The organism is Xylanibacillus composti, from assembly GCF_018403685.1.
GTDB lineage: Bacteria > Bacillota > Bacilli > Paenibacillales > K13 > Xylanibacillus > Xylanibacillus composti.
This window is the reverse complement of sequence record NZ_BOVK01000051.1, coordinates 1-81,236: the sequence shown is the minus strand read 5'-3', so window position 1 is coordinate 81,236 and position 81,236 is coordinate 1. Positions and strand designations below refer to the sequence as shown.

Below are 81,236 nucleotides of genomic sequence, written 5' to 3'. Positions count from 1 at the left end.
AACGCCACCCGCAAGTCCGCAGTGAGGCCGATAGTGAACGATAATTCGTACAAATGCAGCACGTCCGCCCCCGATCAGGCCTCGTTTGAACGATAATTCGTACAAACGCCACACGCAGGTCTGCAGCGCAGTCACAGGTGTACAATATTTCGTGCAATTGTCCCCATTGTGGTCATAAGTTGCTTGCTGCATGGTAAGTGAACGAAAGGGTGCTGGGGTATCGGAACTTGATCGGGCCAATGCGCAACTTACCAGTGGAGCGCATCCTGCCGCATTAGTCTGACCGCGAGGCTTCCCCCGTTTTTCCGTGGGTTGCTGCTTCCAGCATAGCTTGGGCCGCATCGCGTACATCGACGATATCCAATCGAACGAAATGGTATGGTTTCCCTTGAACGCTAGGAGAGGGCAATGAAGCATAGTTGGGCGTTTATTCGCATTTCTGGTCTTTTACCGAATCGCATCCAGGGACCGAACTTTGATGCATGCTCACACTCTTTTACTCGGACTGCAAGCAGGACAAGGCCTCCCGCTGTTGTGATGAAAATTGTCGAAATATACATGGCGTATTGTTAAAATAGGGAGATATCGAGAGATATTCCGAGCTATGCGGAAGGAAGTTTTAATTTGTTGGCGGATTTGAACCTCCGGTTGATAGATGCACTAGATATAGTATTGTATAATGATCAAGGTATACAATATATAGTGATTCTTGGGGTATCGACAACCGCGAATCGTCGGTGATTTTGTCGGAACTCCTTGCATGTTTTTTGGCTGAAATTCCGCGAATTTCGGGGATTTTGGCTGTAAATGACCGTTTGGGGCCAGTCGGCGGGTCGAATGTGATCGGGGCGATTGGCAGCTTATTTCAAGTGGGAGGGTGTTGTGGTTGAAGACTATGGAAACGAAGCGATTGGAAGGACTTAGCGAAAAGATCTTTTTGGACCGCTATGCCAGGAAGGACGCCGATACGAACAACACGAAGGTCGGTGACTACGTATTGGTTCTTACCAAGGACGATCCGAAGTTTCCCGCGAAGGAAGTCGGGGAGATCATTGAACGCGAAGGCAAGAAAGTGAAAGTAAAACTGCGCAGCGGTCAAGTTGTGGACTCCAACATTGACAAGCTGACGCTGACTATAGAGAAGACACCGGACCAAATGTGGGATCGTCTGGCATCCGCCATGGCTTCAGTCGAAGCACCCGAAAAACAGCAGGAATGGACGGAAAAATTCCGCTACATATTGGATGACTGGAAGCTGGTTCCCGGCGGACGCATTGCGGCAGGGGCTGGCGCCAGCGATGAATTGACGCTGTTCAACTGCTACGTCATTCCATCTCCGAAAGACAGCCGCGGCGGGATTATGGACACGCTTACAGAAATGACCGAAATCATGTCGCGCGGCGGCGGTGTCGGCATCAATCTGTCCAGCCTGCGCCCGCGCAGAGCGATTGTCCGGGGTGTCAACGGATCGTCCAGCGGTGCCGTTTCCTGGGGCGGGCTATTCAGCTACACGACCGGATTGATTGAGCAGGGCGGAAGCCGGCGCGGCGCATTGATGCTGATGATCAATGACTGGCATCCGGACCTGATCCGCTTCATTACAGTCAAGCAGCAGGCTGGCGAAATAACGAACGCGAACCTGTCTGTATGCTTAAGCAACGGCTTTATGAAAGCTGTGAAGGAAGACCTGGACTGGGAGCTGTATTTCCCGGATACGACAGACCCGGACTACAACGAGCTGTGGGACGGCGATATGAAAAAGTGGAAGGATGCCGGCAAGCCGGTCATCCATTACGATACGGTCAAAGCGCGCGACGTATGGCACATGATTATTGAATCCGCATGGAAATCGGCGGAGCCGGGCGTCGTGTTCATGGAGTACTACAATGAGATGTCGAACAGCTGGTACTTCAATCCGATTATATGCACGAATCCGTGCGGCGAGCAGGGCTTGCCAGCGTGGGGCGTATGCAACCTGTCCGCAGTGAACCTGTCGAAGTTTTACGATGAAGAAAAAGACGATGTTGCTTGGGAAGAGCTTGGCAAGACGGTACGCTATTCCGTCCGCTTCCTGGACAATGTCATCGACAAGACACCTTATCACTTCGAGGAAAATCGGGCGAATCAGCAGAATGAACGCCGCGTAGGCCTTGGTTCGATGGGCTTGGCCGAGCTTATGATCCGCCTGAAAATTCGCTATGGCAGCCCGGAATCAATGGAATTCCTGGATAAGCTGTATGGCTTTATGGCGAAGGAAGCCTATCTCGCTTCGTCGGAGATTGCAGCAGAGAAGGGTGCTTTCCCGAAATTCGTGAAGGACAAGTTCCTGCAGAGCGGGTTCATGAAGAACATGGTCAGCGAGTTCCCAGAGGTGGGAGCGGCGATCAAGAAGAACGGCATTCGCAATGTCACCGTCATTACCCAGGCGCCGACAGGCAGCACGGGTACGATGGTCGGCACCTCGACCGGCATTGAACCGTACTTTGCCTTTGAATATTATCGCCAGAGCCGTCTCGGCTTCGACAAGCAGCTCGTGCCGATCGCCCAGGAATGGAAGGATCAGCATCCGGACGAGCCGCTTCCGGACTACTACGTAACCGCTATGGATCTGAAGGCGGAGGATCATATTCGTGCGCAAGCTGCGATCCAGCGCTGGGTAGACAGCTCGATCTCGAAGACGGCGAACTGTCCGGCGGACTTCACGGTCGAGGAGACGAAGAAGCTGTATGAGCTGGCCTTCGATCTTGGCTGCAAGGGCGTAACCATCTACCGTGACGGCAGCCGCGACCAGCAGGTGCTCCATACGGACAAGAAAGAAGAGAAGAAGGAAGAAGCCGCGCAGCCGGCAGCAAAGGCTGAAGCCGATCAGGGAACAGCTGTGAATGCTGATGTCAAGGCGTTCGATCAGATCAGTGAATCGTTGAAGGTGGATATCGACAGCAAGACAGAGCAAATTTTCGACCGCCAGTACAAGCGTCGTCCGCAAGTGCTGTCCGGCTCGACATACAAGTACAACACCCCGCTGGGTGTAGCATATATTACGATCAACGATCTGGACGGCATTCCGTCCGAAATCTTCTTGAACGTGGGCAAGGCCGGCTCCGACGTGTTCGCTATGTCCGAGGCGCTCGGACGGGTGTGCTCCCTGTTCCTGCGCTATGGCGACCATGGCCAGAAGGAACGGTTGCTTATCAAGCACTTGAAGGGTATCGGCGGCTCCGGCGCGATCGGCTTCGGCCCGAACCGCGTGGAATCGATCGCCGACGCGCTTGCCAAGTCGCTGGAAATTCACTTGGAGCGCCTGGAAGCAGGCAGCGCCTCCTCCGGCTATGCGCATTACGAAGGAAATGCGGATCACGGAACGCCCGCCCCGGCGGCAGAAGCGCCGGAGCATACTGGCGATGCGACCATTCGCCAATCGCTGGACCTGTGTCCTTCCTGCGGCGGCGCCTCGCTCATTAACAGCGAAGGCTGCAAAAACTGCACCAACTGCGGATACAGCAAATGTAGTTGAGGAAGGTTTGTTGAGATGCAGGGTTAGACAGATACCATAAACTGAACTTTGGTTAACTGGTCAGGCGACTTTTCTGTTGCTTGACCAGTTTTTTATTAAGGGTGATTTCGCATGACAAGCATGCAGAATCGGTCGAAAAAATCCGGATGAATCAAATAGGAAGATTTCTTAATAAGGGAATTAGAGAAAAGAGAGCCTCGAAAATCTAGGCTATTCAGCGATCTTTCATTACGAATGGCTGGGGAAATGAGCAGGCCTTATATATTCAAGAGTGGTTGCGCGAATGCGTGGATCAATTCCGTCTGCCGCACATCTATTGGTCTGTTGAAGACCCACTGTATACGGATTCCATAGTTATGGCCATCATCGAGACGTCGAAGCCGGACTTTATTTTTACGATCTGCAAGTCGATGGTGGAATATTATCGATCATTCGGTTTCCCATGCGCTCATCTGGATTGGGGAATCAATCTATAGCTCGAATTGAAATGACAGGAACGGGAAAGTAAGCTATAGTAGTTTATAGTTCTAGAATTGAATAGCGTTGGAACAGGTGCCGAGCATGATTCGATCATCGAGTTGTGCTTGGATAATAGGGAAGTGGGTGCAATTCCCACGCGGTCCCGCCACTGTAAAAGAGGAGTTCTTGCCATATGCCACTGGGAAACTGGGAAGGCGGCAAGAATGATGATGCTTGAGCCAGAAGACCTGCCTGTTGCCTACACCAAGTAACTCTACGGACGATGGAGAGGTGAATGAATGGAAAATGCGAGATTTCGGATTTCATATTTTTCTCATGCCTCTTAACTTATGTTAAGAGGTGTTTTTATTTTGCACGTAAGATTTGTGAATTTTCATCATTCAGGAGGACAAAAAAACAATGTCAAACGATTTCAAAGCATTTTATAGAATAGGGTCCATAGTTTTAATTTTAGCGTTAATCATGAATATGTTTTATGGCTTGGCCAGCTATGCGGATGAGGGCGGATACGAGGCTGGCGGAAATCCTGTCCATGCAGCTGAACAGCTCGATTCAGAGTCTTTCAGTCAAGATGAGGCAGCCACTGTAGCTGAACAAGTTTATGGGGAGGACCCCGGACATCTCGATGAATTCGATCTGTTCACGGCAGAGGCTCTGGAGATTGAGCAAGCCGGAACGGTCTATGTGACGATTGAGAATGGCACATATTTGGTCGCAGACGGCGCGCCATGGGAAGGGACCTTGCTGGACCAGTATCCGGTGGACATTCATGCCGGCGCTACTATGATGGATGCTGTGGAAACAGCATTGGCTGAAAACAACATCGCCGCCGAAGGAGTAGCTGCCGGCTATATATCAAACATTCATGGTTTGGCGGCATTCGACGGAGGCCCTATGTCCGGTTGGATGGGCACGCTGAATGACTGGTTTACGAATGCGGGCTTCAGTGCCACGAGCATTGAAGATGGCGATATCATCAGCATCCTATATACAACTAACGGCTATGGGGAGGACCTTGGCGGCTCCTTTTATAACCAGGACACTTCGTTAAAATCGCTGTTCTTTGATTCGGGCGAGCTTTCCCCGCAATTTTCCGGAGAACAATCAACTTATACGCTACATATCCATGAGGGGATCACTGAAATTGTGGTAACCCCAACAGCAGCCAATAAGAACTATCAAGTTAGAGTCTATTTGGATGCCTATGATGCTTCGTCATCCGGCTATAAGCGGACCGAAGCGATTCCTGTTGCAGAAGGCAGCCAAATTATCATTGGTGTGGGCGATCCGCTGTGGCCGAGCATGAACAGTTCTTCGGGGGCAACTCTTTACACGGTTGCGATAAGCTATCCCGAGGAGGAAGGCGACCCGCAAGCGGCTGCACCGAAAGAACAACTGAACAAAAATCTGGCTTACCTTGTCCAAACAGTCCGTAACCCTACCTTTGGCACAGGAGGGGGCGAATGGTCGATTCTCTCATTGGCCAGGGCGAATTATCCCGTGCCGGAAGGATATTATGACCTTTATTATGAGAACGTGGAGAAAGCCGTCAAGCAATTGATGGTCAATCCGAGTCACCCGGGCAAGCTCGACCGCAACAAAGGGTCAGAGCATTCGAGATTAATGCTGGGGCTTGTGGCGATCGGGAAAGATGTCAGCAATGTTGCCGGGTATGATATTAAAGAAGCGCTGGCCGATTACCAATTTGTGATCAGGCAAGGCATCAACGGGCCAATCTTCGCGCTGATCGCCCTGGATTCCCAAAACTTTGACGTGCCTGTGCTGGAAGGCGTAGCCGAGCAAACGACTAGGGAGAAGCTCATTCAATATATTCTGGATCGGGAAGTCAACAAAGGCGGAGCGAATGCCGGCGGATGGGCGCTGTGGGGATCGGTTCCGGACCCGGACATCACGTCCATGGCCATCCAGGGGCTGACTCCCTACTATGAAACAGATGGCGAAGTCAGAGCAGCCATTGACCGGGCGGTTGCCTGGTTGTCAAGCGCACAGCTGGAAGACGGCGGATATGGGGCTTGGGGATCGCAGAGCAGCGAAAGTGTGGCTCAGGTCATTGTTGCCTTGACTGGATTGAAGATAGACCCGCACAAGGATCCAAGGTTTAGGAAGAATGGCCGATCTGCTCTAGACGCGCTGATGGAGTTTGCCGTGCCGGAAGGCGGCTTCAAGCACGTGAAATCAGGCTCCGTAGATGGCATGGCTACCGACCAGGGGACTTATGCGCTTGTTGCTTATGATCGATTTGTCGAAGGGAAGAACCGCCTTTACGACATGACCGATGTCCCATCAGAACCGGAGGAAAAAGATGAAACGGCTCCGACGATTTTGATCCATGGAATAGAAGATGGGCAGGTATTTAGCCGCAATGAAGTGCTGTTCACGGTGAGCGTTACGGATAATGTGGATCCTGTCATCCAACCTACCGTTATGCTCAACGGCGAGATCTTGACAGGAACAGACGGCTCGTATTACGCAGTTCTACTTGTCGGCACCAACACGATTCGAGTGGAAGCAACCGACGCGGCCGGCAACAAATCCGATGTGACATATACGTTAATCTACCATGTGCAGGTTGGACAACCGGAAGAGCTTCCGCTGCCGGCAGGGGACAAGCCGGTGCTTGAAGTACCGGCGGACAGCCGGGATGTGAACATCCCGGTTGCAGCGGGGGACAGCGGCAAGGACATCACTATAAAAATACCTGCAGCGCATCGTTCCAAGGTCACCGTTGATCTGCCGAAAAACAGCAGCTTGCCCGGAATAAAGGTCGAGAAAGGGGACGTCGCTGCCGAAATTCCGAAAGGGGCCGCCATTACAAGCGGCGATCCTGCTGCACTTGAATTATTAACGTTCAAACATGCCAATGCCGCAGTGACAGACAAGCTGAGTCAATCGCTGCCCTCTGACCAAAAGCTTGATGAGATTGTACAAATCATATCTCTGGGCGGCGACGAAAGAATCCAGTTTGACCGTTATGTCACCATTACTTTCCTTGGTGCAAAAGGCAAGTCGGCGGCTTATATGGAGAATGGGACGCTTAGACTAATTGAGAAGTTCGCAAGCGACGCCGACGGGGAGAGGAGCGGCAAGGCCGAATATGCCTACGACAGCGGAAACCATTTAATCGTAAAAACCAAGCATTTCACCGACTTTATCGTCTATTCGGCTAGCGCGCAAAGCCCATCTGGCGGTGGACCCGACGACGGTTCTGGCGACGATCCCGATGATGGTTCTGCTGGCGGTCCCGGCGGTGGTACGGGTGGCGGAGTCATTCCACCGAGCCAAGCCTACGTTACCCTGTCCATCGACAAGTTGACTATTCAAAAGGGTTATGTGTTAAATCCGACACGAGTCGAATTCCATATCGGTGAAAGTGTGTGGGATGTACTAAAAAGAGAAATGGATCGTCGCGGCATTGCCTATGAATTTGAGTATTTTGCTCAATATGACAGCGTGTATGTCCAATCTATTGAGGGTGACGGCGAGTTTGACCACGGCAGCGAAAGCGGCTGGATGTATAATGTCAACGGTGTCTATCCAAGTTACGGAGCAAGCAAATATAAATTAAAAGATGGGGATGTAGTACAGTGGCGTTATACAACTAATCTTGGAGAAGATCTGGGAGAAGACAATAGCAAGTGGGAGGAACCCAAAAATCCCGGGTTTCCTGGCATGTATGGCGGAGCGGCAGCAGGAGGCCAGCATCCGGTCATCGAAGTGCCGGAGAATATAAGCGAAGATTATGTAGTAAGCCTCACCAACAACTTGAAGAGTGCCGACTCTATCACCATTAAGCTGCCTAAGCAGAGATCTGCCAAGGTTCTCCTGGATTTGGAAGTGCTGAAGGATAGCCTTCCCAACTTGAAGGTGCAGGAAGAAAGCAAGTTGCTCGTGATCGATAAAGGGACCAAGCTTGCTTCCGAAAGCGCGAAGATAGAAGTATTTACACAATTGGATCAGCAGGATGAAGCGTTGACAAGCGCAGTGAACGCCATTGTGTCTGAACAGAAGGGTCGGTTCGTGGACGCCTTTGTCATGGGGAATTCGGAGGAAGCTGTCTTCTTCGACAACCTGATTACCCTTACGCTGAACGGGAAAGCAGGACTTCAAGCAGGCTACCTGGAGAATCATGTGTTTGTCCCGATTCCTCTGTACAGCAGCGAGGACAGGGGAAGACAGGCAACCCGGGATCGCGAGAAGCAAGTGTTCGCCTATGTCTCTGGCAATGACCTGATTCTCAGAACCAATTTCCTTACAACCTTTGTCCTGTATGCGACTGATGCGAGCGATTCCGGAAACATACAGCTGGAAGATGTATATGAGGATGCAGGCCTCATTTCCGCATGGGCGTACGAAGCGGTGAAAGAAGCGACGCAGTTGCGGTTCGTCGAAGGCTCGAACAGCAAAATCAATCCGAAGGCGAATGTCACCAGAGCGGAATTTACGAAAATGCTGGTATCGGTATTTGGTTACGAGCTGGACGGAGACCAGACTGTTTCATTTGCGGATGTTCAAGAGAACGACTGGTTCTACCCATATATTCAAGCGGCTTACAGAGAAGGGTTGGCGTCAGGGTACGATCAAGCGTTTTACCCCCACCGGGAAATCAGCCGCGAAGAAATGGCTGCCATGATTCAACGGGCCTTAAAGCTTGAATCGGGCGGGGGGCAAGAGGAAATTGCCGACTTGCATGAGGTTTCATCATGGGCTCAATCTGTCGTGCAGACCGTGGTCGAGGCGGAAATGATGCGGGTCGATGCCGATCGGAAGTTCACCCCTAAAGTGAAGGCTACCAGAGAAATGGCGATTGTCGTGGCCTTGAGAGCCTATCACTATGAGGGCGGGCAGAGAACGAGTCAGGAGAAGCCTCGCGACGACGGTAAGAATGAAGCTGCAGGGACGAAAAGCGGAATCCAGGAAGCGGTCCAACAGCAAATTGAGAAAACGGCTGCTTTCATGCAGGAAACTATACCAGCACCAGGGGTAGGCAGCATTGGTGGAGAATGGACGGTACTGGGATTGGCCCGATCCGGAGAACCGATTCCATCCGAATATTACGAACGCTACTACTCCAACGTGGAGCTGACCTTGACGGAAAAATCGGGGCAGCTTCATCGTGTGAAATACACGGAGTATGACAGAGTGATTTTGGCCTTAACCGCATTAGGGAAAGATATTACGAACGTAGCCGGTTATGATTTGCGAGAACCTCTGGCTGATTTCAACACGTTGACGATTCAGGGAATTAACGGCCCTATCTTTGCTCTGCTTGCATTGGACAGCCGGAATTATGAAATCCCTGAGGTCGAAGGCGTAGCGGTACAAACAACGAGAGAGCGTCTGATTGCGTTTATATTGGCAAGGGAAATAACTGGCGGCGGCTGGGCGTTAGGACAAAATCCGGAGGAAGCGGATGCGGATATAACGGCGATGGCCATTCAGGCACTGACGCCATATTATCCAACGAACCAAGACGTGAAAGCAGCTGTAGACCGCGGACTCCAGTGGTTGTCGAAGACGCAGCATGGCGACGGGGCATATGCAAGCTGGGGTTCCGTCAATTCGGAGAGCACGGCGCAAGTGATTGTGGCCCTTACGGGGCTGAACATTGATCCTCATACGGATGCAAGATTTGTGAAAAATGGCCGCTCGGCAATCGATGCTCTGATGAGTTTCGCTGTAGACAGCGGAGGGTTCTATCATGTTAAGCCGGGCGAAATAGGGAATGGCGGCGCAGAGCCGGGCGTAGTCGATCCGATGGCTACGGATCAAGCCATGTATGCGCTTGTAGCTTATAACCGATTCGTTCAGGGTGAGAATCGTCTCTATGAGATGACGGACGTGGAATAAAATACATGCTGGAGAAGGGTGAAGGGCTTCACCCTTCTTTCAAATGATGGCGGTGATGAACAGCGTGAAATACAAGAAAATCCTGTATGGGTGTATACTTCTGAGCGTTCTGACCATTTCTTTTTTTCTAAGCGGGACTGACGATGTCGTACCGCTGGAATCCGAAAATTCCGTGCTTGAATCGGGCGTCGCGCCACAGGACGAAACGGCTGGACATCAGGAGCAGCCGCTGGATTTGTCCCCTCGCGGCAGCGAGCCTGAACAGGAAGTCGAGGAAATCGAGGGAGCCAAGCAAGGGGACAGCACGTCAAGCGAGCAGATTGCGCCGGAAGATGCGGCTGTCCATGAAGCGGGCAGGCAGGCTGATGAGGTCCATGCTTCTGAACCTGTGCAATCGACGGCAGCGATGGCGGAGAAGGACGACCAACAGGGAGAGCGCGAGAAGGCTGATCCAGCAGACCAGGACACCCACGGCGGCAAGGACAAATACCTTACCGATCCCGTTCCCGAAGGCAGGCCCAAACCAGTCGAGTGGCAAGAAGCCGAGATTAATGAGGAGAAGACATTAACGGCTACACTGTCCGTGACGTGTAAAACGATCTTGAATAATCTGCATTTGTTCAATGAGGACAAGCTCGAAGTGCTGCCGGAAGACGGTGTCATCTATGAGGCCCGGACCGTGACCTTCTATGAGGGCGAATCCGTATTCGATGTGTTGCAAAGAGAAATGAAAGAAAACAAGATTCATATGGAATTCACGATGACGCCAGTTTACAACAGCCACTATATTGAAGGGATCCAGAACATATACGAATTCGACTGCGGCGAATTGAGCGGCTGGATGTACAAAGTAAATGATTGGTTCCCGAACTATGGAGCAAGCCGCTATCAGCTGCAGGACGGCGATGTGATTGAGTGGATCTATACCTGTGATTTGGGAAGAGATATAGGCAACGAATGGCCAGGTTCCCGGGATGGTGAGTCCTGATGCCCGACAGCTTTGCCCGTCTTCATCCGATCGTAACGATGTATTTTTTCGCGGCGGTTATCCTGTTCGGCATGTTCTTCATGCACCCTGTCTTCCAGGGCATCGCTCTTCTGAGCGCTTTTGCGTATTCCACGATGATCAAAGGCAAGAGAGGGTTCAAATTCAACGTCTTTTATTTGCTGCCGCTGCTGCTGTTTATGGCTGTTTTGAACCCTGCGTTCAACCATCAAGGCGTGACCATATTGTTTTATCTGCAGTCCGGGAATCCCGTCACGCTGGAGTCCATCCTGTATGGCGCTGCGGCTGCAGTCATGTTTGTAACGGTCATTCTCTGGTTCTCCTGCTATAACGCTGTGATGACGTCAGACAAGTTCATTTATTTATTCGGCAGGGCGATGCCGGCATTATCCCTGATTTTGTCTATGGTTCTTCGCTTTGTTCCGAGGTATATCGAGCAAATCAAGGCAATCGCCAACGTCCAAAAGTCTATAGGGAGAGACGCAAGTCAGGGCCATATCGCGAGACGAGCAAGGAATGGCCTGAAGATTTTATCGATTATGACGACATGGGCATTGGAAAATGCGGTTGAAACGGCCGATTCTATGAAATCAAGAGGATACGGATTGCCTGGAAGAACCAGCTACTCTCTTTATCGTTTTGACAAGAGGGACAAAGCGGTACTGACTGTCCTGATCGCGATGAGTCTTGTCGTGATGGTCGGCGCTGTAAGGGGCGAGAACACGATAAGATTTTTCCCGTCGATTAAGCATGCAGAAGTCACGGTTGTTAGTGTTGTCGTCTATGCTGCCTACTTGACTCTTTGCATGACCCCAGTACTATTGAACATCCGGGAGGCAATGAAATGGAAGCGTATCGAATCGAGAATGTAAGCTTCAGTTACCCCGAAATGAACAGGAAGGCGCTGCATGCTGTCAGCTTCGCTATTCGACGCGGGGATTTCGTCACGATATGCGGCCGATCCGGCTCGGGGAAGAGCACGCTGCTCAGGCACTTGAAGACCGTGCACACGCCTTTTGGACAGCGGGAAGGGGACATTTATTTCTTCCGGGAGCGGTTGGATCAGATCGATCACCGCAGGCAGGCTTCTGAAATCGGGTTTGTCTTTCAAAGTCCGGACAATCAACTGGTTACGGACAAGGTTTGGCATGAACTCGCTTTCGGCCTGGAAAGTCTCGGCCTCGACCAGAGCACGATCCGGCTGCGGGTGGCGGAAATGGCAAGCTTTTTCGGCATTCAATCGTGGTTTTACAAAAAAACATCAGAGCTTTCAGGCGGACAGAAGCAAATTCTGAATTTGGCGTCGATTATGGCGATGCAGCCATCGGTATTGATTCTGGATGAGCCTACCTCTCAATTGGATCCTATAGCGGCCAACGAATTTCTGGATATGTTGAGGAAGATCAACCGGGAACTCGGCATGACGATCGTGATGACGGAGCATCGCTTGGAGGAAGTCGTTCCGATTTCTGATTGTCTCGTCGTCATGGACAACGGCCGAATGATTGCCAGCGGCCCGCCAAGAGCCGTTGGGGAGAAGCTGCACCAATTGGGTCATCCTATGTTCGCTGCCATGCCCGCTGCCATGCAAATCGGAACAGGCGCAGAGAGCACCAGCGCGCTGCCGGTTACCATTAGCGAAGCCAGGGATTGGCTGGATCGGCAGGTGGCGGGTAAAGAGGGCAGACGAGTGCCGGCAGTGACACAGAACGTCCCCCCGAACGGGAACATCATCGTCAAGCTTGAAGATGTATGGTTTCGCTATGAGAAGCGATCCGTTGATATCATCAAGGACTTGTCGCTGGAAGTAAGAGAAGGGGAGTTTTACTGCATCGTAGGGGGGAACGGCACGGGAAAAACAACGGCACTGTCGCTGATTAGCGGGATTCATGTCCCATACAGGGGAAAGATATTCGTAAATGGCAAGGACATCGCAAGGGCAACGAAAAAAGCCCGGAGCTCCGATACGATAGCGGCGCTTCCGCAAAATCCCAAGCATATGTTCGTTGAAAAAACGTTGGAGCTGGAATTGAATGAGATGTTGTCGGACAGGAAGCTGAGCGAAGAAGAAAAAAAGGAGAAAATCGACGAGGCCGTAAGGCTAACCGAGCTGGAGCACATGCTCTCCATGCATCCTTATGATTTGAGCGGCGGGGAGCAGCAGCGGGCAGCGCTGGCCAAAATATTGCTGTTGGAGCCGAAGATCATGCTGCTGGACGAACCGACCAAAGGGCTGGACGCCTTCTTCAAAGCCAGGTTTGCCGATATCGTAAAAAGACTGCAGAAGAAAGGTGTGACGCTGATCATGGTTTCCCACGACATCGAGTTCTGTGCGAGATATGCGGATGTGTGCGCCTTGTTTTTCGATGGAAGTATTGTGACGGTGAATCCAACAAGAACGTTCTTTTCGGGCAACAGCTTTTATACGACCTCTGCGAATCGGATCGCCCGGCATATATGCCCAGATGCGGTTACTGTAGAGGATGTGGTAGCGTTATGTCGGCGGAACGCTTAAATCGGATGGGCATGAATCGGAGAACGTTGGCTTCCGCAGCAATTTTGTTCCTTCTGATACCGGCGACGATCTGGTTCGGCATGACGGTGCTGAACGATAGGAAGTACTACTTCATCAGTCTGTTAATCATCGCCTACGCGCTGATTCCGTTTGCCCTGATTTTTGAACATCGAAAGCCTCAAGCCAGAGAACTTGTCCTTATTGCTGTACTTGCGGCAATCGGGGTGGCGGGAAGGGCAGCCTTTTTTATGCTGCCGCAGTTTAAGCCTGTGGTTGCTGTCGTCATCCTGTCCGGTGTTTGTCTAGGAGCAGAAGCGGGATTTCTCGTAGGGACGATTATCGGCTTTGTGTCCAATTTTTTCTTCGGGCAAGGCCCCTGGACGCCATGGCAGATGTTTGGCTTCGGCCTGATCGGATATGTATCGGGTTTTCTGGCGCAAAGGGGAGTTCTAAAAAAGACAAAGCTGGCCTTATGTCTGTTTGGCGGCTTTGCGACATTTTTTATTTACGGCGGATTGATCAACTTGGGGAGCTTGCTCATGTTTACGGCCGAATTCTCATGGGCGGCCCTTGGCGCCACATACCTGTCCGGGTTTTGGTTTGATCTGATTCACACGATCGCAACGGTTACGTTCCTATTCCTTCTCTCCGAACCGTTAATCGGGAAGATTGAGAGAGTGAAAAGAAAATACGGCTTACTGGACCCTGCATCCAAACCATAGCGGCATATTGCTCCTTGCATGGGGGATGTGCCGCTGTCCCCTTCCCCCATCAGCGGTATGTGGACGTCTGTCGCGCAGCCCTCTCTCCCTTTGAATCCCCAATGACCTAAGCTTTTTACAGTGCAAACTTAAATTTCTTCAGGTGAAATCGCCAGGGATGCTTTGATAAAATAAACATGTAATCGCTTTCAAAAAAAATGGAAAGGAGGTGTGAATAGGCCTGGGCTCTGCTGCGGGCTTCGATGCATCCTGGTAAACGGCTTGCAATTTCTATTCTAAAGGAGGAAAGGTTAATGAAACAGAAAAGAATGAGGTTTTTCCTGGCAACCCTGCTTTGTATCGCACTTGCATTCCCGGCAGCTAGCGCGCATGCGCAGACGATCACAAGCAATTCTATTGGCACGCATGGCGGCTACGATTATGAATACTGGAAGGACAGCGGCAACGGAACGATGGTTCTCGGTGATGGCGGCACGTTCAGTGCTGAGTGGAGCAATATCAACAATATCTTGTTCCGCAAAGGCAAAAAGTTCGACGAGACACAGACACATCAGCAACTCGGAAATATTTCCATCACCTATGGAGCCAACTACCAGCCTAACGGCAATTCGTATTTGTGTGTTTATGGCTGGACGGTTGACCCGCTCGTAGAATTTTACATCGTCGATAGCTGGGGCAACTGGCGTCCGCCTGGCGCAACGTCCAAGGGCACCATTACGGTAGATGGCGGCACTTACGACATCTACGAGACCACTCGGACCAACCAGCCTTCGATTAAAGGAACTGCCACGTTCAAGCAGTATTGGAGCGTGCGGACATCGAAGCGGACAAGCGGAACAATCTCTGTCAGCCAACACTTTAACGCGTGGGAAAGCCGCGGCATGCCGATGGGCAAAATGTACGAAGTCGCGCTGACCGTAGAGGGCTACCAAAGCAGCGGCAGTGCGAATGTATACAGCAACACCCTGACGATTGGCGGTTCTAACCCGAATCCGAATCCAAATCCGAATCCGAACCCGAACCCGAATCCTGGAAGAACAAGGGTGGAAGCCGAAAGCATGACCAAAAGCGGCCAATACACCGGCAATATCAGCTCGCCGTTTAACGGAGTCGCGCTATATGCCAATAATGACAAGGTCAGCTTCACGCATAATTTCTCGAGCGGCACTAGCAATTTCTCACTCCGCGGCGCCTCGAATAACAACAATATGGCGAGAGTCGATTTGAGAATCGGCGGCCAGTATAAGGGCACGTTCTATTATGGCGGAAGCCATCCTGCGGTCTATACGATCAACAATGTGAGCCATGGAACCGGCAACCAGCTGGTCGAGCTCATTGTAACAGCCGATAATAACACATGGGATGCCTTCCTTGACTATTTGGAAATTCATTAAATAAACAAGAAGGCTTGAATCTGCCTTCCATGTGATAGCTGCCAATGTTTAGCGAGAGGGAGCGGTCTCATAAGTCACCTTGACTTGTGGGACAGCTCCCAGTTTTTTTGGGGGGACTAGTTCTGGGCTAATCTTGGTGTCTTATCCAGTCTTCTTCCGTCAAATCCGCTACCACGCTCATGGCCGCCTTGCTTCCGGAGGCAGCGGCGAGGATTAACTGGGAAGGCATCACGTAAGCGGAATCGCCGGCAGCGTAGACGCCTGGCACGGTAGTTTTGCCCATCGCATCTGTATGAATGCCGCCATTTTCTTGCACGCGATAACCCAAAGCATCCTCAAACCTGGCATGAGGCATGAAGGTGGGAGCAACAAACCCGCCGCTGCGCTCCACATGCGTTCCATCGATGAAATGCACTCGCTCCAGCAAGCCGTTCTGCCCGGTTAAGGAGGCAATTGGCGTGTCGATGACGCGAATGCCCTTGTCGGCCAGCTGCTGACGCTGTTCAGCAGTAAGATTCTCTGCATGGCCATGGGTGCAGACGACGATATCCCGGCTCCAACGGTAAAGCACCTTCGCCCCGTGAAACACACTTGGCTGCTCAGAGATGACGACAAGCGGCTGATCGCGCAGCTCCCAACCGTCGCAAAAAGGGCAATTGAACAGGCTTCTTCCATAGAAATCGCGTAGCCCCCCGATCTGAGGGAACACTTCCTTCAAGCCGACAGCGATAAGGATCTTGCGCGCTTGCAAGCGCTCATCCGACGAAGTATGAAGGGCGAAGCCTTGATCCGTCCTGTGAATGCTGATGACTTCAGCCTGCAGATGCTCAACTGAAGGGTAACGCAGTACCTCTTCATAACCAATCTGGCGAAATGCCGTCGGCTCGATCCCGTCTCGCGTAATGAAACCGTGTGAGGCGTGCGTGACGCCGTTCCTTGGCTGATTATTGTCAAGCAGCGCGATCCTTAATCTTGCGCGGCCCAGCACCAAAGCTGCGTTTAGTCCTGCGGGTCCTCCTCCGACAATGGCGCAATCATATTGCATGAGCTTTTTCATTCCTTTCAATTGATTGATATTACAGATACTTAATATCTATGATAAGCCGCCAAAAAAGATGCACACCCTCTTTGTTGATTTACCGGGGCCATGCATCGGCAAGCTCAATCATCTTCGTTTCTTTTAATTTCTGCTCCATCGCATTCTCGGCTGCCAGCATCACACGGTGGATGGCGCAACGAGAATCTTGGCTGCCGCAGCAGTCGAACAGTGAAGCTGTGCCTTCCACGGCATGAATGATATCGAGAAAGGAAATATCCTCTCTCCGGCCCTTCAGCTGGTATCCGCCGCCTGCGCCCGATACCGATTCGATCAGCCCTGCCTTCACCAGCTTGGTGAGAATCTTAGACAGGTATGTGGGAGACACGCCCTGCTTGTCGGCCAGCTGCTGCACGCCCACCGGTTTGTCCGGCGCGATAGCAACCAGATGCAGCATAGTATGGAGAGCGTAGTTCGTCGCTTTTGAGTATTTCATATTCTCCTCCCCAATCGCAGACTTCATATATCTACAATAGTTGTAATTAGGGCGGGCTGTCAAGTGTTTTCTCGATCGATGATTGCATGTGCGGGGGTAGAGGGGATGGGGAAATACGGAACCTGCGTGAAAGGGATGGTTATGATCGATTACTGGTAGTCCTACCCTTAATTATTGGTAGCTGATTCCCTTCTTTTGCGTGTGTATCCCTGAATCTCGGCAATTAATTACCTTTTTACTATTAAGAATGAAGCTGCCTTCTACTATTAATGGTAATCGGGTAATAAAGGTGTGCATTCAACTCGAAACGGGGTGGAAATAATGAAGTTGCTGCCATTAATAAATAGTAGTAGGTAATAAACGAGCGAATTTACCTCCGCGCAATTACGTAGATAACCTTACGTTTCCTCTCGTGGCGACCTTCGATGTACCTCGTTCGGAAATGCGGATATTTCACTTGTTGGTTACGGGTATTCAGGTTATATTAAAGACATCTCGAAAGGAAAGGGGATTGCTGTATGCGTAACAAGAGAACGGCATCGATTGCAGCTCAGCTTGCAGGTAGCGGGGAGGGTTGTGCTGCGTAATTGATCCATTCCGCATAATCCTCCCAAAGGTTTGCAAGTTATAAACTTTTGGAGGGCTGCGAAGATGACAAATCATTATTGGTTGAAAAATATAGGGCTAACGGATGCATTCCTGCGGGAGTCCACACGATATTCAGAGCTTACGGTGGGCCGTGTTGCCTCTCAGTCGAAAGGATTGTATAAGGTCATCACCGAACAGGGAGAATGGGTAGCCGAAATCGCAGGCAAGCTTCGCTATGCGGCCAGTTCCGTCGCCGAATACCCTGTCGTGGGTGACTTTGTCATGGTGGATCGGCCGAACCATGCCGCAGACACGGCAATCATTCACCATGTGCTGACGAGAAGAACCGTTCTCGAACGGAAGGCGGCTGGCACTTCCCAAGACGTGCAAATCGTCGCCTCCAATATGGATATCGTTTTTATTTGCATGGCGCTGAATCAGGATTTCAACCTGCGCAGGCTGGAACGATACTTGGCCATAGCCTGGAACAGCGGCGCAACGCCTGTCGTTGTCTTGACGAAATCGGATTTGTGCGTGGATCTTCAGACGAAGCTGGATGCGGCAGCGGCTGTTGCGTTAGGGGTCGATCTGGTCGTGGCCTCCAGCTTGTATGAGGACGGCATTCAGGCAGTCCAAGGCTATATGGGCTCCGGTATAACATGTGTATTTATCGGTTCATCCGGCGTCGGCAAGTCGACCTTGATCAACCGCCTTATGGGTGCGTCAGTCATGGAGACGAACGCGACCCGCAAGGATGACAAGGGCAGGCATACGACCACAAGGCGGGAGATGCTGCAGCTACCTGGCGGGGGCGTGATTGTCGATACGCCCGGCATGCGAGAGCTGGGCCTTGAAGGCGCTGAACTGTCCAGAAGCTTCGCCGATATCGACAGCTTGGCTGCTGCATGCAAGTTCGCGGATTGCCGGCATGAGAACGAGCCGAAGTGTGCGGTGCGCGAAGCGGTCCAAGCTGGCTTGCTGACGGAAGAGCGCTTGGCGAACTACTGGAAGTTGAAGCGGGAAGCGAAGTACGAGGGCATGAACGCCAGGCAGATTGAATCGGCAAAGCTGGATGCGATGTTTGGCGGTGTTGGCGGCATGAAGCAGGCAAGGAAGTTCATGAAGGCGAAGCAGGACAGGAAGAATCGGTAGGAAGACAAGCTTGCTGTCAGGCGGAATGTTGGTACGGATGGAACGAGGGTCGGACCCATCTTCATATTGGGTCTGGCCTTTTTTGCGCAGAAGGGATCGTGATTGAGCTTGCTGTGTGACGCATAAGGAGCGCGAGAAGGGACAACGAATATTTATGTTGCTCCTTACACAAATTTATAGCAGCAACTTCCCTTCTTCCGGCCAGTCATAAGCGAAATCAAGCGGTTTATTTCTGTATTACCATTAAGTATGAAACTGACCTCCACTATTAACGGAAATTCGGTAATAAATAAGCGAATACCACCCGAAGTGCGCAGAAACAATGAACTTGCTGCCATAAATGAACGGTAGTCGGTAATACATAAGCATATTCACGCACTGAAGCGGCGTCCTCCCACACTTTTACGCTATAGACGCACGTTCAGATCGGGAACACATGTTACGCGGACGATGAGTTCGGGTTGCCCTTTCTCCATCCACCGCTTCTGTTCAGGGCAGCGGCAATTTGTATATAATGATCATAACGAATGCTCGCTATTCCCCGGACAGATACGGCTATGGAACCCGTGTGCCAAAGAGGAGACCGCGCTGGGAACGAACGAATGAACAGTCATTCACGGCATGGAATCGGGAATATTTTTGCGGGGCAATCCGCCGAGCATGTCCCGGATAACAGGCAATTTCATCTGAAATCCAAAGTTACCATTTATAAATCACGCAAACAAGGTTAAAATGGTAGGGATGAAGACGGTACGTAAGTGAGCGCAAAAGGCAAACCTCCTCAACCTCCCCCCGGAACGGTGGCAACCATGCGGCAGCTGTCCGTCATTAACTTATCTGATACTGGTATGATCATAAAAGGAGACCTATGAACAATCAAGCTACTGAATCAACCAAAACGAAGAAGACGAAGAGGAATTATTACCGCAAGCCGGCAGTCAAAATTTTCGCATTAGGCGGATTAGAGGAAATAGGAAAAAACATGTACGCCATTCAGTATGGCAAGGAATTGATCCTCATCGACGCAGGCATCAAGTTTCCCGATGCGGATATGCCGGGAGTTGATTCCATCATCCCGAACATTCAGTATTTGAAGGAAAACAAGCATATGCTCAAGGGCATCTTCCTTACACATGGGCATGAGGACCATATAGGCGGCTTGCCTTTCGTGCTGCGTGAGTTGTCTGCTCCTGTCTACGGTGCGGGGCTGACAATTGGCTTTGTGCGTACAAAGCTGGAGGAGCACGGCTTGCTCGGCAGCAGCGAGCTTCATGTGATCAATGAAGAAAGCGTTATCCGCTTCCGGCAGCTCAAGGTGCGGTTCTTCCGCACCCATCACAGCATTCCGGACTCTCTGGCGGTTGTTATTGAGACCCCGCACGGTACTATTGTGCACACCGGGGATTTCAAGTTCGACTTTACCCCGACCGAGCAGGCAACCGACTGGGGGCAGATGGCGAAGATCGGGCGTTCCGGCGTGCTGGCGCTCTTGGCAGACAGCACCAATAGCGAGAAGCCCGGATTCACGCCGTCGGAGAAGGCAGTCGGACGGGCTATACGCGAAACATTCCGGAAATGTGACGGACGCATCTTGTTTGCCACCTTTGCGTCCAACGTTCACCGGCTACAGCAAGTTGTAGAAGCGGCTGAGGAGTGCGGCAGGCGCATTGCGGTGATCGGACGAAGCATGGAACGGGCATTCAAGATCGGACAGGAATTGAACTATATCCGGCCGTCCAAGCATCAATTGATCGATGTCCGTCAGCTCGATCGGTACCCGGATCATGAGGTGGTAATCGTGTGCACGGGCAGTCAAGGGGAGACCAATGCGGCCTTGACACGCATCGCCACCGGCGCGCATAAGCACGTGTCCTTGTATGAAGGCGATACAGTAATCTTTTCCTCGTCCCCCATTCCGGGGAACACGCAAAATGTGTACCGCAGCATTGATTTGCTGCTCCGTGCTGGCGCGGAGGTAGTGCACGGTTCGATCTTCGATATCCATGCCTCCGGCCATGGCTGCGAAGAGGATTTGAAGCTGATGCTCCGGTTTATGCAGCCGAAGTTCTTCATCCCGATTCATGGGGAATACCGGATGCTGCGCAAGCATGCCGAGATAGCCGAGCAGACGGGCACGGAGAGGGATAACATCTTCCTGCTGCGCAACGGCCAGCCCCTGCATGTGACCCGGCATAAGGCTAGAGTCGGCAAGGACCTGCCTGCCGGGCAAGTGCTGGTGAAAGGGTCAACCACGAACCCGTGGGAAGAAACAATCATGGAAGAACGGCGGGCATTGGGCACGAATGGCGTATTGATCGTCGTACTGACTATTGATCCGAAGCAGAACAAGATGATAGGCCGACCGGAACTGATCACGCGCGGCTTTGTCTATGTGCGGGAATCGGCTGAAATTATATCGGCCGGTACGAAAGTGGTCAGGACAACCGTCCGTCTGCTGCAAAGAAGAAAAAAATTTATCGCGCAGCAATGGGAACAGAAAATCATCGAACGGTTGACCGAGTACTGCGAAACGACAATGGATCGAACCCCTGTCGTGATGCCGATCTTCTCTTATGTAGAGCAGCCGGCTGCGGCTGGGGATCAAGAGTAAGCAGCTGCATGATTCAATCAGGCATCCAAATCAGGCCAGGGGAACCAGCAGTACTGGACACCCTGGTCTGATTTTGTTGCCGACAGGAATGCTCCTTGTTCAGGTGAGGGAAAATCTTACAAGGAGTGTGATAAATGAAATCTTTTGCACCAATAAAAAAGGCTAATGTGATTTTGTGAACATAATCCTTTAGCTGTATCCCAGGCTGCGGTATAATAACAAGCGTTGGATTAATCCTGGGGCACGAAACATAGACACAACTGTCTGTTTCGATTTGTGAAGATATTCACATTACATCTTGTGCCATAGACGGATGGAGGAGGAACACAGCATGGTAGAAGCAACATTGGATGCAGAGAAAGCGAAAGCAGAAACCGCTGCCCGCACGGATGTCACCGAGCAGCTGCTGAAGCCTGAAGCACAGGAAGCGCTTGCTGCATTGATCGAACAGCTGCCGAAGATTGCAGAGATGATGACAACGTTGACACAGGTGCATGATTTCGCCAAGAAGGTAGCTACGGACCGGGTGCTGATCGAAGACACGATCGCGGGTCTGCAGGAGATCTTGAAACCGCTGGAAGAGAAGGCGAAGTTTATCGCGGCTACGACGATAGAAGCGAACGAGCGTGCGGAGAAGGACAGCACGACCATCGGCGTATTCGGATTGATGAAGATGTTGAAAGATCCGGAAATTCAAAAGCTGCTGCGGTTCGGACAAGCTTATCTGGATGTGCTGGGTGAAAAGAAGAAACAGGGCTAGCTTGAACTTGTGACGGAAGGAATGGAGGAGCATCATGGCAAAGCATATTTTAATTTTGGGCGCAGGCTACGGCGGGCTGCTGAGCGCATTGTCCGCGCGCGAGCATTTCTCGCAAGAGGAAGCTGTGATTACCGTAGTCAACAAGGACTCATCTCATCAGATTATGACTGAATTGCATCGGCTTGCAGCCGGAAATGTGGAGGAGAAGGCCGTAGCCTTGCCGCTGGACAAACTGTTCAAGGGAAAAGGCATTCAGGTAAAGGTAGGAACCGTGCAAGAGATTGCCGTTGAAAATAAGAAAGTAACGCTGCACGACGGATCCGCGTTGACTTATGATGTGCTGGTGCTGGCTTTGGGCAGTGAAACGAATTATTTCGGCATACCAGGCTTGAAAGAGCACAGCTTGACGCTGAAGTCTGTAGATGAGGCGCATCGGATATTCGCCCATGTGCAGAAGCGCATTCAGGCGTACAGCGAAACGAGAAATCCAGCGGATGTGACCATCGTCATCGGCGGCGGCGGCCTTACTGGCGTCGAGCTAGTAGGAGAGCTGGCGGACGAGCTGCCAGGTATATGCAGAAAATATGGTGTAAGCTATTCCGAGATCTCCCTTCAATTAGTAGAAGCCGGACCAACCATACTGCCGATGTTCTCGCCGGAGCTGATTGCCCGCGCAATGGAGAGTCTGGAGAACCGCGGCGTGAAGTTCCTGACCGGCTTGCCGATTACGGAAGCAACCGAAACAACTGTCAGCTTGAAAGACGGCAGCGCCATTGAAACGCATACAATCGTTTGGACTGGCGGCGTGCAGGGGAATTCGCTTGTCGCCGAGTGCGGCATCGAAGTGAACCGCGGGCGTGCTACCGTTAACGAATTTTTGCAATCCACATCCCATCCGGAGATCTTCCTCGCCGGCGATTGCGCTGTTGTATTCGGTCCTGAAGGGCGCCCTTATCCACCGACTGCCCAGATTGCTTGGCAGATGGGCGAGCAAGTAGGCGCGAATGTAGCGGCTTACTTGAACGGCTCGCCGATGGAAGCCTTCCAGCCTGTTTTCTCCGGAACATTGGCAAGCTTGGGACGCAAGGATGGCATTGGCAGTGTGGGCGAGAACGGCATCGAGCTGAAAGGCCTGCCTGCTTCGCTCATGAAGAAAGCGAGCAATGCCCGGTACTTGTCGCATATCGATGGACTGTTCTCCTTAGCCTATTAATGAGCTGGATCTGGAACAAAAAAACCGTTGGAGAGAACGATGATGGCGTTCTTCCCAACGGTTTTTTCCTATCCTTGAGCGTGTGTAAGCCTCAGCGTTTAACGTGCGATCTCTATACTGACTTGCCCCTCTTGCACGACGGGTTCGGTTACTGTCGCCGCCTCGCCTTGCTGCGCCTTCTCTTCCTCCTCTTGCTGCTTCGCGCGAATGAGGGCCTCCTGGGCTCTTACTTGCAAGTTGTCCAGCGCGTTGTCCAGCAATTCATCACCATTTATGACTTTATCTAGCTCTTCCTGGAGAATTCCTTGAAATTCGCTGAAGAATTGGGCCGGCAGCTCGCCGTAGTCGCGGTACAGTTCATTGCTTGCAGGCTTCAGCTTGTAGAAGGCCTCCATATTGATGTCTTCCTTGCTTTCAATATATTTGGTGCGAACCGGGAAGCCGCTGCCGAGATGAGATCGGGATGACACTCTGGCGAATTCATCGCTGTGCAGGTAACGGATAAATTGCTCCGCTGCTTCAATGTTGGCCGAATTGGCATTGATCGCAAAGATATTGCTCAAGTTCACATGCGCGCTGACGTCCGGATTGTTCGGATCGACAGGCATGGTGATCAGATCCCAGTTCTGAATGCCCCTGTCTTGCAAGTAGTCCTGGGCGCTGTCCAGTTGGTTGATCAGATACTGTCCGTCAACGGCCATGGCCAGTTTGCCGGAAATGAACGGATCCTGCAACAGGTATTCTTCATACGAACCCCCGCCGAACCAGTTTTCCGGGTCTTGCACATACAGCGTGCCGGACTGAACGGCATTCAGTGCGGTTTGGAAGGCAGATTTCCAAGCATCTGTATTGATGAGCACCTGCATTTGGCCAGGGTCGATTAAGCTCAAGCCATACGTGCCGGCAATCATGGTAGCGAGTTCCGAAACCGACCCTTCGTAACCGGCTTTCAGCCCGTAGACACGGTTCTCGCCGCCGTCGGTCGGAAACCGCATCGCGAGCTCTATCAGCTGCTCCCAGCTCATCTGGTCTGTAGGCTGCGGTACGCCGTATTGCTCGAATAGATCAACATTGTAATAGATGACCTGACTGTGAAAGGTTGGGGAAAGCCCATAAAGCTTGCCGTCGCTTAATTCGGTCATATAGTCGATCAAGCCGGGCATCAGGCCTTCCAAGTCGAATGATTCATCGCTGGTCAGCTTGCTCAGTTCATACAAGCGGCCGTCTTGTGCCAGCTCCGTGTATTGTTCCGCCGACAGCATAAGGACATCAGGCTGTTCGTCTTCAATGAAATCTAGCATCATCTGATTGTAGTCTTCGATGACCGTTCCGCTGCTAAACAGGTTTTGCGTACTTGCTACTTCGATATCCACATGCGGATGAGTGGCGGAGAAGAGCATGCCATATTGCTGGAAAAACGAACGTTCATCATAGTACATAACCTTCAGTGTGCTTGGTACTACCTCATTGTCTGCATTGCCTGCCCCGAAGCTGCAGGCGGAAGCCAACAGCATAAGCACCAGTACCGGTGCGATGCGTGTCAGCCATCGAGTCCCCTTCATGTTTTCACTCTCCATCTTCTTTTTTTATTTGGGAGAAAGCCATCCTTGAATCTATGTAATTTCAAACCCCCAACTAATAATAAGACGATAGAGAGAGTCAAAAAGTTCCACAATACCATAAAATTTTTACAATATTTTGCTTGCTCGATGTTGAGGGGAAAAGCGGCAAGCGCCTAAGGCCAGTCTATTCCTGACCTTAAGCGCTTGTTGCTCGCAATGCCGATTCATTCGAGCGGCTGAAGTTTATTCCGGAATATAAGGGAGTTCCAAATGATGCGGAAGATTGATGACATGGGTTTCCGTGTAGGAAAGGATGCCTTCTATGCCATATTCCCGACCGACGCCGGATTGCTTGACGCCGCCGAATGGGAACTGCACATCCAAGCCTTGTACTGCCGCCGTGTTAATCATAGTCGTACCGGCCTCTATGCGCCGGGCAACACGAATGGCGTCTTCCTCCCTGCCCCATACAGAGCTGGTCAAACCGTAGATGCTTTCATTGTGAAGGGCTATGACCTGTTCCTCATCATCGAACGGCAGAATCGGCACAGTTGGACCGAACTGTTCCTCCACCACAATCGGATCGTCATAGCCGCAGCCCAGCACGACTGTTGGCTGCATGAAGTACCCTTGCTCGAACAGGCCGGCATCCAGCACAGTGCCTAACGGGATCACCTCGGACCCTCGGTTTTTGGCGTCATCAATCAGGCGTTGGACGTGCTCAGCCTGTTTTTTGTTATTGACCGGCCCAATGGTGGCATGGGGATCGAAAGGATCGCCGACGCGAATCCATTTGTTGGCGGCTTCAATATATTTCTGCACGAATTCATCGTAGAGCGAGCGATGCACATAAATGCGCTTGGCAATCATGCAAATTTGGCCGGCGGTGAGAAAGTTCGAAATGACCATGCGGCGCATCGCCCGCTCATCTCCGACATCGAAGCCTCTGAGCACGATGGCTGCATCGTTGCCGCCGAGCTCCAGCGTCATTTTTTTGATCGTATCCGATGCGGCCTTCATGATGTGCTTGGCCGTCTCTGTTCCTCCGGTGAAGGCGATCTTCGCTACTTTCCGGTTGGAAGTAAGCTCTACGCCTACATCGGCTTCGCCGTGCACGATGTTCAGCACGCCTGGCGGAAATTCGGCGGCAATCAGCTCCACCACTTTCGAGACCGTCAGAGGCGCATATGGACTGGGCTTCAGCACCATCGTATTGCCGGCCAAGAGTGCCGGGGCGATCTTGATGGTGGATAGGGAGATCGGATAGTTCCACGGCGTAATCGCGGAGACAACGCCGATCGGATCTTTCGTTATGATCGTCTTTCCTTTGTCATGTTGTCTGACCTCTTCCCGCAGCACTTCCTCTGCATGGTCACAGGCGAACTCCATCCACATGAATGAGACTGCAAATTCGCCCTCAGCGTCATAAAGCGGCTTGCCGTGCTCCAGGGAAAGAAGCTGAGCGAGCTCGCCGACGGATGCCTTCAGCTTCTCTATCGCCTTGCGCATTCGCTTGACGCGTTCACCGACTTCTGTCAGCTTCCAGGCGGCAAATGATTGATAAGCGGCATCGATAGCTGCAATGGCGTCTTCTCTTGAATTCACGGGCGCATAGCAAACGATTTCATCGGGATTCGTCGGATTTTCCCGAGAAAACTGTTTGTCCGCTGCCACAGCTTTGCCGTTAATCAAGGCATGGACAACATAGGGTTTGGTTAAGTGCTTGACCGTCAATGGGGACAACCTTCCTTCTTGGGAGTTTAGATGGAATTTAATATGGGACATTGCAGCATCATTTATACTGTTAGGCTCCCATGACCGGGGTCTGCCTCACAATTATGAAGAGCTATCCGATATGCGGAGGGAGGTTGGTTTCGTTCCGCAGGACAATCGGCAGTGTATCATGTACGGAGGGAGGTGCAGGGTTTAGGAAAGGCTTGGGCCCAAACGGTTGGGGCTGCGCTACGTACTGGAACATGCCGCAGCCATCCATGCTTGGCCCGTGCGCCCATCTACCCCGTGCGCTTTCCTCTCCTCTGGAAAAATTGAAGAAGGTGTAGGAAACCTGCTGCTTCTCGAGCTCGCGCGGGAAGGTGGATGGCACGACAATGCCCTCTTTGGATTCCAATTCGGCGATAGCGGCCAGCCATTGATTCTGGTGCATGGTGTCCCGGGCAATCAGGAAGGAAAGCATATCCTTGACTCCCCTGTCATCAGAGATTTCGTACAGCCGCACTACCTGCAAACGCCCTTGCGATTCCTTCGACAGATTGTCGCGGAAATCGGCCAGGAGGTTGCCGCTTGCGATCGTATAGTCGGCCCTCCACGGATTCCCTACACTGTCGACAGGCATGGCGCCCAAGCCGGATACGATGACGTGCTGGGGATTCATCCCGCCCATAACGGCTGCGACGACCGGGTTATGGGCGACTGCCTGCTCCTGCTCTTTCACCGGCGCATGATCCAGCAAGCGGGCAATCATGGTGGCCAGCATTTCCACATGGGCAAATTCCTCGGTCGCCGTATCCAGCAGCATATCGCGGTATTTGCCGTCTCCTCGAGTATTCAACCCCTGAAACAAATACTGCATAGCCACCGTAATCTCCCCAAAGTGCCCGCCCAATACCTCCTGCAGCTTTCTCGCATAAACCGGATCCGGACGATCCGGCTTGGATGGATACTGCAGCTCTTTAATGTGATAAAACAAACGAACACATCCTTTCCCCTAGTTATGATCTACTCATGTGTATTCGGTGAAAAAATGGAAATTGCCCGTACCGTAAAAATATGCTTTGGCAAGCAAGTGTTGAAACACTTTATAGCGGAAACCGAACTGCAATTGGAGATATCCGGACGCGCTTCTATAAGAGACGTGGATTCCACCTTGCTGATGAAAGTGGAGTGAACGCATACGAACTTCCATCAACTCAAGTGATTTGGAATAAAGGATAGACGTGAGCAGCCACCGAGCTAAATATTTCCGGATGGAGGAAGAGGCAGGCAGGCAATACTAACGTTGCGCGGCTAACCTGCAAGGGAATGAGGTGAGCGACTGATGTCCTATACGTGTCACTTCTGTGAGCACGAATCCGAGTCCGCCCACTCCGTTACGGTATATGAAGGGGATGGGGGGAGCGAGGAGCGTTTGGAGCTGCTGTGCGACGAATGCTATGAGGACTGGCTCTTGTCTCTCAAGGGATAACGGGGGAATTTTCCCTCGTTTTTTTGTTGGAATCGAGCGTTGGATGAAACAATCAAACATATATTTGATTAAAGTCGGCAGCTGTGCTATGATTTAATCAAATAATGGTTTGAATGATAAAGGGTGTGATGGAGATGGCAAAGGATTCGTGTGAGATTTATTGCTTTGACAAAAGCAAGGTAGAGCGGGTACAGCAAACCTTGGAACGCTTTGATATTGGCGGTATGGCCCAATTGTTCAAGCTGCTGGCCGACGAGACCCGCATGAAGATCGCCTTCGCCCTTTGTGAGGAAGACGAGCTGTGTGTGTGCGATGCCGCGAATATTATCGGTTCCTCCGTCGCTACCGCTTCGCACCATTTGCGTACGATGCATAAGCAGGGCGTTGTCCATTACCGCAAGGCAGGCAAGATGGTTTTCTATTCCTGGAAGGACGCCCCGCTTCGTCAGCTGATTCGGCTGGCTGCGGCCGGGCAACGGGAGTTGATTGCGCATGGCACACCATGAACAGACTCAGGCGGAACGGCACGTGTATCGGGTGCAGGGGTTTACTTGCGCGAATTGTGCAGGGAAATTTGAGAAGAATGTCAAGCGGTTGCCCGGCGTGCAGGACGCGCAAGTTAATTTCGGCGCATCCAAGCTAACCGTTATTGGCAGGACATCGATCGACGCGCTGGAGCAGGCCGGCGCTTTCGAAAACTTGCGGGTTGCGCCGGAACATGAACGGCCGGCATACAACAGAAGACCGTGGTGGAAAGAGAACGGCCATGTGCTGGCCGCGGCGGTAATGCTTGCAATCGGGTACGGTTCAAGCCTGTCCTATGGCGATGAAAGTCTTTATTCCTGGGCCGCTTTCGCTGCTTCCATCCTGATCGGCGGCTACAGCCTGTTTGCCAAAGGACTGAAAAATCTATTCCGCCTGCAGTTCGACATGAATACGCTTATGACGGTGGCGGTTATAGGCGCCGCCGCTATCGGCGAATGGGGCGAAGGGGCGACGGTTGTTATCTTGTTCGCCATTAGCGAGATGCTGGAGCGCTATTCGATGGAAAAGGCGCGGCAATCCATTCGTTCCCTTATGAACATGGCGCCCAGGGAAGCGGAAGTGCGGCGCGGTGAGCAAACAGTCAAGCTTCCGGTAGAGGACATACGGATTGGCGATATCATGATCGTGAAGCCCGGTCAGAAGCTGGCGCTGGACGGTATCGTGGTCAGAGGCCAGTCGGCTGTCAATCAAGCTGCGATTACCGGAGAATCGATTCCTGCGGCCAAATCAGCGGATGACGAGGTGTATGCCGGTACGTTGAACGGCGAAGGCTTGCTGGAAGTGAAGGTAACTAGAGGGCACGAAGATACAACGCTTGCGAAAATTATCCATCTCGTCGAGGAAGCGCAGGCTGAGCGGGCGCCGTCCCAGCAGTTCGTGGATCGATTCGCCCGGTACTATACGCCGGCTATTATGTCGCTTGCATTGGCTATCGCCGTCATTCCTCCGCTAGTCGCCGGCGGCAGCTGGAGCGAATGGATTTATCGCGGGCTGGCGCTGCTCGTCGTCGGCTGTCCGTGTGCGTTGGTGATTTCTACGCCGGTCTCAATCGTCACGGCCATCGGCAATGCGGCGAGGAACGGCGTATTGATCAAGGGCGGCATTCATCTGGAGGAAGCGGGGCGGCTGGCGGCGGTTGGTTTCGACAAGACCGGCACACTTACAAGAGGAGTACCCGTTGTGACAGATCTGGTCACGGTCGGATCGCTTCAAGAAAAGCGGTGGCTTGGCCTCGCCGCTGCATTGGAGCGGCAATCGCAGCATCCTCTGGCTGCCGCCATTGTGCGGAAAGCGGAGGCGATGGGGGCGGCGGATACCGTTATAGAGGTGGATTCCTTCCGGTCTGTGACGAGCAAGGGCCTCAGCGCTTCCATCAGCGGGCGGCCGTACTGGATTGGCAGTCCAAGCTATTGCGCTGATCTTGGCATCACGCTGCCGGATATCGCGCGGCGGCATATTGAAATCTGGCAGTCAGAAGCGAAGACAGCCGTTGTATTCGGCACTGCGGCTGAAGTGCTGGGCGTCGCGGCTATAGCTGATGAGATCCGACCGACAAGCAGGGCCGTCATCGATGAGCTGCATCGTATGGGCATTCGCAAGACCGTTCTGCTGACAGGGGACAATCGAGCCACAGCGAAGGCCATTGGCGAGCAGCTGCGCATCTCGGACATCCAGGCTGAGCTGATGCCCCAGGAAAAGCTAGCCCGTATAAAGCAGCTTCGCCAAGAATATGGACATACGGCGATGGTGGGCGACGGCGTGAATGATGCGCCCGCTCTGGCCGCAGCAACGGTCGGCATCGCGATGGGAGGCGCGGGAACGGATACGGCCCTGGAAACGGCGGACATCGCGCTCATGGCGGATGATCTGGCGAAATTGCCCTACACGATCCGACTAAGCCGGAAGACACTGGCGATTATCAAGCAAAATGTATCTTTCGCGCTAGGCATCAAGCTGTTGGCCCTGCTGCTGATCGTGCCGGGTTGGCTGACCTTATGGATGGCGATCTTCGCCGATATGGGCGCTACCCTGCTTGTGACGCTGAACAGTTTGCGCTTGCTGCGTGTTCGGGATAAAGCTTAAGCGAAAAGCGCCTTCCGTTTGCCCGGAAGGCGCTTAGACATAAGCAGCCGTCAGTTTAATTAGGGGATGCCCGTTTCCGCTTATTCACCGCGGATCACTCGAAATCCTTGGTCAGGACCGAAGCCGCTTGCTTCAAATTTGCCTCGGAACGACAATTCGGTGTTGCTCACATCGCCGATCCAGCCGCCGCCTTTTACAACCCGGAAGTAACCGCTGCTGAAATCTGAGTCTTCGTACCAATCCCAGCACCATTCCCTAACATTGCCTGACATATCGTATAGGCCCAACTCATTCGGCTTTTTACCACCGACTGCGTTGGTCTTATTGTTATTGTTTTCTAAGAGCGGCCAGCTCCAGTCCCCCTTTAAATAGTCGTCCCCGGCATTTCTCCAATACCAGGCTACATCATCAGCCTTATTGCCCCCGCTGTACGTGTACCGCTTGCTCAATTGGCCTCCGCTTGCGGCGTATTCCCACTCTGCTTCTGTCGGCAATCGGTAGCCGTTGGCTCCTTCATTGATCGTTACCGTCCACTTTATATGATCGTGTTCACTCAGGTTATTCGGATCTTGTGTGTCTTTGTCAATATGGTAATACGGTTCTAAGCCCTCCTTGATGCTCCTCTGATTGCAGTACTCGATAGCGTCATACCAGGTTACCATTTCTACAGGCAAATTGTCGCCTTGAAAGGTGGAGGGATTGCTCCCCATGACCTCGATCCATTCTTTCTGCGTTACTTCATATTTGCCGATGTAAAAGTCGGAAATGGTGATATCTTCTCCGTGATAGTTGGACTTCGTGTTCTTGAAAGTCCCGCCCTCGACGAATACAAAGTGATCGCTCGTAGTTGTTGCAGGCGTTTGCTGCGAACAAGCGCTGACTACAACGGTTGTGGCTATTAACAAGAAAATTAATAGCTTTCTCATGGGTTGGTCTCCTTTTGTACGAATAGAAAAGTTTTAGCCCGCAGGCAGGCGGGCAATTCATATTCAAAGCACATAAGGCCGCCGGCGGTAAATCCGGCAGCCTTGGCACTATCCTATGGCGAAAGTCTTGTCCAGCATCGCGTCACGCCAGACGCCCGTCAGTTGTGCAGCTTGCAAGGGGACGCTTACCACACTGTTACGTTGGAGCGCCCGCTGCTTTGATAACCTTCGGTCGCCAATACCTGGTAAGACCAGCTGCTGCCCAAGTGCATGCCCGCGTTGCGCCATGCATTGACGTGGTTGCTGAACGTAATCGAGACATTGTTGCCGGTCGGTCTCTTGGATTGTCGAACACTCCAGAACTGCTGGAACGTTTGTGTGCCGTCTATGGAAGGAGCGTTGTAGCGCATCGTCGTATAGATGTCGTATGTGCCCCCGTCGCTGTACACGGTGCCTCTATGCGTTCCGGTAGGTCTGTACGAACCCCAGTTGTCCACAACGTAGTATTCGATGAGGGAGTTTCTTGTCCAACCGTAAAGCGTCAAATAACCGTTGCCGGACGGCTGCCAAATCCCGGCATTGTAGTTGATGGTTCTGTTGGGAGATCCGGTAGCCCAGCCTTTGCCAACAACAAAATTCCCGGTATTGCGCCATTCAACACTGTAATTGCCGCCGGAGCCGTTCGTAGCATTGACCGTCCCGCCGCCATCGGTCCAATATTGCCAATGCGTGTTCGCAGTTGCGCTCGCGGCAAACAAGCCAATACTCATGGTAGCCGCCAGCACCGACGCTACTATTCTTTTCTTAAACTTCAACATCATCTACCTCCTGTTTTTTTGGATTTCATACAACTTTCCTTGCTTGTTTACTTGTCTGATGTTTCACTTGGAAGTCACACAGGTTATCCCGTGTCCATCTCCGCAAACACCTACTCTCACCTCCCTTCTTAGGGAAATTGTAATATGTAAGCGCATACATGACAACTTGGCAATTTAAAGCTTTTTCCCCATATATTAAAGTTTCCTGGCATGCAAAAGCCGTCCCATACCAGGACGGCTAAGGCGAGGCATGTCAAACCAAGGCAGAGTCATTCGGGTTCAGAGGCAATCGCACGACAAAGCTTGTGCCTTCGCCTAGCACACTCTCGACATCGATGGAGCCGCCGTGCGCCAGGACAAGTTCTTGGGCGATGGCGAGCCCAAGCCCCGTGCCGCCGGTGTGTCGCGAACGTGCTTCGTCTGTGCGATAGAAGCGATTGAATAGATGAGGCAGCTGATCGGGTGCTATCCCTGAGCCTGTATCGGATATCGTCACGCTAAGAACGTGGACATCGCTTCTGTCCAACTTATGGAGAGCAGCGGCTTCGCGCTTGGCGGATACTGTAATCGTGCCGCCTTCCGGCGTATAGCGCACAGCATTCAGGAGCAGATTCAGGAACACCTGCGTCATGCGATGAGGATCAAGCGGGATGACGATTGCTTCCGCAGGCAGGTTCCGACAGATGTGCTGCTGTTTGTTCCCGGCATCGAGCGATACGCGCTCGATCACTTGCTCAAGCAAGACGATCGCGTTCACTGCTTTGCGTTCGACGGACAGCTGCTTGGCCTCGGCTCGCGACAGCAAATGCAGATCGTCGATAAGCCGTGTCAATCGGATCAGCTCGTCCTGTATCGGCAGCAAGCTTTCGGGATCGGCTGGCTTGCCGCTATGCTGGATGAGCTCCAGCTTCCCTTGAATGATCGTCACCGGCGTTCGCAGCTCGTGCGCAACATCGGCGACCAGATTGCGCCGCAGCTCCTCATTGCGCCGCAGCTGAGCCGACATGGCGTTGAATGCCTGGGCCAGCCGTCCCAGCTCGTCCTTGCTGCTGACATCCGTCTGTACGCCCCATTCGCCCCGGCCCAAGCGGTCGATAGCCGGGACAAGCCTGTTCAGGGGAGCCGTCAGCCGTCTGGTCAACACATAGACAACGAGCATGGAGAGCAGGGTGGAGATGACTGTGCTCGCTACCAGAAGGGCAGAGATGGAGCTGGTCAAGCCATATCTAAGCTTGGCCTGATTCAATACCTCCAGATCGATATAGTACAGAATGGCTGCCGAACTGCCATTCACGTTCAGTTCATGACGTATGCCCAGCTTGCGAATTATTTCCTTGCTTGCATTCCCGTAAGAATAAAGCAGCGTATCGCGCTCGGGATCAAGCAGGAGCAGCTGCGTATCCTGCCGGGGATTGGCGTTCGCCCATTCGTCAGCCGCTTCCCGGACGCCGATCCAGGATTGGCCGTTTTGTTCGTAATAGGCTTCCAGAACCTCGGAGACGGCTTGGAGCTCCTCGTGCCGATCCGAAACCAGGAACACGTGCAGCATGCCTCCAACGGCGGACAGCAGAATGAGGGTGTGCACGATGCCCATCACAATGATTAAGGCGGATATCGCCAGAAACAGCTTGCGACGGACACTCATCCCTTGTCTCCGAACCGATAGCCGAAGCCGTAGGCCGTTTGCACATATACAGGCTTCGCCGGATCATCCTCGATTTTCTTGCGAAGGCGGCTGATGTGCGCATCTACAGTACGCTCATCGTTCAGGAAATCATCTTCGAGCGCCATTTGAAGAAGCTGCAAGCGGCTGTAGACGATGCCCGGTCTCGCAGCAAGCGTGAGCAGAAGCTTGAACTCCGTAGGGGTCAGCTGCACTTCCTTGCCTCGCTTCCATACCTGACAGTGAGCCTCCGATATCGTTAGCTCGCCCCGTTCGAGCATCTGTGCTTCCGGCTCCTGCTCGTCCACTCTGCGCAGTACCGAGCGTATCCGCGCGACAAGCTCCCGCAAAGAAAACGGCTTGGTGATATAATCGTCTGCTCCTACCTCGAGGCCGATAATTTTATCCGTTTCTTCTGTGCGGGCGGTGACCATGATGATGCCCATGCGTCCCATTTGCTGCAGCTCCCTGCATACCTCAATCCCGTTCTTCTCTGGCAGCATCCAATCCAAGACGACCAGCGACGGCCGCGCCTCTCTCGCAATGCGTATAGCCTCCGCGCCTGTTCGCGCCGTGCGGATATGGAAGCCTTCCTGCTGCAAGAAGGGCGCCATGAATTCCAGCACTTTCTCCTCGTCATCGACTAACAGCAGCGTTTGCGCCATCCTTTCCACCTCTTCCTTCTGGCTGATCTATGTTTTTCTTGACATGATGGAATAGACTCACTTTCGTCGGTTAATTCATATATACCCTATCCGGGGACGCAATACCATGGTCGGGCGGGAATTTCATGAAATCCGCAACAGATCGTCACAAGATCACAACATGTGCCAGGTATCTTATAAGCATGATCATGGCGCCGTCCAAGATGGCCAGGGATACCGTTACGGTCTGGCGATGATGGCGTGCATATTTCCGAGGAGGACAAAAAACAATGAGCAAAGAACGTTCCATTACCAAACTGAATCAAGTTTCGCGGGCGCTGTATTTCAGCTTGGCATGCGGTCTGATCGCATGCATATTGATCCAAACGTATCTCGCCGGCATGGCCTTGTTCATGGACCCGGGACATTGGCGGACGCATACCCTGTTTGTGCATATGTTCGAAGTCATTCCGTTACTGATGCTGATCTTTTCGTTTACCGGTCGGCTCCCCATTTCCATGCGTATGGAGAGCACGGGGCTCTTGCTGCTGATTTTTGTCCAGTATTTCACCGCTAACGTGGCTGTGGCAGGCGCCGCCCATCCGGTGATCGCGCTAGTCTTGTTCGTGCTCTCCGTGCAAACAACGCTGCGCGCCTGGAAACAGCTCAGAGTGAAGCAGGAGGCAAGCGTTTATGGCAAATCGGCAGCGCAATAGCCAGCTGTCGTTCGTCAACTTGTTACTGCTGGCATTGTTAGGCGTGCCCAGGGTGATCGCGCATGATTTGCACTGGGTGGAGCCAGGCAGCTTAGCGAACATGCTGCTCGTTTTTGTGCCCCCGGTCATTTGGGTTGCTGTGGCGCTTCGGGCGAGGACTCCCCGGCCATTCCAGTCGCTGCTTGCTGTCGGGATCATTTACGGTGTGCTGCTTGGCATCACCCATCAGCTGCTCTGGCACAACGCTTTTCCGACACCGCCTGAGCTAGGAGGGAATTTATCCGATCTTTCCCCGACCGCTAACGCCGTCATCACCCGGCTATTCGCATTCTTCAGCAGCTTGTTTACCGGTGCGGCGGCAGGGGTCATCACTGGCCTGGTCGCTCAGGTACTGAAGGGTGTGCTTCAGCGGTAGCAGGCGAGAATGGCTTCGGTCTATGATGTCTAACGGAACGAGGAGGCGTTATTCGGCCATAGTGGAAGGAAACAAAAAATAACGGAAGCGACAGACCTAATATTGAGATATTGCAGCAATAGGCTGGGCTTTTACTGCAATCAGGTCCGTGGCTTCCGTTAAAAATTGCTTTGATGTCAGCAAATAGAGGCTGTCTGTTCCGTTAGCGTGTTCGCATCATCGCTGCTTGCCAAGCAGAATAGTGAAGTCGAACGTGATTTCAAATGGCTGCTCGTCCAATACTTGCTGCATGCGTTCTTGCGGCACTTCCCAGGAAAGCGGAGTCATGCGGATTAAAGCTTCTCTTGCTTCCTCTTCCAGTGTGCTCTTGTATTTCATCCGCTTAACGGATAACAGTCCGACATGCCGGGCAAAGTGGTCGAGAACAGCTTCATTGGAAGAAGCCTCTCTCCGAGCTTGCTTGCGAAATCGTTCCCGAAGCTCCTGCAAATGCGTGCTCCCCGGAACAACCTTCACAATCATGCCGTCATCTTTCAACACTCTAAGAAACTCCGTGTAGTTGGAAGGAGAGAGAATATTCAGCACGATATCGAATGTATTGTCAGCCAACGGACTGTTGGCAAGATCGGCAACACCCCATAGCGCATGTGCAGATTTCTTGGCGGCCCTGACGATGCCATCCTTGGCTATATCAAGTCCAACGCCTAAGGCCGGGCGCGCTGTATGGCGCTCGATACTTTTCTGCAGCTTGGCCAAATGCGAGCCTTCGCCGCATCCGGCATCCAGCAGCGTGATCGGATGATCTCCGTCATTCCCTACAGCTTCTGCCAAAGTCGCGCCAATATGCGCAATCAATGGATCGAACGCCCCGTGCCGAAACAGCATTTCCCGAGAGGCAAACAGACCCTTGTCATATTTCGATTTATGCGCTTGCGTCAAAAAGTTGATGTATCCCCTGCTGGATAAGTCGAAGCAATGGTTGCTGCGGCAAACCAAGCTCTTCTCCTCAACCAGCTTCATCGGCTGGGCACACAGCGGGCAGCGGAAAAGCCGGGCATGTTCCGCGAGAAGACGTGCCAGCTTCTGGCCTTTGTTGTTTTTGAACATAGTAAAGACACCTCATTCATTTTTGGAAGTAAAATGAAAAAGGCACAGCAAATAAACTCACGCCATCTCAACAAAAAAACGACGGAGCTGCAGGCTGCACCTATCCTTTACTTGCGCAAACGAATGAAGTGAATCATGAAAGACAACACCCCGCATGCCAGAGTTGGTCGGGTTATCGAACCCACTGATTAGTATATAAGATTTGGAACCGCGAGGGAAGCGGATATGGGTGGAATGAGCAAGGAGGGCACATCTCGGCTGGGGGGGTTAGTTACCTTGAAGTAAGCAAGGGGAGGTGTGGTATAGTGGAGGCAGACCTATCCTGAGTTCTCTGAGCCCCATTAGGTCACACCCAACAGAAGAAGGAGAATGGAAATGGCAAACACAATTCTTGGGACCACTTTAATCTGTCAGGTAGCGATCGTCGTGCGTGATGTCGAGAAGGCAACCCGCCGATTTGCAGAGCTGCTCAAAGTGCCGGAGCCTACCATTATTATGGCGAATGACGACGGCAGCGATACGGTTACGTACCGGGGAGAGTCTACGCAGGGACGTGTCAGACTGTCGTTCTTCAACCTTGAAAACACGGTGCTGGAATTTATTGAGCCTACCGAGGATCCGTCTACATGGAAGGAATTCCTGGAAACGAATGGACCAGGCGTTCACCACATTGCGTTCAAGGCGAAAGACCGCATGATGGAGACAGCTGCGAAGCTGGAAGAGTTCGGCTTCCCGTTGATCCAGAATGGCGACAAATATGCTTACGTCGACAGCGTGGATGACCTGGGCGTCATCATTGAGCTGCTGGATATTGATTAACCGCCAGCGCTAAACTAGACGGCGAGCCTTTGACACGCAGGAACATCCGTGTTACGATTTGTGTATTCTTGAATAGGAGGCCCTTGATAGATGCTGCATTCCATGCGTATTCGATAAGCTGGCGATAAAAAGCGGATTTTCTTTTCCACACATGTGGGCTTTTTTAAGCTGCTTGCATTTGCGAATACTTTCATGGAACAGGCATGGCGTTGTTTTGACAGCAATGTCTTGTTTTCACTTGGCCTCGCTCGTGAATGATGCAGATGCAAGCCCGCATTGCCGGACTTGGATCTGCTTTTTTGTTGCCCGAAATCCGTTCGATGTCTTGTTCCTATGTTTCTTGCGGCATGTCAAATTGCATAAAGGAGCGGGTTACGATGCGCTGGTTGTTCTTTATTTGATCCCCTTCATCAATCGCAGGTCATCCTGCGAAACAGAAGACTGCGATTTTTGAAGGAGGGAATTTTAGATGAAGCCATTGGTAAAAGTTGAAAACCTATACGTGGAGTACTTGGGGCGCAAAGTCCTGGATATCGAAGAACTCGAGCTGTACCCGTATGATCGCATTGGCCTGGTCGGTGCGAATGGGGCGGGCAAGAGCACGTTGCTGAAGGTGTTGGTTGGAGAAAGGCCAGTATCGGAAGGCCAGATTGTACGGGAGGGACGTCTAGCTTATATTCCGCAGCTGGATGAGCCTGTTGCAGGAGAGGGCAAAAACTTCGCCTTACTGGGCAAGATGGGCGTCGCCAGCAAGCTCGACGACGAGCGCCGAAGCGGCGGCGAAGAGACGAGGCTGAAGATCGCGTTGGCGATGTCGGAAGCCGCGGACGGGATTCTGGCCGATGAACCGACGTCCCACTTGGATCGCGAGGGCATACAGGTTTTGATCAGCCAATGCAGGCAGATTACTGGCGCCTTGTTGGTCATCAGCCATGATCGCGACTTTCTCGACCAAGTCGTGGATAAGATCTGGGAATTGAAGGACGGGAAGATTGCCGAGTATTGGGGCGGATACTCCGACTACTTGGCCCAGAAGGAGGAGGAGCGGCGAAGCCAGGCCGAGCAATTCAAGCAGTGGAGCGCTGAGCGCGTGCGGCTGGAGAAAGCCATTGCGGAAGCCAAGAGTCAGGCCAGAAAGATGGAGCAGAAGGCACGGGCCTCCGGCAAGAACAAATCGGAGAGCGGCGGACGACTCGGCCATCAGAAAACAACGGGCAGCAAACAGAAGAAGCTGCATCAAGCCGCCCGCAACATGGAGCATCGCATGGAAGCGCTAGGCAAGCCGGAAGCGCCGGAAACGCTACGAACCATTCGCTTTCGGCAAAGCCCTGCCCTGGCCCTGCACAATCCGTTTCCGATCATCGGGAACGATCTGGTCAAGCGGTATGGCGACAAAGTGATCTTCGAGCGGGCGTCGTTTCAATTTCCGCTGGGCGCCAAAATCGCGATTACGGGAGCGAATGGGACGGGGAAATCCACCCTGTTCCAGATGATTTTGAATCGCGAAGACGGCATTGTCCTGTCGCCCAAAGCCCAGTTGGGCTACTTTGCGCAAGACAGCTACAAAACCATGCGCGATCAGAAAGTGCTGGAGTATTTGCTGGACGAATGCGACTATCCAGTGTCTGAGGTGCGTGCCGTCCTGGCGGCAATGGGGGTTTCGCAGCAGGACATCCGCAAGGAGCTGGCTGTACTGAGCGGCGGGGAGATCATCAAGCTGAAGCTGGCCCACATGCTGCTCGGCCGGTACAATATCCTGCTCCTGGACGAGCCGAGCAATTTTCTCGATCTTCCTGCGGTGGAAGCCTTGGAGCAGCTTATGCGCGAATATGCAGGGACGATCTTGTTTATCACGCATGATGCCCGGTTGGTGGACAATGTAGCGGATATAGTATATGAAGTCAAGGATGGGAACATTATCAGGATAGACTAGAACGAACAGAGCCTTTGTTCTACAACATGAGGGGCTGCATCAAGTTGAGCAGCCCCTTCAAGTGTTATGTATTGGATGTTGAACACATAATATGGGGATTCTCGAAGTCCGTTCACGACAATGCGATACATGATGCTCATCCACTGTGAACGTTCATGTTGACGATAGCAGCGCTGCCGATTTAGCCGTTTGGGAAATGCAGCATCCGGAACTCAAACGGACACGGATGACCGCTACAGGGTGTCTGGGGCGTTTTTAGGAATATAACGGACATGGGTGACCATTAGCGCAGCATGGACAGGTCAAAACGACGATTTTTGCTCTCTAATGGACATCGGCGACCGTTAGAAAAGCAAAAGAACGTTTTTTTCGCTCTAATGGACACGGATGACCGCTATTTGATTCAAGCGACTGGTCCGTTCCTTCTTCGCCTCCTAATTCGTCCTACCTCTGAACGCGATGTACCGGTTTCAGTCATTTCCACAGGTTTATCGTACCGCCGCCGCCAATGTTGTGAGCTTGTGACGAGATCGTTACGGATTCGGTGAAATTTTGAAATAAGAGATTACGCAATTGCAGAATATTGGCTTGATGTTGGAAAAATGGATGTGTCAACCTCCCAGGCTAGTGGATAGTCAGAGGATAGGGAGAGGTTTTTTGGTGATTGCATATTTACGCTTTACGACCAGGAGCAAGCTATAGCTTGTGGTTTTGGAGTAGTGGAAAGGGAACACATAGGGTTATACGATATCGTGACGGATATCAACTTCAGAAACCGAGGCTTTGCAGAGCAAATGATACTCCATCTGCTGAGGTGGGGGCGGGAGAATGGAGCCAGGTACAGTTATCTAGCGGTAGTAGCGAACAATGCTCCGGCATGGAGGCTTTATTCCAAGCTGGGGTACAAAGAAGTATATAGGTATTGGTATAGGGTAAAAGACAATGCGTGATAAATGCCTGACTCCCCACCGTCCGGCGCTACGGACGAATCGTCACTCTTGTTCCAACCGGTACGAGCCTGGATAATGCAACAACATCCTGGTTATACATCCGAATACAACCGAGGGATACCAGCTTGCCAATGGAAGCCGGATTATTCGTACCGTGAATGCCGTAATGCGGTTTGGACAAGCCCATCCAGAACGCGCCGTAAGGCCCTCCGGGGTTAGCTTGTTTGTTAATAATGGTAAATTCGCCTGTTGGTGTTTGCGTGACCATGGCGCCGATTCCCACAGGAAACCCGCGAACGACAGTATTATGATCCAGCAGATATAACTGACGGTCGGATAGATCTACGATAATTCGGTAATTGGGCATGGCTTATCACATCCTTTTTTTTGCAGCATATGCGGATGCCTGCTGACAGGGTGATAGGTGATTCAGCCTCCGGAGAAAAGGTGCCACTGTTAATGAATCAAATATCGAAACAACAAAAAGACCCCGAGCGATTCCTGTTCAAGAATTGCTCGGGGTCAGTCGCCTCATGTCGCAACCTTCTGTTCGCTGAAGCGGATTGATTGATCGCAGATACTTTCGATGTCCTGCGGATCGTAAGATACGAGCAGGCAGGTGATGCCCGCTGTCTTCAAGATATCCCGAAGCTCACGGCGGATCGTGATTTTGAAGCCGCATCCAGATTACTGAACGGCTCATCCAGCAGCAGGAATGAAGAAGCTTAGGACGCCAATCGCGATAATCGCCCCGGGTATGGCGTATCCGGTCGTCATCGTCTTGGCGAGCGCGATTCCTGCGGCACTGTTCAGCATGCGGCTTGTGTAGGCAACGATGACGAACACCAAAATGATGAAAATCGTGGAAAGTCCAGCCAACTTGATAGAATTATACATGAAGTTATAGGTTTGCGAATTGACCATCCATGCTGAAATGAGCGGATACCAGTAGTTCGACCTATACAACACATTGTGAAAAATGTTGAAATAAGGTGACCGGTTTATGGCGGAAACATAAGGGTCTTTAGCTAAATCACTTGCCGTCTTTAAGTCCGAATGTTGCTTCCTTCCGCGTTAGTCATATGTTCATCCATGATCCTCTTCAACACTTTTACCTGCTTATCTGCTTTTGTCAATGTGATAGTCTACTGTTCCATGGTGAAATTTGCTCAGAACAGGTATGGTAGACTTTATTACGGAATAGCAACATATTCATAAATTATGGATTGACATTAAGTCATAACCAGATTAACATTAAGCAAGTTAATTCGACGAATAAACTAACCAAATTCAAGGTCGGCCATTCAAATCATGGAAAATACTAAAATGAAGCTTGGCATTGCCGCTTATTCTGTCATTAAGCGCCTTGGCAACTTCGAAGGAGATGAGATCCCGGCTGTATTGATTGGCAGTGTGTTTCAGCTGGGGAAAAGCGACAAGCTTTTGGCGAAATTGAAGAAAACGGTGCAAAGTCAATATCCCGATGCCAAATATACAGTTCCTGATAAGGCGCCGGTTTATGGCGCGGTATTGCTAGCTATGGATCGAATAGGAATGAAAGCCGATGCAAGCATTTATTCCACATTTAATTTCTATGGGAGGAGAACGGTATATGAACAATAAAGTGAAGATTGCTGTTATCGGTGGAGGTTCGAAGGAGGCAATTCGGAAATGACTAATTTGCGAATTGACACTGAAAAACACCTAGGCTTATAATGACGCTAGAATAGTTTATTCGTCGAACGAATAAACTAAAATACTTTCATAGAGGAGGTGTGATGCCATATGACTTTGTTAGATCAAAGAGTCGCTATAGTAACTGGGGCCGCGTCGGGTATTGGCAAAGCGACAAGCTTATTATTCGCAGAGCAAGGAGCCATCGTTGGTTTGGTTGATATTCATGAGACCAAGGGGCAACAAACGCTTGAGCAAATCCAAAAGGCTGGCGGTCGCGCATTTTTTATGCAAACGGATGTTTCAAACCCTGATTTAGTTCGATCAGCCGTTGAACAAACCTATGCCAAATATGGCCGAATCGATATCTTGGTCAACAATGCCGGAATCGGAATGCAAAAGCTGCTCCATACCGTAAGTGAAGAAGAATGGGAACGGTTGCACCATACAAACTTAAGAAGCGTATTTCTTTTCTCCAAGTACTGTATACCCTATATGATGGATGCCGGGAAAGGCGCCATTGTGAATGTATCGTCCGTACAAGCGGAAGCGACCCAAAAGCATTTTAGCGTCTATGCCTCAACAAAGGGCGGCATCAATGCCTTAACTAGAGGAATGGCCATTGATTATGCGAGGAACAACATTCGTGTGAATGCAGTTATGCCTGGATGCATCTATACCGACGACTTGCATCGATCCATTGAGAATCACGAGAACCCCGAAGCTCTCAAGCAATTTATCGAAACGATGCAGCCGATGTACCGCGCAGGACAGCCCGAAGAGGTTGCCCAGCTCATATTATTCCTGTCATCCGATATGGCCTCATTTATTACAGGGAGCTGCCATACCGTTGACGGAGGATATTTGGCGCAAATCATCGAGGAAAAGGGGATATAACATGCCATCGTACAAAAACTTGGGTGTCCGCACTCTCATCAATGCGGTTGATACGTATACCATCATCGGCGGTTCGTTAATGCCGGAAGAAGTCATCCATGCTATGGTCGAGGCCGGGAAATCATTCGTCAACATTGAAGAGCTTCAGGATAAAGCAGGACAACGGCTTGCTCAGTTGACCCGAAATGAAAGTGCGCTTATAACCAATGGGGCAGCTGCAGGCATGGCCATTGTGACTGCAGCCTGCGTTGCAGGCGACGATTTGGCGAAAGCTGAAAGATTGCCGGATACATTAGGCATGAAAAATGAAGTTATTATGCATAGAAGCCAAAGAAATGGTTATGATCACGCGATTAGGCAGGTTGGCGTTAAGCTGGTTGAGATAGGAAATGTGGATGTCACTTATCCATGGCAGCTGGAGAGCGCTATCAATGACCGTACTGCCTGCATCTTTTATTTCGATGCAGCGACCTTAAAGAAAGGGGTCCTGCCTTTGGAAACCGTAATAGAGATTGGCCAAAAGCATGGGATCCCTGTCATTGTGGATGCTGCGGCACAGCTGCCGCCGGTTGAGAATTTATGGAGATTTACGGAAATGGGAGCGACAGCAGCGATTTTCTCGGGTGGAAAAACATTAAGAGGGCCCCAATGCACAGGGCTTGTCGTAGGTAAAAGAGACTTGATCCATGCCTGCCGCATCCACATGAGTCCAAGGCATTCAATAGGCCGATCGATGAAGGTTGGAAAAGAAGAAATGATGGGATTGTTGGCAGCGGTCGAACGTTATATACGCTTGGATCATGCCAAAGTGACACATGAACTGGAACAAAGAGTTCAGCTGATCCAAAAATCGTTGAATAATCCAGGGCTGACAGTGCAAAGAGTGTTTCCTGGTCCTGTAGGGCAACATTATCCCAGAGCGGCCGTTATTTTGGATTCATCGATGCCTCTTTCCGCCCTTGAGCTCAAGAATCAATTGGAATGGGGAGAGCCGGGAATCATGGTTGGCTTAACTCCGGATGAACAAGGCATCATCATTAATCCGCTGAATCTTCAAGACCATGAAATTCCACTCATTATCGATAGAATGAAAGCGCTTTTATCAATGGAGTGAAGCGCGAAACTATGGAATAGGGGGTGTTGCACAAAAAATACGGGAAGCGGACTTCAGGCAATCTTCAAAGAGGGGAAGGAAACCAACATGCAATTTGATGTAGTCATCAAAGGCGGCTGCGTCATTGACGGCACTGAGAAAGAACGATTCAAAGCCGACGTTTATGTGAAAGACGGCAAGATCGTTGAGATTGCTGCTGATGAAAAGCCGAATGTCGTTGCAACAGAGATCATTGACGCTACTGGAAAAATTGTCAGCCCGGGTTTTATCGACACGCATGTTCATTCCGACATTATGTTATTGTGGGACAGGCAGCATGCCAATGGGCTGTATCAAGGTGTGACAACGGAAGTTTTAGGCCAGGACGGGCTCTCATACGCACCGTTAAGCGAAGCGAACTTATCGATGTATGCAAAGTATTTAGCCGGATTAAACGGCAGGCCGCCTATTTCATGGGATTGGTCGACTGTAGCAGAATACCGCCAACAGTTTCATCGAACGGTTGCCATCAACACGGTATACCAAGTGCCGCACGGAGCATTGAGGCTTGAAACGGTAGGGATGAAGGACGTGCCTTTAACCGGCGAGAGCATGAAAAAAGCCAAAGCATTGCTTGATCAAGGACTTAAGGAAGGCGCTGCTGCTTTCTCTACCGGGCTAAGCTATTATCCATGTTCGTACTCCGATACGGAAGAAATGATTGAATTATGCAAAACTGTGGCTGAGAACGACAGCGTATATGTTACTCACTTGCGAAGTGTATTTCGCGGGGAGCCGTTTGATCCGGTATTGGAAGCCATTGAGATTGCGGAAAAATCAGGGGCCAAGCTGCACTTTTCCCATTTCAGAACTACCCCGGAAACCGCTGGCAAGGTTGATGAAGTGATGAAGCATATCGATGCGGCGTATCAGCGGGGAGTTGACCTTACGTTGGAGCTATATCCGTACCCTTCCGGAAGCGGTTATGCTGTGATCTTTCTTCCGCCATGGGCAGTGGAGGACGGGTTTGATGCAACGCTGGAAAGACTTCGGAATCAATCCTTGAGAAAACGGATGATGGAAGGAATTGAAGCCAATACCATCGAATGCGTCGGGCATTTCACTCATCTAAAGAAAAATCCGCAGTATATCGGGAGAAGCTTTATTGATGTGGCCAGAGAGCGCGGACAGTCTGTGCCGGATATGATATGCGATATTTTGCTGGAAGAAGAGCTAGAGGTCGGATTCTTTACAACGCCTCCATTTGACGCTCCGGATATTTGGGAGCAAATCAACAAGGATGTCTTGGAGCTATTGTCCAGACCTTATTATATGGTTGGCTCCGATGGGATTCCGCTTGGGAAAAATCCTCATCCAAGAGCTTTTGGCACATTCCCCAGATTGCTCCGTTTCTGCAGGGAATACGGCTTCAGACTTGAGACAATGATTAACCGCATGACCAAGACGGCCGCAGACCGTTTCGGCCTGAAGGATCGGGGAACAGTGGAAGTCGGGAAAGCAGCGGATTTGGTTGTATTTGATCCGGATTCGGTCAGAGACACCGCAACCTATCTACTTTCCAGAAGCGCCCCGGAAGGCATCTCACATGTACTCGTTAACGGTGAAGTTGCGGTTCGAAACGAGAAAGTAACCGGTGTATTTGCAGGACAAGCGTTATCCAGGCAATTCTAAACAATAAGGAGGGCAAAACAGTGACTAACAATAAGAAGCTGATTAGCATTTTCATGATTATGGCATTGGTGATGGGAGTAATTGCTGGGTGCTCCAGTTCAAACAATAACAACACAGGGTCAAACCAGTCCGGCAACAGTAATACGGACTCCGGTTCCGAGTCCCAAACCTTAAGACTGTCGTTGTTCGCTGGCGGCTATGGCGAAGAGGTATGGAATAAGACGATCGATGCATTTAAACAGGCAAATCCAGATGTAGTGGTTGAAGTGGAGTTAAGTCCTACCAACAGCGAGACGCTTAGAATCAATTTCCTGGAAGGAAGTCCGCCGGACCTGTACTTCGCAAATGCTTCGCATTTTGACAGCTATCGATTAATCAGCGAGGGTCTTCTAACATCGCTTGAAGATGTGTTGGCAGTGGATGCCCCGGTAGGTGACGGGAAATTTGGCGATATGCTGATTCCTTCCATTATCGACGGACTTCGTGTAAACGATGAACTTTACTTAATGCCTTTTGATACTTTGGTATTCGGTCAATTTTATGATCAGCATTTGTTTGATCAAAATGGGTGGACTGCCCCGGAAAATCTGGAGCAATTCATGCAAGTAGGAAATGAAATGATAGCGAATCATATAGCACCGTTTACTTACACCGGCGTATACCCTGTCTATTTTACCTGGTCGGTCGTTCCCTTAATTGGCTCCATTGGGGGACCAGAGATTCTGGAGAAAATAGAAAATAATGTTGAGGGAGCATGGAAGGACCCTGCTGTTATCGAAGCTTTTGAACGCATTAAAGACTTGAATGACAACGGGTTCATTCAAAAAGGCGTGCTTTCTTTTGACCATACGCAAGCGCAAATGGAATTTATTAATCGCAGGGCAGCTACCGTTGTATCCGGCACATGGATCGAAAATGAGATGGAAGGCAATTGGCCAGATGACTTTGAACTAAGATTCCTGGGCAACCCATGGAATAAACCAGGCGAATCCCAATATGTTTCCATTGCAGCCTCTGTGCTTGGAGTGCCAAAAGATGCGAAAAATCCTGAACTTGCCAAAGAATTCATCAAGTTCATGTTTACCGATGAAATCATGCAATTGTGGGCTGATGAAGTGGGCGTCTTACGACCTTTAGAGAACTTGGACAACTATGCTGCCGGATTGCCTGAATCGTTACTGGATGCCATTCAATCCTTGAATAGCCCGAATATCGCTACACACGTCCAATTGTTTACTGACAAATATCCGGAAGTACTAAAAGCCCTGGGCGATGGACTAAATGCTTTGATTGACGGCAGCATCACCATTGACCAATTGACTGATAATTTGGAGGCCGCTACCAAGATTACTCGTGAATCCGAATAATTCACAAAAGCGGGGATGGCGTTGCGCAGCTGATGCAAATCTTCTGCGCAACTGCTGCTCTTCCAATGCAATATCTAAAGTCGGGAAGAATGGAGAAGGCCAATGAAGAAAAAACAAAAAATATTTATACTAGCGTTTTTAGCGCCTCCGCTTTTCGTATACTTGTTTTTTTTCGTTTATCCGTTCCTGAACTCGTTTCGAATCAGCTTTTATAAGTGGTCCGGATATTCGCAAAATATGACTTATGTGGGCTTAGACAATTTCAAACGAGTCTTTACCGATTCGGTTGTCTTTAAAGCGTTATACCACAATTTCTACTTTATTGCTTTTTCGTCCGTTCTTATTTTTGCCTTGGCTATGTTTTTCGCAGTGATCTTTACCTCGAAGAAATATCCCGAGATTCCATTTTACCGGGTATTGTATTTCTTTCCGAATATGCTTTCTATTGTTGTTGTAGCGATTATGTGGATGTTTATTTTTAATCCATCTTTCGGTTTGTTCAACCCAATTATGAAATGGTTGGGCCATTCTGATCCGAATTATGCGCTTCTTGGCTCTACCAGTACTGTAAAAGCTGCGTTGCTGGCCCCGCAAGTATGGATGCAAATGGGTTTTTATATGGTATTATTTATAGCTGCGATTAACACGATACCGAAATCACTATATGAAGCAGCTGATATTGACGGGGCGGGAGCTTTTCGGAAATTTTGGAATATTACGCTTCCGGGGATTTGGTATACCATTCAGATCACTCTAGTATTTTTCATTATCAATTCTGTTAATAATACGTTTGCCTTAATTACGGTGACAACCAAGGGTGGGCCTAATCGGGCTTCGGAGGTGGTGACCACTTATTTTTACGAACAAGCTTTTATAAACAGCAATTTTGGATACGGCACCGCGATCGCAATGAGCTTGTTTATGCTCATGTTTATCATATCCCTGTTGATCATGCGGTTGACGCAACGTCATGATTAGGAGGTCGGCATAATGACACCGAAAAATGAGAAAACAGGGAAGATCGTAGGTAAGCATACGTTGGGCGACTTCGTCATCAGGGGAGCGCTGCTGATTTATGGGTTAATAGTATTATTCCCCCTTATATGGGTCATGTACACCTCGTTCAAAACGAGCAGGGAGTTTTATGAGAATCCATGGGGACTTCCGGAAACTTTCTCATTTGAAAATTACGTGAATGCATGGCATTCAGCGAAGATCGGCACTTACTTCTCGAACAGCATATTGGTAACCGCAGGGATGGTTGTGCTTACATTGATATTGTCTTCCATGTTGGCGTATATTTTATCGAGGTTTACATTTACCGGGCGCAATATCATTCAATCGTTAATCATCGCTGGTTTGTTGGTTCCGAGTGTGCTTGGGACGATCCCCGTATTTACCCTTATGAAGTCCTTAGGGCTGACAAACAGTCATCTGGGTTTGATCATTGTGTATACGGCTTATGCCATGCCATTTTCCGTATTCGTTCTGATCGGATTTTTCAAGTCCATCCCCAGGGATATGGAAGAAGCCGGCATGATCGACGGAGCTTCGCATTATCGGATTTTCCGAAGTATTATGTTTCCTCTGGCAAGGCCGGGCGTAATTACCATTTCAATTTTTAATTTCTTGTGGTATTGGAACGAATATGCATTTGCCTTAACGCTGCTAAGTTCGGAAACAAAAAGAACACTGCCTTTGGGTTTGGCATTCCTGACAACGAGCCAAAGATATAAGACAGAGTGGGGAGAGCTCTTTGCGGGCGTTATCATCATCATGATCCCTGTCGTTCTTGTGTATATCTTGTTCCAGCGGAAATTGATCAGCGGCTTAAATACCGGCGCTGTCAAAGAATAAAGAATGGGACAACTATGAGTTTAGCAGAACAAAGAATTGTAAAACGGGGCTGTCCAATAAGTCCCCAAAATAAAAAGTTGGGCGGAAAAAACGTAATGTTTTCTGTCCAACTTTTTTTGTGCGGCTGCTTTTGCAGGAAAGTAGCGAGGCGGATGCCACATTTATAGAGCTTGAAGCTTTGCTCTAGGCTAGAAGCGTTTCTTGTCGTCTGGTATTTCTGAAAGCGAACGTATCGACCATTCGGGCAAACAAAGCGATCATCCTGCTCTTCGTACGTCCGGTTGGAAGCGTGCCGGATGACGGACTGAATGATTAAGCTGATTAAGTTGACGGATTAAAATCATGCATTTAACAAAAATGAGGGGTTCGTTCTCCACCAGTTTCCGCGAACCATTCATTCACCACACTCCATGCTTGCATTATTCACGTGTCTAAACCGTCCGTCCTCGTGAACGTTGCGCACGGGCTAACCTTGTAACGGAAATAGGAGACCTTAATGCGGTCAAATTCGTGCTTTGCAATTTCTAACGGAACCAGGAGACCTTATTGGGTCACTTTGCTGTGATCTGCAGTGGATTTAGCCCCAATAGCGTCGCTCACTTCCGTTACAATTTCCAGCCTCCATTTTTTCGCCCAATAACGTCTCTGCGTTCCGTTACAGATCCACTTGAATTTTGTCTTTCAACACCTTAATTTCTATAGTCATTGTTATCTCGTGTGAAGGAGATTTTTTTTCTAATAATGGAATATACGCTTTTTAAGTATCGACGCGACATATCTTTAGTACGCACTCCACATGTGCCGTATGCGGGAACATGTCAACGGGTTGGACCCATTCGAGGCGATAGCCGCTGTCGAGCAACACCTGGCAGTCCTTGGCGAGCGTGGATGGATTGCAAGAGACGTAGACGAAGCGAGCCGGGCGGGCTTTGGCGATGGCGTCGAGCAGAGGGCGCTCGCAGCCGGTGCGCGGCGGATCGACGACGACCACGTCGGGGCGAATGCCCTGCTTCACCCATTGCGGCAGCAAGCGCTCTGCCCGTCCCTCGTAAAATTTCGCATTCGTGATGCCGCTGGTGCGCGCATTGTCGCGCGCATCCCGAACAGCTTCCGGGATCACTTCAATGCCGCGCACCTCGCGGGCTTGCGGAGCGAGCCACAGGCCAATGGTGCCCGTTCCGCAATAGGCGTCGACGACTAACTCCGTGCCGCTTAGCGCTGCCGCTTCCTGCGCCGCATTGTACAGCTTGATCGTCTGCGCCGGATTCAGCTGGAAGAAAGCGCGGGGGGAAAGCGAGAACCGCACATCGCCCAACGTTTCTTCCAATCGTTCGTTTCCCCACAGTACGTGCGTCGTCTCGCCGAAGACGAGCGGCGACTTGCCCTTGTGGATGTTGTGCGCAATCGTGGCGACCATGGGCAATTTCTCGCGAACGCGGGCCACCAGGCGATCGGCATGCGGTATGCGCTCTTCTGCGGTTATTAGTGTCAACTGCACTTGACCGCTAGCTTGTCCGACCCGCGCGACGATAGTGCGAACCGCCCCCTTTCGCGCCCGCTCGTTGTAGATGGATATATGCAGCTCCTCCATAATCGCCTTTACCTGTTCCACGACTTGATTGACGACCGGATGATGGATCGGACAGCCGCTGATATCTACCAGGCGATGACTGCCCGCCGCATAGAGGCCTGTGACGATGGTTTCGGCATCACGTCCGGCTTGCAGCTGCGCCTTGTTCCGGTAGCCCCAAGGGTCCTCCATGCCGAGGATGGGACGCAGCGGAAGTTCCGCCAGCCGAGTGTAGCGCCGGAACGCCTCGCGCACCAGCTCTTCCTTGGCTTGCAATTGTCCTTTGTAAGTCATATGCTGCAGCTGGCACCCTCCGCAAGCTTCGTAGACAGCGCATGGCGGCTGCTGGCGGTCGGGGGAGCGCTTCTCGATTTCGACAATCTCCGCTTTCAAAAAGCCAGGCTCCACCTGGGTGACCTTCGCTTTCACAACCTCGTTCGGCAACGCACGGTCAATAAATACGGCCTTGCGCTTGTAGTAGCCGACGCCCTCGCCGTTGATGCCGATGCGCTTGATCGTGACGACAAGGCGGTCGCCTGTCCGTACTTCTTCGGCGGATGCAGTCCTCGGCGAAGGTCCAGCGTGTTGGCGTGTTGGCGATTGGGTTTGCGATGAGTATGTCCCCGTCCGCTTCGGCTCGGGCTTTCTTGAATAGTTGGTTTTATTGTCCTTCATGCTGCTTCGCTCCGTTCCTTCATTTGCCTTTCCTTCACTATAGCATAGCAAGTCCGCATTCCCCAACATGCGCATGATGCCCTGCCACAAGGGGCAAAACTATGAAAAACATTCAGGAGAGCAAGGGCAAGCCACCACACCCCAAATGGGGGAGAACAGGAGACGAGACTATGACTGCATTCAAGCCTGCGATATGGCCGGAGGAACCGGCGCCGCCTTATGCGGTCAATTGCCAAAATTGCGAGCTGGCCGGACATAGAGGACGTGTGATCTGGGGAGAAGGCAATCCGGAGGCGCCGCTGTTCGTGCTGCTGGACAACCCGGGCGCGCGGGAGAACAAGGAAGGCGCACCCTTCGTCTGCGGGACAAGGGAAACGCTGCAGCAAGGACTGCACGAGGTTGGCGTAGAGCCGGATGCGGTCTATGTCAGCTACTTGCTCAAGTGCCGGCCGCTGCGGGCTTACGATAAGCCGCTGGCAAGAGAGGCGTGCGCGCCGTATTGGAAGCTGCAGCTCGCTGATAAGCATCCAGACCTGCTATTGGGACTCGGGAATGTTGTAGCGCAAGCGCTAGTCCCGGGGGAAGACGCCGAGGTCAAACGGCTGCGCGGAAGCTGGCATCAGGCCGCCGGGCTGCCGACGACGTTTACCTATCATCCGCTGGCTGTCAGAAGAAGGCCTGTCTTAATGAAGTACTTCCTGGAGGATTTGGCCATGGTGGCGCGAGAGCTGAAGGAGAGGGGAAAAGCGACGAAGCGCAGGCAGGACAGCAGCGAGTGAATGCGACTTGCAAGACACTACTTAATCTGCTGTCTCCATTTTTCGGTATATGCCCGGGGTGACCTTGGCCCACTTCTTGAATTGACGGCCGAAATGCGCCAGGTTGTCGTAGCCGACCTGCTGGGCGATATCGATGATCTTGTCATCGGTTTGCTTCAGCAATCTGCATGCAGCCTTGATGCGCGTCATATTGACATATTCCACAAGGGAGAATCCGGTTACGCTGCGAAAGGAGCGGCTGAGATGGTACGGACTGGTGTGGAATCGGACCGCCCAGTCCTCCAGCGAACAGGGCTCGGTATAGGAGCGATTGATTTCTTGGACTATGGCGGATATTTTCTGGTGCATCGGACTGACATGCTCATGCTCGGCCGTTTGCTGCCGCTGCATTTGGCGCTTGGCGAACAACAGCAATTCGGTCAGAAGCTGTTTGAAATACAGCTCATACCCGAACTCGCGCTTTTCCGCTTCCTGCTCCATCTTCTGAAACAGCCCCTGCACGAACAGCTGATCCGCTACTTTGAGACGCAATACGCGATGCGGCAGGCGGAACGGCTCCAGCAGCTCGTGCAGCATAGGGGCATCGAGCGGTTCCAGAAACAGCTTGTTGAAATTCAGCACGAGCCGTTCATGGCGAGGAGAATCGAGAATCGAGGCTTTGTGCACCTCGTATTCATGGATAAACACAAGATCTCCGGCCTCCACAGTGAAGGAACGGTCCCCGATAAAATAAGAGCGTCTGCCCTGATACAAGTAATTGATTTCGAAGTTGCGGTGATAATGGTTTTTTCGCTCGAACGGCTGGAACCTCCGCATGCGCTCAAAGTGGAAGGGATCGTTCTCTTGGCCATAACACGAGACGATTTGATCTTGCATGGCGCTTGGCTCCTTTTCGTTTGCACGCTACATGCCCAATTAAAAGGGGAATGTTGGGCGACTCATAGCAAAATCGTATCATAATGGGGCGAAATCAGCAAGAATGACGTGGAGAACATACGCTTATTGCCTTATTATGAAAGCGAATTCATAATATAGAGGAGTGGTCTGATGGCAGCAGCGTTGAAGCAAATTGCGGCTTCCTCGGGATGGAAGGTATACGACAAGTCCTTGGATGCCCATGGTGGGACTGCACTTGCGATGGTGCGGGGCAAGGAGGGGAAGTTCCTGTTGGCAGTCGGGGAGGGCGAGTTGTTCGAAGAACTGGATGGAACCGTGATCGCGGAAGGTGAAGCGAAGGCGGCCCCTCTGACACATGACAACCGAAAAGTGCTCAATCGCTACTTTCCCTACACCGCGCCAAGAGCGCTGGGCACAGAGATCGCGACAATCGGACTGGGGGATCGCCTCGGCATTGCGGGACCCGGACAGCTTCAGGCGGTGAAAGGGAAGAAGATTTGGCCCGTACTGGCCCAGCAAAGCATTCGCGAATTGCATTTGACCGGACGCAGCTATGAGGAGGTGCTGGATGCCGCGTGCTACGCTGTTTTTCAAGAAGGATTCCGTGACGGCTTCGGTGCGGATGGCGACCATTTGAAGGCGGAAGCCGACATCGAGCTGGCGCTGCGGCTGGGTTTTACGATGTTGACCCTTGACTGCTCCGAGCATATCGACAATGATGTGGCAAGCATGGACGGGGGACAGATCAGGCAGGCTTACGAAACGTATCCTTCGGCAATCAGAGAGAGATATGAGCAGCGATACAGCGGCAAGACCTTCGCAATCGGGGAAGAGTCCATTGCCTTCGATGCCGGGACTCTGCAAGGCTACGTCTGCATTTACAGCAAGGCGATTGACTTCATGGAGCGCATATACAACACATACATCGTTCCGGCAGGGCGCGAGATAGATTTTGAAATATCGATCGATGAAACCTTGACGCCGACTGATCCGGCTGCTCATTTCATGGTGGCGCAAGAGCTTCGGGAGCGCGGCGTGCACATATACAGCATGGCGCCCCGGTTTTGCGGAGAGTTCCAGAAAGGGATCGATTACATCGGGGATCTGGGTCAATTCGAGCAGGAATTGAAGGTGCATGCCGCCATTGCCGACCATTTCGGCTATAAGCTGAGCATCCATTCCGGCAGCGACAAGTTCAGCGTGTTCCCGATCATCGGCAAGCATACATCGGGCCGATTCCACGTGAAGACGGCGGGAACAAACTGGCTGGAAGCTGTGCGCACGGTGGCGCAGGTGAACCCGACGCTGTATCGCCGCATGCATGCTTATGCGCTGGAGCATGTGGAGGAGGCATTGGCGTACTACCATGTGTCAATGAAGCTCGAAGAGATTGCCCCGCTGGACCGGACTCCGGATGAGCAGCTTCCTGCTTATATAGAAGAAGACAATGCCCGGCAGCTCATTCACATCACGTATGGGCTGCTGCTGCAGGCGCAGGATGAGCAGGGGAAGTCATTGTTCAAGACGGAATTCTATGAAACGTTAGATCGGCAGGAAGAAGCCTATGCAGAGGCATTGCGCGGTCATATCGGCCGTCATCTGGAACTGCTGGGCAAGTCATGACGAGGGAGGAACATGGCATGGGCATTCAATCGCGGGAAGAGCTGGCCGTAGCGGTCAGAGACATTGTAGCGAGGCAAAAGGTAACGGATATGCACACTCACTTGTACCCGCCTCAATTCGGCGATTTGCTGCTGTGGGGAGTGGATGAGCTGTTGACGTACCACTATCTGGTGGCTGAGGTTATGCGTTGGACGGACATCCCGGTGGAGGAGTTCTGGAAGCTCGGCAAGCAGGAGCAGGCGGAGCTCATCTGGAACAAGCTGTTTATCGAGCACTCGCCGATCAGTGAAGCATGCAGAGGCGTGTTGACGACCCTGCAAGGCTTCGGTCTGGATACCGCGTCCAGAGATTTGCAAGCCTTTCGGGAGGCGTTTGCCCGGCAGGACGCATTCGGCCAAGTGGATCAAGTGCTGGAGCTGGCGAATGTGGATCATGTCGTCATGACGAACGATCCCTTCGATGATCGCGAGCGGACCCGCTGGCTGGATGGCGAGCAGACTGACGGCCGTTTCCATGCAGTGCTGCGGCTGGATCCGCTGCTGAATGAGTATGCGGACACCAAGCATCGGCTCAGAGAGTGGGGCTATGCAGTGGAAGACTCATGGACGGAGCAATCGATTCAGGAGGTGAAGCGCTTCCTGTCCGATTGGATTGCCCGCATGAAGCCGTTGTACATGGCCGTTTCTCTTCCGCCTGCGTTTGCATTTCCGGAGGAGTCGGATCGCGGCCGGATTTTGCGAGACTGCATCCTGCCGCTCTCGAAGAAGAGAAGCCTTCCGTTCGCCATGATGATCGGCGTCAAGAAGCGAGTTCATCCGGCGCTGGGCGACGCAGGCGATTTCGTGGCGAAGGCGAGCTTGGAGCCGCTTGAGCACTTGCTTGCCCATTACCCGGACAACAAATTTATCGTGACGATGCTGGCGCGGGAAAATCAGCACGAGCTCTGTGTGCTGGCGCGCAAATTCCGCAATCTGATGATCTTCGGCTGCTGGTGGTTTATGAACAACCCGGTCATCATTGAGGAGATGACCCGCATGCGCACGGAGCTGGTTGGGTTGAGCATGGTGCCGCAGCATTCCGACGCGCGGGTGCTGGATCAACTGATCTACAAGTGGAAGCATTCCAAGGCGATTATCGCGGAAGTGCTGATTGACAAGTACAGCGATCTGCTGGATACAGGCTGGACGATCGAGCGGCAGGAAATCGAGCGCGATGTCAGTGACCTGTTCCGCAACAATTTCTGGCGCTTCGTCGGCCGCGAGGACATGGTCGAGGTTCCTTCTTAAGGGCAGGGCCCCCCTCGCGGTATAAGTTTGCTGAAACTCGTGGACGATGCGGAATTTCGTAATAGCTGTATGATCTGAAAGGAAAAAGATTAGACAACTGCCGGGCAATGCGATACAACGAATACCGGTTCGGGCTATAGAGCTTTTACAAGGGGAGGAAGAAGGATGAATACGGATCAGAAGCCGGCTTCACCGGTGCAGGGCCAGCAGGTCGAAGGGCTGTCCCCGCTGGAATGGGGGATGGAGGCATGCCGGGCGCTGATGGCGACTTATCAAGCAGAGCAGCTTCCGCCAGCCGGCAAATGGCATTATCACCAAGGCGTATTTTTGTTCAGCATGCAGCGTATATGGGAGCAAACGGGGGATAAGGAATTTCTCGCTTACATCAAGGGTTACGTGGACAGCTTGGTCGATCCGCAGGGGAATGTCATCTGCGAGAAGAGCGAGCTGGATTCGATTCAAGCCGGTCTGCTGCTGTTCGTGCTGGATCGGGAGTTCGCGGACCCGCGCTACAAGCGGGCGGCGGAAAAGCTGCTGGCCCTGTTCCCGACGTTCAATCGCACCTCGGAGGGCGGCTTCTGGCACAAGGATAAATATCCGTATCAGATGTGGCTGGACGGCTTGTATATGGGCGGCGCTTTCGCTATGTCCTATGCCAAGCAGTATAACGACCCTGCCCTCTATGAGATGGTATTGGAGCAGGAGCGCCTCATGCGCAAGCACACGAAGGACGAACAGACAGGCTTGTATTATCACGCCTGGGATGAGAGCCGAAGCATGCCTTGGGCTGAGCCGCATACTGGCCGGGCGCCGGAATTTTGGGGACGGGCGATCGGTTGGATCGGGCTGGCGCTGCTCGATTTCCTTGACCTGCTTCCGGAAGGCCATCAAGCTCGTCCCGCCCTTATACAGGAAGTGCAGGAGCTGGCGAAGGCGGTTGTCCCTTATCAGGATGCGCACACCGGCCTTTGGCATCAGGTGGTTGACAAGGGCGACCGTCCGGACAATTGGCTGGAAACCTCGTGTTCCAGCCTGTTCGTCTACACGCTGGCCAAGGGCATTCGGCAGGGGTTCCTGGATCATGGTATGGCGGGATACGCCCGAAAGGGCTTCAGCGGTCTGCTCGACAAGCTGTACCGGGATGCCGCAGGCCGGCTCATCATGCCCGACATTTGTATTGGCACAGGGGTTGGCGACTATGCCCACTATGTCGCAAGACCGCGAAGCGAGAACGACCTTCATGGCGTAGGCGCTTTCGTGCTGGCGTGTGTGGAAATGGAGAAGCTGGAGCAGCAGCTTGACTAGGAGCCGATGCAGGCGCATCGACTGCGGTCGTCAGGCAATCGCAACCTGATGAATCGATGCGAAATTAGAAAAAGAAGAGCGCAACAATGTGTATAATCATGGTAATATAATGGAGAAAGCAAGTCTGTGAGGCTAAAGGGGGATGGTCATTTGCAGAGCAGAAGCTTGTTGACAAAAATGATCGTATTCGGCTGTTTGATCAGCATCCTCCCGGTTGTCTTCGTGGGCACTTTCTCCTACATCCGTTCGTCGAGCCAAGTGCAAAAGCAGGTGAACGTCGGAGAAATGCAATTTATCAAACAAGTCAATTCGAACATTGAGCAAATCCTCATGACGGTCAATCATACGCTGACGAACTTGGTCGATTCCACAATCATGGCGGACGTTTTGCGCACGCCTCTACGTGCAAGCGATTTCAGAATTTACAATGATTTGCGCAAGGAAATTAGCCACTTGCAGGCGTTCGATACGAAGGTGGAAGATGTGGTTCTGCTGAATGCCGAGCAAAACTGGCTGATCAAAAACTCGGGCCTGTACCGAATGGATGAGCACGCGGACCACCAGCAGTTCGCGGCGTTTTTTGCATTAGAGCAAAGCTCCGCCTGGGTGCTGCTGGACAATCAACAGTTCCGGGATAAAATCTCAAATTCGAACTGTGCGTATACCGTCAGCTTGGTCAAAAAGCTCCCTGTTCGCAAAGCAAATAAGAAAGCGCTTGCATTTGCGAATATACCGGCCTGCGCCATTGCAGCGCTCATTCAGGCGGAAGAGAGCAAGGAAGTCATGATCGCGGATGCGTCGAACCGCATTATCGCCCACAGCGATCCTGTGTGGATAGGCAAGTCCCTGCGCGATACCGGCTATTTCCGTGATCATGCAGAATGGGCAGGGGAGTCGGGCCAGTACCGCGTGCTGTATGAGAACCATCCGTACACGGTGACCTATTACCAGTCTGAATTCAATCATTGGACGTACTTGTCCGTCGTGTCCATTGACGAACTGACGCGTGAATCGAAGGAGATTGGTCTCTTTACCTTTGCGATCAGCATGATTATCATTGCGGTTTCGGTCTGCTTTGTCTGGCTGTCCAGCAAGCGCTTATATTCGCCTGTGCACAAGCTGCTGCAATTTATAACGGAGAACGGCAGCGAGGAAACCCGCAAGTCCAAAAATGAGCTGCAGATCATCGAGGAGCATATCCGCACGCTGTTCTCCTCGCATTCGCGCATGGAGTCCGAGATCAAGGACCATACGCAGCAAATCCGCACGCTGTTTCTGAACCGCCTGTTCACCGGCGCCATTCGGGCAGGGGAGCTGACAGAGCGTTTGGCCTACTTCGGTCTTGACCGGGCGGCGACCTCTTGGAGAACCATGTCGGTGCTGACGCTGCAGATCGATACGCTGGAGAACACGCGCTACGATCTGGCGGACATGGAGCTGCTTGCATTCGCGGTATCCAATATCGTGGAGGAGACTGTGCCGAACGAGCAGCGCCTGCCTACCGTGTGGCTGGATCATACGCTGGTGCTTCTGCTGGGTACGGAGAAAGACGCGGACGGGTGGATGAATGATTATGTATACCAGGTAACGGAGCAGCTGCAAGCGCACATCCAGGAATACTTGGGCTTATCTGTCAGCATAGGCATCAGCCTGCCGTTTCATGCCGTGAAGAAGGCGCCGCGTGCCTATCAGGAAGGAATGGAAGCGCTGAAGCATCGCATGCTGCTGGGCAAAGGCGTGATCATTCCGTTCCGCAATCTGAATGCCGGCAAGCATTCGATGCTCTACTACTACCCTGCGCAGGCCGAGCTGGAATTGGTTGATGCGATCAAGATCGCCGACAGGGATGAAGCGCTCAAGCAGCTGCGGGTTTGGATGGATAAAGCGTTCGAGCGTGCGCGTTCTCCGCAGGAGTACCAGGTGTCCATCATGCGCTTGCTGAACAAGCTGCTGGTCACCCAGCAGGAGGCAGGGATCAGCTATGAGCAGACGGGGGCGTATGGCAGCTCGTTCTATGAGGAGCTGCTGTCGCTTCATATGCGGGAAGAGATCGAAGAATGGTTCAAGGACAAGGTGATCCTTCCGCTGCTGCAGGTATTCAGCGATCGGCGCGATTCCCAGTATCATACGATCTCCGAGCAAATCATCGACATGATTCAGCAGTACTATGACACAGAGATCACGCTCGAGGAATGCGCCTCCAAGCTGCACTATAATGCCAATTACTTAAGCAGCGTCTTCAAGAAGGAAACAGGTTTAACCTTCAGCGAATACTTGACCAATTACCGATTGGCGATGGCCAAGAGTTGGCTGATAGAGACCAATATGACGATCCGGGAAATCGCGGAGAAGCTCAAATACAATAATCCGCAAAATTTCATCCGTTCTTTCCGGAAGCTGGAAGGAATGACGCCAGGCCTATATCGTGAGAAGTACAAGGAATCCGTATAAAGGGAGAACGAATGGAAGGGGGACCGCTCATGTACAGAAGGCCGTTGATTGCGCTGATTTGCATCTTGCTTGTATGGAGTGCTGCCGCCTGCAGCCGCGCGGACGTTCCGGATCCGCGGGCTGGCGGAACAGCTGATCGGGCAACGATCAGCATCATGGCCAATTTGTTCACCCGGGAGCCTCCTTCTGACATGCTCTTGTCGCTGATTGAGGAGGAGACAGAGACAGATCTGGATATTACCTGGGTGCCGATTGAGGCTTATGTCGACAAGCTGAACAGCTCCTTCTCTACGCGAACGCTTCCGCAAGTCGTCTACCTGAAAAACCAATCGACCTTTCAGCACATCAAGGAATTGATTTACGAGGAGCACTTTTGGGAAATCGGGCCTTATCTGCACGAGTACGAGCATCTCGGCAAGCTAAAGCCCGGCATTCTGGCCAATACGGAAGTGAATGGCAAGATTTATGCGCTGTATCTGGGCCGTCCGCTAGCCCGGCAAGGTGTTATCTATCGTCAGGACTGGGCGGACAGACTTGGTTTGGATGCGCCAGGCAATGTCGATGAGCTGTATGAAATGCTGCGGCAATTTACAGAGGAGGACCCGGACGGCAACGGGCTGGCGGACACCATTGGTCTCAGTGATCGGAACGATCTGGTCTACGGCGCGTTCAAGACGGTCGCTTCGTATTTCGGAACGCCGAATTATTGGGGCATGCAGGACGGCAGGCTGCTGCCCGAGTTCATGTTTCCGGCCTATCGGGAGACGATGGACTATTTCCGTATGCTCGTGCAGAACGGGTACATGAATGCCGATTTCCCGCTGACGAGCAAGGACAACCAATGGGATTTATTCGTGCAGGGCAAGGCCGGCGTGTACATCGGTTCATTGGAGGATGTGCAGCGGCTGCAACAGGAGCTAGCCCGGCATGACACGAATGCGTTGCTGGATGTGCAGAACCTGATAGCCGGACCTGACGGCGGGTACGGCATATGGTCGATTCCCGGCTACGGGAATGTTCTTCTGTTCCCCAAGGAATCGGTGCGGTCTGAGGAAGAGCTGCGGCGTATTTTAACCTTTTACGATGCGACCATGACGCCGAAGATTGCCAACTTGATGTTCTGGGGGATCGAGAACAGACATTATACGGTGGAGAATGGCAAGGCGAAGGAGATCGAGGATCACGATTTGATCGATCAGGAGGTTCGCAATTATCGCGGTCTGCTGATAGGCGAGCCGGAGACGAACGGACGTTACGAGGCGAGCCGTACCGTGCCTGCTGCGGTCAAGGCGGAAGCGCTGATTCATGAGAATGAACAATTCCTGATCCATGATCCGACTAATCCGCTCTATTCGCCGACGGATGTAGAGAAGGGGACGCTCCTTCAAGAGATTATCACCAACGCCACGTATGAATATATATTGGGCGAGATTGATGCCGCTGGGTTCGATGCCGCCATCCAGGCATGGCTAGAGCAAGGAGGCGAGCAGGTCATGCAGGAATACAACCGGGCTTATCGCATGCACAAGTACAAATGAATGTCGCTAGTTGAAAGTGGCATCTTTCTGCCCTCTAAGTCTGCGAAGACTAGAGGGCATTTTTTTGTTGGCGCAACAGCCGGGATTCATCTGCGGATTCGAAGAATCGAATATAAAGACCATAATCATTAGGTCAGATTCATGACGAAGGATGTCGGGAAATCCTTATGCGGCCTGGTTTGCTGCCAATCCAGGTGAGTTCAGGATTATGTACGTAACGTTCGGCTCCCCCTTATGATGGCTGTGAAAGCGATATCATAAAATTGGAGGTCGAACAATGGGTAACAAGAAAAAATGGTTTATTCTTCTATGCGTCATGGCACTCACTCTATCCGTATTTGCCGGATGCGCCAGCAATGGGAATAACAGCGCGTCGAATGACGGGAATACGGGGAACACTGGCAGCGATGCGAACGCGGGTGGAAACGAAGCGTCGAACGATCCGGTACAAATTGAAATCATGCTTCCCATGAAGGAGAAGGAAGTCCCTTCTGATCGTCTGGAGCTGCTGATTGAAGAAATGACGAACACGGAGCTCACCTTCCAATGGGTGCCGGACGGCAACTATGAGGAGAAGCTGAATGCGGCGTTCGCCACGAATTCCTTGCCGCAAGTTGTGTATATGAAAAACCAGAATACCTTCACACAATACAAGGAAGCGATGCGCGACGGCCAATTCTGGGAAATTGGACCGTACCTGCAGGAGTTCGAGGGATTGAGCAAGCTGAAGGACTCTATATTGGAGAACACGAAGGTTGACGGCAAGATCTACACACTGTATCTGGGACGGCCGCTGGCGCGTCAAGGCATTATCTACCGCAAGGATTGGGCGGACAATCTGGGGTTGAAGGAACCGAAAAATGTAGATGATGTTTACGAAATGCTGCGCGCCTTTACTGAAGATGATCCGGACGGCAACAACCAGAACGATACGATTGGCTTGGCGGATCGCGAGGATCTCGTATACGGCGCATTCAAAACCGTGACTTCCTGGTTCAATGCGCCGAACAACTGGGGCGAGAAGGACGGGCAGCTGCTGCCGGAATTTATGTTCGACGAGTACTTTGAAGCGATGGATTGGATGAAGCAGGTTCATTCGAACGGTTACATGAACAAGGAATTCCCGGTGACGAGCAAGGAAGACCAGCGCAACCTGTTCTATAACGGTACGGCTGGGATGTACGTCGGTTCTTTGCAGGATGTGAATGTGCTGTACAGCGAAACGAAGAAAAATTTCCCGGACATGGAATTAGACGTAGCTGCAATCATTGAAGGACCAAACGGCGACTTCGGCATGTGGACCATTCCAGGGTACGGCAATCTGATTATGTTCCCGAAGAGCGCGATCGAAACCGAGGAGGAGCTGAGAGACATTCTAGGTTTCTTCGACAAGCAGATGACAGCGGAACTGGCGAACCTCATGTACTGGGGCATCGAGGGCGAGCACTATGAAGTGGTCGACGGCGGAGCGAAGGAATATCTTGACAAGGCCGATCTCATTGCCCGCGAAGTAAAGGGTTATAAGGACAGCCTTATCGGCGAGCCGGAAACGAATGGGCGCTACGACGGCTATCATGAGCTGGAGCCGCGCGTGAAAGTGGAACAATTGATTCTGGAGATGGACCAGCATCTCATTCTGGACCCAACTGCTTCTCTGGATTCGGCTACGTATGCGGAAAGCGGCATTCGCCTGCAGGAGCTTATCAATGACGCGACCTTCAGATACATCCTTGGCGATATTGACCGGGATGGATTCCAGCAGGCCGTTGACAACTGGAGAAGCCAGGGCGGCGACAAGATGATTGAAGAATTCAACGCGGCATGGCAAGCCAGCAAATAAGTCAGACAGACTTTCGCGAGAGCAAACAACGGAGGCTGTTGAACGATCAACAGCCTCTTCTCTATCGAGTGGACGAAACTATTGCAGTTGCAGAAAGGAAGACAGCGAATGAGCGATCTTTCAGTTCAAAGCGCGCCGCCGGTTCAAACACGGACGCGGTCGGAACGCTGGCAGCGGCTCAAGCGCAACAAGCTGCTGTATGTGATGATCATTCCCGGATTGATTTACTTCGTTGTGTTCAAGTACATTCCGATGTACGGCCTGATCATCTCGTTCCAAAACTACAAGCCTCATCTAGGCGTAACCGGCAGCGAATGGGTAGGGTGGATGCACTTTGAGCGCTTGTTCCACGATCCTATGTTTTGGACGATCTTCAAGAACACCTTGGTGCTGTTCCTGTACAACATCCTATTTTACTTTCCGGTTCCGATCATCTTGGCGTTGATGCTGAATGAGCTGCGGAAGGAATGGTTCAAGCGCACGATCCAGTCGATCGTCTACATTCCGCATTTCATGTCCTGGGTTATCGTCGTATCGATCAGCTTCGTCATGCTGACACAGGATGGCGGGATCATCAATGATCTGATTGCGTATTTCGGCTTCAATAAAATCAATTTCTTGATGAGCACAGATTGGTTCCGGCCGGTCTATATTCTTCAGGTTATTTGGCGGGAGGCCGGCTGGGGAACGATTATTTATTTGGCCGCAATGGCCGCGATTGACCCGCAGCAATATGAAGCCGCCCGCATAGACGGGGCTAATCGCTTCCGTCAAATTTGGCACGTCACCTTGCCGGCGATTCGCAGCGTCATCATCGTGCTCTTGATTCTGAAGATCGGAGACGTGCTGGAACTGGGCTTCGAGCATGTGTACTTGCTTCTGAATGCGATGAACCGCGAGGTTGCGGAAATTTTCGATACGTATGTGTATACAGCAGGTCTGCGCCAAGGACAGTTCAGCTATTCAACGGCTGTCGGCTTCTTCAAATCGTTCGTCGGGTTGATTCTGATTATGATGGCGAACTGGCTGGCCAAAAAATTCGGAGAAGAAGGGGTTTACTAAGAGATGAAAAGGAGAGAGGCATATGGTTGAAGATCGCTCTATCGCCAGCCGACTGTTTGATGGTTTCATCTACGTTGTCCTCATCTTGGTGGCGTTAATTACACTGATACCGTTTATCCATGTGCTGGCTGGCTCCTTCACGACAACAGCCGAGCTGGCGCGCCGAGGCTTTGTGCTGTTTCCGACCGAATGGAGCTTGACGGCATACCGCTATATATTCTCAACGGACACCATATTCAAAGGGCTGGCCAATTCGATGGGCATTACCCTGTTTGGCACCATGTTCAGCATGTTCATCACATCTTTGATGGCTTACGGTTTGTCGCGAAGAGATTTGGACGGCAGGCGCACAATCATGTTCCTGGTTGTGTTCACCATGCTGTTCAGCGGCGGCTTGATTCCGACTTTTCTCGTCGTCAAGGAAGTCGGCTTGATTGATTCCTATCTGGCTCTGATTGTTCCGTTCACGATCAATGCATTCAACCTGATTATCTTGCGAAATTTCTTTCAGAACTTGCCCGAGGGCTTGGAAGAATCGGCGAAGATTGACGGCTGCAATGACTTCGGCATCTTCTTCCGAATCGTTCTGCCGCTGTCGATGCCGGCGATTGCCACGATTTCGCTATTCTACGCGGTGACGTATTGGAATACGTATCTGCCTGCCATTTTGTATTTGAATGATACGAATAAATGGCCGGTGCAGATCATTTTGCGGCAAATCGTTATTGTGGCAACCGGCCTCAGCTTCGACGATTCCGGCTTTGAGGATGCGGCGCTGCCTCCTTCGCAATCGGTCAAGATGGCGGCGATTATTGTGGCCACGGTGCCGATCCTGTGTGTCTACCCATTCTTGCAGAAGCACTTTGCCAAGGGCGCGCTGCTGGGCTCGATCAAGGGATGAGGCTGCCCGCCGGCGGGAGCACAAGAACAAGCGGCGTGGCGTGATTCCCTTATCAACAATCCGGCCAAAGTGCAGCGAAGTTGGCCAACAACCAGGAGGAGGATGCACGCGTGAACAAAGGGAGGCTCGAGCATTTGCTGCAGCGCATGGACAGCATGTTCGACGGTTTTCTGGAATGGACCGCAGGGCAGTATGATTCGGAGACTGGCGGTTTTTACTACGCGGCAAGCTCGGTACGGGATGCGCGCTTTCATCCCGATATAGAATCGACTGCCCAGGCGCTGAATATTTTGCAGCGGGAACGGCTGGCCGACGTCATGCCTGCGCGAATGAGGGAGAAGCTGATCCGGTTTTTTCAGCGTCGGCAGCAGCCAGGCACCGGGTACTTTCTTGATGGCCATCCGGCGATGGCCAAGGACGAAGTGATGGTGCAGCGGGCGCTGCGTTATGCGGTCGGGGCTCTCGCCAAGCTGGGGAGCAGCCCGATCTATCCGCTTCCCCTGCACGCCGGGGCGGCACCGGACTATGTGCGCAGCCCTGAGAGCTACATAGCCTATTGGCGCAGCATCGACCTCCGCAACAGCTGGAGGGGGTGTGACCGCCTGGCGACGTCGTGCATGTACATGGAGGACATGCCGGAAGAGGATCGCCAGCCCTTCCTGCGTGAATCGGTTCATTATCTGGCGGAAGCGCAGGACAAAGAAACCGGACTATGGGGAGAAGGCAGCTTCTATGTTCGCTTGTCGGGCGCATTCAAGCTGCACACGTTCTACAGCCGATTCGGGCTGCCCATGCCGCGAACGGATCGGATCTATGCCAGCTTGCTGCATGCGCTTCGGCATGAAGAGGCGACGGATATGTGCTATATCCGCAATCCGATCGACTTGCTTGCGTATATGAAGATACCGATTCCGAGCCAGGAATTGACGGAAATTGTGGAGATCACGATAGCCAATATGACGAGGCTGAGAAGGCAGGACGGCGGCTTCTCCCGGGAATTGGCAGGCTCCCCGCCGGCTCCGAATGTGGCGCAGGTGAAGCAAGGGGAGCGCTATCCCGGCATGCCCGAGCCGGTCTGTCTGGGCCGCGGTTTTGTGGAAGGAGATATGAATGCGGGAACCCAGGCGGCCTTAATCCGCTGTCGGGTTTATGCCCTTGCAGGGCTCTCGGCTGGTCCGCTTCCGCAGGCGGATCGGTTTTATTCGAGTTTGCGGCACTAGCAGCTTGCTTCGATGCGCAGGCATCCAGGAGGGAGGAATAGGGAATGGAGCCGTATGGACGATGGGAGCAGGTAGAGCCCGGCATCAAGCGCAAGATTCATCCGCCGGGCGAGCGTCTGATGATGATGGAGGTTGCATTCGATACGGACGCGGTCGGGGCCGAACACAGCCACCCGCATGAACAGTACACGTATTGTGTGCAAGGGAGGCTGGCCTTTAGTATTGATGGCCGGACCGTATACTTGTCCCGCGGGGACTCGCTGCATATTCCGAGCGGCTGCAGGCATGGCGTGAGGGCGCTTGAGCCAAGCGTGCTGCTGGATACCTTTACCCCATTGAGAGAAGATTTGCTCAAAAAATAGACAAGCGCGAGCTGCTTTCCGCGCTACTGCGCTGTTTGTGTTTGTGCGTAAGGAAAAGACCATCTTGGAGGTGTGCTTCAGCTTGGCCCATTATGCGATTACTGATTTTGGTGCGATAGGGGACGGAACAACCCTGAATACAGACGCCATCGCCGCTGCAATCGAGCAGTGCGCTTCCGCCGGGGGAGGTACGGTCGTGGTTCCTGCCGGCCGCTTCCTGACTGGACCGGTACGTTTGCAAAGCCGAATCACCTTGTATTTGGAGGCCGGGGCGGTTCTCTTGTTCAGCGATGATTTTTCACATTATCCCCCTGTCTGGACGCGATGGTCCGGTTATGAGTGCCACGGATTCACTCCGCTGCTGTTCGGCAGCGGGTTGACGCAAGTGAGTGTGAAGGGAGAAGGCTGCCTCGACGGACAAGGACATGCCTGGTGGGCAGTGAACCAGCGTCTGCGTCGGGGAGAACGCTACAGGTCTCCGCAGACAGACTTGCTTGCCAAGCTGAATGAGCAGCTGATTCATGCTGTCGCAACGAATATTGTGGAATGGGATTCGCAATTTTTGCGGCCGCCGCTGCTGCAGTTTTTGGATTGCCGGCATGTCAAGATCGAAGGCGTTACGCTGCGCAATTCGCCCTTTTGGAACACACATCTGGTGTATTGCCAGGATGTGCAGGTGCGCGGTGTCCGCTTTCAAAATCCGTCGGATACGCCGAATGGCGACGGATTGGACATCGATTCCTGTACGAATGTACGGGTCTCTGACTGTTGCTTCGATGTAGGCGATGACTGCCTATGCCTGAAGTCAGGCATCAATGAAGACGGCAGAAGAGTCGGCAGGCCGACAGAGAATGTGACGGTGACCAATTGCACCATGCTGCACGGGCACGGAGGTATCGTATTCGGCAGTGAAAATTCCGGCGGCATCCGCAATGTGACGGTATCCAACTGCCAGTTCATCGGCACAGATCGGGGCATCCGCATCAAGACCAACCGGATGCGAGGCGGTTATATCCGGCATTTGCTGCTGAACAATATTTATATGGAGGATGTGCTCTGTCCGCTGGCGATCAATGCGTTCTACCGACATGGCGTGGATGAAAGCGACCCGCTTATAATTGCCGAAGAGGCGGTCCCGGTAACAGAGAAAACGCCTATCGTGGAGCATGTGCGGATTTCGAACGTTACGGCGACCGGCTGCCGAGCTGCTGCGGGCTTCATCTACGGCCTGCCGGAGATGCCGATTCGGGATGTCGTCTTAAGCGATGTCTCAATTGCCATGAGCCGGGATGCCGCGGAAGCGGGCGGAGAGCCGGATATGGTCCGACCGACATTGGTTATGGCCGGGGCAGGCATTTATGCGCAGTATGCGGAGGGATTGGAGCTGTATCGGGTGCAGGTGGACACGCGCCAAGGTCCTGCGCTGACGCTGAAGGAAACAGCGAATACAGCCATCCATCATCTCAGCATGAAGCGGCTGCATCCCGATACGCCGGTTGTCGCGGCAGAGCGTGCCAAGGAGGTTCATATCGAAGGCAGGCAGGCGGCGCAGCATCCGCGGTATTTGCTGGAGCGGGAGTAGGGAGCAGCTCCCGCAATTATGATCCGTCCGCCAGTGACTTGTCGCGGTTATCCGTTTTCTGCCTATACCCGCCGGCCGCGACGCTAACGGAACCGACAGCCGTTATTTGCCCGTTGATGAGTGCGATTTCCTTGCAACGGAACCCATAGCCCTTATTACGGTCCAATCTCGTAGTTTTGGCGCCCCAACCACGAAATAAGGTCGCTCAGAACCGTTAGCGGGTGAACTCCTTCGGAAACGCCTGAATAACGGCACCTGGTTCCGTTAGCGATGCGCGGCAAGTTGTGGAAATCCGCGCAGAAGCAAGACGAACCCCGAACTCAGCGGCCATTCCATTGAATCGCCCATTCGAAGATCAGACGGGTGCCAGCATGGCCCCCGCGAGCTGCTAGCTTGTTCATAGGGGAGTTGAACAGCCGAACGCGCTAGTGCAGCTTGCGGTATTGCTCCGGCGGCAAGCCGGTATGCTTGCGGAAGGTAGCAACGAAATGGCTGGTATCGCGGAAGCCGCATCGGGCCGCGATTTCCTTCACTGTAAGCGCCGGCTGCTGGCCCAGCATTTCCTTGGCCTTGCGCATGCGCAGCGAGACGAAATAGGCGTAGGGCGACGAGGCGAAGGATTGCTGGAACAGCGCGTGCAAGCGCCTGCTGGACAGCCCCAATACTTGAGCCATCTCCTTCAATCCGATATTCGGATTATCCACATTTTGCTCCATCCAGTCCAAGACCGTCTGCAAGCTGCGCATCCCCGCCGCCGCGCTGGTCCGTGTTCCTGCTTGGCCATACCTCCCCAAGTACAACAGGAAATGGTACGTCTCCGTAGAAGTCTCCAGTCCAAGCATATCACTCCATGTTTCTCTGCGCCGCATCATCTGTTCAAGCAATCCTGTCAGCGGCGAGTCGGGCTGCCAGCGGAACATGGTGCTCTGCCGGATGCCTGCTGCGGCCAGAATACTGTCCACAGCATTGCCTTGAAACGTCAAGTACTGCGTCACCCATTGCGGATCGGACGCGCGATAAGCATGCGGCACATGCGGATAGATCAATATTCCCGTATGGGCTGGCAGGGTGAAGGCTTGTCCTTCCAGCCACAGCTTTCCTTCGCCCGCTTCTGTGTGCAGCCAATGGAACATCGGGTAGCCGTCAGGCCGCGAAACCGATTCCTGGTTCGGGTTGTGTCCCAAGCTCTCGACCCGTATGGGCAGCGGTTGGGCTGGCGGCAGCGTAAATACATAACGGCGCACTTGTGTCTGGTCCAACTCCGAACCCCCCTCCTCCACAGTTTCAGTTCCAGATTCCTATATCTATATCAAGAATATTATATGTTGCAGGAATCCTTCAAGATGTAAAATGGGAGTATCCTTATATCAACTATTCTTGTACACCAAAAAATGCGATAAAGGAAGTGGGACTGTGATCAATGAAAAACTGCCAAAAATTTGGTATGGCGGGGACTATAACCCTGAGCAATGGGATGCGGATGTATGGGCGGAAGACATCCGGATGTTCAAGCTGGCCGGCATTGATGTGGCAACGCTGAATGTATTCTCTTGGGCACTGAACCAGCCTGATGAGAATACCTATAATCTCGAATGGCTGGATGAAACCATTGACCGCCTTTATCAGAACGGCATCTATACCTGTCTGGCTACGAGCACCGGGGCGCACCCTGCCTGGATGGCCAAGCGCTATCCAGACATTCTCCGTGTAGATGCGCAGGGCCGCAAGCGCAGGTTCGGCGGGCGCCACAACTCCTGTCCGAACAGTCCGACCTACCGCTTGTATGCGCCGCGCATGGCTGCGAAGCTGGCAGAGCGGTACAAGGATCATCCGGGTGTGCTCATTTGGCACGTCTCCAACGAATTTGGCGGATACTGCTATTGCGACAACTGCGCGGCAGGCTTCCGCACGTGGCTGCAGGACAGATACGGCACATTGGATGCGCTGAACAAGGCTTGGAATACGCGGTTCTGGAGCCACCATTTCTATGACTGGGAGGAGATCGTGCCGCCGAATGAACTGAGCGAGGAATGGGGCGGAGGACGTACCAACTTCCAAGGCATCTCGCTCGACTACAGACGGTTTATGTCAGACAGTCTGCTGGAATGCTACAAGCTGGAGTACGACGAGATTAAGAAGCATACGCCGCATCTGCCCGTAACGACGAATCTGATGGGCACCTATCCGGAGCTTGATTATTTCAAATGGGCGAAGCATCTGGATGTCATTTCATGGGACAACTATCCTTCGCTGGATACGCCTGTGAGCTATACGGCGATGGTGCATGACCTGATGCGCGGCCTGAAGCAAGGGCAGCCGTTCATGCTGATGGAACAGACGCCAAGCCAGCAAAACTGGCAGCCCTACAATTCCTTGAAGCGGCCGGGGGTCATGCGCTTGTGGAGCTATCAGGCTGTAGCGAGAGGCGCAGACACGGTTATGTTCTTCCAGCTTAGAAGATCGGTCGGCGCCTGCGAGAAGTTCCACGGTGCGGTCATTGAGCACGCGGGCCACGAGCATACACGGGTATTCCGGGAATGCGCGGCATTGGGCAAGGAATTGCAGAAGCTGTCCGACCGGATTCTGGATGCGCGGGTGCAGGCGAAGGTCGCGATTGTGTTCGATTGGGAAAACCGCTGGGGCATCGATCTGTCGAGCGGACCGACTGTTGCGCTGGATTATGTCAAGGAAGTGCACAAATACTACGACGCTCTGTTTAAGCTGAACATTCAGGTCGATATGGTCGGCGTTGAGCAGGATTTGAGCGGTTACGATATCGTGATTGCTCCGGTTCTGTACATGGTGAAGGACGGGTATGCGCAGAAGCTGGAGGCATTCGTGCAAACTGGCGGAACCTTCCTGACCACTTTCTTCAGCGGCATTGTGAATGAAGCGGACCTGGTGACGCTGGGCGGCTATCCGGGCGAGCTGCGGGAGCTGCTCGGCATCTGGGCAGAGGAGATTGACGCGCTTCTGCCGGAACAGCGCAACCAGCTGGTGATGAAGCAGCCGTTCAAGAGCGGACAGCAAGCTTACGAATGCGGCATGCTGTGCGATCTGATTCATCTGGAAGGAGCAGAGGCTGTGGCCGAGTACGGCATGGATTTCTACAAGGGCATGCCAGCCGTTACGAAGCACGCCTATGGCAAGGGGACTGCCTGGTATGTAGCGACGAGTCCCGAGCCAGCCTTCCTGACAGATCTAATGAACGAACTTTGCGCGGAGAAGGGCATTCAACCTGTCGTGAAGCCGACCGATGGACTGGAAGTGTCCAGCCGTACGAAAAGCGGGGAGACGATTCACTTCCTGCTGAACCATCGGGCCGAGCCTGTCACAGCGGAGCTGGACGGAAATGCCTACATGGATATGCTGAGCGAACAGACGGTTGCGGGTTCGGTTGAAGTGCCTGCACGCGGCGTCGTGCTGCTCGCATCCTCGCAGGCCTAGTCGGTTCAGGACGCTTGATGGTTCCAGAGCGGGCAGCTTGTTGATCTGCACAGTATGCATGAAGGGATATCTGACCGGCATCCTGCAGCGAATCGCGCGGAATTCTCCGAGAATGGTCTTTCCAGGTGGCTTTAATCCGGGCGATGATTCGTCAGATGGCCGCAGTGTAGGTATTCCTTCAAATCTGTGTCGGATTTTTTATGCGTTCAATTGCAAGTCATTGAATATTCCATATTCGCGCACTACAATACTAGTATGAAAACGGTTGCTACAAACTACCTGAAGCAATGGAGGGCTATCAATTGAAACTGGCTGAAATGTTGGGGACACATGAGAACCGGCTATGGGCGTTGAGCAAGCAAATGGGCGTAGATTACGCAGTTGCGGGACTGCCCCCGGAGCAAAACGGCTTCAAGCCCTGGGATTATATGAATCTGCTGCACATGAAGCAACGCTACGAGAATTTCGGCATTCGCGTAGAGGTTATCGAATCGAGACCGCCTGCGAATAAAATCAAGCTGAATCAGCCTGGCCGCGATGAGGAAATCAAGGTCGTTCAAGAGCTGATCCGCAACATGGGCAAAGTAGGCATTCCCGTTTGGTGCTACGATTTCATGGCGGAATTCAACTGGTTCCGTACTTCGACTACGATCCGCACGCGCGGCGGGGCGCTAGTATCCGGGTACGACCATTCCTTGATGCAGGATGCGCCGTATACGGAAAATGCGCCAATCAGCGAAGACGAGCTGTGGACGAATCTGGAGTACTATCTGAAGGCCATCGTGCCGGTGGCGGAGGAAGCGGGCGTGAAGCTGGCGCTGCATCCGGACGATCCGCCGATTTCTCCGATCCGCGGCGTATCCCGCATTCTGACCAGTGCTGACGCGCTGCAGCGTGCGATTGATCTGGTGCCTAGCGAGTACAGCGGCATCTGCTTGTGCCAAGGCACATTGGCTACGGCAGGCGACGATATTCCGGCTACGATTCGCCGCTTTGCCGAACAGGATAAGCTGTTCTTCGTTCATTTCCGCGATGTGAGAGGCACGAAGGAGAAGTTCGAGGAGACGTTCCATGACGACGGCAAAACAGATATGTTCCAAGCGATGAAAACATACGCCGAAGTTGGCTTCGACGGGCCGGCCAGACCGGACCACGTACCGACGATGGCAGGCGAGAACAATGACAATCCTGGCTATGAAGTGCTTGGCCGCTTGTACGGCGTCGGCTACATCAAGGGCTTGATGGAAGCGACTTACGGTCAGAAGAAATAAGTTTGGATGCAGAAAAAGTCCTCAATCGATGGATGATCCATTCGATTGAGGACTTTTTTTTGCTTGAGCGTGCTTAGGCAGAAAGCATCTTCTATGCGGATGCAAATCCGGCCGCGATATTATGAGCTTCCATTTTTTATCCGTTGGGCAGATGCTGTTCCAGACCTAGTCCTTGCGCTACACGCCGGCCGTAGTCCGGGTCAGCTTTGTAGAAGTGCTGGATTTGCCGGATCAGAATGTCTTCTCTTTCGACGGGCTTCATGGCGTTGACAATCGTCTGGACCAGGCGTTCCTGTTCCTCTGCATCCATGAGCCGATACAGGTCTCCGGCTTGCGTGAAGTGATCGTCGCTGTCATAGGCGACGCTGGCTGCTTGTCCCGATACCGGGAATGGCGAAGTTCTGTGCTCCGGCGATTCCTTCGGGCCCTCGAAGCTGTTCGGTTCATAGTATACGCCGCTGCCGCCATTGGACCCGCCGGCCATTGCGCCGTCCCGCTGATAGTGATGGACCTCCGCCTTAGGCCGATTGATCGGCAGCTGCTGGTGATTCGCTCCAACGCGGTATCGGTGCGCGTCTGCATAGGCGAACAGGCGGCCCTGGAGCATTTTGTCCGGCGATGGCTCGATCCCGGGAACCAATGTGCCAGGCGAGAAGGCAGCCTGCTCGACCTCGGCGAAATAATTGTCCGGATTGCGGTCCAGTACAAGGCGGCCCACCTCTATGAGCGGATAGTCCTTGTGCGACCAAACCTTCGTCACGTCGAACGGATCGAAGCGGTACGTATCGGCGTCTGCTATCGGCATGATTTGCACATAGAGCCTCCAGGCCGGGAAATCCCCGCGATCGATTGCGTTGAACAAATCCTCCGTATGATAGTCAGGGTTTTCTCCAGCGATCTTGGCAGCTACTTCCTCGGTCAGATTTTGTACCCCTTGCTCGGTCTTGAAGTGATATTTCACCCAGACTGCCTCTCCCGCAGCGTTGACCCACTTGAACGTATGGCTGCCGAAACCGTCCATATGGCGGTATGTTGCCGGAATGCCGCGATCGCCCATCAAATAAGTAACCTGATGAAGGGATTCAGGGGAGAGCGACCAGAAATCCCACACGGCCGTAGGGTTTTTCAGATGAGTCTGCGGATGGCGCTTCTGCGTGTGGATGAAATCCGGAAATTTGATTGCATCGCGAATGAAGAATATCGGCGTGTTGTTGCCGACCAGATCGTAATTGCCTTCCTCTGTATAAAATTTAACGGCGAACCCGCGTGGATCACGGACTGTATCTGCCGAACCGCTTTCCCCTGCCACGGTGGAGAAACGGACGAACAGCGGCGTGCGCTTTCCGACGCCGTTGAATAGCTTCGCTTTCGTATAGGCGGACATGTCCTGCGTGACCTCGAAGTAGCCGTGTGCCCCGGCTCCCTTGGCATGAACGACACGCTCTGGAATTCGCTCCCGGTTGAAATGGGCGAGCTTTTCCAATAAGTGCACATCCTGTATGAGCGTAGGTCCCCTGGAGCCGGCAGTCATGGAATGCTGATTGTCTCCTACTGGAGCGCCCCAGCTAGTTGTGAGTTTTTTGTTTGTCATAAGACCACTCCCTGTCTAAAGTTGTTGGTAACAATGCTTCGATTATTCAATGATAACATTTCTCAATTGATAGTCAATACTTATTTATAATTATTTTAATTAAAGTTTTGTCAGTTCTGCGAACAGCTTCCTTGCAGCGGGAGAATGACTGGCCGTATGCTAGCAAGCGTTATACGGCGTATCGAAGCCGGCGGGATTCCTGTTGGTGCGTGAGTCGGAGATGTCCGGCAAGGTCAAGATTGCTGGAAGAGAAGGATGCCGCACACTGGAAGTGCCGAGCGCAAATGCGCGGAGCCTGATCCGCATGGTTTGTATGAAGTGCGAAAGCTCATGGGCAATTGGCCTCAAAAAAAAACGGAACGGCCATAAATGTCCGTTCCGCGATACCTCGTGTGCTTGCGGTCAAGCAAGAGCAGCTGGCTAATGCAGCATCGGAGGCGCCTGCCTCTGCGCGTGAGGCTGAATGATGTAGAGGGCTCTCTCCGTGGCGATCTGCAGCCGGTTCTCCTGCGAGCTTGCACGCAGGCTGCCCGGCAGCGGAATTTCGTACATGTGCCGGGGAAGCTCGGCCTCGCCATGATCCGCCTGAATTGTGCCCGGACCGTGGAGGCAAATTTCATGGCTGGCGAAGTAATCATCGCTGTCCGCTTGCTTGCTGCGACGTATTTCCAGCCGTTCCAGCTGCAGCTGCACCATGTCTGTATCGCCCTTTTGGCGAGATCCGATGTCCAACTCCCCCTTTTGGATCAGCAGCTGGCTTCCTACATGCGCCTCCAGCCAGGAAGTCGCTTCATTTATAGCCGTGTTCATTCGCTTCACCTCGTCTTCGTGATTTTCCTACTATCCCAAGATTTTTCCGGATTATGCGTTATCGTCGCAGGACGTGCCTATTAGAGGAGGATTGTAATGCATAATAATCTCGCATACCCATCGCAGTAAAATCGTGGTACTGTTTTTGTATGCGATTTCAAGAACGGGTTTGGGGGCGGTGAACGAATGAAAGACTTGTGGACGCTGCGCGGGTTTGTCTGGCGCTTTAGATGGAGGTATGTCATCGGCATTCTGTCGATCGTCATTACGGACCTGAGCCAATTGGCCATACCTTGGACGCTGGGGAGATTGACGGATGATTTGAACAGCGGACTGGGCTCCGCTTCTCTCATATGGACTTATATTGGATGGATTTTTCTCGCGAGTGTGGGGATTTTTATTTTTCGCTATCTATGGAGGGTGATGATCTTCGGCGTGGCCCGCACGCTGGAATACGAGCTGCGCAACAAGCTGTTCGCGCATTACCAGAAGCTCTCGCCCCAGTGGTACAGCAAGCGGAAAACGGGCGATCTGATGGCGCACGCCACCAATGACCTCCAGGCGGTGCGCTTCACGTTCGGCGGCGGAATGGTAGTCATGATCGATACGCTGGTGCTCTTCAGCCTGACCATTGCGATCATGGTCGTGACGATTGACTGGAAGCTGACCTTGATCGGCTTGCTGCCGCTTCCGGTTATGGCCTTTCTTGCGATCAGCTTCGGCTCCAAGATCTATGACCGCTTCCGGGATGCGCAGGAGGCGTTCTCCGCGTTGACCGACCGGGTACAAGAGAACATCTCGGGGATGCGTGTGGTCAAAGCATTCGCGCAGGAAGAGGAGCAGGAGCGCAGATTCGCGGACATTAATACCTTCAACTTCATGCGCAACATGCGCATGGCGAAGCTGCAGGCGTTCTTCAATCCGCTAGTGCAATGGGTGACTGGGGTCAGCTACTTGCTCGTCCTAGGCTTTGGCGGCATTCTGGTCATCCGCAACCAAATTACGATTGGCGATTTCGTCGCCTTCAACGCCTATCTCGGCTTGTTGATTGGACCGATTATGGGGATTGGCTGGATGATTAATATTTTTCAGCGGGGCGCTGCATCGATGAGCCGGATCAATGAAATTTTGTATTCGAAGCCCGACATTCAGGACAATCCGGCAGTCCAGCCAATAAGCAAGCTCAACGGCCATATCTGCATCGAATCGCTGACGTTCCGCTATCCGGGCAGCAAGGAGCCGGCTCTCCGGGATGTTACGCTCGATATTCCACAGGGCCAGACGGTCGCTTTGATCGGCAAAACCGGCAGCGGCAAATCAACGCTAGTCAACCTGCTAGTCCGGCTGTATGACGTAAAGGAAGGGAGCGTGCGGATTGACGGCCACGCCCTGAAGGAAATTCCGCTTGCGGTGCTGCGGCGCGATATCGGCATGGTGCCGCAGGAGAACTTTTTATTCTCGGAGACGATCCGCGAGAACATCGCTTTTGGTCTAGACCAGGCGAGCGAGGAGGAGATCGTCCGCGCGGCAGAGGATGCGCAGGTGCTGGACAATATTCAGGATTTCCCGGGCAATTTCGAGACGATGCTGGGCGAGCGCGGCGTAACCTTGTCGGGCGGCCAGAAGCAGCGGTTGTCCATTGCCCGCGCGCTGATTAAGCATCCGTCTATTCTCGTGCTGGATGACAGCCTGTCTGCTGTAGATACGAAGACGGAGGAAGCGCTGCTGGAGCGGTTGAAGCAGAAGCGCCGGGGGCTGACAACGATTATGATTGCGCACCGTGTTTCTACCGTACAGCATGCGGATCAGATCGTCGTGCTGGATGAGGGACGGATCGTGGAGCGCGGCACGCATGAGCAGCTGCTGCGGCTGGGCGGTGTGTATCATCACTTGTATGAGCAGCAGCAGCTCGAAGAACAAATTTCCGGGGAAATATAGGAGGGAGAGCCATGAGCATTCATGAGGAAGAAAAGCTTGGCAAAGCCTACGATGCCCGTCTAATCCGGCGCTTGCTCCGCTATACAAAACCGCATAAAGGGCTGCTCATCCTCTCCTTGGTGCTTGTTGCGCTCATTACAATTGCCGAGCTCTCGGGCCCCTATTTGATCAAGGTTGCGATTGACGATCACATTAACGGACTGCATTTGCCGATGGTGGATATGCAGGGGGAAGAAGTGCCGAAGGGCGTTCCGGCGGTGCAGCTTGATGAGCGAGTATTGGTGCGGGAGAAAAAACTGTCGGGCAAGCTCGAACCGGAATCACTGGCAATGAAGCCGGTATTTTACATCGAAAAGCAGGGCGATATGTATGCGCTAATGGAGTGGAGGGCCGACGGAGCGGAAAGGTTCATGGTCAAGCGTTTGACCGAGGAAGAGGTGGACCGCTTTCGCGATCAGGATGTGCGCGGCCTGTACTGGTTGTCCGGGCTGTACTTGTTCCTGGTGAGCTCCGCCTTTCTGCTGAACTATGGCCAGACGTATATCCTGAATTTGATCGCCCAGCGAATTATCCGCAAGATGCGCAGCGATATGTTCGCCCATTTGCAGCGGCTGTCCTTCTCCTTTTTCGACCGCAACCCGGTGGGAAGGCTGGTGACGCGCGTCACGAACGATACGCAAACGCTGAACGAAATGTACAGCAACGTCATGATCAATCTGCTGAAAGATTTCTGCATGCTCGCAGGCATCATGGTCTTTATGCTGCTGCTGAACGTGAAGCTTGCGCTCGTGGCCTTCCTGACCTTGCCGCTTATTGTTGGCGCCACGTTTGTTTACCGCAAATATGCCCGGGAAGCGCTGCGCGAGGTGCGCTCGAAGCTGTCCCGCATTAATGCCGCTTTGAACGAAAATATTACCGGCATGCGTGTCGTGCAGATGTTTCACCGGGAGCAGCGGCAATTTGATAAAGTGCATGCGATTAACCGGAGTCACTTTGACGCGAACAACCGCGAGCTGCATTTGTCTTCCTTGTATCGTCCGGTAATGGACTTCATTTATGCGATTGGCTTGGCCTTGATTATCTGGTACGGCGGAGGTCAGATGGTCAGCGGCGTGCTGGAATTCGGGGTGCTGTATGCCTTCATCGATTATGTCAATCGATTTTTCAAGCCGATTCAGGATATGGCAGAGAAATTCACAGTGCTGCAGCAGTCGATGGTTTCCTCGGAACGGATCTTCCAGATGCTCGACGAGCGGGATGAACTGCCGGAGCCGACGGCGCCGCGTCACCTGGACAACGTCAAGGGCGAGATCCGCTTCGAGCATGTGTCGTTTGCCTACAATCCGAATGAGCCTGTGCTGCACGATGTTGATCTGACGATATCACCTGGCGAAACGGTGGCCTTCGTCGGCGCGACCGGCGCGGGAAAGAGCTCGATTATCAGCTTGCTTTGCCGGTTCTATGATGTGCAGCAGGGACGCATCACGATCGATGGCGTAGATGTCCGCGACCTGCCGAAGAAGGAGCTCAGAGGCCATATCGGTCTTGTGCAGCAGGATGTCTTCTTGTTCTCGGACGATATCAAGACGAATATCCGGCTTGGCAACGAGCACATTGACGATGAGAAGGTGCGGGAGATTTGCCGCTTTGTGAACGCGGATGCGTTCATCGAGAAGCTGCCGCGGCAATATGACGAACCGATTCTGGAGCGCGGTGTCAATCTGTCCGCCGGCCAGCGCCAGCTGCTGGCAGTTGCGCGAACGCTGGCCTTCAACCCGTCTATCCTCATCCTGGACGAGGCGACAGCGAATATTGATACGGAAACCGAACTGCTTATCCAGGATGCGTTCGCGAAGATTTCCAAGGGGCGCACGACGCTGATTGTCGCCCACCGGCTGTCCACGATCCAGCACGCTGACAAGATCGTCGTGCTGCACAAGGGGCGCATTCGCGAGATCGGCAGCCATCAGGAGCTGCTGCGGCAGGATGGGCTGTACCGCAAGCTGTATGAGCTCCAGTATCGCGAGGCATACCGGGCTTGAATGGGACAGCGTATGGGCTCCAGTAACACGGGGCATACATTGCTTGAATGGGACAGCGAATAGCGAATTGCACCGGGCTTGGAGCTGATCGCGAATTGCACTGGCTTTTAGTAACGCGTATCGAGAATAGGACTGGGCTTGAAGCTGTAATACCAAGAGGGTGCAATTGCCTAACGTCAGGGGTTGCTTTGCCGCTGTCCATAGCAAACGCCGTTTCTCGGATCGGAGGCAGCAACATATGGCTGTTCGCAATTTTCCTCTGTTTTCTCTACAATAGAGGGAGAATGATACAGAAGGAGGAAGCGAAATGTCCAATCGTCAGGAACTCGCGACGTTCGCAGGCGGATGCTTTTGGTGTATGGTTTCGCCGTTTGAAGAGATGCCGGGCATTATCAAGGTTGTGTCGGGCTACACAGGCGGCCACAAGGAAAATCCGACCTATGAGGAAGTTTGCTCCGAGACAACAGGCCATTACGAGGCTGTGCAAATTACGTTTGATCCCGAGGTATTTCCGTACGAGAAGCTGCTTCAGCTATATTGGCAGCAGATAGATCCTACTGATCCCGGCGGCCAGTTCTATGACCGAGGAGACTCTTACCGGACGGCTATCTTCTATCACAATGACGAACAGAAGGAGCTGGCGGAGCTGTCGAAGCAGGAACTGGCGACTAGCGGGCGCTTCGATAAACCGATCGCCACGCAAATCTTGCCGGCTGGTCCATTCTATGAGGCGGAGGAGTATCATCAGGGCTATCATCACAAAAACCCGGCTCACTACAAGCGTTATCGGCAAGCGTCTGGACGGGACGAATTTATCGAGAGGCATTGGACGCGCAAGGGCAGTTCAGAGGAGCTCAGGCAGCGCTTGAACTCGATGCAGTATGAAGTCACGCAGAACAATGGTACTGAGCCGCCCTTCCGGAACGAATTCTGGGACCACAAGCAGGAAGGGCTTTATGTGGACATCGTGTCGGGCGAGCCGCTGTTCAGCTCATTGGACAAGTTCGATTCCGGCTGCGGCTGGCCGAGCTTTACGAGGCCGCTGCACGGCTATCATGTAAAGGAGCGCATGGATCTCAGCCATGGGATGGTGCGGACAGAGGTGCGCAGCCGCTTCGCGGACTCCCATCTCGGCCATGTGTTCCCGGACGGCCCGCGCGACAAGGGCGGCTTGCGCTACTGCATCAATTCCGCCGCGCTCCGCTTCATCCCAAAAGAGGATCTGGAGAAGGAAGGTTACGGCGAATATCGCACCCTCTTTGAACAGAGCTGAGAAAGTGCAACCAGCACAAGTCAGCCAATTGGATGCGGGCAGGAAGGGGCGCATAGTGGGAAATATTGGTCTTATAGGCCCGCGAACGCTGTCTGCTTGCATAATAGCGGAACAAACTGGTCGTATTCAGCCTATTTCGGCGCATGGTCAAGCGGAATGATGGAAATAAGACCACGAAAGTCCGCTAACCGCCGCGCCACTCCACTACCGTCCAGGATAAGACCAGGAATTCCCGCTAAAGTGCAGCGGTAGCCTTGCAACGATTGACTTGCAGCGGTAACCATGCACGGTTGCTTTGCAACGATTGCGTACAACGGTAGCCCGTAGCCTCGCAGCGCCTTGCAGCGATGCCCGCAGCGGTTGCTGCTTCCGAGGCGCGGCCAGTGGCAGTCTGATGGGCTGCCGGGCAGGAAGGGGGCGCATAGCGGGAAATCTTGCACTAGCCTTGCATCAAA

61 protein-coding genes and 1 riboswitch are annotated in these 81,236 nt (G+C 52.5%); of the genes, 44 read left to right on the top strand and 17 right to left on the bottom strand.

What is annotated here, in order from left to right; translation table 11 throughout:
* Positions 1-895: 895 nt before the first annotated feature.
* The 8 genes from XYCOK13_RS16835 (at position 896) to XYCOK13_RS16805 (ending at position 15,499) form a co-directional block, all read left to right on the top strand.
* Positions 896-3,514 (top strand): adenosylcobalamin-dependent ribonucleoside-diphosphate reductase, encoded by a 2,619-nt coding sequence (locus XYCOK13_RS16835; RefSeq protein WP_373314433.1) that lies wholly within the window; start codon positions 896-898, stop codon positions 3,512-3,514.
* A 212-nt stretch (positions 3,515-3,726) separates the two neighbouring features.
* On the top strand, positions 3,727-3,990 hold the full coding sequence (locus tag XYCOK13_RS22445; protein ID WP_506017266.1) for a DUF3880 domain-containing protein: 264 nt from the start codon (positions 3,727-3,729) through the stop codon (positions 3,988-3,990).
* Positions 3,991-4,048: 58 nt separating this feature from the next.
* Positions 4,049-4,243: riboswitch (cobalamin riboswitch) on the top strand.
* Between the two features lie 213 nt (positions 4,244-4,456).
* Positions 4,457-9,862, top strand: coding sequence for an S-layer homology domain-containing protein (locus XYCOK13_RS16830; protein ID WP_213413402.1), 5,406 nt, complete (start codon positions 4,457-4,459; stop codon positions 9,860-9,862).
* Positions 9,863-9,926: 64 nt separating this feature from the next.
* Positions 9,927-10,850 (top strand): DUF4430 domain-containing protein, encoded by a 924-nt coding sequence (locus tag XYCOK13_RS16825; protein WP_244865221.1) that lies wholly within the window; start codon positions 9,927-9,929, stop codon positions 10,848-10,850.
* Positions 10,850-11,740, top strand: a complete 891-nt coding sequence (locus XYCOK13_RS16820) for an energy-coupling factor transporter transmembrane component T (RefSeq protein ID WP_213413400.1) — start codon at positions 10,850-10,852, stop codon at positions 11,738-11,740. The genes XYCOK13_RS16825 and XYCOK13_RS16820 overlap by 1 nt, the downstream gene beginning before the upstream one ends.
* Positions 11,713-13,383 (top strand): ABC transporter ATP-binding protein, encoded by a 1,671-nt coding sequence (locus XYCOK13_RS16815; RefSeq protein WP_213413399.1) that lies wholly within the window; start codon positions 11,713-11,715, stop codon positions 13,381-13,383. Before XYCOK13_RS16820 ends, XYCOK13_RS16815 begins: the two co-directional genes overlap by 28 nt.
* The gene (locus XYCOK13_RS16810) at positions 13,365-14,105 is read left to right on the top strand and encodes an ECF transporter S component (RefSeq protein WP_244865220.1); all 741 of its coding nucleotides are present in this window, start codon (positions 13,365-13,367) and stop codon (positions 14,103-14,105) included. Before XYCOK13_RS16815 ends, XYCOK13_RS16810 begins: the two co-directional genes overlap by 19 nt.
* A 293-nt stretch (positions 14,106-14,398) precedes the next feature.
* On the top strand, positions 14,399-15,499 hold the full coding sequence (locus XYCOK13_RS16805) for a glycoside hydrolase family 11 protein (protein ID WP_213413398.1): 1,101 nt from the start codon (positions 14,399-14,401) through the stop codon (positions 15,497-15,499).
* 127 nt (positions 15,500-15,626) lie between these two features.
* Here the strand turns inward: XYCOK13_RS16805 and XYCOK13_RS16800 are convergent, their stop codons facing one another.
* Both XYCOK13_RS16800 and XYCOK13_RS16795 read right to left on the bottom strand, forming a co-directional pair.
* Positions 15,627-16,544 carry an NAD(P)/FAD-dependent oxidoreductase gene (locus XYCOK13_RS16800; RefSeq protein ID WP_213413397.1) on the bottom strand — a complete coding sequence of 306 codons (918 nt, stop codon included), beginning with the start codon at positions 16,542-16,544 and terminating at the stop codon, positions 15,627-15,629.
* A gap of 91 nt (positions 16,545-16,635) precedes the next feature.
* Positions 16,636-17,031, bottom strand: coding sequence for an Rrf2 family transcriptional regulator (locus XYCOK13_RS16795; protein WP_213413396.1), 396 nt, complete (start codon positions 17,029-17,031; stop codon positions 16,636-16,638).
* A 651-nt stretch (positions 17,032-17,682) separates the two neighbouring features.
* On the opposite strand from XYCOK13_RS16795, the gene rsgA reads away from it, so the two are divergent.
* From rsgA to XYCOK13_RS16775, 4 genes are all read left to right on the top strand, one after another.
* The gene (rsgA, locus tag XYCOK13_RS16790) at positions 17,683-18,771 is read left to right on the top strand and encodes a ribosome small subunit-dependent GTPase A (protein ID WP_213413395.1); all 1,089 of its coding nucleotides are present in this window, start codon (positions 17,683-17,685) and stop codon (positions 18,769-18,771) included.
* A gap of 868 nt (positions 18,772-19,639) precedes the next feature.
* The gene (locus XYCOK13_RS16785; protein ID WP_213413394.1) at positions 19,640-21,382 is read left to right on the top strand and encodes a ribonuclease J; all 1,743 of its coding nucleotides are present in this window, start codon (positions 19,640-19,642) and stop codon (positions 21,380-21,382) included.
* Between the two features lie 331 nt (positions 21,383-21,713).
* On the top strand, positions 21,714-22,142 hold the full coding sequence (locus XYCOK13_RS16780) for a DUF1641 domain-containing protein (protein WP_213413393.1): 429 nt from the start codon (positions 21,714-21,716) through the stop codon (positions 22,140-22,142).
* Between the two features lie 34 nt (positions 22,143-22,176).
* Positions 22,177-23,355: an NAD(P)/FAD-dependent oxidoreductase gene (locus XYCOK13_RS16775; RefSeq protein WP_213413392.1), complete on the top strand. Its 1,179-nt coding sequence runs from the start codon at positions 22,177-22,179 to the stop codon at positions 23,353-23,355.
* Positions 23,356-23,453: 98 nt separating this feature from the next.
* Here XYCOK13_RS16775 and XYCOK13_RS16770 read toward each other — a convergent pair whose 3' ends face one another.
* From XYCOK13_RS16770 to XYCOK13_RS16760, 3 genes are all read right to left on the bottom strand, one after another.
* A complete protein-coding gene (locus XYCOK13_RS16770; protein WP_213413391.1) occupies positions 23,454-24,917 on the bottom strand; it encodes an ABC transporter substrate-binding protein in 1,464 nt (487 codons plus the stop codon).
* Positions 24,918-25,160: 243 nt separating this feature from the next.
* A complete protein-coding gene (locus XYCOK13_RS16765) occupies positions 25,161-26,651 on the bottom strand; it encodes an aldehyde dehydrogenase family protein (RefSeq protein WP_244865219.1) in 1,491 nt (496 codons plus the stop codon).
* Between the two features lie 112 nt (positions 26,652-26,763).
* Positions 26,764-27,624: a manganese catalase gene (locus tag XYCOK13_RS16760; protein WP_213413389.1), complete on the bottom strand. Its 861-nt coding sequence runs from the start codon at positions 27,622-27,624 to the stop codon at positions 26,764-26,766.
* A 348-nt stretch (positions 27,625-27,972) separates the two neighbouring features.
* On the opposite strand from XYCOK13_RS16760, the gene XYCOK13_RS16755 reads away from it, so the two are divergent.
* From XYCOK13_RS16755 to XYCOK13_RS16745, 3 genes are all read left to right on the top strand, one after another.
* Complete coding sequence (locus XYCOK13_RS16755) at positions 27,973-28,119, top strand: hypothetical protein (RefSeq protein WP_213413388.1); 147 nt, start codon at positions 27,973-27,975, stop codon at positions 28,117-28,119.
* Between the two features lie 134 nt (positions 28,120-28,253).
* Positions 28,254-28,625, top strand: coding sequence for an ArsR/SmtB family transcription factor (locus XYCOK13_RS16750; RefSeq protein WP_213413387.1), 372 nt, complete (start codon positions 28,254-28,256; stop codon positions 28,623-28,625).
* Positions 28,612-30,747: a heavy metal translocating P-type ATPase gene (locus tag XYCOK13_RS16745; protein ID WP_213413386.1), complete on the top strand. Its 2,136-nt coding sequence runs from the start codon at positions 28,612-28,614 to the stop codon at positions 30,745-30,747. Before XYCOK13_RS16750 ends, XYCOK13_RS16745 begins: the two co-directional genes overlap by 14 nt.
* Positions 30,748-30,827: 80 nt before the next feature.
* Here the strand turns inward: XYCOK13_RS16745 and XYCOK13_RS16740 are convergent, their stop codons facing one another.
* The 4 genes from XYCOK13_RS16740 to XYCOK13_RS16725 all read right to left on the bottom strand — a co-directional run bounded on the left by XYCOK13_RS16740 (position 30,828) and on the right by XYCOK13_RS16725 (position 34,819).
* Positions 30,828-31,673 (bottom strand): formylglycine-generating enzyme family protein, encoded by an 846-nt coding sequence (locus XYCOK13_RS16740; RefSeq protein ID WP_213413385.1) that lies wholly within the window; start codon positions 31,671-31,673, stop codon positions 30,828-30,830.
* Between the two features lie 185 nt (positions 31,674-31,858).
* Complete coding sequence (xynA, locus tag XYCOK13_RS16735) at positions 31,859-32,491, bottom strand: endo-1,4-beta-xylanase XynA (protein ID WP_213413384.1); 633 nt, start codon at positions 32,489-32,491, stop codon at positions 31,859-31,861.
* 253 nt (positions 32,492-32,744) lie between these two features.
* Positions 32,745-34,136 carry a sensor histidine kinase gene (locus XYCOK13_RS16730; RefSeq protein ID WP_213413383.1) on the bottom strand — a complete coding sequence of 464 codons (1,392 nt, stop codon included), beginning with the start codon at positions 34,134-34,136 and terminating at the stop codon, positions 32,745-32,747.
* A complete protein-coding gene (locus tag XYCOK13_RS16725; protein WP_213413382.1) occupies positions 34,133-34,819 on the bottom strand; it encodes a response regulator transcription factor in 687 nt (228 codons plus the stop codon). The genes XYCOK13_RS16730 and XYCOK13_RS16725 overlap by 4 nt, the downstream gene beginning before the upstream one ends.
* 269 nt (positions 34,820-35,088) lie before the next feature.
* Here XYCOK13_RS16725 and XYCOK13_RS16720 point away from each other — a divergent pair, with 269 nt between their 5' ends.
* Both XYCOK13_RS16720 and XYCOK13_RS16715 read left to right on the top strand, forming a co-directional pair.
* Positions 35,089-35,514: a DUF6220 domain-containing protein gene (locus XYCOK13_RS16720; RefSeq protein ID WP_213413381.1), complete on the top strand. Its 426-nt coding sequence runs from the start codon at positions 35,089-35,091 to the stop codon at positions 35,512-35,514.
* The gene (locus XYCOK13_RS16715) at positions 35,492-35,929 is read left to right on the top strand and encodes a hypothetical protein (protein ID WP_213413380.1); all 438 of its coding nucleotides are present in this window, start codon (positions 35,492-35,494) and stop codon (positions 35,927-35,929) included. Before XYCOK13_RS16720 ends, XYCOK13_RS16715 begins: the two co-directional genes overlap by 23 nt.
* Positions 35,930-36,145: 216 nt before the next feature.
* Here XYCOK13_RS16715 and XYCOK13_RS16710 read toward each other — a convergent pair whose 3' ends face one another.
* Positions 36,146-37,036 carry a putative RNA methyltransferase gene (locus XYCOK13_RS16710; protein ID WP_213413379.1) on the bottom strand — a complete coding sequence of 297 codons (891 nt, stop codon included), beginning with the start codon at positions 37,034-37,036 and terminating at the stop codon, positions 36,146-36,148.
* A gap of 375 nt (positions 37,037-37,411) precedes the next feature.
* Here XYCOK13_RS16710 and XYCOK13_RS16705 point away from each other — a divergent pair, with 375 nt between their 5' ends.
* The 3 genes from XYCOK13_RS16705 to XYCOK13_RS16695 all read left to right on the top strand — a co-directional run bounded on the left by XYCOK13_RS16705 (position 37,412) and on the right by XYCOK13_RS16695 (position 40,738).
* Positions 37,412-37,855 (top strand): VOC family protein, encoded by a 444-nt coding sequence (locus XYCOK13_RS16705; RefSeq protein ID WP_213413378.1) that lies wholly within the window; start codon positions 37,412-37,414, stop codon positions 37,853-37,855.
* A gap of 469 nt (positions 37,856-38,324) precedes the next feature.
* Positions 38,325-39,788 carry a ribosomal protection-like ABC-F family protein gene (gene abc-f, locus XYCOK13_RS16700; protein ID WP_213413377.1) on the top strand — a complete coding sequence of 488 codons (1,464 nt, stop codon included), beginning with the start codon at positions 38,325-38,327 and terminating at the stop codon, positions 39,786-39,788.
* Positions 39,789-40,456: 668 nt separating this feature from the next.
* Positions 40,457-40,738, top strand: coding sequence for a GNAT family N-acetyltransferase (locus XYCOK13_RS16695; protein WP_213413405.1), 282 nt, complete (start codon positions 40,457-40,459; stop codon positions 40,736-40,738).
* A gap of 28 nt (positions 40,739-40,766) precedes the next feature.
* Here XYCOK13_RS16695 and XYCOK13_RS16690 read toward each other — a convergent pair whose 3' ends face one another.
* Positions 40,767-41,105 carry a L,D-transpeptidase gene (locus XYCOK13_RS16690; RefSeq protein WP_213413376.1) on the bottom strand — a complete coding sequence of 113 codons (339 nt, stop codon included), beginning with the start codon at positions 41,103-41,105 and terminating at the stop codon, positions 40,767-40,769.
* Between the two features lie 332 nt (positions 41,106-41,437).
* Entirely contained in the window at positions 41,438-41,635 is a 198-nt protein-coding gene (locus XYCOK13_RS16685) for a hypothetical protein (RefSeq protein WP_213413375.1), read from the bottom strand.
* Positions 41,636-42,064: 429 nt separating this feature from the next.
* Between XYCOK13_RS16685 and XYCOK13_RS16680 the strand changes: the two genes are divergently transcribed.
* The 7 genes from XYCOK13_RS16680 to XYCOK13_RS16650 all read left to right on the top strand — a co-directional run bounded on the left by XYCOK13_RS16680 (position 42,065) and on the right by XYCOK13_RS16650 (position 49,318).
* Complete coding sequence (locus XYCOK13_RS16680; protein WP_213413374.1) at positions 42,065-42,361, top strand: hypothetical protein; 297 nt, start codon at positions 42,065-42,067, stop codon at positions 42,359-42,361.
* Between the two features lie 162 nt (positions 42,362-42,523).
* Positions 42,524-43,309: an SDR family NAD(P)-dependent oxidoreductase gene (locus tag XYCOK13_RS16675; RefSeq protein ID WP_213413373.1), complete on the top strand. Its 786-nt coding sequence runs from the start codon at positions 42,524-42,526 to the stop codon at positions 43,307-43,309.
* A gap of 1 nt (position 43,310) precedes the next feature.
* On the top strand, positions 43,311-44,423 hold the full coding sequence (locus XYCOK13_RS16670) for an aminotransferase class V-fold PLP-dependent enzyme (protein WP_213413372.1): 1,113 nt from the start codon (positions 43,311-43,313) through the stop codon (positions 44,421-44,423).
* A gap of 87 nt (positions 44,424-44,510) precedes the next feature.
* A complete protein-coding gene (locus XYCOK13_RS16665) occupies positions 44,511-46,094 on the top strand; it encodes an N-acyl-D-amino-acid deacylase family protein (protein WP_213413371.1) in 1,584 nt (527 codons plus the stop codon).
* A 20-nt stretch (positions 46,095-46,114) separates the two neighbouring features.
* Entirely contained in the window at positions 46,115-47,461 is a 1,347-nt protein-coding gene (locus tag XYCOK13_RS16660) for an extracellular solute-binding protein (RefSeq protein WP_213413370.1), read from the top strand.
* Between the two features lie 102 nt (positions 47,462-47,563).
* Positions 47,564-48,439 carry a carbohydrate ABC transporter permease gene (locus tag XYCOK13_RS16655; RefSeq protein WP_213413369.1) on the top strand — a complete coding sequence of 292 codons (876 nt, stop codon included), beginning with the start codon at positions 47,564-47,566 and terminating at the stop codon, positions 48,437-48,439.
* Between the two features lie 12 nt (positions 48,440-48,451).
* Positions 48,452-49,318, top strand: coding sequence for a carbohydrate ABC transporter permease (locus XYCOK13_RS16650; protein ID WP_213413368.1), 867 nt, complete (start codon positions 48,452-48,454; stop codon positions 49,316-49,318).
* A gap of 757 nt (positions 49,319-50,075) precedes the next feature.
* Here the strand turns inward: XYCOK13_RS16650 and rlmD are convergent.
* Positions 50,076-51,563: a 23S rRNA (uracil(1939)-C(5))-methyltransferase RlmD gene (gene rlmD, locus XYCOK13_RS16645; RefSeq protein ID WP_244865217.1), complete on the bottom strand. Its 1,488-nt coding sequence runs from the start codon at positions 51,561-51,563 to the stop codon at positions 50,076-50,078.
* A gap of 170 nt (positions 51,564-51,733) precedes the next feature.
* Between rlmD and XYCOK13_RS16640 the strand changes: the two genes are divergently transcribed.
* Positions 51,734-52,342, top strand: coding sequence for a uracil-DNA glycosylase (locus tag XYCOK13_RS16640; protein WP_213413366.1), 609 nt, complete (start codon positions 51,734-51,736; stop codon positions 52,340-52,342).
* Positions 52,343-52,363: 21 nt separating this feature from the next.
* On the opposite strand, the gene XYCOK13_RS16635 is transcribed toward XYCOK13_RS16640, so the two are convergent.
* Positions 52,364-53,218, bottom strand: coding sequence for a helix-turn-helix transcriptional regulator (locus XYCOK13_RS16635; RefSeq protein WP_213413365.1), 855 nt, complete (start codon positions 53,216-53,218; stop codon positions 52,364-52,366).
* Between the two features lie 171 nt (positions 53,219-53,389).
* On the opposite strand from XYCOK13_RS16635, the gene XYCOK13_RS16630 reads away from it, so the two are divergent.
* The 11 genes from XYCOK13_RS16630 (at position 53,390) to XYCOK13_RS16580 (ending at position 68,409) form a co-directional block, all read left to right on the top strand.
* Complete coding sequence (locus XYCOK13_RS16630) at positions 53,390-54,862, top strand: tagaturonate epimerase family protein (protein ID WP_213413364.1); 1,473 nt, start codon at positions 53,390-53,392, stop codon at positions 54,860-54,862.
* Positions 54,863-54,879: 17 nt separating this feature from the next.
* Complete coding sequence (locus XYCOK13_RS16625; RefSeq protein ID WP_213413363.1) at positions 54,880-56,148, top strand: glucuronate isomerase; 1,269 nt, start codon at positions 54,880-54,882, stop codon at positions 56,146-56,148.
* 165 nt (positions 56,149-56,313) lie between these two features.
* Positions 56,314-57,453: a glycoside hydrolase family 88/105 protein gene (locus tag XYCOK13_RS16620; RefSeq protein WP_213413362.1), complete on the top strand. Its 1,140-nt coding sequence runs from the start codon at positions 56,314-56,316 to the stop codon at positions 57,451-57,453.
* A 150-nt stretch (positions 57,454-57,603) separates the two neighbouring features.
* Positions 57,604-59,904: a helix-turn-helix domain-containing protein gene (locus XYCOK13_RS16615; protein WP_213413361.1), complete on the top strand. Its 2,301-nt coding sequence runs from the start codon at positions 57,604-57,606 to the stop codon at positions 59,902-59,904.
* Positions 59,905-59,933: 29 nt separating this feature from the next.
* A complete protein-coding gene (locus XYCOK13_RS16610) occupies positions 59,934-61,442 on the top strand; it encodes an extracellular solute-binding protein (protein WP_213413360.1) in 1,509 nt (502 codons plus the stop codon).
* 277 nt (positions 61,443-61,719) lie between these two features.
* Positions 61,720-63,282, top strand: a complete 1,563-nt coding sequence (locus XYCOK13_RS16605; RefSeq protein WP_213413359.1) for an extracellular solute-binding protein — start codon at positions 61,720-61,722, stop codon at positions 63,280-63,282.
* A gap of 108 nt (positions 63,283-63,390) precedes the next feature.
* Positions 63,391-64,344 (top strand): ABC transporter permease, encoded by a 954-nt coding sequence (locus tag XYCOK13_RS16600; RefSeq protein ID WP_213413358.1) that lies wholly within the window; start codon positions 63,391-63,393, stop codon positions 64,342-64,344.
* A gap of 22 nt (positions 64,345-64,366) precedes the next feature.
* Positions 64,367-65,245, top strand: coding sequence for a carbohydrate ABC transporter permease (locus tag XYCOK13_RS16595; protein WP_213413357.1), 879 nt, complete (start codon positions 64,367-64,369; stop codon positions 65,243-65,245).
* A 110-nt stretch (positions 65,246-65,355) separates the two neighbouring features.
* A complete protein-coding gene (locus XYCOK13_RS16590; protein WP_244865216.1) occupies positions 65,356-66,465 on the top strand; it encodes a prenyltransferase/squalene oxidase repeat-containing protein in 1,110 nt (369 codons plus the stop codon).
* 44 nt (positions 66,466-66,509) lie between these two features.
* Positions 66,510-66,827 (top strand): cupin domain-containing protein, encoded by a 318-nt coding sequence (locus XYCOK13_RS16585; protein ID WP_213413356.1) that lies wholly within the window; start codon positions 66,510-66,512, stop codon positions 66,825-66,827.
* A gap of 82 nt (positions 66,828-66,909) precedes the next feature.
* On the top strand, positions 66,910-68,409 hold the full coding sequence (locus XYCOK13_RS16580; RefSeq protein ID WP_213413355.1) for a glycoside hydrolase family 28 protein: 1,500 nt from the start codon (positions 66,910-66,912) through the stop codon (positions 68,407-68,409).
* 425 nt (positions 68,410-68,834) lie between these two features.
* On the opposite strand, the gene XYCOK13_RS16575 is transcribed toward XYCOK13_RS16580, so the two are convergent.
* Positions 68,835-69,668, bottom strand: a complete 834-nt coding sequence (locus XYCOK13_RS16575) for an AraC family transcriptional regulator (protein WP_213413354.1) — start codon at positions 69,666-69,668, stop codon at positions 68,835-68,837.
* Between the two features lie 154 nt (positions 69,669-69,822).
* Between XYCOK13_RS16575 and XYCOK13_RS16570 the strand changes: the two genes are divergently transcribed.
* Both XYCOK13_RS16570 and XYCOK13_RS16565 read left to right on the top strand, forming a co-directional pair.
* A complete protein-coding gene (locus XYCOK13_RS16570) occupies positions 69,823-71,856 on the top strand; it encodes a beta-galactosidase (RefSeq protein ID WP_213413353.1) in 2,034 nt (677 codons plus the stop codon).
* A 302-nt stretch (positions 71,857-72,158) separates the two neighbouring features.
* Complete coding sequence (locus XYCOK13_RS16565) at positions 72,159-73,127, top strand: mannonate dehydratase (RefSeq protein ID WP_244865215.1); 969 nt, start codon at positions 72,159-72,161, stop codon at positions 73,125-73,127.
* Between the two features lie 136 nt (positions 73,128-73,263).
* Here the strand turns inward: XYCOK13_RS16565 and katA are convergent, their stop codons facing one another.
* Both katA and ymzB read right to left on the bottom strand, forming a co-directional pair.
* Positions 73,264-74,718, bottom strand: coding sequence for a catalase KatA (gene katA, locus XYCOK13_RS16560; protein ID WP_213413351.1), 1,455 nt, complete (start codon positions 74,716-74,718; stop codon positions 73,264-73,266).
* Between the two features lie 420 nt (positions 74,719-75,138).
* Positions 75,139-75,528: a protein YmzB gene (gene ymzB, locus XYCOK13_RS16555; RefSeq protein WP_213413350.1), complete on the bottom strand. Its 390-nt coding sequence runs from the start codon at positions 75,526-75,528 to the stop codon at positions 75,139-75,141.
* Positions 75,529-75,714: 186 nt separating this feature from the next.
* Here ymzB and XYCOK13_RS16550 point away from each other — a divergent pair, with 186 nt between their 5' ends.
* The 3 genes from XYCOK13_RS16550 to msrA all read left to right on the top strand — a co-directional run bounded on the left by XYCOK13_RS16550 (position 75,715) and on the right by msrA (position 80,781).
* On the top strand, positions 75,715-77,466 hold the full coding sequence (locus XYCOK13_RS16550; RefSeq protein WP_213413349.1) for an ABC transporter ATP-binding protein: 1,752 nt from the start codon (positions 75,715-75,717) through the stop codon (positions 77,464-77,466).
* An 11-nt stretch (positions 77,467-77,477) separates the two neighbouring features.
* Positions 77,478-79,508, top strand: a complete 2,031-nt coding sequence (locus XYCOK13_RS16545) for an ABC transporter ATP-binding protein (protein ID WP_213413348.1) — start codon at positions 77,478-77,480, stop codon at positions 79,506-79,508.
* A gap of 307 nt (positions 79,509-79,815) precedes the next feature.
* Complete coding sequence (msrA, locus tag XYCOK13_RS16540; protein WP_213413347.1) at positions 79,816-80,781, top strand: peptide-methionine (S)-S-oxide reductase MsrA; 966 nt, start codon at positions 79,816-79,818, stop codon at positions 80,779-80,781.
* The last annotated feature ends 455 nt before the right edge of the window (positions 80,782-81,236 follow it).

Bases quoted from the DNA above. Each gene is read 5' to 3' on its own strand.
- XYCOK13_RS16770 (WP_213413391.1), bottom strand. From the start codon at position 24,917: ATGAAGGGGACTCGATGGCTGACACGCATCGCACCGGTACTGGTGCTT.
- XYCOK13_RS16795 (WP_213413396.1), bottom strand. From the start codon at position 17,031: ATGAAATACTCAAAAGCGACGAACTACGCTCTCCATACTATGCTGCAT.
- XYCOK13_RS16705 (WP_213413378.1), top strand. From the start codon at position 37,412: ATGGCAAACACAATTCTTGGGACCACTTTAATCTGTCAGGTAGCGATC.
- XYCOK13_RS16610 (WP_213413360.1), top strand. From the start codon at position 59,934: ATGTACAGAAGGCCGTTGATTGCGCTGATTTGCATCTTGCTTGTATGG.
- XYCOK13_RS16680 (WP_213413374.1), top strand. From the start codon at position 42,065: ATGAAGCTTGGCATTGCCGCTTATTCTGTCATTAAGCGCCTTGGCAAC.
- XYCOK13_RS16800 (WP_213413397.1), bottom strand. From the start codon at position 16,544: ATGCAATATGATTGCGCCATTGTCGGAGGAGGACCCGCAGGACTAAAC.
- XYCOK13_RS16780 (WP_213413393.1), top strand. From the start codon at position 21,714: ATGGTAGAAGCAACATTGGATGCAGAGAAAGCGAAAGCAGAAACCGCT.
- XYCOK13_RS16595 (WP_213413357.1), top strand. From the start codon at position 64,367: ATGGTTGAAGATCGCTCTATCGCCAGCCGACTGTTTGATGGTTTCATC.
- XYCOK13_RS16655 (WP_213413369.1), top strand. From the start codon at position 47,564: ATGAAGAAAAAACAAAAAATATTTATACTAGCGTTTTTAGCGCCTCCG.
- xynA (WP_213413384.1), bottom strand. From the start codon at position 32,491: ATGTTGAAGTTTAAGAAAAGAATAGTAGCGTCGGTGCTGGCGGCTACC.
- XYCOK13_RS16685 (WP_213413375.1), bottom strand. From the start codon at position 41,635: ATGTATAATTCTATCAAGTTGGCTGGACTTTCCACGATTTTCATCATT.
- katA (WP_213413351.1), bottom strand. From the start codon at position 74,718: ATGACAAACAAAAAACTCACAACTAGCTGGGGCGCTCCAGTAGGAGAC.
- XYCOK13_RS16625 (WP_213413363.1), top strand. From the start codon at position 54,880: ATGGGCATTCAATCGCGGGAAGAGCTGGCCGTAGCGGTCAGAGACATT.
- XYCOK13_RS16815 (WP_213413399.1), top strand. From the start codon at position 11,713: ATGGAAGCGTATCGAATCGAGAATGTAAGCTTCAGTTACCCCGAAATG.
- XYCOK13_RS16730 (WP_213413383.1), bottom strand. From the start codon at position 34,136: ATGAGTGTCCGTCGCAAGCTGTTTCTGGCGATATCCGCCTTAATCATT.
- XYCOK13_RS16810 (WP_244865220.1), top strand. From the start codon at position 13,365: ATGTCGGCGGAACGCTTAAATCGGATGGGCATGAATCGGAGAACGTTG.
- XYCOK13_RS16750 (WP_213413387.1), top strand. From the start codon at position 28,254: ATGGCAAAGGATTCGTGTGAGATTTATTGCTTTGACAAAAGCAAGGTA.
- rlmD (WP_244865217.1), bottom strand. From the start codon at position 51,563: ATGAAGGACAATAAAACCAACTATTCAAGAAAGCCCGAGCCGAAGCGG.
- XYCOK13_RS16720 (WP_213413381.1), top strand. From the start codon at position 35,089: ATGAGCAAAGAACGTTCCATTACCAAACTGAATCAAGTTTCGCGGGCG.
- XYCOK13_RS16830 (WP_213413402.1), top strand. From the start codon at position 4,457: ATGAATATGTTTTATGGCTTGGCCAGCTATGCGGATGAGGGCGGATAC.
- XYCOK13_RS16620 (WP_213413362.1), top strand. From the start codon at position 56,314: ATGAATACGGATCAGAAGCCGGCTTCACCGGTGCAGGGCCAGCAGGTC.
- XYCOK13_RS16725 (WP_213413382.1), bottom strand. From the start codon at position 34,819: ATGGCGCAAACGCTGCTGTTAGTCGATGACGAGGAGAAAGTGCTGGAA.
- msrA (WP_213413347.1), top strand. From the start codon at position 79,816: ATGTCCAATCGTCAGGAACTCGCGACGTTCGCAGGCGGATGCTTTTGG.
- XYCOK13_RS16670 (WP_213413372.1), top strand. From the start codon at position 43,311: ATGCCATCGTACAAAAACTTGGGTGTCCGCACTCTCATCAATGCGGTT.
- XYCOK13_RS16785 (WP_213413394.1), top strand. From the start codon at position 19,640: ATGAACAATCAAGCTACTGAATCAACCAAAACGAAGAAGACGAAGAGG.
- rsgA (WP_213413395.1), top strand. From the start codon at position 17,683: ATGACAAATCATTATTGGTTGAAAAATATAGGGCTAACGGATGCATTC.
- XYCOK13_RS16740 (WP_213413385.1), bottom strand. From the start codon at position 31,673: ATGAGAAAGCTATTAATTTTCTTGTTAATAGCCACAACCGTTGTAGTC.
- XYCOK13_RS16650 (WP_213413368.1), top strand. From the start codon at position 48,452: ATGACACCGAAAAATGAGAAAACAGGGAAGATCGTAGGTAAGCATACG.
- XYCOK13_RS16745 (WP_213413386.1), top strand. From the start codon at position 28,612: ATGGCACACCATGAACAGACTCAGGCGGAACGGCACGTGTATCGGGTG.
- XYCOK13_RS16550 (WP_213413349.1), top strand. From the start codon at position 75,715: ATGAAAGACTTGTGGACGCTGCGCGGGTTTGTCTGGCGCTTTAGATGG.
- XYCOK13_RS16690 (WP_213413376.1), bottom strand. From the start codon at position 41,105: ATGCCCAATTACCGAATTATCGTAGATCTATCCGACCGTCAGTTATAT.
- XYCOK13_RS16640 (WP_213413366.1), top strand. From the start codon at position 51,734: ATGACTGCATTCAAGCCTGCGATATGGCCGGAGGAACCGGCGCCGCCT.
- XYCOK13_RS16835 (WP_373314433.1), top strand. From the start codon at position 896: ATGGAAACGAAGCGATTGGAAGGACTTAGCGAAAAGATCTTTTTGGAC.
- XYCOK13_RS16665 (WP_213413371.1), top strand. From the start codon at position 44,511: ATGCAATTTGATGTAGTCATCAAAGGCGGCTGCGTCATTGACGGCACT.
- XYCOK13_RS16755 (WP_213413388.1), top strand. From the start codon at position 27,973: ATGTCCTATACGTGTCACTTCTGTGAGCACGAATCCGAGTCCGCCCAC.
- XYCOK13_RS16600 (WP_213413358.1), top strand. From the start codon at position 63,391: ATGAGCGATCTTTCAGTTCAAAGCGCGCCGCCGGTTCAAACACGGACG.
- abc-f (WP_213413377.1), top strand. From the start codon at position 38,325: ATGAAGCCATTGGTAAAAGTTGAAAACCTATACGTGGAGTACTTGGGG.
- XYCOK13_RS16675 (WP_213413373.1), top strand. From the start codon at position 42,524: ATGACTTTGTTAGATCAAAGAGTCGCTATAGTAACTGGGGCCGCGTCG.
- XYCOK13_RS16585 (WP_213413356.1), top strand. From the start codon at position 66,510: ATGGAGCCGTATGGACGATGGGAGCAGGTAGAGCCCGGCATCAAGCGC.
- XYCOK13_RS16605 (WP_213413359.1), top strand. From the start codon at position 61,720: ATGGGTAACAAGAAAAAATGGTTTATTCTTCTATGCGTCATGGCACTC.
- XYCOK13_RS16775 (WP_213413392.1), top strand. From the start codon at position 22,177: ATGGCAAAGCATATTTTAATTTTGGGCGCAGGCTACGGCGGGCTGCTG.
- XYCOK13_RS16710 (WP_213413379.1), bottom strand. From the start codon at position 37,036: ATGTTCAAAAACAACAAAGGCCAGAAGCTGGCACGTCTTCTCGCGGAA.
- XYCOK13_RS16820 (WP_213413400.1), top strand. From the start codon at position 10,850: ATGCCCGACAGCTTTGCCCGTCTTCATCCGATCGTAACGATGTATTTT.
- XYCOK13_RS16715 (WP_213413380.1), top strand. From the start codon at position 35,492: ATGGCAAATCGGCAGCGCAATAGCCAGCTGTCGTTCGTCAACTTGTTA.
- XYCOK13_RS16635 (WP_213413365.1), bottom strand. From the start codon at position 53,218: ATGCAAGATCAAATCGTCTCGTGTTATGGCCAAGAGAACGATCCCTTC.
- ymzB (WP_213413350.1), bottom strand. From the start codon at position 75,528: ATGAACACGGCTATAAATGAAGCGACTTCCTGGCTGGAGGCGCATGTA.
- XYCOK13_RS16545 (WP_213413348.1), top strand. From the start codon at position 77,478: ATGAGCATTCATGAGGAAGAAAAGCTTGGCAAAGCCTACGATGCCCGT.
- XYCOK13_RS16805 (WP_213413398.1), top strand. From the start codon at position 14,399: ATGAAACAGAAAAGAATGAGGTTTTTCCTGGCAACCCTGCTTTGTATC.
- XYCOK13_RS16630 (WP_213413364.1), top strand. From the start codon at position 53,390: ATGGCAGCAGCGTTGAAGCAAATTGCGGCTTCCTCGGGATGGAAGGTA.